At 62.1% G+C, this 112,548-nt stretch carries 108 protein-coding genes (1 of these 108 only partly in view); 56 read left to right on the forward strand and 52 right to left on the reverse strand.

What is annotated here, in order from left to right; translation table 11 throughout:
- Positions 1–173: 173 nt before the first annotated feature.
- The gene (locus tag MRY75_RS07310; protein WP_292306819.1) at positions 174–788 is read right to left on the reverse strand and encodes a DsbA family protein; all 615 of its coding nucleotides are present in this window, start codon (positions 786–788) and stop codon (positions 174–176) included.
- A 95-nt stretch (positions 789–883) separates the two neighbouring features.
- Positions 884–1,396 (reverse strand): DciA family protein, encoded by a 513-nt coding sequence (locus MRY75_RS07315; protein WP_292306511.1) that lies wholly within the window; start codon positions 1,394–1,396, stop codon positions 884–886.
- An 82-nt stretch (positions 1,397–1,478) separates the two neighbouring features.
- Between MRY75_RS07315 and mutY the strand changes: the two genes are divergently transcribed.
- Together mutY and MRY75_RS07325 are read left to right on the forward strand one after the other, a co-directional pair.
- On the forward strand, positions 1,479–2,534 hold the full coding sequence (mutY, locus tag MRY75_RS07320) for an A/G-specific adenine glycosylase (RefSeq protein WP_292306512.1): 1,056 nt from the start codon (positions 1,479–1,481) through the stop codon (positions 2,532–2,534).
- Positions 2,535–2,610: 76 nt separating this feature from the next.
- Complete coding sequence (locus MRY75_RS07325; RefSeq protein WP_292306514.1) at positions 2,611–3,753, forward strand: alkane 1-monooxygenase; 1,143 nt, start codon at positions 2,611–2,613, stop codon at positions 3,751–3,753.
- Positions 3,754–3,818: 65 nt separating this feature from the next.
- Here MRY75_RS07325 and MRY75_RS07330 read toward each other — a convergent pair whose 3' ends face one another.
- A complete protein-coding gene (locus MRY75_RS07330) occupies positions 3,819–4,307 on the reverse strand; it encodes a peroxiredoxin (RefSeq protein ID WP_292306821.1) in 489 nt (162 codons plus the stop codon).
- Positions 4,308–4,400: 93 nt separating this feature from the next.
- On the opposite strand from MRY75_RS07330, the gene MRY75_RS07335 reads away from it, so the two are divergent.
- The 3 genes from MRY75_RS07335 to MRY75_RS07345 are packed head-to-tail and all read left to right on the forward strand — an operon-like array spanning position 4,401 to position 6,370.
- Entirely contained in the window at positions 4,401–5,612 is a 1,212-nt protein-coding gene (locus MRY75_RS07335; protein ID WP_292306516.1) for an FAD-dependent oxidoreductase, read from the forward strand.
- Positions 5,609–6,181, forward strand: coding sequence for a 16S rRNA (guanine(966)-N(2))-methyltransferase RsmD (gene rsmD / locus MRY75_RS07340; RefSeq protein WP_292306518.1), 573 nt, complete (start codon positions 5,609–5,611; stop codon positions 6,179–6,181). Before MRY75_RS07335 ends, rsmD begins: the two co-directional genes overlap by 4 nt.
- Positions 6,182–6,193: 12 nt before the next feature.
- Positions 6,194–6,370 (forward strand): hypothetical protein, encoded by a 177-nt coding sequence (locus MRY75_RS07345; protein WP_292306520.1) that lies wholly within the window; start codon positions 6,194–6,196, stop codon positions 6,368–6,370.
- Between the two features lie 116 nt (positions 6,371–6,486).
- On the opposite strand, the gene MRY75_RS07350 is transcribed toward MRY75_RS07345, so the two are convergent.
- Positions 6,487–7,536 carry a TRAP transporter substrate-binding protein gene (locus tag MRY75_RS07350; protein ID WP_292306522.1) on the reverse strand — a complete coding sequence of 350 codons (1,050 nt, stop codon included), beginning with the start codon at positions 7,534–7,536 and terminating at the stop codon, positions 6,487–6,489.
- A 270-nt stretch (positions 7,537–7,806) separates the two neighbouring features.
- Between MRY75_RS07350 and MRY75_RS07355 the strand changes: the two genes are divergently transcribed.
- Positions 7,807–8,775, forward strand: a complete 969-nt coding sequence (locus MRY75_RS07355; RefSeq protein WP_292306523.1) for an MBL fold metallo-hydrolase — start codon at positions 7,807–7,809, stop codon at positions 8,773–8,775.
- On the opposite strand, the gene MRY75_RS07360 is transcribed toward MRY75_RS07355, so the two are convergent.
- Positions 8,739–9,968 (reverse strand): MFS transporter, encoded by a 1,230-nt coding sequence (locus tag MRY75_RS07360; RefSeq protein WP_292306525.1) that lies wholly within the window; start codon positions 9,966–9,968, stop codon positions 8,739–8,741. The two genes, MRY75_RS07355 and MRY75_RS07360, sit on opposite strands and share 37 nt — an antisense overlap.
- Positions 9,961–10,914 carry an L-threonylcarbamoyladenylate synthase gene (locus MRY75_RS07365; protein ID WP_292306527.1) on the reverse strand — a complete coding sequence of 318 codons (954 nt, stop codon included), beginning with the start codon at positions 10,912–10,914 and terminating at the stop codon, positions 9,961–9,963. Before MRY75_RS07365 ends, MRY75_RS07360 begins: the two co-directional genes overlap by 8 nt.
- 138 nt (positions 10,915–11,052) lie before the next feature.
- Between MRY75_RS07365 and MRY75_RS07370 the strand changes: the two genes are divergently transcribed.
- Both MRY75_RS07370 and MRY75_RS07375 read left to right on the forward strand, forming a co-directional pair.
- Positions 11,053–12,759: an acyl-CoA dehydrogenase gene (locus tag MRY75_RS07370; protein ID WP_292306529.1), complete on the forward strand. Its 1,707-nt coding sequence runs from the start codon at positions 11,053–11,055 to the stop codon at positions 12,757–12,759.
- The gene (locus MRY75_RS07375) at positions 12,756–13,802 is read left to right on the forward strand and encodes an MBL fold metallo-hydrolase (RefSeq protein WP_292306531.1); all 1,047 of its coding nucleotides are present in this window, start codon (positions 12,756–12,758) and stop codon (positions 13,800–13,802) included. Before MRY75_RS07370 ends, MRY75_RS07375 begins: the two co-directional genes overlap by 4 nt.
- Positions 13,803–13,875: 73 nt before the next feature.
- Here MRY75_RS07375 and MRY75_RS07380 read toward each other — a convergent pair whose 3' ends face one another.
- Positions 13,876–14,451 (reverse strand): YqgE/AlgH family protein, encoded by a 576-nt coding sequence (locus MRY75_RS07380; protein ID WP_292306533.1) that lies wholly within the window; start codon positions 14,449–14,451, stop codon positions 13,876–13,878.
- A 118-nt stretch (positions 14,452–14,569) separates the two neighbouring features.
- On the opposite strand from MRY75_RS07380, the gene MRY75_RS07385 reads away from it, so the two are divergent.
- Entirely contained in the window at positions 14,570–15,385 is an 816-nt protein-coding gene (locus tag MRY75_RS07385; RefSeq protein WP_292306535.1) for a protein-disulfide reductase DsbD domain-containing protein, read from the forward strand.
- 3 nt (positions 15,386–15,388) lie between these two features.
- On the opposite strand, the gene MRY75_RS07390 is transcribed toward MRY75_RS07385, so the two are convergent.
- The 4 genes from MRY75_RS07390 to MRY75_RS07405 all read right to left on the reverse strand — a co-directional run bounded on the left by MRY75_RS07390 (position 15,389) and on the right by MRY75_RS07405 (position 21,681).
- Positions 15,389–18,793 carry an efflux RND transporter permease subunit gene (locus MRY75_RS07390; RefSeq protein ID WP_292306537.1) on the reverse strand — a complete coding sequence of 1,135 codons (3,405 nt, stop codon included), beginning with the start codon at positions 18,791–18,793 and terminating at the stop codon, positions 15,389–15,391.
- 3 nt (positions 18,794–18,796) lie between these two features.
- Positions 18,797–20,254, reverse strand: coding sequence for an HlyD family efflux transporter periplasmic adaptor subunit (locus MRY75_RS07395; RefSeq protein ID WP_292306539.1), 1,458 nt, complete (start codon positions 20,252–20,254; stop codon positions 18,797–18,799).
- Between the two features lie 92 nt (positions 20,255–20,346).
- Positions 20,347–20,889 carry a molybdenum cofactor biosynthesis protein B gene (gene moaB / locus MRY75_RS07400; protein ID WP_292266148.1) on the reverse strand — a complete coding sequence of 181 codons (543 nt, stop codon included), beginning with the start codon at positions 20,887–20,889 and terminating at the stop codon, positions 20,347–20,349.
- Positions 20,890–20,892: 3 nt separating this feature from the next.
- A complete protein-coding gene (locus MRY75_RS07405; RefSeq protein ID WP_292306541.1) occupies positions 20,893–21,681 on the reverse strand; it encodes a uracil-DNA glycosylase in 789 nt (262 codons plus the stop codon).
- Positions 21,682–21,784: 103 nt separating this feature from the next.
- Here MRY75_RS07405 and MRY75_RS07410 point away from each other — a divergent pair, with 103 nt between their 5' ends.
- The 6 genes from MRY75_RS07410 (at position 21,785) to MRY75_RS07435 (ending at position 26,334) form a co-directional block, all read left to right on the forward strand.
- On the forward strand, positions 21,785–22,747 hold the full coding sequence (locus tag MRY75_RS07410; protein ID WP_292306543.1) for an aspartate carbamoyltransferase catalytic subunit: 963 nt from the start codon (positions 21,785–21,787) through the stop codon (positions 22,745–22,747).
- On the forward strand, positions 22,744–23,289 hold the full coding sequence (locus MRY75_RS07415; protein WP_292306545.1) for an aspartate carbamoyltransferase catalytic subunit: 546 nt from the start codon (positions 22,744–22,746) through the stop codon (positions 23,287–23,289). Before MRY75_RS07410 ends, MRY75_RS07415 begins: the two co-directional genes overlap by 4 nt.
- 18 nt (positions 23,290–23,307) lie before the next feature.
- The gene (locus MRY75_RS07420) at positions 23,308–23,697 is read left to right on the forward strand and encodes a hypothetical protein (protein ID WP_366934916.1); all 390 of its coding nucleotides are present in this window, start codon (positions 23,308–23,310) and stop codon (positions 23,695–23,697) included.
- 1 nt (position 23,698) lies between these two features.
- Positions 23,699–24,994 (forward strand): dihydroorotase, encoded by a 1,296-nt coding sequence (gene pyrC / locus MRY75_RS07425; RefSeq protein ID WP_292306549.1) that lies wholly within the window; start codon positions 23,699–23,701, stop codon positions 24,992–24,994.
- A complete protein-coding gene (plsY, locus tag MRY75_RS07430) occupies positions 24,994–25,605 on the forward strand; it encodes a glycerol-3-phosphate 1-O-acyltransferase PlsY (RefSeq protein ID WP_292306550.1) in 612 nt (203 codons plus the stop codon). Before pyrC ends, plsY begins: the two co-directional genes overlap by 1 nt.
- Positions 25,606–25,908: 303 nt before the next feature.
- Positions 25,909–26,334: a glyoxalase superfamily protein gene (locus MRY75_RS07435; protein WP_292306551.1), complete on the forward strand. Its 426-nt coding sequence runs from the start codon at positions 25,909–25,911 to the stop codon at positions 26,332–26,334.
- Between the two features lie 101 nt (positions 26,335–26,435).
- On the opposite strand, the gene msrA is transcribed toward MRY75_RS07435, so the two are convergent.
- From msrA to mtgA, 6 genes are all read right to left on the reverse strand, one after another.
- Entirely contained in the window at positions 26,436–26,942 is a 507-nt protein-coding gene (msrA, locus tag MRY75_RS07440) for a peptide-methionine (S)-S-oxide reductase MsrA (protein WP_292306552.1), read from the reverse strand.
- Positions 26,939–27,388, reverse strand: coding sequence for a peptide-methionine (R)-S-oxide reductase MsrB (gene msrB, locus MRY75_RS07445; RefSeq protein ID WP_292306554.1), 450 nt, complete (start codon positions 27,386–27,388; stop codon positions 26,939–26,941). Before msrB ends, msrA begins: the two co-directional genes overlap by 4 nt.
- A gap of 65 nt (positions 27,389–27,453) precedes the next feature.
- Positions 27,454–29,463, reverse strand: a complete 2,010-nt coding sequence (locus tag MRY75_RS07450) for a hydantoinase/oxoprolinase family protein (RefSeq protein WP_292306556.1) — start codon at positions 29,461–29,463, stop codon at positions 27,454–27,456.
- A 27-nt stretch (positions 29,464–29,490) separates the two neighbouring features.
- Entirely contained in the window at positions 29,491–30,549 is a 1,059-nt protein-coding gene (queG, locus tag MRY75_RS07455) for a tRNA epoxyqueuosine(34) reductase QueG (protein ID WP_292306557.1), read from the reverse strand.
- A gap of 72 nt (positions 30,550–30,621) precedes the next feature.
- A complete protein-coding gene (locus MRY75_RS07460) occupies positions 30,622–31,287 on the reverse strand; it encodes a glutathione S-transferase family protein (RefSeq protein WP_085632337.1) in 666 nt (221 codons plus the stop codon).
- A 123-nt stretch (positions 31,288–31,410) separates the two neighbouring features.
- Positions 31,411–32,223: a monofunctional biosynthetic peptidoglycan transglycosylase gene (mtgA, locus tag MRY75_RS07465; protein WP_292306561.1), complete on the reverse strand. Its 813-nt coding sequence runs from the start codon at positions 32,221–32,223 to the stop codon at positions 31,411–31,413.
- Between the two features lie 130 nt (positions 32,224–32,353).
- On the opposite strand from mtgA, the gene MRY75_RS07470 reads away from it, so the two are divergent.
- Positions 32,354–32,701, forward strand: coding sequence for a hypothetical protein (locus MRY75_RS07470; RefSeq protein ID WP_292306563.1), 348 nt, complete (start codon positions 32,354–32,356; stop codon positions 32,699–32,701).
- Between the two features lie 5 nt (positions 32,702–32,706).
- Here MRY75_RS07470 and MRY75_RS07475 read toward each other — a convergent pair whose 3' ends face one another.
- The 4 genes from MRY75_RS07475 to MRY75_RS07490 all read right to left on the reverse strand — a co-directional run bounded on the left by MRY75_RS07475 (position 32,707) and on the right by MRY75_RS07490 (position 41,403).
- A complete protein-coding gene (locus MRY75_RS07475; RefSeq protein WP_292306565.1) occupies positions 32,707–34,827 on the reverse strand; it encodes a sterol desaturase family protein in 2,121 nt (706 codons plus the stop codon).
- Between the two features lie 149 nt (positions 34,828–34,976).
- Positions 34,977–39,515, reverse strand: a complete 4,539-nt coding sequence (gltB, locus tag MRY75_RS07480; protein WP_292306566.1) for a glutamate synthase large subunit — start codon at positions 39,513–39,515, stop codon at positions 34,977–34,979.
- Entirely contained in the window at positions 39,512–39,973 is a 462-nt protein-coding gene (locus MRY75_RS07485) for a GFA family protein (RefSeq protein ID WP_292306567.1), read from the reverse strand. The genes gltB and MRY75_RS07485 overlap by 4 nt, the downstream gene beginning before the upstream one ends.
- Complete coding sequence (locus MRY75_RS07490; RefSeq protein WP_292306568.1) at positions 39,970–41,403, reverse strand: NAD(P)-dependent oxidoreductase; 1,434 nt, start codon at positions 41,401–41,403, stop codon at positions 39,970–39,972. Before MRY75_RS07490 ends, MRY75_RS07485 begins: the two co-directional genes overlap by 4 nt.
- 220 nt (positions 41,404–41,623) lie before the next feature.
- Here MRY75_RS07490 and MRY75_RS07495 point away from each other — a divergent pair, with 220 nt between their 5' ends.
- Complete coding sequence (locus tag MRY75_RS07495) at positions 41,624–42,427, forward strand: undecaprenyl-diphosphate phosphatase (protein WP_292306570.1); 804 nt, start codon at positions 41,624–41,626, stop codon at positions 42,425–42,427.
- A 56-nt stretch (positions 42,428–42,483) separates the two neighbouring features.
- Here the strand turns inward: MRY75_RS07495 and rlmH are convergent, their stop codons facing one another.
- The 6 genes from rlmH to MRY75_RS07525 form a co-directional block, all read right to left on the reverse strand.
- Positions 42,484–42,957: a 23S rRNA (pseudouridine(1915)-N(3))-methyltransferase RlmH gene (gene rlmH, locus MRY75_RS07500; RefSeq protein WP_292306572.1), complete on the reverse strand. Its 474-nt coding sequence runs from the start codon at positions 42,955–42,957 to the stop codon at positions 42,484–42,486.
- Position 42,958: 1 nt separating this feature from the next.
- Positions 42,959–43,324 carry a ribosome silencing factor gene (gene rsfS, locus MRY75_RS07505; RefSeq protein WP_292306573.1) on the reverse strand — a complete coding sequence of 122 codons (366 nt, stop codon included), beginning with the start codon at positions 43,322–43,324 and terminating at the stop codon, positions 42,959–42,961.
- A gap of 152 nt (positions 43,325–43,476) precedes the next feature.
- Positions 43,477–45,825: an aldehyde dehydrogenase family protein gene (locus tag MRY75_RS07510; protein ID WP_292306575.1), complete on the reverse strand. Its 2,349-nt coding sequence runs from the start codon at positions 45,823–45,825 to the stop codon at positions 43,477–43,479.
- Positions 45,822–46,115 carry a hypothetical protein gene (locus tag MRY75_RS07515; protein WP_292306576.1) on the reverse strand — a complete coding sequence of 98 codons (294 nt, stop codon included), beginning with the start codon at positions 46,113–46,115 and terminating at the stop codon, positions 45,822–45,824. Before MRY75_RS07515 ends, MRY75_RS07510 begins: the two co-directional genes overlap by 4 nt.
- Positions 46,116–46,120: 5 nt before the next feature.
- Positions 46,121–47,107, reverse strand: a complete 987-nt coding sequence (gene deoC / locus MRY75_RS07520; protein WP_292306578.1) for a deoxyribose-phosphate aldolase — start codon at positions 47,105–47,107, stop codon at positions 46,121–46,123.
- A 77-nt stretch (positions 47,108–47,184) separates the two neighbouring features.
- On the reverse strand, positions 47,185–47,928 hold the full coding sequence (locus MRY75_RS07525) for a hypothetical protein (RefSeq protein ID WP_292306579.1): 744 nt from the start codon (positions 47,926–47,928) through the stop codon (positions 47,185–47,187).
- A 53-nt stretch (positions 47,929–47,981) separates the two neighbouring features.
- Here MRY75_RS07525 and MRY75_RS07530 point away from each other — a divergent pair, with 53 nt between their 5' ends.
- The 3 genes from MRY75_RS07530 (at position 47,982) to MRY75_RS07540 (ending at position 52,203) form a co-directional block, all read left to right on the forward strand.
- Positions 47,982–48,713 carry a 4'-phosphopantetheinyl transferase gene (locus MRY75_RS07530; protein WP_292306581.1) on the forward strand — a complete coding sequence of 244 codons (732 nt, stop codon included), beginning with the start codon at positions 47,982–47,984 and terminating at the stop codon, positions 48,711–48,713.
- A 108-nt stretch (positions 48,714–48,821) separates the two neighbouring features.
- A complete protein-coding gene (locus MRY75_RS07535; protein ID WP_292306583.1) occupies positions 48,822–51,806 on the forward strand; it encodes an error-prone DNA polymerase in 2,985 nt (994 codons plus the stop codon).
- 52 nt (positions 51,807–51,858) lie between these two features.
- Positions 51,859–52,203, forward strand: coding sequence for an antibiotic biosynthesis monooxygenase (locus MRY75_RS07540; protein ID WP_292306585.1), 345 nt, complete (start codon positions 51,859–51,861; stop codon positions 52,201–52,203).
- A 152-nt stretch (positions 52,204–52,355) separates the two neighbouring features.
- Here MRY75_RS07540 and MRY75_RS07545 read toward each other — a convergent pair whose 3' ends face one another.
- The 5 genes from MRY75_RS07545 to MRY75_RS07565 form a co-directional block, all read right to left on the reverse strand.
- Entirely contained in the window at positions 52,356–53,540 is a 1,185-nt protein-coding gene (locus MRY75_RS07545; RefSeq protein WP_292306586.1) for an amino acid aminotransferase, read from the reverse strand.
- Positions 53,540–54,397 carry a 3-mercaptopyruvate sulfurtransferase gene (gene sseA / locus MRY75_RS07550; protein ID WP_292306588.1) on the reverse strand — a complete coding sequence of 286 codons (858 nt, stop codon included), beginning with the start codon at positions 54,395–54,397 and terminating at the stop codon, positions 53,540–53,542. Before sseA ends, MRY75_RS07545 begins: the two co-directional genes overlap by 1 nt.
- A 132-nt stretch (positions 54,398–54,529) precedes the next feature.
- Complete coding sequence (smpB, locus tag MRY75_RS07555) at positions 54,530–55,003, reverse strand: SsrA-binding protein SmpB (RefSeq protein ID WP_292306590.1); 474 nt, start codon at positions 55,001–55,003, stop codon at positions 54,530–54,532.
- Positions 55,004–55,138: 135 nt separating this feature from the next.
- The gene (locus MRY75_RS07560; protein ID WP_292306592.1) at positions 55,139–56,683 is read right to left on the reverse strand and encodes a sodium:alanine symporter family protein; all 1,545 of its coding nucleotides are present in this window, start codon (positions 56,681–56,683) and stop codon (positions 55,139–55,141) included.
- A gap of 20 nt (positions 56,684–56,703) precedes the next feature.
- The gene (locus MRY75_RS07565; protein WP_292306594.1) at positions 56,704–57,138 is read right to left on the reverse strand and encodes a universal stress protein; all 435 of its coding nucleotides are present in this window, start codon (positions 57,136–57,138) and stop codon (positions 56,704–56,706) included.
- 311 nt (positions 57,139–57,449) lie between these two features.
- Between MRY75_RS07565 and MRY75_RS07570 the strand changes: the two genes are divergently transcribed.
- Together MRY75_RS07570 and MRY75_RS07575 are read left to right on the forward strand one after the other, a co-directional pair.
- Positions 57,450–58,835 (forward strand): cytochrome ubiquinol oxidase subunit I, encoded by a 1,386-nt coding sequence (locus tag MRY75_RS07570; protein WP_292306595.1) that lies wholly within the window; start codon positions 57,450–57,452, stop codon positions 58,833–58,835.
- Between the two features lie 3 nt (positions 58,836–58,838).
- The gene (locus MRY75_RS07575) at positions 58,839–59,849 is read left to right on the forward strand and encodes a cytochrome d ubiquinol oxidase subunit II (protein ID WP_292306597.1); all 1,011 of its coding nucleotides are present in this window, start codon (positions 58,839–58,841) and stop codon (positions 59,847–59,849) included.
- 84 nt (positions 59,850–59,933) lie between these two features.
- On the opposite strand, the gene serA is transcribed toward MRY75_RS07575, so the two are convergent.
- Positions 59,934–61,529: a phosphoglycerate dehydrogenase gene (serA, locus tag MRY75_RS07580; protein ID WP_292306599.1), complete on the reverse strand. Its 1,596-nt coding sequence runs from the start codon at positions 61,527–61,529 to the stop codon at positions 59,934–59,936.
- A gap of 89 nt (positions 61,530–61,618) precedes the next feature.
- The gene (locus MRY75_RS07585; RefSeq protein ID WP_292306601.1) at positions 61,619–62,773 is read right to left on the reverse strand and encodes a phosphoserine transaminase; all 1,155 of its coding nucleotides are present in this window, start codon (positions 62,771–62,773) and stop codon (positions 61,619–61,621) included.
- A 340-nt stretch (positions 62,774–63,113) separates the two neighbouring features.
- On the opposite strand from MRY75_RS07585, the gene MRY75_RS07590 reads away from it, so the two are divergent.
- The 9 genes from MRY75_RS07590 to MRY75_RS07630 all read left to right on the forward strand — a co-directional run bounded on the left by MRY75_RS07590 (position 63,114) and on the right by MRY75_RS07630 (position 70,847).
- Entirely contained in the window at positions 63,114–63,911 is a 798-nt protein-coding gene (locus tag MRY75_RS07590; RefSeq protein ID WP_292306603.1) for a bifunctional DNA primase/polymerase, read from the forward strand.
- The gene (locus tag MRY75_RS07595; protein WP_292306605.1) at positions 63,908–64,978 is read left to right on the forward strand and encodes a helicase RepA family protein; all 1,071 of its coding nucleotides are present in this window, start codon (positions 63,908–63,910) and stop codon (positions 64,976–64,978) included. The genes MRY75_RS07590 and MRY75_RS07595 overlap by 4 nt, the downstream gene beginning before the upstream one ends.
- A gap of 213 nt (positions 64,979–65,191) precedes the next feature.
- Positions 65,192–66,724 (forward strand): terminase large subunit, encoded by a 1,533-nt coding sequence (locus tag MRY75_RS07600; RefSeq protein WP_292306607.1) that lies wholly within the window; start codon positions 65,192–65,194, stop codon positions 66,722–66,724.
- Positions 66,715–67,053, forward strand: a complete 339-nt coding sequence (locus MRY75_RS07605; protein ID WP_292306609.1) for a hypothetical protein — start codon at positions 66,715–66,717, stop codon at positions 67,051–67,053. Before MRY75_RS07600 ends, MRY75_RS07605 begins: the two co-directional genes overlap by 10 nt.
- Positions 67,054–67,121: 68 nt before the next feature.
- On the forward strand, positions 67,122–67,373 hold the full coding sequence (locus tag MRY75_RS07610) for an HNH endonuclease signature motif containing protein (protein WP_292306610.1): 252 nt from the start codon (positions 67,122–67,124) through the stop codon (positions 67,371–67,373).
- Between the two features lie 9 nt (positions 67,374–67,382).
- A complete protein-coding gene (locus MRY75_RS07615; RefSeq protein WP_292306612.1) occupies positions 67,383–68,639 on the forward strand; it encodes a phage major capsid protein in 1,257 nt (418 codons plus the stop codon).
- Positions 68,639–69,247: an HK97 family phage prohead protease gene (locus MRY75_RS07620; protein WP_292306613.1), complete on the forward strand. Its 609-nt coding sequence runs from the start codon at positions 68,639–68,641 to the stop codon at positions 69,245–69,247. Before MRY75_RS07615 ends, MRY75_RS07620 begins: the two co-directional genes overlap by 1 nt.
- Before the next feature lie 2 nt (positions 69,248–69,249).
- Positions 69,250–69,792 carry a hypothetical protein gene (locus MRY75_RS07625; protein ID WP_292306615.1) on the forward strand — a complete coding sequence of 181 codons (543 nt, stop codon included), beginning with the start codon at positions 69,250–69,252 and terminating at the stop codon, positions 69,790–69,792.
- A 2-nt stretch (positions 69,793–69,794) separates the two neighbouring features.
- On the forward strand, positions 69,795–70,847 hold the full coding sequence (locus MRY75_RS07630) for a hypothetical protein (RefSeq protein ID WP_292306617.1): 1,053 nt from the start codon (positions 69,795–69,797) through the stop codon (positions 70,845–70,847).
- Between the two features lie 377 nt (positions 70,848–71,224).
- On the opposite strand, the gene MRY75_RS07635 is transcribed toward MRY75_RS07630, so the two are convergent.
- On the reverse strand, positions 71,225–71,446 hold the full coding sequence (locus tag MRY75_RS07635; RefSeq protein ID WP_366934917.1) for a helix-turn-helix transcriptional regulator: 222 nt from the start codon (positions 71,444–71,446) through the stop codon (positions 71,225–71,227).
- An 89-nt stretch (positions 71,447–71,535) separates the two neighbouring features.
- Between MRY75_RS07635 and MRY75_RS07640 the strand changes: the two genes are divergently transcribed.
- From MRY75_RS07640 to serB, 4 genes are all read left to right on the forward strand, one after another.
- Positions 71,536–71,796, forward strand: coding sequence for a hypothetical protein (locus MRY75_RS07640; RefSeq protein ID WP_292306619.1), 261 nt, complete (start codon positions 71,536–71,538; stop codon positions 71,794–71,796).
- 44 nt (positions 71,797–71,840) lie between these two features.
- The gene (locus tag MRY75_RS07645) at positions 71,841–72,461 is read left to right on the forward strand and encodes a MerR family transcriptional regulator (RefSeq protein ID WP_292306621.1); all 621 of its coding nucleotides are present in this window, start codon (positions 71,841–71,843) and stop codon (positions 72,459–72,461) included.
- A 172-nt stretch (positions 72,462–72,633) separates the two neighbouring features.
- Entirely contained in the window at positions 72,634–73,659 is a 1,026-nt protein-coding gene (locus MRY75_RS07650) for a site-specific integrase (RefSeq protein WP_292306623.1), read from the forward strand.
- Between the two features lie 279 nt (positions 73,660–73,938).
- On the forward strand, positions 73,939–74,829 hold the full coding sequence (serB, locus tag MRY75_RS07655) for a phosphoserine phosphatase SerB (protein ID WP_292306625.1): 891 nt from the start codon (positions 73,939–73,941) through the stop codon (positions 74,827–74,829).
- Here serB and MRY75_RS07660 read toward each other — a convergent pair.
- The gene (locus MRY75_RS07660) at positions 74,801–75,799 is read right to left on the reverse strand and encodes an asparaginase (protein WP_292306629.1); all 999 of its coding nucleotides are present in this window, start codon (positions 75,797–75,799) and stop codon (positions 74,801–74,803) included. The two genes, serB and MRY75_RS07660, sit on opposite strands and share 29 nt — an antisense overlap.
- A gap of 209 nt (positions 75,800–76,008) precedes the next feature.
- Here MRY75_RS07660 and MRY75_RS07665 point away from each other — a divergent pair, with 209 nt between their 5' ends.
- Both MRY75_RS07665 and rlmN read left to right on the forward strand, forming a co-directional pair.
- Positions 76,009–76,506: an invasion associated locus B family protein gene (locus MRY75_RS07665; protein WP_292306824.1), complete on the forward strand. Its 498-nt coding sequence runs from the start codon at positions 76,009–76,011 to the stop codon at positions 76,504–76,506.
- A 141-nt stretch (positions 76,507–76,647) separates the two neighbouring features.
- Complete coding sequence (rlmN, locus tag MRY75_RS07670; protein ID WP_292306631.1) at positions 76,648–77,835, forward strand: 23S rRNA (adenine(2503)-C(2))-methyltransferase RlmN; 1,188 nt, start codon at positions 76,648–76,650, stop codon at positions 77,833–77,835.
- Here the strand turns inward: rlmN and MRY75_RS07675 are convergent.
- Entirely contained in the window at positions 77,832–78,488 is a 657-nt protein-coding gene (locus MRY75_RS07675) for an NYN domain-containing protein (protein WP_292306633.1), read from the reverse strand. The two genes, rlmN and MRY75_RS07675, sit on opposite strands and share 4 nt — an antisense overlap.
- Before the next feature lie 180 nt (positions 78,489–78,668).
- Here MRY75_RS07675 and MRY75_RS07680 point away from each other — a divergent pair, with 180 nt between their 5' ends.
- Together MRY75_RS07680 and cueR are read left to right on the forward strand one after the other, a co-directional pair.
- Positions 78,669–81,125, forward strand: coding sequence for a heavy metal translocating P-type ATPase (locus MRY75_RS07680; protein WP_292306635.1), 2,457 nt, complete (start codon positions 78,669–78,671; stop codon positions 81,123–81,125).
- Positions 81,122–81,514, forward strand: a complete 393-nt coding sequence (cueR, locus tag MRY75_RS07685) for a Cu(I)-responsive transcriptional regulator (RefSeq protein ID WP_292306636.1) — start codon at positions 81,122–81,124, stop codon at positions 81,512–81,514. Before MRY75_RS07680 ends, cueR begins: the two co-directional genes overlap by 4 nt.
- A gap of 56 nt (positions 81,515–81,570) precedes the next feature.
- Here cueR and MRY75_RS07690 read toward each other — a convergent pair whose 3' ends face one another.
- Both MRY75_RS07690 and MRY75_RS07695 read right to left on the reverse strand, forming a co-directional pair.
- Positions 81,571–82,185, reverse strand: coding sequence for a ferric reductase (locus MRY75_RS07690; protein WP_292306638.1), 615 nt, complete (start codon positions 82,183–82,185; stop codon positions 81,571–81,573).
- 19 nt (positions 82,186–82,204) lie between these two features.
- Positions 82,205–82,693, reverse strand: a complete 489-nt coding sequence (locus MRY75_RS07695) for a twin-arginine translocation pathway signal (protein WP_292306640.1) — start codon at positions 82,691–82,693, stop codon at positions 82,205–82,207.
- A 401-nt stretch (positions 82,694–83,094) separates the two neighbouring features.
- Between MRY75_RS07695 and MRY75_RS07700 the strand changes: the two genes are divergently transcribed.
- Positions 83,095–83,760 carry a hypothetical protein gene (locus tag MRY75_RS07700; protein ID WP_292306642.1) on the forward strand — a complete coding sequence of 222 codons (666 nt, stop codon included), beginning with the start codon at positions 83,095–83,097 and terminating at the stop codon, positions 83,758–83,760.
- On the opposite strand, the gene MRY75_RS07705 is transcribed toward MRY75_RS07700, so the two are convergent.
- Complete coding sequence (locus tag MRY75_RS07705; RefSeq protein ID WP_292306643.1) at positions 83,712–84,506, reverse strand: helix-turn-helix transcriptional regulator; 795 nt, start codon at positions 84,504–84,506, stop codon at positions 83,712–83,714. The genes MRY75_RS07700 and MRY75_RS07705 overlap by 49 nt on opposite strands.
- A gap of 170 nt (positions 84,507–84,676) precedes the next feature.
- A complete protein-coding gene (locus MRY75_RS07710) occupies positions 84,677–86,098 on the reverse strand; it encodes a saccharopine dehydrogenase NADP-binding domain-containing protein (protein WP_292306644.1) in 1,422 nt (473 codons plus the stop codon).
- 428 nt (positions 86,099–86,526) lie between these two features.
- Here MRY75_RS07710 and MRY75_RS07715 point away from each other — a divergent pair, with 428 nt between their 5' ends.
- Complete coding sequence (locus MRY75_RS07715; protein WP_292306646.1) at positions 86,527–86,856, forward strand: hypothetical protein; 330 nt, start codon at positions 86,527–86,529, stop codon at positions 86,854–86,856.
- Positions 86,856–88,055, forward strand: a complete 1,200-nt coding sequence (locus MRY75_RS07720) for a DUF4214 domain-containing protein (protein WP_292306648.1) — start codon at positions 86,856–86,858, stop codon at positions 88,053–88,055. The genes MRY75_RS07715 and MRY75_RS07720 overlap by 1 nt, the downstream gene beginning before the upstream one ends.
- A gap of 3 nt (positions 88,056–88,058) precedes the next feature.
- Here MRY75_RS07720 and MRY75_RS07725 read toward each other — a convergent pair whose 3' ends face one another.
- Entirely contained in the window at positions 88,059–88,958 is a 900-nt protein-coding gene (locus tag MRY75_RS07725; RefSeq protein WP_292306649.1) for a LysR family transcriptional regulator, read from the reverse strand.
- A gap of 173 nt (positions 88,959–89,131) precedes the next feature.
- On the opposite strand from MRY75_RS07725, the gene MRY75_RS07730 reads away from it, so the two are divergent.
- Positions 89,132–89,863, forward strand: a complete 732-nt coding sequence (locus MRY75_RS07730) for a DUF4386 domain-containing protein (protein WP_292306651.1) — start codon at positions 89,132–89,134, stop codon at positions 89,861–89,863.
- 60 nt (positions 89,864–89,923) lie between these two features.
- On the opposite strand, the gene MRY75_RS07735 is transcribed toward MRY75_RS07730, so the two are convergent.
- A complete protein-coding gene (locus tag MRY75_RS07735; protein ID WP_292306653.1) occupies positions 89,924–91,117 on the reverse strand; it encodes an OmpA family protein in 1,194 nt (397 codons plus the stop codon).
- A 250-nt stretch (positions 91,118–91,367) separates the two neighbouring features.
- On the opposite strand from MRY75_RS07735, the gene pheS reads away from it, so the two are divergent.
- The 6 genes from pheS to mscL all read left to right on the forward strand — a co-directional run bounded on the left by pheS (position 91,368) and on the right by mscL (position 96,911).
- Positions 91,368–92,438: a phenylalanine--tRNA ligase subunit alpha gene (gene pheS, locus MRY75_RS07740; RefSeq protein ID WP_292306655.1), complete on the forward strand. Its 1,071-nt coding sequence runs from the start codon at positions 91,368–91,370 to the stop codon at positions 92,436–92,438.
- 37 nt (positions 92,439–92,475) lie between these two features.
- Positions 92,476–92,757 carry a YrhK family protein gene (locus MRY75_RS07745; protein ID WP_292306657.1) on the forward strand — a complete coding sequence of 94 codons (282 nt, stop codon included), beginning with the start codon at positions 92,476–92,478 and terminating at the stop codon, positions 92,755–92,757.
- 2 nt (positions 92,758–92,759) lie between these two features.
- Positions 92,760–95,156 (forward strand): phenylalanine--tRNA ligase subunit beta, encoded by a 2,397-nt coding sequence (gene pheT, locus MRY75_RS07750; RefSeq protein ID WP_292306658.1) that lies wholly within the window; start codon positions 92,760–92,762, stop codon positions 95,154–95,156.
- Positions 95,157–95,185: 29 nt separating this feature from the next.
- Positions 95,186–95,818: a class I SAM-dependent methyltransferase gene (locus MRY75_RS07755; protein ID WP_292306660.1), complete on the forward strand. Its 633-nt coding sequence runs from the start codon at positions 95,186–95,188 to the stop codon at positions 95,816–95,818.
- A gap of 54 nt (positions 95,819–95,872) precedes the next feature.
- Positions 95,873–96,322, forward strand: a complete 450-nt coding sequence (locus tag MRY75_RS07760; RefSeq protein WP_292306662.1) for a YtoQ family protein — start codon at positions 95,873–95,875, stop codon at positions 96,320–96,322.
- A gap of 163 nt (positions 96,323–96,485) precedes the next feature.
- On the forward strand, positions 96,486–96,911 hold the full coding sequence (mscL, locus tag MRY75_RS07765; RefSeq protein WP_292269183.1) for a large conductance mechanosensitive channel protein MscL: 426 nt from the start codon (positions 96,486–96,488) through the stop codon (positions 96,909–96,911).
- Positions 96,912–96,975: 64 nt separating this feature from the next.
- Here the strand turns inward: mscL and MRY75_RS07770 are convergent, their stop codons facing one another.
- The 5 genes from MRY75_RS07770 to pncA form a co-directional block, all read right to left on the reverse strand.
- Entirely contained in the window at positions 96,976–98,262 is a 1,287-nt protein-coding gene (locus tag MRY75_RS07770; protein WP_292306664.1) for a PQQ-dependent sugar dehydrogenase, read from the reverse strand.
- A gap of 170 nt (positions 98,263–98,432) precedes the next feature.
- Positions 98,433–99,725 carry a nicotinate phosphoribosyltransferase gene (gene pncB, locus MRY75_RS07775; protein WP_292306665.1) on the reverse strand — a complete coding sequence of 431 codons (1,293 nt, stop codon included), beginning with the start codon at positions 99,723–99,725 and terminating at the stop codon, positions 98,433–98,435.
- Positions 99,726–99,785: 60 nt separating this feature from the next.
- Entirely contained in the window at positions 99,786–100,241 is a 456-nt protein-coding gene (locus tag MRY75_RS07780) for a TerB family tellurite resistance protein (RefSeq protein ID WP_292306667.1), read from the reverse strand.
- 86 nt (positions 100,242–100,327) lie between these two features.
- Positions 100,328–101,029: a YkgJ family cysteine cluster protein gene (locus MRY75_RS07785; RefSeq protein ID WP_292306669.1), complete on the reverse strand. Its 702-nt coding sequence runs from the start codon at positions 101,027–101,029 to the stop codon at positions 100,328–100,330.
- Positions 101,026–101,619 (reverse strand): bifunctional nicotinamidase/pyrazinamidase, encoded by a 594-nt coding sequence (gene pncA, locus MRY75_RS07790; protein WP_292306671.1) that lies wholly within the window; start codon positions 101,617–101,619, stop codon positions 101,026–101,028. The genes MRY75_RS07785 and pncA overlap by 4 nt, the downstream gene beginning before the upstream one ends.
- Before the next feature lie 112 nt (positions 101,620–101,731).
- Here pncA and MRY75_RS07795 point away from each other — a divergent pair, with 112 nt between their 5' ends.
- On the forward strand, positions 101,732–102,652 hold the full coding sequence (locus MRY75_RS07795; RefSeq protein WP_292306672.1) for a rhodanese-related sulfurtransferase: 921 nt from the start codon (positions 101,732–101,734) through the stop codon (positions 102,650–102,652).
- A 188-nt stretch (positions 102,653–102,840) separates the two neighbouring features.
- On the opposite strand, the gene MRY75_RS07800 is transcribed toward MRY75_RS07795, so the two are convergent.
- From MRY75_RS07800 to MRY75_RS07810, 3 genes are read right to left on the reverse strand one after another with little or no spacing between them, the layout of a single operon-like run.
- Positions 102,841–103,173, reverse strand: coding sequence for a hypothetical protein (locus tag MRY75_RS07800; protein ID WP_292306673.1), 333 nt, complete (start codon positions 103,171–103,173; stop codon positions 102,841–102,843).
- A 35-nt stretch (positions 103,174–103,208) separates the two neighbouring features.
- Positions 103,209–103,919: a DUF599 domain-containing protein gene (locus MRY75_RS07805; protein ID WP_292306675.1), complete on the reverse strand. Its 711-nt coding sequence runs from the start codon at positions 103,917–103,919 to the stop codon at positions 103,209–103,211.
- Between the two features lie 3 nt (positions 103,920–103,922).
- Positions 103,923–104,333 carry a CopD family protein gene (locus MRY75_RS07810; protein ID WP_292306826.1) on the reverse strand — a complete coding sequence of 137 codons (411 nt, stop codon included), beginning with the start codon at positions 104,331–104,333 and terminating at the stop codon, positions 103,923–103,925.
- A gap of 122 nt (positions 104,334–104,455) precedes the next feature.
- Between MRY75_RS07810 and MRY75_RS07815 the strand changes: the two genes are divergently transcribed.
- The 5 genes from MRY75_RS07815 (at position 104,456) to MRY75_RS07835 (ending at position 109,852) form a co-directional block, all read left to right on the forward strand.
- Positions 104,456–105,904, forward strand: coding sequence for an FAD-linked oxidase C-terminal domain-containing protein (locus tag MRY75_RS07815; protein ID WP_292306677.1), 1,449 nt, complete (start codon positions 104,456–104,458; stop codon positions 105,902–105,904).
- A gap of 49 nt (positions 105,905–105,953) precedes the next feature.
- On the forward strand, positions 105,954–107,057 hold the full coding sequence (locus tag MRY75_RS07820; RefSeq protein ID WP_292306828.1) for an FAD-binding protein: 1,104 nt from the start codon (positions 105,954–105,956) through the stop codon (positions 107,055–107,057).
- A 3-nt stretch (positions 107,058–107,060) separates the two neighbouring features.
- Entirely contained in the window at positions 107,061–108,386 is a 1,326-nt protein-coding gene (gene glcF / locus MRY75_RS07825; RefSeq protein WP_292306679.1) for a glycolate oxidase subunit GlcF, read from the forward strand.
- Positions 108,387–108,443: 57 nt separating this feature from the next.
- Entirely contained in the window at positions 108,444–109,271 is an 828-nt protein-coding gene (locus MRY75_RS07830) for a trypsin-like serine protease (RefSeq protein WP_366934918.1), read from the forward strand.
- 113 nt (positions 109,272–109,384) lie between these two features.
- Positions 109,385–109,852 carry an Hsp20 family protein gene (locus MRY75_RS07835; protein ID WP_292306681.1) on the forward strand — a complete coding sequence of 156 codons (468 nt, stop codon included), beginning with the start codon at positions 109,385–109,387 and terminating at the stop codon, positions 109,850–109,852.
- A 68-nt stretch (positions 109,853–109,920) separates the two neighbouring features.
- Here the strand turns inward: MRY75_RS07835 and MRY75_RS07840 are convergent, their stop codons facing one another.
- Positions 109,921–112,089, reverse strand: a complete 2,169-nt coding sequence (locus tag MRY75_RS07840; RefSeq protein ID WP_292306682.1) for an esterase-like activity of phytase family protein — start codon at positions 112,087–112,089, stop codon at positions 109,921–109,923.
- A 199-nt stretch (positions 112,090–112,288) separates the two neighbouring features.
- Here MRY75_RS07840 and MRY75_RS07845 point away from each other — a divergent pair, with 199 nt between their 5' ends.
- On the forward strand, positions 112,289–112,548 hold the 5' portion of the coding sequence (locus MRY75_RS07845) for a hypothetical protein (RefSeq protein WP_292306684.1). 61 nt of this gene lie beyond the right edge of the window; the window shows 260 of its 321 coding nt (coding positions 1–260); its start codon is at positions 112,289–112,291; its stop codon lies off the right edge, out of view.

Genomic DNA, 112,548 nt, shown 5'->3' on the forward strand with positions numbered 1-112,548 from the left:
GTATGACATTGTCCGAAGGTCCCGAGAAGTAAACCGAATACGGGACCGAAGATAGTCAGAGCACGATCAATGACAAACCAAAAAAGTGGTTTTTCCCGTTTGTTTTCAAGAGGACCACGCACAATAAACCCTGCCCCATCGGGCAGGGTTACAAAGTCACGAACAGACGAAGGTCAGCTTCCCAGCTTCTCGTCAATGATTTCCTGAAACTCTCCGTAACTCATGTTTGAATAGGTCGTGCCGTCGATCACGAAAGACGGCGTCGAGTTGATCCCATGTTCTTCGGCATTGGCCTGATACCACTCAATCAAACCGCGCGCCTTGTCACCGTTGCTCAGGCACGCTTCAAGCTGGTCATTCTCAAGACCGGCAATCCGCCCGATCTTGCGCAACTCGTCCGCAATCGCCGCTTCCGATCCGGCGCGGGTCCAGGCGCTTTGCGTGTCGTAGATCATTTCGGTGATGCCAAAGAACCGATCCTGGCCTCCACAGCGGGCAACAAGCGATCCCCAAAGCCCGTAGCGGTCAAAATAGACCTCACGGTAGGTGAACTTGACCTTGCCGGTGTCGATGTAGTCCGCTTTCAGATCCTTGAAGACGCCCTTGTGAAAATTGGCGCAATGCGGGCAGGTGTACGAGGCATATTCGATGATCTCGACGGGCGCATCCTCTGCCCCCAGCACCATCTCTTCGATGACCACCTCCGCAGAACTGCCTTGTGCATTGGCGGCGCCCGGAAGCGCGATGGGTTGGCCATTGATCGTGGGCGCAGGGCCTGACCCGGTCATCCACCACCCCGCGCCGGCCACGAGGGCAGCGGCGAGTGCAATCGTCATCAAGCGTTGTTTCATCGAGAAACCCTTTGTTCTGTTTGACCGTAGACCTAGGTCCGATCTTGCGTTTTTGAATAGACGTTCGAGGCCAGACGTTCCAGCGCCATGCGCAGACCAGCGTCCTGAACACCGCTTGCCACCTGTTGCGCCTCGGGCAGGATCGCCGGGGGCGTGTCACTGTGCGCGGCTTTGGGGCGGTGATCAAAGCTCACCTGACCGTCGGAAAACCCGGTCGCAGCTGTCTGCGTGATCCGGATCTTTGAAATGGCGTTGTAGCCATACACCGCGTTCACCTTTTCGCGCAGCTTTTCCTTTTGCATCTCCAGCATCGGAGCGTTGGCCCCCGTGGTCAGAAGCGTCAGCGTTGCCCCGAAACCCGAGCGCCCATAGCGCACCTCGACAGGTCGGCTGATCGCGGCAAGGTCCTCGCCCGCGATCTCGGCCCAATGGGTCAGAAGCCGCGACTGCGCAAAGCCACGCGTCTCGGAGGTCTTGCGGATTTGCGTCTGCAAGAGACTCGAGGTGCGTTTGAAGCCATGTGTCTGTCCGGTCCGCGGCGGCATGTTTGACTCCCTCTGTCGAACACTATTCTAGTGGCGCGACGCTTCTGCAACCACCCCACAAATGAGACCCGAGTTCAAAGGAATGTCAGACCTGCGTGAACGGCCCGATCCCGCCGCGTTGCTCGACTGGTACGACAGGCACGCCCGCCAGATGCCATGGCGCGTCGGACCGGCGGCGCGTGCGCAGGGCGTGCGCCCCGACCCGTATCGCGTCTGGATGTCCGAGATCATGCTGCAACAGACCACCGTTGCCGCCGTCAAAAGCTATTTCGAAGCCTTCACCACCCGCTGGCCCACCGTAAGCGATCTGGCACAGGCCGAAGATGCCGATGTGATGGCCGCATGGGCTGGCCTTGGCTACTACGCCCGCGCCCGCAATCTGCTCAAATGCGCCCGCGTGGTGCATGCCGATCATGATGGCGTGTTCCCCGACACCTATGACGGCCTGATCGCCCTGCCCGGCATCGGCCCCTACACCGCCGCCGCCATCGCCTCCATCGCGTTTGATCTTCCGGAAACGGTGCTTGATGGCAACGTCGAACGGGTCATGGCGCGGCTCTACGACGATCACACACCCCTGCCAGCTGCGAAACCCGTGTTCATGGACTACGCCGCCGCCCTCACCCCGCAGGAACGCCCCGGCTGCTATGCGCAGGCGGTGATGGATCTGGGGGCCACGATCTGCACCCCGCGCAACCCGGCCTGCGGCCTTTGTCCCTGGCGCAAGTCCTGCGCGGCCTGGGCAGCGGGGACTGCGAAGGAACTGCCGAAAAAGGCCCCGAAGAAACGCAAGCCCACACGGTTCGGCATCGCCTATCTGGCCCGCCGTGTCGACGGCGCGTGGCTTCTGGAACAACGCCCCGACAGCGGCCTTCTGGGCGGCATGCTGGGTTGGCCCGGCAGCGACTGGAACGACGCCCCCGAAGAAAACCCACCGATCCGCGCCGAATGGCGCACCCTGCCCGCCGAGGCGCGGCACACCTTCACCCATTTCCACCTGCATCTGACGGTCAAGACCGCGCTGGTCCCGATGGACCGCGCCCCCGAGCGCGGCATGTTTGTCGAGGCGGACGCGTTCGACCCGGACAATCTGCCCACGGTGATGCGCAAGGCGCATGCCCTGACAAAAACCAAATGACGCTGCGTCATCGGTGTATTTCGCAAACCGGCGTCTGTCGTTAAACATGGCATATGGATTGCACCCGAGCAGACCGATGTCGGACGCCACATTGCACAGATCGCTGAGCAGACTTCCTTTCCGGGCGGCCTTGCCGTTCTGGCTTTCCCTGCTCATGATTCCGACCGTGCTCCTGGGCGCATGGGCCGGTGGCGTCTGGGTGCTTGTCCCCATCTTCGCGACATGGGGTGTGTTCGCCACGCTTGATGCGGCCCTTGGCATCGACACGACCAGCCTAGACCCACAGACGCAGGACAGCGCCTTGTTCTGGCACCGTCTGATCACGGTGATCTGGGCCCCGTTGCAGGCTCTGATGCTGTTCGGGCTGGTCTGGTACATTCCGCGCGCCGATCACCTTGGAGCGTTCGAGGTCTACTTCGTGACCGTCGGGATGGGCATTCTGTCTGGTAGCATTGGCATCGTCTATGCCCACGAACTCATGCATCAGAAAAACCGGGGTGAGCGCTGGATGGGCGATCTGCTCATGTGCATGGCGCTTTATGGCCATTTCCGGTCCGAGCACCTGCTGGTGCATCACCGCCATGTCGGCACCCCGCGCGATCCGGTCACGGCCCGCTTCAACGAAAGCTTCTGGCGCTTCTACCCGCGTGTTCTGCGGCAAAGCCTGCTGTCCTCGTTTCGCGCCGAACGCGACATGCTGGCACGCAAAGGGCAGCCATGGTGGCACGCCAGCAACCCGTTCTGGCGCTACGGCGCGCTTCAACTCGGATTCCTGCTGCTCGCGCTTGCCCTTGGCGGATGGCTGGGCGTTCTGATTTTCGTGCTGCAAGCCCTGTCCGCGATCTTCCAGCTCGAGCTGGTCAACTATGTCGAACATTACGGGCTGACGCGGAAATATCTGGGCAGCGGCAAATATGAACACGTCAAACCGCGCCACAGCTGGAACGCGTCACACAAGGCGTCAAACTGGTTCCTGATCAACCTGCAACGGCATTCCGATCACCACTACAAACCCGACCGCCGCTTTCCGCTGCTGCAGACCTATGACGAGGACGAGGCCCCGCAACTGCCCTACGGCTATCCGGTGATGACGTTCTTCGCGCTGTTCCCTCGGAAATGGCGGGCGATGATGAACCCCCGTGTCAAAGCCTGGCGCGAAAGGTACTACCCCGAGATCGACGACTGGTCCGCCTACAACAAGGCCCGGCACGGACTGTAATCCGACACCGGGCCGAAACTCTTCAAAGAGTTTCGGGCAATCCTTCGAAGGATTGCCCGCACCGATCAAAGTTCGGAGAGCAGGGCCTCACCGCCCGAGACTTCGCAGACGCCGGGGTTTTCCTCGACATGCAGCTTGGTGACCTTGCCGTCCTCGACAACCATCGCATAGCGCTTGGAGCGGGCGATCAGACCCACGGGCGGTGCGGTGAAGTCCATGCCGATGGCCTTGGTGAACGCGCTTTCCGCATCGCCCAGCATGGTGATCCCGGCGTCTGTGGCACCGGTGGCTTCGCCCCAGGCTTTCATCACGAAGGGGTCGTTGACCGACACGCAGATGATCTCGTCCACGCCTTTGGCGGTGAACTGGTCCTTGGTGCGGATGAAGCTGGGCACATGCGCGGAATGGCAGGTCGGCGTGAAGGCGCCCGGCACGGCGAAGATCACGACTGTCTTGCCCTTGGCATGGTCGGTCAGTGACACCTGTTCTGGGCCCTCGGCCCCCATTTTCACAAGTGTCGATTCTGGCAGGGTATCACCCGGTGCGATTGTCATCGTCAGTCCCTCGTTGATGAATTGCATTCTGGATGCTGTGCCATATAGGGTCACGCGCATCCAGACCAATGGCAGTACGGGAAAAGTTCACAGATGGGTCATGTAATTGTTGTGGGGGCGGGACAGGCCGGGTCGTCCTGCGTGGCACGTCTGCGCGCCAAGGGGTTCGACGGACAGATCACCCTGATCGGGGAAGAGCCGTTTCCCCCGTACCAACGCCCGCCTCTGTCGAAGGCCTATCTGCTGGGCGAGATGGAGCGCGACCGGCTCTACCTGCGGCCCGAGAGTTTCTATGCGGAACAGGACATCACCCTGCGGTTGGGCGCGCCGGTGACGGCGATTGATCCCGCTGCGAAAACGCTGACCCTGGGCGATGAGGTGCTGAGCTATGACGATCTGGTGCTGACCACAGGATCGACCCCGCGCCGCCTGCCTGCCAGCATTGGCGGCGATCTGGACGGTGTGATGGTCGTGCGCGGCCTGCACGACGTCGATGCGATGGCCCCGCGCTTTGCCAAAGGTGCGCGGGTGCTGATCGTGGGCGGGGGCTATATCGGGCTGGAGGCGGCTGCGGTGGCGGCCAAGCTGGGGCTGAGCGTGACACTGGTCGAGATGGCCGACCGCATCCTGCAACGGGTCGCAGCGCCCGAGACCTCGGCCTATTTCCGGGCCGTGCATCGTGGGCACGGCGTCGACATCCGCGAAGGCGTCGGGCTGGATCACCTGACCGGGTCCGAGGGCCACGTGACAGGTGCGGTGCTGAGCGATGGCAGCACGCTGGAGGTCGATTTCGTGCTGGTGGGTGTGGGGATTGTTCCGAACACGCAGCTTGCCGAAATGGCGGGCGTTCGGATCGAGAACGGCATTGCCACTGACGCCCATGGGCGCACATCTGACCCGCATATCTGGGCGGCGGGGGATTGCGCGTCCTTCCCGATGAACGGTCAGCAGATGCGGCTGGAGAGCGTCGGCAATGCCATCGATCAGGCGGAATGTGTGGCGGACAACATTCTGGGCGAGGGTCGGGCTTACGAGGCGAAACCCTGGTTCTGGTCGGACCAGTATGACGTGAAGCTTCAGATCGCAGGGCTGAGCACCGGGTATGACCGGATCGTCACGCGGCAGGGCGACGAGGGTGTGGTGTCGTTCTGGTACTATGCGGGCGACCGCCTTCTGGCCATCGACGCGATGAACGATCCGCGCGCTTATATGGTGGGCAAGCGGCTGATCGAGAGCGGCAAGTCGCCTGCGCCGGAGGCGGTGGAAGATCCCGCAACCGACCTCAAGGCGCTGCTCAAGGCGTGAGAATCATCGCGGGCACATGGCGCGGGCGGGCGCTTGCCAATGTGGGCAAAGGCGATCCCGGCGCGCATCTGCGACCAACGACGGACCGGGTGCGCGAAAGCCTGTTCAACATGCTGGCGGGCGGGCGGTTCGGGGACCCGTTCGAGGGGGCGCATGTGCTCGACCTTTTTGCAGGGACCGGGGCGCTGGGGTTGGAGGCGCTGTCGCGCGGTGCCGTGTCGGCAGTGTTTGTCGATGACGGGCGCAAGGCGCAGTCGCTGATCAAGGAGAACCTCAAGCTGTTGCGCTGCGAAACGGGGCGTTTGATTGCGCGGGATGCGACGCGTCTGCCGCCGTGTGACACGAAGCCCGCGACGCTGGTGTTTCTCGATCCGCCCTATGGCAAAGGATTGGGAGAGAAGGCGCTGATGGCGGCCGTGAAAGGCGGGTGGCTGGCCGAGGGGGCGCTGGTCGTCTGGGAGGAAAGCGCGCCGCAGATGGCGCCCGAGGGGTTCACCCGACTGGACGCACGGCGCTATGGCGACACGCATGTGACGGTGATGCGATTTGGGGAAATGGCGGACCTGTGATAGGGTTAAGTCATGGATTTCTACAGCCCGACCCTTGAAGAGTTGCGTGTGCTGGAGATGCGCGCGCAGGCCGATACATCCTCACCCCGGCGCGGTGGGCCGGTCTTGATGGCCGATTGCACCACGCCTTTGGCCGGAGAGACGCTGCTGTCGCTGCTTTGGAAGCGCTGGGATCAGGACGAGGACTGACCTCAGCGGGACCTGGCGGAATAGGTCCACTTCGGTCCATTTGTTTCGCGCGCGAAACATTGAGACCGGACCGGACCTATTAACCCTTTGTTAACGAATGGGCTTTTGCGAAAGCCCTACCCGTCCGTCCCGGTCGCCGTGCCGCGGGTCGCCTCGACGGCTGCGCGGGCATCCTCGACCAGTTGAGCGCCATCAAGGCCACGCTCGGCCATCTCGGCGATCCAGTCCTGCGTGACCTCGTCGCCTAGCGCCACGATCTGTGCGGTGACCTCTTCACTCAGCGTTGCGATCTCGTTGCCGGCGTCTTCCATCACGACAAACCCGTCACGGTCGCCGGTGTCATGGGCCCGACCTGCCATGGCCGAGGTTTCCAGACCCGAATTGGCGTCGATCACCGCCTTCAGGTCATCGGGCAGCGCGTTGTAGCTGTCCTTGTTCATCGCCCAGATGAAGTAGAGGTTGTAGAGCGACTTGTCGCCCGCCACGTCGGTGTGGCTGTCGGTCAGCTCATCGAGCTTGAGCGAGGGCGACATTTCCCATGTGATCACACCACCATCGACCACGCCTTTGGACAGCGCCTCGGGGAATTGCGGCACCGGCAGGCCGATGGGTTCGGCTCCAAGCTTGTCGAGCAGCAGGGTCGCGGGGCGGGACGGGCCGCGCAGTTTGAGGCCCGCGAAATCGCTCAGGTCTTCGATGGCTGCACCTTTCTTGTGCACGATGCCCGGCCCGTGCATGTGGGCAGCGATCAGGTGCACATCGGCGAAATCGTCCATCAGGTGTTTCTGCGTGAATTCCCACGCCGCGCGCGAGGCTTCTTCGGCGCTTTTCGTCACCATGAAGGGCAGTTCCAATGCCTCGGCTTCGGGGAAACGGCCCGGTGTGTAACCGGGGATCACCCAGCCGCCGTCGATCACGCCGTCGCGGATCAGGTCATATTGCGCGGTCGCTTTGCCGCCAAGCTGCATGAACGGATAGATCTCGATCTTGATCCGGCCGTTCGATTCATCCTCAACCTTTTCGACCCAGGGGTCGAGGAAATACTTGGGATTCGCCGAATTGGGCGAGACGAAATGCTGGAAGCGAAGCGTCACTTCCTGCGCCATTCCGGTGGTTGCGGTGATGCCAAGCATGGCGGTGAGAGCGGCTGTCTTGAGAAAGGTCATTCCGCGCCTCCTGTATGAAGCTATGTCCAAACGCTGCTGCACTGCAGCGCAGGGGGTATCTATGCTGCCCCTGCGGCAGTTGCAAATCACTCGCAACGGGATTCGCCGTTGGATTGGCCATGAAGTCCATGGAGTATCTGGAGAAATTCCCGATATGGGGGAATTGCGATCAAGTCTTCCCCCATAGCGGTATGGCTGAAAATCAGAATTGCAGCGTGGCGGGCAGTAATGTTATTCACAAATTTGAATTTATCTCTGGGAGGAGACACCATGCTTTTGCGCCCGACACGCCGGTCCTTTCTGAAAACCGCCGCAGCGATGCCCGCCTTCGCGCTTCCGGGCGCGCAGGCGCTGGCCGAACTGGGGGGGCCCGAGGGCGGAAACCCGGCCTATTTCCGCTTCACCCTGGGTGAGGCGAAGATCACGATTGTCTCGGACGGGTATCTGAGCCTGCCGACCAACGGGTTGGGTGTGAACGCCGATCCCGCCGAGGTGCAGGCGTTTCTGGCGGCGCATTACCTGTCGACCGAGACCAACACATCGCACACCAACCACCTGATCGTGGAGATCGGGGGCAATACGGTTCTGGTCGATGTGGGGTCGGGCAACCGGTTTCTGGACACTGCCGGGCGGCTTTGGGCCAATCTCGATGCGGCGGGCATTGATGCGTCGGGGATCACCCATGTGGTCATCACCCATGCCCATCCCGATCACATCTGGGGCATCCGCGACGATTTCGACGAAGCGATCATTCCAGACGCCGCCTATTACCTTGGCGAGGCCGAGCATGCCTATTGGATGCAGGACGGGCTGGCGTCACAGGTGCCTGTGGACATGCAGCAATTCGTCGTCGGTGCGCAGAATTCGATCAATGTCGATGGCGCGGAATGGGAGCTGATGTCGGATGGGTTCGAAGTGGTGCCCGGTGTGCGGGTGATCGACACGCCCGGCCATACGCCCGGCCATATGGCAGTGGTGGTGGAAAGCGGTGGGCAGCAGTTGATCGCGCTGGGTGATGCGATGAGCCACGCCTACACCAACTTTGCGCATCCCGAGTGGTACAACAATTTCGACGCGGATGGCGATCAGACCGTGGCAACTCGCAAACGGCTTCTGGATATGGCGGCGACGGATCGGATGGCGGTTCTGGGCTATCACTTCCCGTTCCCTGGTGTCGGGCATGTGATGCGCGACGGGGATGCCTACAGCTTTGTTCCGGCGCTCTGGAAGTTCGACTGACGCGCGGCACGAAGATTGGCGGCGCGGTGGGACCACAGAAGGTGCCCCAGCGCGCCCAGCGCACAAACCCCCGCTGCGGCGCCAAGCCAGGTCACATCGCCAAGCGCCAGCACCTGACCTCCGAGAGCCGCACCTGTCGCTGTGCCGATATAGATCGCCGCTGCATTGAGCGCGAGCACGACACCGGCAAGCGAAGGAGCAAGCTGCATCAGACGCACCTGCTGCGGCGCCATGAAGGACCAGCCGAAGACGGACCAGACAAAGGTCAGGAGCAAGAGCAAGGACGGTGCGATGGGCATGCCCGAGAAGACCGGCATCAGCACGATCTGACCAAGACAGAGCAGGACCAGTGAGGCGACCGAGCCAAGGCGGTCCGTCAGGATTCCACCGATCAGGTTGCCCACAACCGCGCCTGCACCGAAAGCCAGAAGGACCAGCGTGATTCCATCACGCCCAAAGCCCATCGTGTGTTCCAGGAGCGGTGCGAGATAGGTGTAGAGAACGTAGATCGCAGCAAGGAAGCTGGCTGTGAAAAGAACCGCGCCCATGATCACGCGATCCCTGAGCGCGCGGCCCAGATCACCCAACGACACAGGCGTGAATCGCAATCCCGCAGGCACCCGGACCCAGATCAGGGCGGCGGAGAGAATCGCAAGGGCCAGCACAATCCAGAATGCAGCGCGCCAGCCGAAGGTAAAGGCGATCCAACCACCAATCGGGACACCCAGCGCCTGCGACAGGGTCAGTCCGAAATAGAATGCGGAAATCGCTTTGCCCTGCATTTTCTGCGGGGCCAGCGCCGCAACCACCGCCGCGCCAACGGGTGTGACGATGCCCGCTCCTGCAGCGCAGAGCCCGCGGGCGAGGTAGAGCAATGTCACATTCGCAGCGAGGGCCGTGCCCAGTGCCCCCAGCGCAAAGAGCGCCATGCCTGCCGCCAGCACCCTGCGCCGTCCGATCCGGCCCGTCAGTGACACGAGGATCGGTGACAGGACCGCATAGGCCAAAGCATAGGCGGTCATGGCACCTCCGGCAGCGGCAGTACTGACCTCGAGGTCGGTGGCGAGGAGCGGCACCATGCCGATCACCACGAACGCGCCCATGCCGATGACAAAGTTGCAGGCCGACAAGAGCGCGATGACGCCGATCGGCAAACTGTCCGTCGCGGGATCGGGCGGCACAGGTTTACTCATCCCGAGGGGCAGCGGCGCGGCTGAGCCTGTCGTTGATCGCGATGCCGAGACCCTCATGCGGGATCGGAGAGACGGCGATTGTGCCACCGCCCTGCGCATCGAGGCGGTGCAGGTAATCGAAGAGATGCGATGCTGCCTCGACCAAATCCTCGGTCGGAGACAGGTTCAGATCACAGTCCACATTCCCGAAGCCAAGGCGCAACTCTCCCTGCTCCCAGTCGGTGGCGTTGAGACGCACCAGCGCATTGGGCGCGTAATGCGAGGCAAGCTGTCCCGGTGCGGAAATGGCTTCGGCCTTGTGGCGTACCGCCAACGGTCGGCCAAGCGTCTGCGCAAGCTGCTGTTCGGTGATGCCGCCGGGACGGAGCAGCACCGGTTTTTCGGCAAGGCCGACAATTGTCGATTCCACACCCACCTTGCACGGCCCGCCATCCAGCACCGCGTCAACCCGCGCGCCAAGACTGCCCACAACATGCCGGGCGAGGGTCGGGCTGATCTGGCCCGAGCGGTTGGCCGAAGGGGCTGCGACCCCGCCACCGAAGGCACGCAGGATCGCGCGCGCGGTGTCATGTGCTGGCAGCCGCACGGCCAGCGTATCGAGCCCGGCCGAGACAAGCGCCGAGATCGGAGTGTCCGGCTGGCGGCGCAGCACCAGCGTCAGCGGACCGGGCCAATAGGCGCGCGCCAGCAGATCAGCCTCGGGTGTCCAGATCACATGCTGCTGCAAGGCATCGAGATCGGCAAAATGCACGATCAGGGGATTGAAGCTCGGGCGTCCCTTGGCTTCGTAGATGCGGGCCACAGCCCGGTCATCGCCAGCATCCGCCCCTAATCCGTAAACCGTTTCGGTTGGAAAGGCGACAAGCCCGCCGTCACGCAGAATGCCCGCGGCGCGGTGATGGCCAGCGTCTGTATCCGAAAGGAGCTCGGGGGCTGTGGTGATCATCGGTTATGACGCCGCGTTCTTGTTGATGGGATGGGCCGCATTCGTCAGGGTCGCTTCAAAGCTGGCGGTTGCTTACCGTTCTGACGTGCAATTGCCAAGCCGCTGCTGTTTAGTCCCGTCGACCAAGGAAAGCCGTCCATGCCGTATCGTGCCCCTGTTTCCGAATTCCGTTTCCTGTTTGATCATGTGGTCGGCTTTGATGAAGTTGCCGCAACGGATCGTTTCGCCGAAGCCACCCCCGAGACGGTCGAAGCCGTGCTCACCGAGGCGGGCAAGCTGTGCGAAGAGGTGCTGGCCCCGTTGCAGCGCGCGGGCGACCTTCATCCTGCGCGGCTCGAGAACGGGATCGTGCGGACGTCGCCGGGATTCGATGAGGGCTTCCGGGCGATTGCCGAGGGCGGTTGGATCGCCATTGCGGCGGATCCGGAATTCGGCGGCATGGGTCTTCCGATGACGATGACCACCGCGATCAACGACATGATGAGCGCCGCCTGCCTGTCGCTCCAGCTTGCCCCTCTGATGACGCAGGGCCAGATCGAGGCGCTGGAGCATCACGCCAGCGATGAGTTGAAGGCGCTCTACCTGCCCAAGCTGATCTCGGGCGAATGGTCCGGCACGATGAACCTGACCGAACCGCAGGCGGGCAGTGACGTGGGCGCACTGACCACAAAGGCAGAACCGAAGGGCGACGGCACCTACGCGATCAGCGGGCAGAAGATCTACATTTCCTGGGGCGACAACGACTTCACCGGAAATGTCTGTCATCTCGTGCTTGCCCGTCTGCCCGATGCCGCACCCGGGACCAAAGGCATCTCGCTTTTCCTCGTGCCGAAATTCATTCCCGACGCAGAGGGCAATCCCGGCAGGGCCAACGATCTGAAGGTCGTCAGCCTCGAACACAAGATGGGCCTGCATGGCAGCCCGACCGCGGTGATGCAGTATGACAGCGCGACCGGCTGGCTGGTGGGTGAGCCGCACAAGGGGATGCGCGCGATGTTCACCATGATGAACAACGCCCGCCTCGGCGTCGGCGTGCAGGGCATCGGCGTGGCGGATGGCGCGTTCCAGCATGCGATGGCACACGCGATGGAGCGGCGTCAGGGCACGTCGCTGCACGGGTATTCGATTGCCGCGCATGCCGATGTGCGGCGGATGCTGATGACGATGCGGGCCGATCTTTTCGCCGCACGCGCCATCGCGCTGGCCTGTGCTGTGGCCATAGATATGGGTCGCGCGACCGGCGAGGCCGAATGGACCGCGCGCGCCGCGCTTCTGACGCCCATCGCCAAGGCGTTCGGGACCGAGACCGGGGTGTCGGTGGCAGACCTGGGCATCCAGGTGCATGGCGGCATGGGGTTTGTCGAAGAGACTGGTGCGGCACAATACTTGCGCGATGTGCGGGTGACGACGATCTACGAAGGCACCAACGGTATCCAGGCCGCAGACCTCGTATCGCGCAAGCTGGCCGATGGGGGCGAGGCGGCGTTCCGCATGCTGGACGAGGTCGAGGCCGATGCCGAAGCCGCACGCGCCAGCCATGGCGATCTGGCCGAGGCGGTGTGGCAGGCGTCGGAAAGCCTGCGCGAAGCGGTCGAGTGGCTGGTGGCGCAGGACGACATGGATCAACGCACAGCCGGGTCTGTGCCGTTCCTTCGAGCCTTTGCCCGGCTGCTCGGCGCACATTTCCACCTGCGCGCCGCCATGGCCGATCCGGACGGTCCGCGCGCGGTGCTGGCGCGCTTCTATATCGAACGGTTGTTGCCCGAACATGTGGGTCTGCTGACCCATGCGCAGGCCGGGATGTCTGGTCTGTACGCCATGAACCTGGACGATCTCGCGGCATGAGGGATCGCAGCGGCACAGGCATCCGATACCCGTGGGAGACACCTCCGGCTGAAGGCGAAGCAACCGAGGTGGCCGACGGGGTCCTGTGGATTCGTCTGCCGTTGCCGATGAAGCTCGACCACGTCAACGTCTACGCGCTTGACGATGACGATGGCTGGACCGTGGTCGATACCGGTTTCGCCTCGAAGCGGGGCAAGGCTCTGTGGCAGAGGCTGATCGACGGGCCACTGCGGGGCAAGCCGATCTGCCGCGTGATCGTCACCCATCATCACCCCGATCATGTGGGCATGGCCGGATGGCTCAAGTCCGAACATGGCGCCGAGCTGGTCACGACACGGACCGCATGGCTGACCGCGCGGATGCTGCAACTGGACGAACAGCCGCTGCCAAGCGCCGAGACACTGCGCTTCTGGGAACGCTGCGGCATGGACCCGGCGATCCTCGAGAAACGCCGGTCCGAACGTCCATTCAACTTTGCCGATTGCGTGGCATCCTTGCCGCTGGGGTACACCCGCATCCAACAAGGCGACACGATCTTCGCCGGGGGTCGGACATGGGACATCCATATCGGCAATGGCCACGCGCCCGAACACGCCACCTTCTGGTCACGCGATGACGATCTCGTGCTGGCGGGCGATCAGATTCTGCCGTCGATCAGTTCCAATATCGGGGTCTATGCCACCGAGCCCGAGGCAGATCCGGTGGCGGACTGGCTCGAATCCTGTGAACGGCTGTCCACAATAGCGCGTGATGATCATCTGGTTCTGGGGGGGCACAAGCTGCCCTTCACCGGTCTGCCGCTGCGCCTTCACCAGCTGATCGAGAACCATCACGGTGCGCTGCGGCGGCTTGAGGCGCATCTGGACACCCCGAAATCCGCTGGGGAGTGTTTTGCTCCGCTGTTCAAACGGACCATCGGAGAGGGCGAATACGGACTGGCTCTGGTCGAGTCGATGGCGCATTGTCAGCATCTCTGGCACGAGGGCCGCGCAACCCGGCATTTGAACGACGCAGGCGCTTGGGAGTTCAAGACGCGGTCCTGATCCTGTGCGGGGCTCCGATCGTCCCTCGGGACGGCTCGGGACCCTTTCGCAGGTTTCACCTCAGCGACGCGACTCAGGCACGCCCGCCTTCCGAAGAAAGCGCCAGCGGTGAAATTCCAAGGCTTCCCAAAGCTGCTTCCCACTTGTCGCCATCGCTGGTGTCGAAGACAAGCTCGCTGCGGGCATCGCAGACCAGCCAGCCATTCGCCGCGATTTCCTGTTCGAGCTGCCCCGGACCCCACCCGGCATAGCCGAGCACGATCAGACGTTTCTCTGGCCCAGCCCCCTGCGCGATGCTTTCCAGCACATCTAGCGTGGCTGTCATGGCAAAGGAGTCGTCCACCTGCAGCGTGGTCATGTCGGATTGGAAGTCGGGCGAATGCAGGACAAAGCCGCGCCCAACCTCGACCGGACCGCCGAAATGCACGCGGATGTCCGACAGGTTTCCCGTATTCTCGATGGGCAACTGATCAATCAACGTCTCAAAGCTCATCTCGGCCGATGGCTTGTTCACGATCAGGCCCATGGCGCCATCGGCGGAATGGGCGCACAGGTAGATCAGGCTGTGGGCAAAGCGGGGATCTGGCATCCCCGGCATTGCGATCAGCATCTGTCCGGTCAGGTCGGTGATGTGTGTTGTCTGGCTCACCTCCGAAACATGGACAGCAGCGCGTGGGGTTGCAAGAGCACAGCACCGAGTTGCACACGCCGGATCGCCCCTTTGTGACTTTTCATCGCGGAGGAAAAGCGCCATCTGCTATGGGATGATGCAGATACGCTCCCTTATTTCGAGTCTTGCCCTGGCGCTGACGGTGGCCCTTCCGACCGCAGCAGCGGCATCGGACACCACCGGCCTTGACCGGGTTGAATTGCGCCCCGGTTGGCGCATGCCGGATGGCACCCATATGGCGGCGCTGCATGTCGTGTTGGAACCCGGCTGGAAGACGTATTGGCGCGCTCCGGGCGATGTCGGTATCCCGCCGCAATTCGATTGGAGCGGGTCAAGCAACATCGGTGCGCTTTCGACGAACTGGCCGACGCCGATCGTCTTTTTCGAACAGGGGATGCGGTCTGTCGGGTACACCCGCGAAGTCGTGATCCCGTTGCACATGACTGCGGAAACCAAGGGAGCAGACATGCGTCTGAACGGCGCGATGCAGATCGGCATCTGCAAGGACATCTGCATCCCCGCGAACCTGTCCTTTTCCGCGACGCTACCCCCCGATCAGACACGTCCCGACCCCGTGATCGCAGCAGCTCTCACCGATCGTCCCTATACCGCAGCCGAAGCGGGCGTGACGCAGGTGGCCTGCATCTTCCAAGCTGACCCGAACGGAGGCGTGATCCTCCATGCCAGCATCGACATGCCGCCGGCAGGTGGCACCGAATATGTGGTGGTCGAAGCCGGAAATCCGCATGTCTGGGTGGCCGAACCCGACAGCCATCGCGATGCCGGAACGCTCCATGCCAGCACACGGATGGTGCATATCGAGGGGCGCAGCTTTGCGGTGAACCGGTCGGACCTGCGCTTTACGGTCATCGGGGACTCACGCGCCGTCGACATCCTCGGCTGTACGCCCTGACAATCAGGCAGGTCTGCGACGTCGGCTGCCCACAGCGACAAGTGCGGCGATCAGATAGAGCCCAAGGCAGATCACGGCAGACCCCAGCGCAAACAGACCCAGACTGCCCCCCAGAGTGGCATCGCCCCCTAAAGGAGTCTCCGACAGCACGCTGCTCAGCACCTGAGGCAGGGCCCCGGTCACGGCAAAGGCGCCCATGGTTGCGGCCAGCCATGCGACAATCAGGGCGGCACCCGCACCAAGCAGGACCCGGACGCCATGGCGACGGAACCGCAACCCACGCCGCGCGGTCTGGGTCAGGCGGCCCAGATCGCTTTGGATCGCCATCAGGGATGGCACGATCAGCAGCACGAGGAACATGCCGAAGCCAAGGCCATAGACCAGCGTGATCACCGTAGGCTTCAGGAATTGCGCCTGGCTGGATTGTTCGTAAAGCAGTGGCACAAGGCCCAGAACCGTGGTCGCCGTGGTCAGGAACACCGGGCGCAAACGGTCTGCCGCGCCGTCGATGATCGACGGGAACAGCCCCCGGTCCTGTGCCTTTTCGTCGATGGTGGTGACCAGTACGATCGAGTCGTTGATGATGATCCCGGTCATGCCCAAGAGCCCCACAACCGTGAACATGCTGAGCGGCACATCCCAGACCGCATGCCCATAGATCGTGCCGACCAGTCCGAAGGGGATCACTGACATCACCACAAGCGGCCGCGTCCAGCTTGCGAACACCCAGGACAGGACAAGGTAGATGGCGAGCAGAGACAGGATCAGACCGGTGCGGGCGTCGTTCAGGAACTCTCCCTCCTGTTCGCTGAGGCCGGACAGGCGGTATTCCACCTGACGTTCGCTGGCGATTGTGGGCAGGATCTCGGTCTCCAGAGCCAGCATGATGTCATTGGCGCGGGCCGGATCGTCTTCAGAGATGTCGCCGGTCACGGAAATCAGACGGACGCCGTTCTCGCGGCGCACGGTGGAAAACCCGGTGCGGCGTTCAACGCTGACGATGTCGGCAAGCTGTACATAAGCGCCGTCTGGCGTGCGCATCTGAGTGCGTTCGAGGAAATCCGCCGTCAATTCGCCGGTCGGCAGTTCAACGCGGATCTCGGCGCTGCGGGGGCCATCAGGGTAGGTGGCGGCTTCGATCCCGCCCAGACGCGCGCGCAGCACGCTGCCCAGACCGTCGATGGTAAAGCCCAGCGCCTGCCCCTGTGGGGTCAGTTCGAGGATCAGCTCTTCCTTGTCATAGGCGAGATTGTCCTCAACCGCCGAGACCTCGGGATATTGCAGCAGCGCAGTCTTCAGGTCTTCGGACGCCGCTTTCAGCGTTTCTGCGGTGGCACCGTAGAATTGCACATCCAGCGCATCGCTTGCCGGACCGCTGCCCCAACTGCGGAAGCTGATCGTTTCCACCATCGGGTGACGGGGGACACTGTCCTGCAATTCGGTGACAAAAGCCTGACTCGAGAACGGGCGCAGATCAGGGTCGATCAGTTCGATGGAGATTCCGCCAAGCTGGTCGGCATCCTTGGTGTCGGACCCGGCGATCCCGCGCCCGGCATTACCACCCACTTCGGCGATCACGTAGTCGATGGGGTTAACGCCGTGGCGTTCTTCAAAGCTCTTCGCGACATCCTCGACCGATTGCTGGAAGATGCGCATCATTTCGAACGTGTCTTCCCGGGTGGCACCGGGGGCCATAGCAAAGTTGCCGGTGACAGAGCTTTGCTCGGGCGAATTGAAGAAGCGCCATTGCACATCGCCCCGGATGAACAGCGCGGCCTGTGACGCCAGAAGCACCACAGCCCCCGCCAGCACGGCGTAGCGCGCCTTGATGACCAGCGCCATGAACGGACGGAACAGGGTTTCGCGCATCCAGCGGAAGCCTCGGTTCACCACGCGGGACGGGATGTCGTACCAATGTTCCTTGGCGCTGTGAGCGATGGCATGGGCCATGTGGTTCGGCAGAATGAGAAAGCATTCGACCAGGGACGCGGCCAGAACCGCGATCACGGTGAAGGGAATGTCGGCGATCAGATCCCCGAACCGGCCCCCGATAGCGACAAGGCCGAAGAACGCGATGATCGTGGTCAGCGTTGCGGCAAAGACCGGCAGCGCCATGCGATGCGCCGCACGTTCCGCCGCATCGACGGGGGGAAGGCCGGTGCGAGCGAGATGGTCGGCATGTTCGCCCACCACGATGGCATCATCCACGACGATCCCCAGCGTGATGATCAGCGCAAAGAGCGAGATCATGTTGATCGTGATCCCGGCGGCGTACATCAGCGCAATCGCCGCCATCATCGATGCGGGAATGCCAGCAGCCACCCAGAACGCCGTGCGCGCGTTCAGGAACAGAAAGAGAAGCAAGACCACCAGCACGAGGCCCGTCAAGCCGTTGTCGAGCAGGATGTCCAGACGCCCCGTGATCGCCTCGGCGCGTGTGCGGATCAGATCGACGGTGACACCTTCGGGCAGCGAGGCTTCGAATTCGGCGGCCACCTCTTCGACCGTGCGCTGGATCGCGATGGCATCGCCCTGATCGCTGCGGTCAACACGGATGGAAATGGCGGGGTTCTCGCCCACGAAATAACTGCGTTCGCGGTCGATCCCTTCGATGATGATCGTGCCGACATCGCCCACAGTCAGGTTCGATCCATCGGGGTTCGACCGCAGAACGATGTCGGCAATCTGGTCTGCGCTGCGCTTTTCGACGCCTGTGCGGACACGGGTGTTGGCGTTGCCGATGTCACCGGCCGGATCTGCGTCGACCTCCTGTGCGATGGCATCCGCGATCTCGCGTATGGAGATGTCGAAAGCGATCAGGTTGGCCGAGGGTACCTCGATCACGGTACGGGGGGCCGAAAGCCCCCGGATTGTGGTGCGCGTGACCCCTTCGGCGAAAAGCCGGGCGCTGAGTTCATCGGAAAACCGCGCGAGTTGATCCACACCGACAGGGCCTGTGATGACGATGTCGGTCACCCGGTCACGCCATGTGCCGCGCTGAACCACCGGGTCTTCGGCATCGGCGGGCAGGGTCGAGACCGCATCCACCGCTTTTTGCACGTCGTCAGCGGCGCGGGACATGTCCCAGCCGGGTTCGAATTCGAGCCGGATGCTGGCACGCCCTTCGCGCGATGTCGCCTCGGAGCTTTCGACGCCTTCGACGGACAGCACGGCAGGCTCCAGCACCTGCACGATGCCCCGGTCCACGTCTTCGGCCCCGGCGCCATCCCAGACGACGGTCACGTCGACATCATCGACAACCACGTCGGGAAAGAACTGCGCCCGCATGTTGGGGATCGAGAACGCACCTGCCGCGAGCAGAAGGATCAGCAGCAGGTTCGCCACGGTCCGGTGACGCACGAAATAGCTGAGGATGCCCCCGGCCTTGCCCGACAGAGTGCGCACCATGACTTAGCCCCCCATCCGGGATTCGATGCGTTCAACGACCTGCGCGGGCACGGTGCCCTGTGAAAGCTGTTGCAGCACGCGCTGTCGGGCCTCTTCGGGCATGCGGGTGTTGGACTGCACAAAGGCCACAAGGCGGGCGCGGCGTTCCTCGGTGAGTTCGACCATTTCGGGCGCTTCGGGTACGGCCTGCCCGGCATCGCGCAGCGGGCGCACCTTGATGCCCGCGCCCAAGAGCGGTGTGCGTTCCGCCACAACCTCGCGCCCTTGCAGGTCACGTGCCCGGACCAGAACATCGTCGCCCTGACGGCGCAGCAGATTGACTTGAACGACGTCAAGCCGGTCTTCTTCGGCGATCACAAGCACCTCGTTCGCCGCGTTCAGGGCAGATGCCGGAAGGCGCGCGACGTTGTCGAGCGGCGGCTCTTCGATCTGCACGGTGACGAAGTCACCAGGGCGGAAGCCAGGCGCGCTGTCCAGCGTTGCGAACAACAGCCGCCCGGTCTGGCCATCGCCAACCGCGGCCCCGGCGCGGCTGATCGTGCCGGAGGCTGTCAGATTGGTGCCGAAGACATCCAGAACTACGGTGACGTCGGATTTGGAAAGCTGACCGTTCTCATCCAGCAGGCGTGCGAATTGCTGCGTCGAGACCCGGAACGCCACTTCAAGCGCATCCGCGTCGATCAGGCGGGCCAGTTGTTCGTTGGACGACACCAACCGCCCCTGCACCACAGAGACATCGGCAAGCGTGCCGGAGAAGTCGGCAGTAATGATCGTGTCATCCAGCCGCCGCTGGGCTTCGGCCTCGGCGATCACCGCGCGAGACAGGCGAGTGGTGGCCTGATCAATGCGCGCCTCGGCCTGTGCCACGGCCTGCCTGCGCGACAGAACCGCCTGCCGCGCCTGCGCTGCGGCCAGTTCCGCCACCTCGACCGCTGCGGCGGTGCCGACGCCGCGTTCTTCCAGATCGCGCTGGCGCTGGAACGCGCGTTCCCGCAGGGTCGCCTGCTCTTCGGCGGCAACAAGTTCATCCTGAGCCAGCACAAGCGCGCGTTCCGCCTCGCGCTGCTCGGCCTCGGCATCGAGAATATCGCTTTGCACGCGTTGCAGCACCGCCTCGGCATCGGTCGGGTCGATCCGCACAAGAACCTGACCCTCGGTGACGTTGCCGCCTTCGACAAACTCCGGCGCGATGTCGATCACACGACCCCCCGCCGCCGAGCGCAATTCCAGCGTGCGGACGCTTTCGATCTGGCCGAAGGCCGTCAGGACCGGAGTCACCGTGTCGAACTGGGCGGGCACGACGTTGACCGCGAACACCCGTTCGCGCTGCGGGAAACTGCGCGGCTCCTGTGCCATACGGTCCTGCACCGCATCGCGCACCTGCACGCCAGCATAAGCCAACAGTCCAAGCGTCAACGACAACAGGAACAGCCCGGTCAGGCTACGGCGTAGAAATCGCATCGGCGACAATCCTCAAGGGCCAGTCTGCCTATCAGATAGCCAGAACTGAATGTTTTCCAATAACACAACACTTCGTTACACGAAGAGTGATGCTATTTCCGTCGCAGATGCTCGTCCAATCGCGGTAAAATCTCGACAAAGTTACAAGGCCGGTGCCGGTAGTCGAGTTGCAGGCTGAGAATTTCGTCCCACGCATCCTTGCAGGCACCGGGGCTGCCGGGCAGCGCAAAGAGGTATGTTCCATTGCGCACACCTCCCGTGGCGCGGCTTTGAATCGCGCTGGTGCCGATCTTCTGGAACGACACCATGGTGAAGACGGTGCCGAAGGCGTCGATCTCTTTTTCATAGACATCGCGATGCGCCTCGACCGTCACATCACGCCCGGTCAAACCTGTGCCACCTGTGGAAATCACAACGTCGATGTCGGGCTGATCGCACCACGCGCGTAGCTGCGCTGCGATCTGGTCGCGCTCGTCCTGAACGATCTTGCGATCCGCCACGATATGCCCCGCACCTTCGATCCGGCCCACCAGTGTATCGCCGGACCGATCTTCGGCCATGGAACGCGTGTCGCTGACCGTCAGAACGGCGATGCGGATGGGCAGGAAATCTTTGCTTTCGTCGATGCGGCTCATGGGTCAGGCTTTCTTGGTCAGACGCGCGCGCAGGTCGAGAAGATCGGCCCAAGCCTCGCGCTTGGCGGATGGGTTGCGCAAAAGGTAGGCGGGATGGAACATCGGGATCACCGGTAGGCCCTCGGCCTCGGCCCACTGGCCGCGCAGACGGGTGATGCCGCGTTTACCAAGCAGGGCCTGGCACGAGATATTGCCCATGACCACCAACACTTCGGGTTTGGCCAGTGCGATATGGCGCTTGAGGAAGGGCAGCATCATCGCGATTTCATCGGGTTTCGGATCGCGGTTCTGTGGCGGACGCCATGGCAGAACGTTGGTGATATAGACCGCCTGCGCACCGTCGCGGTCGCGCCCCAGATCAATGGCCGCAAGCATCCTGTCGAGCAGTTGCCCCGCGCGTCCGACAAAGGGCTTGCCGATCCGGTCTTCGTCGCGCCCCGGCGCTTCGCCCACGATCATCACGCGGGCACCGGGCACGCCGTCGCAGAACACGAGGTTCCGCGCGCCTTTCTGAAGCTCGCAATGCGGGTAGGCGGCCATCGCGGCTTGCAGCCCGACCAGATCGCCAGCCGACCGCGCCGCGGCTTCCGCGTCGGCCACGGGATCGACCTCGGGGGTCGCCTGAACTGGCACCGTCGGCGCAGGAACGCCCGGCGCAACACCCGCTTTCGGGGGCGGCGTCACCTGTTCAAAGCGATTGATCGGCGTCTCCGAGATTGTCTCGGTCACACCCATCTCGAGCTGCCACTCAAGAGCCGCCCGCGCCGCATGCCAGTCGATATACGAATCCATGCCGCACCCTAGCCCGGCATTGTGTCGCGCAAAAGGGATCCCGGACTTGCCGCGCGGCGGTGCAGTTTCTATAAGCACGCGACCACTCCGCAAAGGCAACCTGATGCGTTTCGATCAACGACACCTGCTTGGGATCGAACCCCTCCGCCCTGACGAAATCACCACACTGCTTGACCTGTCGGACCAGTATGCCGACCGCAACCGCACGCGGACGCCAAGCACCGATGTGCTGGCGGGGATGACGCAGATCAACATGTTCTTCGAAAACTCGACCCGGACGCAGGCCAGCTTCGAATTGGCGGGCAAGCGACTTGGCGCGGATGTGATGAACATGGCGATGCAGGCCTCGTCGGTGAAGAAAGGCGAGACCCTGATCGACACGGCGCTGACGCTGAACGCGATGCATCCCGATCTGTTGGTCGTGCGGCACCCGCATTCGGGCGCGGTGGATCTGCTGTCGCAAAAGGTGAATTGCGCGGTTCTCAACGCGGGCGACGGCAAGCACGAACACCCGACGCAGGCGCTGCTTGACGCGCTGACCATCCGTCGCGCCAAGGGGCGGTTGCACCGTCTGTCGATCGCGATCTGCGGTGACATCGCCCACAGCCGCGTCGCCCGGTCGAATATCCTGCTGCTGGGCAAGATGGAAAACCGCGTGCGCCTTGTCGGCCCGCCAACGCTGATGCCCACGGGGATCGGCGAATTTGGCGTCGAGGTGTTCGAGGACATGCGCGAAGGGCTCAAGGACGTCGATGTCGTCATGATGCTGCGTCTTCAGAAGGAACGCATGGATGGCGGGTTCATTCCGTCGGAACGGGAATACTACCACCGCTACGGGCTGGATGCCGAAAAGCTGAGCTTTGCCAAGGAAGATGCCATCGTCATGCATCCCGGCCCGATGAACCGCGGGGTCGAGATCGACGGCACCCTCGCTGACGACATCAACCGGTCGGTCATTCAGGAACAAGTCGAGATGGGCGTCGCTGTGCGGATGGCGGCGATGGACCTTCTGGCGCGGTCGCTGCGGGATCGTCGGGCGGCACAGTCCGAAGGCGTCATGGTATGAGCACCACCATGCACATCAAGAGCAGCGAGCGCGGTGTGATCCGGGTGTTTCACATTGACCTGCCGCGCGAGGCCATTGAGCGCTTCACGACGCAGGCGGGCACCGGCGAATGGCCGCTGCAATATGCGCTTGGGGCAAAATCGCTGCGGTCGGCCTTTGTCGAGGTGATCGACCTGCGCGATCTGGGCGAGATGCCGCTGTCGCAGTATCTGATCAACGCGCATGACGTCAGCGGGGCGGATTTCGACGCAATGCGCCCGCGCCTCGATGCACTGACGGGGTTTGTCCTGGTCCTTCCGTCGCAGGCGTTCAACCAGACCGAACAGGACCTGAGCATCGCCACGCCACTGCGCTGGATCGGCACCTTCAACGAGCCCAAGGCCGCCATGGGTGCAGCAAAAATCCGAACCAAGTCCGCCAAGGGAACGGTGGGCACCAAATCTGCGCCTGCTCCGTCTTCCAACACCGGGCTGTGGGTGGTGATCGGCCTTTTCGTCCTGATCCCGCTGACCATCATCATTGCCCGGTTCCTGATGAACTGACCGACGCCGAATATGCCCATGACCGAATTCAGACCAGACATGCCCACCTACATCCGCGCCCATGCCGTGATGACGGCAATTGCCATGGCTGCGGGCATGCTGATCCTCTGGGCCATCGACAACCCGCATATCTGGACCGGCGCGGTGGGTGGCTTTGCCGCTGTCGCCCTGCGCGGCTGGTACATGGCGGACGAGGTGATGGATGAGGTCTGGACGATGACAAGCGCCAGCCTGACGGGACCTTACGAACGCAAGGCGCGGCTTGACGAGATCACAAAGGTCCGGACGATTGCCGGATCGGTGCAGATCATCACCCGTTCCGGTGACAAGCACCTTATCAAGTATCAGCCCGACCCGCAGGCCGTGATCGACCAGATCAACGCCGCGCGTCAAAACCAGGCGGCCTGACATGACCTTTCTCATCACCAATGCCCGCCTGATCGACCCCGAAGCGACCGAGGTCACATTGGGGGCTGTCCTTGTCCGCAATGGCGTGATCGCGGAAGTGTTCGATACGCCGACACCGGAGATCAGCGCGGATCACGTGCCCTCCGAGTACCGTCGTGATGCAGGGGGGAAATGTCTTGCGCCCGGCATTGTCGATATCGGCGTGAAGATCTGTGAACCTGGCGAACGGCACAAGGAAAGCTATGGCTCTGCCGGGCAAGCCGCGGCTGCGGGCGGCGTGACCACCATCGTGACACGCCCCGACACCAACCCGGCCATCGACACGCCCGAAACGCTGGAATTCGTCCGCCGCCGGGCCAACGAAGCCGCGCCCGTACACGTCCTGCCGATGGCGGCGCTCACCAAGGGCCGCGAAGGGCGCGAGATGACCGAGATCGGTTTTCTCATGGATGCCGGGGCCGTCGCCTTCACCGATTGCGACCGCGTGGTGCGGGACACCAAGGTGCTCAGCCGCGCGATGACCTATGCCCGCGCCTTGGGAGCGTTGGTCGTCGGCCACCCGCAGGAACCGAACCTGTCAGCGGGTGCCGCCACAACATCCGGCAAATTCGCATCGCTGCGCGGTCTGCCCAGCGTCACACCGATGGCCGAACGTATGGGCCTCGACCGTGACATCGCCTTGGTCGAAATGACCGGCGTGCGCTACCACGCCGACCAGATCACCACGACCCGCGCCCTGCCCGCGCTGGAACGGGCCAAGCGCAACGGGTTCGACGTGACGGCGGGTGTGTCGATGCACCACCTGACGCTCAACGAATATGACGTTGCCGACTACCGCACCTTCTTCAAGGTCAAGCCGCCATTGCGCGCCGAAGACGACAGACAGGCGGTGGTCGAGGCGGTGAAATCCGGCCTGATCGACGTGATCGGATCGTTCCACACGCCGCAGGACGAGGAAAGCAAACGCCTGCCCTTCGAGGAAGCAGCAAGCGGGGCTGTCGGTTTGGAAACCATGCTGCCGGTGCTGATGCGCCTCTATCATTCCGGCGATCTGGATCTGCCGACGCTCTTCCGTGCACTGTCCCTGAACCCGGCAAAGCGGCTTGGTCTTGACTGCGGACGCCTGACCAAAGGCGCGCCCGCTGATCTGGTTCTCTTCGACCCGGACAAACCCATCGTGCTCGACCGGTTCCAGCTCAAGTCGAAGTCCAAGAACACCCCCTTTGACGGCGCGCGCTTGCAGGGTAAGGTTCTGGAGACCTTCGTCAGCGGAACCTCGGTCTACCGGAGCAACTGATGCCAGAATTCGAGACAGGCCTGACACTTTTCGCCCTCTGGGCGTTGATCGGCTATCTTCTCGGCTCCATCCCTTTTGGTCTCTTGCTGACCAAGGCCATGGGGCTAGGCAATCTGCGCGAGATCGGATCCGGCAATATCGGGGCAACCAATGTCCTGCGCACCGGCAACAAGGGCGCGGCTGCGGCGACACTTCTGCTCGACGGGGCCAAGGGTGCGGTTGCGGTCCTGTTGGCGCGCGAGTTCGCCGGAGAAGGTGCCGCACAGGTCGCCGCTCTGGCCGCGTTCCTGGGCCATTGCTTCCCCGTTTGGCTGGGCTTCAAGGGCGGAAAGGGCGTTGCGACATTCCTGGGCCTGATGCTGGCGCTGGCATGGCCCGTGGGCCTCTTGGCCTGCGCCACGTGGCTGGCGACGGCGGTCATCAGCCGGATCTCCAGCCTGTCCGCCTTGGTCGCTGCATCGTGGTCGACGCTGTGGTGCCTGCTTGTCGGACAGGGACAGGTCTTTGTCCTGACCTTGATCCTCGCGCTGCTGATCATCTGGCGACACCGCGAAAATCTTGCCCGGCTCAAAGCCGGGACCGAGCCACGCATCGGCCGGAAAAAAGCATAACATCACATGTTGGCTTCTCGGCTCATGGATGCAGTTGCGTCATTGCAACCTTATGTGTATCAGCCACGCAGGTGCCGAAAACCTGCCGCCTGCAGACACACGTCACGGTGAAGTTCGGAATTCAAAGACATCTCACCCTCGAAGCATTTCGCAGGTGGGTAACGCAGGCTCCCTCCCGTTCCGAAATGCCATTCTGGAGATGTGAGCCATGTCGGTAAACTCTTTCCTACGCCCCACCTGCGTGAGACCCGTTCAAGGGAACTCCGCTATGGGCACAACACAAATCAAGCGGGAGGTGCCGTGATGAACCTTTCGGTTGACGACGCCAAGGCGCAGGCCAAAGCACTTCGCCAAGCCTTGCAGACGGCCAGAACTTCGGTCAGCCACGCGCAGGCGCTTGAACTTGTCGCCAAGCAGCATGGCGCACGCGATTGGAACACTCTGCATGCGCGGTTGTCCCAGAGAAATGCACCACCCGAGCTTGCCTTGGGCGACTTGGTGTCCGGCAAATATCTCGGTCAGGCGTTCTCGGGGCAGATCATCGCCCTGTCCGGACCTTCACATCTCCGCCAAATCGAGATCAAACTGGACAAGCCGATCGACACCGTCACGTTCGACAGCTTTTCAAACTGGCGCCATCGCATCCGAGGCACGCTGGGGGAGAACGGGGAGAGCCACCGCAAGACGTCCGACGGCAATCCTCAGTTGGTCGTCGTCAAAAAAGCCTGATTGGCCGCCTTTGCGTTCTTTCCCGATGAACGAAAAATGGGCCGAGTGTTCCCACTCGGCCCGCTATGGTCGTTCCCCATAAAGCGTGATGAGGCCTTGCCTTATTCCGCCGCGTCGCGCTTGGGCAGCACCCAATTGGCGCGCGGGAAATGGCAGGTATATCCATTGGGGAACCGCTCCAGATAATCCTGATGCTCGGGCTCGGCTTCCCAGAAATCACCTACGGGTTCGACTTCGGTCACAACCTTGCCCGGCCAGATGCCGCTAGCGTTCACATCGGCGATGGTGTCCAGCGCGCAGTCCTTCTGCGCATCGTCCACATAGTAAATCGCCGAGCGGTAGCTCAGACCACGGTCATTGCCCTGACGGTTCAGTGTGGTCGGATCGTGGATCTGGAAGAAGAACTCCAAGAGTTTGCGATACGAGATCATCGACGGATCAAAAATGATCTCGATCCCCTCGGCATGGGTGCCGTGATTGCGATAGGTGGCGTTCGGCACATCCCCACCGGTATAGCCCACGCGGGTGTCCAGAACGCCGGGCAACTTGCGGATCAGATCCTGCATTCCCCAGAAACAGCCACCGGCCAGAACAGCACGTTCAGTCATGCCACATCCTCCACTTGATCCAGATAGGCGCCATAGCCTTCGGCCTCCATGTCGTCGCGATGGATGAATCGCAGGCTGGCGGAATTGATGCAATAGCGCAGACCACCGCGGTCTTTCGGACCGTCCGGGAACACATGCCCCAGATGGCTGTCCCCATGGGTCGAGCGCACCTCGGTGCGGATCATCCCATGGCTCAGGTCGCGCAGCTCGTTGATATGCGCGGGCTCGATCGGCTTGGTAAAGCTCGGCCAGCCGCAACCGGACTCGTACTTGTCGGCACTCGCAAACAGCGGCTCGCCGCTGACGATGTCCACATAGATGCCGGGTTCCTTGTTGTGCAGGTATTCCCCGGTGCCGGGCCGTTCCGTTCCGCTTTCCTGCGTGACGTAGAACTGTTCCGGCGACAGCGTTGCAATCACGTCCGGGTTCTTTTCGTATTTCGCCATGCGGGCACCTCCATTGGTCGTCCAGAGCCTATAGATGGCGCGCAGAATGCCAAGTCCAACCCTTGTTACAGCACGGTCTCCGGGTCGTGAGCCGCGATCCTTGGTCGCCCCGTCGCCTCGACCACGATGCGTGCCTCGACGAACATCTCGCGCGCTTCGATTTCGGCCCGTTTGACGTCGCGCCAGACCTGCACATGGACCGAGGCCGCGCCCGCCGCTTCGGCGTCTTGGGTTGCGGCCGCGCTGAGGCTCGCCTCAAGCATTGCTATGGCGGCATCCGCATCGCGGAAATCCTGCGGGGCGTCCGGCAGGTGCGCCCGGAACAGCCCTTCCGACGGGCAGCTCACCAAACCTTCGCGCAACATCCGGATCCGGCCCGTGACAGCGCCGATGGCATTGGCCACATCGCCATGATCCGGCAGCAGCATCTCGGCATTGAGGTACTGTCCGACCGCCGGATAGGTCGTCTGCGCCGACGCACCCAACCCCACGACGGGAACCGATAGGCCCGCCGTCAGATGCACCAGCCCCGGCGTCTGCCGCAATCCCCGCGCCATCAGCGGATGTTGGGCAAGCGCGGTCGGATCTTCCATCCCGTCTTCGGCAAATGCCGCCTCAAGCAAAGCGGTTCCGGTGGCTAGGGTCAACGTATCGACGATCTGTTCAGCCATCTCCTGTGGAGTCTGGGCGTACCGCTCCCCCGATCCCGCGCGATTGCGTGCCAGCAAGGCCAAAGCCTTTTCCGACGCGGTGGCGTCCCAATGCGCGAACCGCCCCAGCACATGCAGCGCATCCGTCGGCGTTGGCCCCGCGACCTGCACCAACCCGCGCAACACGAGAAGCCGCAGCGCCTGCGCCTCTAGCCGCGACTGCACCACGCCGCCCAAAGGCTGCGGCGCAACGGTGATCCGGTCCAGCACGACCTGCGCCCGCTCCGGCAGACCAACCGCATCCTGCCCTTCAACCCGCCGCACGAAACGCGCATCGTATTCGCCGGGAACGGGCCGGTTCATCTGCTCGTCCAGCGCCTTGTGCACCACCTCGGGCGCATCCTGCGCCACAAGCGCCACCGGCAGCACGCGCCTTGGCCCAAGCGCCACACCACCGGTCAGGCCCTGGCTGGCCAGATGCACCTCGCTGTCCCCGCCCAGCCCGTGCGTGCGCATCGCCACCGCCTCGACCATGGTGCGATGCGGACCGACCCGCGCGCCATCCGGGTCGATCACCGGCTGACCATTGCGCAGCACAGCGATGTCGGTTGTCGTGCCACCTATGTCCGACACCAGCGCCTGATCCGCCCCGGTCAGCCAACGCGCACCGACGATCGAGGCGGCAGGCCCGCTCAGAATGGTCTCAATGGGCCGTTCCTGCGCCTGTGCCGCCGACATCAGCGCGCCATCACCGCGCACCACCATCAGCGGCGCCTCGATTCCCAGCTCACGCAACGCGCCCTCGGCCCGCCCGATGAGCCGATGGGTCAACCCGATGAGCCGCGCATTTAGCACAGCCGTCAACGCCCGCTTCGGCCCCCCAAGCTTGGCCGACAATTCATGCGAACAGGTCACAGGCCGCCCAGTCGCCGCCCGCACCGCGTCGCGCGCGGTCACCTCATGCGCCGGATTGCGCGTGCCGAACTGCGCCGCGATGGCAAAGGCCGATACGTCCTGTGCCGCCGCCCAATCGGCGATCACGGCGGCATCCAAGGGGGCCACCTCGGCCCCGCTGTGGCTGTGCCCACCTGCGGTCACCAGCACAGGGTCACCCGCCAGAGCCTCGGCCAGCCCCTGCGCCGCTAGATCGCGTTCGGAAAAGCCGATATAGATCAGCGCCACCCGCGCGCCCTGCCCTTCGACCAGCGCATTGGTGGCCAAGGTGGTCGACAACGACGCCAGCGCGATGTCCGCCGGAGACACAAAGGATTGCGCCAGCACCGCCTTGACCGCTTCGCTGACACCAATGGCCAAATCGTGCCGCGTCGTCAGTGCCTTGGCACTGGCGATCACCGCCTCCTCGTCGCGCATCAAGACGGCGTCGGTATAGGTGCCGCCGGTGTCCACACCCAGTAATATTGCCATAAACGGGCCTCCTGCGCCTGACCTAGACTAGTCGCGCGCCCCGGCCCGCGTGTTTGCGACATCGGCAAGTCGCATCGCGGCCCAACGCGCCGTTTCGGCCACGGTTTCGTCGGGATCATCGACCAACGCCTGCGCCACCCCCCGCAAGCGCGGCGACCGGGAATTGCCAATGGCATAAAGCACGTTGCGCACAAACCGGTTGCGCCCGATCCGCTTGATCGGGGACCCCGAAAACCGCTCCCGAAACCCTGCATCGTCCAACTGCGCAAGCTCCGCCAGATCGGGCGCAACCAATTCCTCCCGCGCGTGGTACTTCACTTCTGCCGCACGGCTGGCAAACTTGTTCCACGGACAGACGGCCAGACAATCGTCGCAGCCATAAATGCGATTGCCCATCAACCCGCGCAGGTCTTCATCCACTGGCCCGTGATGCTCGATCGTCAGGTAGGAAATGCACCGCCGTGCATCGAGCTGATAGGGCGCGGGGAACGCATCTGTTGGGCAGACATCCAGACAGGCCCGACACGATCCGCAATGATCGACCTCTGCCGCGTCGGGTGTCAGATCGAGCGTCGTGAACACCGACCCGATAAAGAACCAAGACCCCAGCTCCCGCGACACAAGGTTCGTGTGCTTGCCTTGCCAGCCCAGTCCCGCCGCCTGCCCCAAAGGCTTTTCCGGAACGGGGGCGGTGTCGACGAACACCTTCACCTCACCCCCGGCTTCAGAAATCAGCCACCGCGCCAGCCGCTTGAGGCGCTTCTTGACCACATCATGGTAATCGCGGTTCTGCGCATAGACGGAAATCGCCGCCTGCTCGGTCTGCTCCAGTACCTCCAAAGGATCATGCTCTGGCCCGTAATTCTCCGCCAGAACAATGACCGACCGCGCCTCTGGCCAAAGCACCTGCGGCGCACCGCGCCAATGCGCCCGCTCAGCCAGCCAGCCCATCTGACCGTGATAGCCTGCATCCAGAAACGCCTGCAGACGGTCTGGAACCTCGGGCACATCCCAGGGCCGGCAGATCCGACAGGCCGAAAACCCTTCGGCCAAAGCCTGCGCCTTGACCTGCTCCGTCAAATCCATGACGGCCTGCTTTTCTTCTTGCCACAAATATCCCGGGGGTGTGGGGGCTGGCCCCCACTCCTCGCTGCGGGATCAGAAATCCAGATCGGCATAATGCGGCGGCTGCGGGAAACCCGGAACCTGATCGGCGAGGATCGACCGAAACGCCGGGCGCGACTTGATCTTGGCGTACCAGTCCTTGACCACGGCGCTGCGGTTCCAGTCGACATCGCGGATGTAATCCAGCGACGACAGATGCGCGGCCGCCGCGAAATCGGCAAGCGTCATGGTATCCCCCGCCAGCCAGCGGCGATGATCCAGCAGCCATGCCATGTAATCGAGGTGATACTTGATCGCCTTGGCCCCCGCCTTGACGTTCGCACTGTCCGGAAAGCCCTGCTTGGTGACCTTCTTGTTCACCCGCTCATAGAGCAATTTCGAGGTCACCTCGTTGTGGAACTTGTCATCAAACCAGCCCACAAGACGCCGCACCTCGTAGCGCGCATCCAAGGATCGGGGCATCAACGGGGGCTCGGGATATTTCTCTTCGAGATATTCGCAGATCGCCGCACTTTCCGCCATGGTGCGACCGTCGATCTTGAGAACGGGCACCTTGGCAGCGGGGTTGCGGCGCAAGAAATCCGGGTCTTTTTCCCAGTATTTCTCTTCCACCAACTCACACTCGATCTTCTTTTCCGCAAGGCTCAGCCGGACCTTCCGGCAGAACGGCGACAACGGAACATGATAGAGTTTGGCCATGTGACACAGGTCTCGAGGGTTGGTGGATCAGTCGCCCTCTAATTGCCGCGAAGCGCCCGGCAATACAATGGCCCGCTGCCGGTTTAATCCCCGGCGCGCGGTTTTCGTCTCACCCAAAGGGCATCAGTTCTGGAAACAGGCGGCACGCCCATCCTGGTTGATCGTTTCAGCCCCGGCCCGGATCGACCGGGCGCGGCGCTCGACAAAATTGCTCGGGTTCGAGGCGGATCGCGACTTGGGCGCAGGCAAAACCGCCGCCAGCCGCGATGCCTGAAGCGCGCTCAGATCGCGTGCATCAACACCGAAATAATGCCGGGCGGCGGCCTGCACGCCGAACACGCCTTCATCGAATTCGGCCACGTTGAGATAGAGTTCCAGAATGCGCCGCTTTGACCACATGGCCTCGGTCACCGGCGTGAGCACCGCCTCCATGCCCTTGCGCACCCAGGACCGGTCCTGCCAGAGAAACACGTTCTTCACGACCTGCTGCGAAATCGTCGATGCGCCCCGCGCGCCGCCCGCTTCGATGGCGGCCTGAATCGCTTCGACGTCAAAGCCCCAATGCAGGCAGAAATTCGCGTCTTCCGCCGCCACCGCAGAGCGGAACATCACCGGCGCGATCTGATCGGCATCGACCCAGACCTGATCGACAGGCGCGCCCAGACGACGCCCCTCGGACCACATCGTGTGAGTTGTCGGCGGGTTCACCACGCCGAAGAGGCCGACCACAACCAGACCGAAAACAATCAGCGCCAGCCCCGTCCGAAACCCCCATTTCACCACCCAGCGATAGGGCGCGAGGATCTTGTCGACCACACCGGGCTCCTTGCGGGCACGGCTGCGTTCGGCCTTCGGCTTGTCCAGCCGAGGCCCCTGCTGAGGAGTAGGTTTGGGTTTTCCGCCTGCCATCGCAGGCACATTAGGCGCAACTGCCATGCAAGAAAACATCCCCTCTGGTCCTGTCAGTCCCGAAACCTGCGCGCCGAATTCGGTACAAGCTGGGCCAGAGCATGGCGACAAGATGAAATCGGTTTACTTTCCGCCCCGATCCCGGGACATCACACCCATGCTTCTGGTTCTTGCGCTTCTTGGGTTCTATCTCGGCAGCCTTGCGATGGCCTTTGCCTTTACACTGCCACGTCAGGCGATGGTGCAGGGGATCGGCCTGTTTGGGGTTGCCTGTCTCGCGGCACTGACCCTGTGGCTGCTGACAAAGTCCAACCTGATCGAAGCCTGGCTTTCAATCGCGATGATTGGCGTGGTCGCGCTGCCGGGTGGGCTGATCGGTCTTGGGCTTGCTCTGGGCGGATTCGTGCGGACCACCCTTCGTCACGGCGGGTGGAAACATTATCTGGCCTGCCTTGGCGCGGCTGCACCCGCCGGATTGGGCATTCTTGCAGCCTTTGCACTGTGATCCACTCATGACACCGACCTCCGAGCCGGCACAGGTATGTGCGGCGCGATTCGACTCCAGATGTTCAAGAGGACAGCGCGGTAATGACGGATCGGCCGTTCGAAAAGAGCTGCAAAACCGAAGCAGATCGACAGGGTCAGCATCAGAAGCACGAGGTTATACGCGGGAAGCGTTTCCGGAAGCGTTGCATCCAGCAGGTGCAAGGTCGGATAATGCACGAGATACAGCGAGAAACTGCCCCCCGCGATCCAACGCACCGTCTTGGCCAAGCCACCCTCGGTCCGTTTCGGCCAGGTGCCCGCCAGATGGCGCACACCAACCAGATGCAGCGCAAGGCACAGCGCGATCACGCAGTTCCACAAAACCTCGTTCGAATAGACCAGCACGGCATGGTGGTCATGAGGCGCCAGAACACGGGCAGTCACGCCTTCCAGATCGGCGGGGATGGACGACATCTTCATCATCACAAGCGCCGCAATGCTGCCGATGGCAAGGAACCACGCGCGGCTGCGGCCATGGCCGTCTGTCAGACTGGTGGAATGCCGCCAGACCCAGACACCAACCCACCAAGCCGGCAGCAGCGCCAGTGCCGGGACACCCACCAGAAAAACCAGCAGCAGCAGTACAGCAAGCCTCTGCACGCCTTTCAGGAACATCGCCGCACCAAAGATCAGGTAAAAGGCGACCTCGTAACTCAGCGACCAGATCGGGCCATTCGTGCCCAGACGCACCCAGTCGCCTGCGCCGGTCCAAAGCGGTGTCACCGTCAGGCCCCGCCACAGGAATTCAGCCAGCGACAGCTCCTGATAATAGGGGGCCTGATAGGCCGACATGTCGGTTGCGGTGCCCACGGCATCGAAGACCAGCGTCAGCATCAGTGCCGGGATCAGAACCGACATGACCCGGGTGATCCGGTTGAACGCGTAGCGCCCCAGCGTACCGTCCCGCTCGGCGGCATAGGCGATGACAACGCCGGAGAGCACAAAGAACACCGCCACAGCATCGCTCGCCACGTTCCAGTCGCGCAGAACCTGGTAGTCTCCCCCGGTAAACCGCGCATGCGCCATATGCCCGAACAGCACCGTCAACGCGGCCCCGGCCCGCAGCGCATCCAGCCAGAGGGAAAACCCCTGCGTCATATGGGCGTCGGCCACATCACCAGAACGACGGCCCCGCCCCTTGCGCAGCAGGCCCATTACGTTTTCGGCGCTTTCGACAAACGGTTTGAACAGAGCGGCGCCCAGCGTTTCGTAGGGCTGCGGCTGCCGTTCACCCTTGGCATCCGAAACACCAAAGGTCAGATCTTCGTAGCTTTCGGGAACGTAAAGCGTGCCGAACATCCAGTCCCAGATCGCGAAGATCGACCCGTAGTTCTTGTCATGATGCTTGACCGCGACCGAATGGTGGATCTGATGCTGGGCCGGGGAAATCAGGATATGTTCCATCACCCGGCCATAGCTGATCCAGATATGGCTGTGACGGAAGTTCGACCCCAGAGAGTTGAAGAGGAAATAGACCGCATTGGCGCCGCCGATGGTCACCATGCTCAACTCACCAACAAGGAAATAGAGCGCGAGACCCTGCGCGATCCCAACAAGAAGCGTCATCAGCAGCGAATTGATCATCGGCTCGAGCGGATGCACCCGCTGCACCGTCAAGGGCGTCAGCACATCCGCCGAGTGGTGCACAGCATGGAACGGCCAAAGCGCGCGCCATTCGTGATGGGCCCGGTGCGCCCAGTATTTGCAGAAATCGCTGACCACCACGACGATCATCGTCACAACAGCGACGCGCATCCATGTGGTCTCGGGCGGCGCATAATCGGCCCCGCCGAATTGCGCCAAGAGCCCATAGGCCACGGTCGTCGGGAAGAACACCGCGCCGAAGACACCCAGAACCGCAAACAAGCGCGATGCGAAGAAAAGCTTGATATCCAAAAGGTTGGAACGGTGCCGGTATACATCCTTGGGCAACAGCCACGAGGTGAACGTGCCGGGGCTGCCCCGGAATTTCCAGATCCCGAACGCGATCAGCACCGTGCAGAGCAGGTAGAAGATGGAGTACCGCACATTGAAATCGAAGGGCGCATCAAGCGTCGCTGCGATGAAGGCCTGCAGTGTTTCCATATCCCGAACTCCGATTGGGTCGGGATTGGCCTAATCCGGCAATTTGGCGGTATTGAGGCCCGTTTTTGTCGCCAATACGCGGGTCAATCCCCCGAAACGCAAACGACCCGGCCACAGGGCCGGGTCGCTGTCACGGGGTGCGGCCACGCCTATTCGGCGGGAACCGCTTTCTTTTCGATGCCGAGCGGATGGCTGATCTTGTCCAGCATCTCTTTCGGGCAGACCTGAACAAAGTTGCCCAGTTCGAGGTCCCAATGCTGGAGGATGTCCTGCGCCTTGCGGCTCATGGTTTCCTCCACATGGCGCTCGATCAGACCTTTCAACTGGTCGATCCAGTGATCCACGGTCACGGCGCAGGTCACGATGCTTTCGTGGTTCATCAGCGCCTGCGCCTTGCCCTCGGGATCATAGAGATACGCCATGCCACCGGTCATACCCGCACCGAAGTTGGCACCGATATCGCCAAGGATCACTGCAACCCCGCCGGTCATGTATTCGCAGCCGTTCGATCCGCAGCCCTCGACCACAACCTTGGCGCCCGAGTTCCGTACCGCGAACCGCTCACCCGCACGACCCGCCGCAAAGAGGTAACCGTCGGTCGCGCCGTAAAGCACGGTGTTGCCGATGATCGTGTTCTCTGCCGCCACCAGCGGTGACATCATCGGCGGACGCACCACGATCGTGCCGCCCGACAGACCCTTGCCCACATAGTCGTTTGCATCGCCCGACACTTCGAGCTTGAGGCCCGGCGCGGCGAACGCACCCAGCGACTGGCCCGCAGAGCCGGTCAGCTTGACCGTCAGATGGTTCGGTTGCAGCGCGTTGCGCATGCCGAACTTGCGCACGATATGCGACGAGGTGCGTGTGCCGACGGTCCGGTGCGTGTTCTGCACCGCGTAGGACAGTTGCATCTTCTCGCCATCCTCAAGGAACCGCGCCGCATCGCGCACGATTTCCGCATCGAGCGTATCCGGCACCGGGTTGCGCGGTTTGTTGCGGTCATAGACGATGTCATCCGACCCATCGACGCGGATCAGCAGCGGGTTGAGGTCCAGATCATCAAGATGATCCGACCCACGGCTGACCTGGCTCAGCAAATCGGCACGGCCGATCACGTCGTCCAGAGACCGCGCACCGATAGAGGCCAGCACGTCCCGCACTTCCTGCGCATAGAAGGTGATCAGGTTCACCACCTTGTCCGCGTTGCCGGTGAACTTGGCGCGCAGGGATTCGTCCTGCGTGCAGACACCGACCGGGCAGGTGTTCGACTGGCACTGTCGCACCATGATACAGCCCATCGCGATCAACGCAGCGGTGCCGATGCCGTACTCCTCGGCGCCCAGCATCGCGGCCATGACGATGTCACGACCCGTGCGCAGGCCACCATCGGTCCGCAGGGTCACGCGATCCCGCAGCTTGTTCATCGACAGAACCTGATGCGCCTCGGTCAGGCCCATTTCCCACGGCAAACCCGCGTATTTGATCGACGTCGCAGGCGACGCACCGGTGCCGCCGTTGTGGCCCGAGATCAGGATCACGTCGGCCTTGGCCTTGGCCACTCCAGCCGCAATCGTGCCGACGCCCGAAGACGCCACCAGCTTGACCGTCACCTTGCAGCGCGGGTTGATCTGCTTGAGGTCGTAGATCAGCTGCGCGAGGTCTTCGATCGAATAGATGTCATGGTGCGGCGGCGGTGAAATCAGCGTCACACCTTTGGTCGAATGGCGCAGACGGGCGATCAGGTCGGTGACCTTCATCCCCGGAAGCTGACCACCCTCACCGGGCTTGGCACCCTGCGCGACCTTGATCTCAAGCTCTTCGCACTGGTTCAGGTATTCGGCGGTCACACCAAAGCGACCCGACGCCACCTGCTTGATCTTCGCAGACGGGTTGTCGCCGTTCGGCTCCGGCACAAAATGCGCCGGGTCTTCGCCGCCTTCACCCGAGTCGGACTTCGCACCGATCCGGTTCATCGCGACGTTCAGCGTCTTGTGCGCCTCGGGCGACAGCGCGCCCAGCGACATGCCCGGCGTCACGAACCGTTTGCGGATCGACGTGATGCTCTCCACCTGCTCCAGCGGGATCGGCTCGCCCAGCGGCTTGATCGCCAAGAGGTCGCGCAGATGGATCGGCGGGTTGGCCTGCATTGCCTTGGAATAGGTCTTCCAGATCTCGTAGGACGCCTTGTTACACGCCATCTGCATCAGGTGCATCGTCTGCGCACCCCAGGCATGGGTCTCGCCTGACTTGCGCGCCTTGTAGAAGCCACCAATCGGCAGAACATCCTGACCACCCCGGAAGCCCAGCGCGTGGATTTCCTCGGCCTTGCGCTGAAGACCGTTGAGGCCGATGCCCGAAATGCGGCTCAGCATGCCGGGGAAGTATTCCGCGCACATGGCACGGCTCAGGCCCACGGCCTCGAAGTTCAGACCGCCGCGATAGGACGAGATGACCGAGATGCCCATCTTCGACATGATCTTGAGCAAGCCCTGATCCACGGCCTCGCGGTACTTGGCGACGGCCTCGGTCAGTGTCAGGTCCAGAAGACCACGCTTGATCCGGTCATTGAGCGAATCCTCGGCCAGATAGGCGTTCACCACGGTCGCACCGGCGCCGATCAGAACGGCAAAGTAATGCGGGTCGATGCATTCCGCCGACCGCACATTGATCGAACAGAAGGTCCGCAGACCCTTGCGGGTCAGGTGGCTGTGCACAGCACTGGTGGCAAGGATCATCGGCATCGCGACCTTGCCTTCGCCGCAATGCTCATCCGTCAGAGTGATGTGACCGGCACCCGAGCGCACGGCGTCTTCCGCCTCTGAACGGATACGCTCCAGCGCAACCTGCAAAGCACCCTGTTCGCCCGTCGTGGGGAAGGTACAGTCGATCTCGCAGAGACCCGCGTTGAAGTGGTTGGCCAGTTCCTTGAACTGCGCATTGCCGACAAACGGGCTGTCCAGAACAAGGATCTCGGTCTGCGCGCTCGACTCGTCGAGCACGTTCTTCAGGTTGCCGAACCGTGTCTTGAGGCTCATCACGCGGTATTCGCGAAGCGAGTCAATCGGCGGGTTGGTCACCTGGCTGAAGTTCTGGCGGAAGTAATGCGACAGCGGCCGGTACTTCTTGGACAGAACCGCCGACGGCGTGTCGTCGCCCATCGAGGCCACAACTTCTTTGCCGTCCTCGGCCATCGGCGCAAGCACCTGCTCAAGCTCTTCGATGGTGTAGCCAGCCGCGATCTGACGGCGGCGCAGTTCTGCGCCCTCGAACATCGGAGTCTCGGTGACCTTGGCCAGTTCCTCGTCCAACTCGTTGATCTTACCGACCCATTCACCAAAGGGCTGGCTGGCCGCGAGTTTGTTCTTGATCTCGACGTCGTGGTAAAGCTTGCCTTCCTGCATATCGACGGCCAGCAACTGCCCCGGCCCCAACGCGCCCTTTTCGCGCACTGTTCCTTCGTCAACCGGAACCATGCCCGCCTCGGACCCTGCGATCAGCAGACCGTCACCCGTCACAACATAGCGCATCGGGCGCAGGCCGTTCCGGTCCAAACCGGCACAGACCCAACGACCATCGGTCATGGCAAGGGCTGCGGGGCCGTCCCACGGCTCCATCACCGAGTTGCAGTAGGAATACATGTCGCGCCATGCCTCGGGCAGTTCGATGGCCTGCTTCGACCACGACTCGGGCACCAGCATCGTCTTTGCCATCGGCGCATTCCGGCCCGCGCGGACAAGCACTTCGAACACCGCATCCAGAGCCGCCGAATCCGACGCGCCATTGGCGATGATCGGCTTGATATCGTCCGCCATGTCGCCAAACGCAGACGAGGCCATGCGGATCTCGTGGCTCTTCATCCAGTTGACGTTGCCCTTGAGCGTGTTGATCTCGCCGTTATGCGCCAGCATGCGGAACGGCTGCGCCAGCCACCATTGCGGGAAAGTGTTGGTCGAATAGCGCTGGTGGTAGATCGCAAACGCACTCTCGAACCGCTCGTCCTGCAGGTCGGGATAGAACTCCGCCACCTGTTCAGCCAGCATCATGCCCTTGTAGATGATCGACCGGCAGGACAGCGACGCGATGTAAAGCTGACCGATGCCAGCCGCCGCAGCCGCCTTTTCGATCCGGCGACGGATCACGTAAAGCTCGCGCTCGAATGTCTCTTCGTCCACGCCTTTGGCGTTCGAAATGATGATCTGCTCGATCTCCGGGCGGGTCGCGTTGGCCTTCTCGCCAAGGCAATCCACGCTCACCGGAACGTGCCGCCAGCCGTAGATGTAATAGCCCATGCGCAGAACTTCGGTTTCCACGATGGTCCGGCAGGTTTCCTGTGCACCGAAATCGGTGCGCGGCAGGAAAACCTGGCCAATCGCCATCAGCTCGTCCTTGCGCGGCTCGTGGCCGGTGCGCTTGATCTGGTCGTAAAAGAAGGGGGCCGGGATCTGCACGTGAATGCCCGCGCCATCGCCGGTCTTGCCATCGGCATCCACAGCGCCTCGGTGCCAGATCGCCTTCAGCGCGTCGATCCCCGCCTCGACCACCTTGCGCGACGGCTTGCCGTCAAGGCTGACCACAAGGCCCACACCACAGGACGAATGCTCGTCTTCTTCTGAATAGAGACCGTTCTCCGCCATCCATTTGCGCTTGGCTTCCTCGGCACGGACCCATTCTGCATCATACTTGGTCATGGCGTGTCTCCTTCGACAAAAGGGTTGTTCGCTTCGTATTGCGCCTGCGTCGCGCGCTTATGATCGCCTTTGAGCTGGCCATAGGCCGGGGCGCGGTCGCAGTAGATTTCTGAAATCACCGGGAACGAATCCGCCGCAGGGAACAGCGCAGGCATCAATTCGTACTCGGCATCGTCTTCGTTGTTTCGCAGCCAGAGGTTCGTCCCGCAGACCTCGCAAAAGCTGCGCGAGGCGAAGGGCGTCGAGGCGTAGGTCTTGGTCGGACCCTCGACTTGCACCGCCTCGGGCTTGGCAAGGAAATACCCTGTGAGCGTTCCCGACCAGACGCGGCACTTCCGGCAATGGCATATGCCTACCGCGGCGACATAGTCACCCTCCACGCGGATGAGCACATCCCCGCAGAGGCACCGCCCCTCAAGCGTTCCGGTCCGCCGGTAAGGAGCGGCAAGATCGCTCATTCGGCCGCGACGGCGCTTGCACCGTTCAACTGGCGCAGCACCGCCTCGGCGCAGTCGCGCCCATCACGGATCGCCCAGACGACCAGCGACGCACCACGCACGATGTCGCCCACGGCATAGACACCCGGAAGCGCGGTCGCACCCGTAGTGAATTCGGCCTTGATCGTGCCCCAGCGAGTCACTTCCAGTTCCGGTACACCCCAGAGCGTCGGCAGCTCTTCAGGCTCGAAGCCCAGCGCCTTAATGACAATGTCCGCCGGTTCGACATAATCCGAGCCTTCGATCACCTCGGGCATCTGACGACCGGTCGCATCGGGCAGGCCCAGACGCATCCGTTCGACGATCACGCCATCCACGGGATCGCCGGTAAAGCCCTTGGGCGCGGTCAGCCATTCGAACTGCACGCCTTCTTCCTCGGCGTTCTGCACCTCGCGCTGCGAACCCGGCATGTTGGCGCGGTCACGCCGATAGAGACATTTGACCGACTCGGCACCCTGACGGATCGCGGTGCGCACACAGTCCATCGCCGTGTCGCCACCGCCGATCACGACAACCTTCTTGCCCGCCGCGTTCAGCTTGCCGCTGTCAAACTCTGCAACCTCGTCGCCAAAGCTCTTGCGGTTCGACGCGGTCAGGTAATCCAGCGCCTTGACGATGCCATCGGCACCCGACCCCGGGCCACCCAGATCGCGCGACTTGTAAACGCCGGTCGCGATGATCACCGCGTCATGCTGCGCGCGGATCTCTTCGAACGACATGTCCTCGCCGATGTTGCAGTTCAGGACAAAGCGCACACCACCCTTTTCCAACTGCTCGTTCCGGCGCATGACAACCGGCTTCTCAAGCTTGAAACCGGGAATACCATATGTCAGCAGACCACCCGCACGGTCGTAGCGGTCATAGACAGTGACCTGCACACCCTGTCGGCGCAGCACATCCGCCGCAGCCAAGCCACCGGGACCAGCGCCAATGATCGCAACACTTTCCTTGCGCTCCTGCGCGGGTTTGATCGGCAGAACCCAACCTTCTTCCCACGCCGTGTCGGTGATGTATTTCTCGACAGACCCGATGGTCACGGTGCCGTGGCCGGACTGTTCGATCACGCAATTGCCTTCGCACAAACGGTCCTGCGGGCAGATGCGGCCACAGATTTCCGGGAAGGTGTTGGTCGCCTGGCTGACCTCATAGGCCTCCTGCAACCGACCTTCTGCGGTCAGGCGCAGCCAATCGGGGATATTGTTGTGCAGCGGGCAATGCGACTGGCAATACGGCACACCGCACTGCGAACAGCGGCTGGCCTGCTCCTTGGCCTTCGCATCGGCATATTCGGCATAGATCTCGTGGAAGTCCGCACGCCGCTCTTCGGCCGCACGCTTTGTCGGCATGTCGCGTTCAACTTTGACGAACTTCAACATCGGCTGCTTTGCCATGGCGCATGTCCTTCCCTTCATGTGGTCGCGCCTGATTATAGAAGACCGACGAGAAAGAAAAGTCACTTATACTGACCTATTTTCCGGAAATTCTGGAAGCGGCCCCAAAAAACGTGCTGCAACGCAGCTATTTTAGGTCCGATCCGGACCCAAATTAACCCTTCCCCATGGTTTTTAAGGGTTTATACCCAAGGCACCTTTGACATTCGGACGGCGCACCATGGCCCTGACTCATCTGCTGATCCTCGCCTTGATTCAGGGCGTTACCGAGTTTCTGCCGATTTCCTCGTCCGGGCACCTGATTCTCCTGCCGAATCTGACCGGCATGGCGGATCAGGGACAGGCGCTGGATGTGGCCGTGCATGTGGGCACGCTGCTCGCCGTGATCCTCTATTTCTGGTCCGACGTGAAAGGTGTAACCGCCGGCATCGGGCGGCTGGCGCGGGGCCGCATCGACACCCAGGGCGCATTCTGGGCGCTCTGCCTAATCATCGCCACGATCCCCGTGGTGCTTGTGGGACTTGCGCTCAAACTGTCAGGGCTGAACGATCTGCTCCGCTCCACCGCCGTGATCGGCTGGACCATGCTGCTCTTCGGCCTCGTGCTCTACTGGGCCGACCAGACCGGACCGACAACCAAACGCGCAGAGAACTGGAGCCTGAAAGACGCCACCATCATGGGTCTCTGGCAGGCGCTGGCCCTGATCCCCGGCACGTCGCGATCCGGCATCACCATCACCGCCGGGCGGCAACTGGGCTATGACCGCGAAAGCGCGGCACGCCTGTCCATGCTGATGTCGATCCCGACGATCCTCGCCTCGGGCGCCTTGCTCAGCATCGAAGTGGCGCAAGAGGCGGATATGAGTATTGTCCGCGACGCCGGGATCGCGGCGGTCTTTGCCTTCCTCGCCGCACTTGCCGCACTGAAACTGATGTTCAAGCTGCTGCAATCGGTCAGTTTCACGCCGTATGTGATCTACCGCGTGATCCTCGGCGTGATCCTTCTGGTCATCGCCTACACCTGACCACAGGCGCCCGCTTTCGGTCGACCGAAAGCCACGATGCGTCGTCGCATCGTTCCTCACTCCCGATGATAGGGCGTCCCCGCGATGATCGACGCCGCCCGATAAAGCTGCTCTGCAATCATCACCCGCACCAGCTTGTGCGGCCAGACCATCTTTCCGAAGGACAGCAGCATATCCGCCTCGGCCCTGAGCGAAGGGTCGATCCCGTCCGCCCCGCCAATGACGAAACAGACATCCGACCGCCCCTGATCGGCCCAGCCCTGCAGCTTTTTTGCAAAGTCAGGCGAGGACATCAGCACGCCCCGCTCATCCAGACAGACCAGAAGAGACCCGGCAGGGATTGCGGCCCGCAGCAATGCCGCCTCCGCCGCCATCCCGCCGTTCTTCTTGTCCTCGACCTCAACCTCGCCCTCGAAGCGCCAGCCAAGACCGCGCCCGGTCTGGCCAAAGCGCGACAGGTAGTCATCGGTCAGCGCGCGTTCTTCCGAGCGGCCCGCAAGCCGCCCCACGGCGCGCAGATGCACCCGCATCCTAGTTGGTCAGGGCTGTCCCTGCCGGGAGCCACATTTTTTCCAACTGGTAAAATTCCCGGACTTCGGGCCGGAAAATGTGCACGATCACGTCGCCCGTGTCGATCAACACCCAATCGCCGGTTTCCTTGCCCTCGACCTTGGACAGGATACCGTGATCCGACTTGAGCTTCTCGACCACCTTTTCGGCCAGAGCCGACACCTGGCGCGTCGACCGCCCCGAGCACACGACCATGTAATCGCCAATGGACGATTTTCCGCGCAGGTCGATCTGCACGATGTCCTCGGCTTTGTTTTCGTCAAGTTCCGCAAGAATCGCCGCGAGCGTCGCGTCGCTGGCTGATCCGGTTCCGGGTGTGCCGGTCATCGGCAGACCCCCGTCAGTGGCACGTGCCACATCCGTTTGAAAAGACAGGACATCGTCCTCCTAAGTGTAAACGCCGTTCCGCCCCGGCGCTGGGTAGCACAAAAATAGCATTGCCACGCCGAATTCTCAATGACCCCAACGAAAATTGGCAATCATGCGCCATAAGGCACCCAGACGGTCTTGGTTTCGGTCGCGGCATCAAGGAACGCACGCCCTTCACCCTCGGCCCCCATCCAGTCGAGGCCGCGCCCGTTGTTGACCCATGTCCGCTTGAGATTGCCCGCCGCACCGCGTTCAATCTCGGCCGACAGGTCCGTCGAAGAGAAGGACCAGACCGCCTCCACATCCATGTGCTGCGCCAGTGTCGGCGCCAGTTCTGCGTGCCGCCCGGTGAGGATATTGACCACCCCGCCCGGCACGTCCGACGTGTCCAGCACCTGGTAGAAATCCGTCGCCGCCAATGGGAACGGCTCCGACGCCACCAGCACCACGCGGTTGCCCATGGCAATCGCCGGGGCCATCACCGTCACGAGTCCCAGAAGCGGGTGATCGTCCGGGCAGAATGCCCCGATCACGCCACAGGGTTCGCGCATGGCAAGCGCCACTCCCCGCAACGGCACCTGCGCCACGCGCCCGTCGAACTTGTCGGCCCAGGCGGCGTAGGTGAAAAGCCGGTTCACCGCGACATCCACCTCTTTCGCGCCGGTCTTGGCACCCGTCATCTGGTTGACCCGTGTGGCGAACTCGTCTTTCCGCGCCGCGAGGTTTTCCGCGATGTAATAGAGGATCTGCGCCCGCAGATGCGTCGTGGTCCCGGCCCAGCCAGCCGCCCCGCGCGCCGCCTCGACCGCGTTGCGCACATCCTTGCGGTTCGCCAGAGGTGCCTGCCCAATCAGCTTGCCCGCCTTGGTGTAGACCTCATAGGCGTAGCCCCCATCGGGCCGCGCCTGCTTGCCCCCGACATAGAGCTTGGCCGTCCGGTCCACCGCCTGCGGCTCCGCATCCGGCCCGCTGCTGAAGCCTGCGATCTTGCCCAGTGCCTTCCCGGTGCCCGCCGGCTTGGTGTAGGCGATCATCCCTTCCGGCCCGCCCTCGCGCCCGAACCCGCTTTCACGGATGCCTCCGAACGGTGCCGCAGCGTCGAACATGTTCGTCCCATTGATCCAGACCACTCCCGCCGCCAGCTTGGGCGCAATGTCCAAAGCGACATTGATGTTCTCGCTCCACAGCGTCGCCGCCAGCCCGTAGCGCGTGTTGTTCGCCAGATCGACCGCTTCGGACGGCGTGCGGAACGTGGTGCCCACCAGCACCGGCCCGAAGATCTCTTCCTGCATCAGCGGATCGGCGGTGCTCAGCCCGGTGATAAGCGTCGGCGGATAGAAACATCCGCTCTCCGGCATCTCGCAATTCGCGCGATGGGTCTCACCGGCTGTGTTGCTGTCCACCAAACGTGTGATCGTCTCCAACTGCTTGGGATCGACAATCGCCCCCACGTCAATCGACTTGTCCAGGGGTGAGCCGACCCGCAGCTTGTCCATCCGCGCCTTCAGCTTGGCATAGAAACGATCCGCGACACCTTCCTGTACCAGAAGGCGCGATCCTGCACAGCAGACCTGCCCCTGATTGAACCAGATCGCATCGACGAGGCCCTCAACCGCAGAATCCAGATCCGCGTCCTCGAACACGATGTACGGCGACTTGCCGCCCAACTCCAAGGTCAGCGCCTTGCCCGATCCGGCCGTCACCTCGCGGATACGCCGCCCGACGGCGGTCGATCCGGTAAACGCCACCTTGTCCACATCCGGATGCGTGACGATCATCTCGCCAACCGCCCCGTCACCAGTGACGATGTTCACAACACCTTTCGGCAAACCGGCCTGACGGCAGATATCCGCGAACAATAGCGCGGTCAGCGACGTATATTCCGCAGGCTTGAGAACAACCGTGTTCCCCGCCGCCAGCGCAGGCGCGACCTTCCACGCCAACATCAGCAGCGGAAAGTTCCACGGGATCACCTGACCACAGACGCCATGCGCCTCGCGCCCGGCAAATTCGCTGTCGAAGAGCTGCGCCTGACCGGCGTGATAGTAGAAATGCCGCTGCGCCAAAGGCACGTCGATGTCCCGGCTCTCGCGGATCGGCTTGCCGTTGTCCAATGTCTCCAGCACCGCAAACAGCCGCGCATGTTTCTGCATCAGCCGCGCCAGCGCATAAAGATACCGCGCCCGCCCCGCGCCGCCCAGCCTGGCCCAAGCCTTCTGCGCCTTGCGGGCCGCTGCCACAGCCGCATCCACATCCGCCTGCGTGCCCTGCGTCAGATGCGCCAGCACCTCGCCATTTGCCGGGTTGCGGCTCTCGAACACCTGACCGGGGTCTGTCATCGCGCCATTGATGAAATGCCCGAACCGATCCCCCTGATCGACCAGCCAGGCCAGCGCATCCCCCGCCGATTCCGGTGCGGTTCCGTAGTCCATACTCTCGAAAATTTCTTGTACGGTCATTGGAAGGTGCCTTTCAAAAGCAGGAAAACAACATAGCCCAGCCAAAGGAGCGCAACTGCACGGATGATCCATTCCACCCGGCGGGTCCGGTCGTGCAATCGCGCAAAGCCTTGCAATCCTTCGGGCGGATCGGCCGGTGGTTCAAAGGCCGGTTCCGGCCCGAGCATCCGCTGCATCAACGTCGGCAGGTCACGCGCCGCCCGTTTCAGCTTGCGACGCCGCCAGTTCTGCGCGCCGATCCACATGAGCGCGGACAGGCTGAGCAGCATGATCATCGGATTGCCCCGCATGACCTTTACCCCGCCGCATGGCGCCACGATGCCGAATAGGCCCCGGTGACGTGATGCTCCAACTGCCGCTCGATATCGCCCAGAAGAGACGACGCGCCAAAGCGGAACAGATCGTTCTGCACCCAGCGGTCGCCCAGCTCTTCCTTCATCAGCGCAAGGTACACCAGCGCATCCTTGGCCTTGGAGATCCCGCCCGCGGGCTTGTAGCCGACGCGATAGCCGGTTTCCTCGAAATAATCCCGGATCGCCCGGATCATCACCAGCGACACCGGCAGCGTGGCGTTCACGCTTTCCTTGCCGGTCGAGGTCTTGATGAAATCCGCCCCGGCCATCATGCAGACCAGCGAGGCGCGCGCGACGTTCTGCAACGTACCCAACTCGCCCGTGGCCAGAATGGCCTTCACATGCGCCTCACCACAGGCGGCGCGGAAGGCCCGCATCTCGTCATAAAGCGCCTGCCAATTGCCCGTCAGCACATGCCGACGCGAGATCACGATGTCGATCTCGGCAGCGCCCGCTTTGACACTTTCCTCGATCTCCGCCACCCGCAGGTTAAACGGCGACAAACCGGCGGGAAACCCTGTACTGACCGCCGCCACTGGAATCCCCGTACCTGCCAGCGAGTCCACTGCCGCCTCGACCATGTCATGATAGACGCAGACCGCACCGACCTTCAGCCCGTCTATGCCCAGCGCCGCCAGCAGATCCGCCCGCACCGGCTGCCGCGCCTTGGCACAGAGCCGCGCCACGCGCCCGACGGTATCATCCCCGGCCAATGTCGTGAGGTCGATACAGGTGATCGCCCGGCAGAGCCACGCCGCCTGATAGTCCTTCTTCACCGACCGCCGCCCCGGCAGCGTCGCCGCCCGCCGCTCGATCGCCGATCGGTTCGCAGTCGCGCGCATCACCCAGTCCAGATCCAACGCCATCCCCGGATTGCGCGGCTCAAGCGTCTGCGGCAGGTGCACCGTCTCACGTGTCGTCGTCTGCATGGATCACTCACTCCTTGAGCAATGATGCTGACACGGCCACACGGCGCACACAAGACACGACGCCGCGTAGCGCACCCCTACCGGATCAGGTTCGAGAACCACCTCTTCAGCGCATTCTTCTGCGGACGAAGGATCGGCAGGTGCAGGATGCGCGGTTTCGGCTGATCCGACCAGATCAACTCCGACGCTTCGAAGATCCGCTTGTTGTATTGCGGCGGGAACACGTAGAACCGCAGGTCCGAGGTCCACAACGTCTCGCGGAAGGTCGGCTGGTCGATCTTGAACCCCGCCGCATCATAGGCCGCCTGCCAGTCATCGAAGAACGCATCCGTCGCCGCGTTCCTGCGATACAAGAGCACCCCGCAATTGATCTCGGGAAAGGTCTCCGGCACCTCGGCCTGCCACTTCCGCTTGTGCCGGGGCCGGTGCCACAGCATCACATGTGCCCCGCACAGATCGAACTTCTGCAACAGATCGAAAAGCGACGACAGATCCGCCCGGATCATCGTGTCATTGTCGAGGTACAAAGTCTCGTCAAACGGGCTGAACTTCAGCGCCCCCACCTTGGGCCGGGTCATGTCTGCCGGAATGACGAAGCTCTGGTCGAACCCGCTGGTGTCATCGTCCGCCGCACACCAGATCGCCGTCTGCAGACCAGGGTTGAACCGCTTGACCGACGCCGCAGACCGCCGCGCTACATCCACATGCGCCTTGCCCCAGGCCACGTACATGACCCCGCGCCCCGCGCGCTCCGCCTGCATCATCCGATCTCCCGTCACGTCCGACAGGACTAGATCGGCATCCGGCCCAAGTAAATCCATCGCGGTGGTTTTTCGCTTGACCACGCCCGAACTTGCAGGGATTCCACACAATCATGACTCACACCGCCCTCACCGACATGCAGTCCCGTTCCGAGGGTTTCCTGTCAGACCTCCGCATTGAGGACAGCCGCATCCCGGACGCCGTTCTGGTGAGCGCGACCTATCACCCCGCCGCCTTCCGCCAGCCGCTCTTCGATGCGCTGAACATCCCCTGCCCCGAACGCCTTCTTGGGGCCGTGGACAAGCGGCGCGCGGAATATCTGGCAGGCCGGACGATGGCGCGTGTGGCGATGCGGCTGCTCGACCATCCACCCACAAGTGTCACCACGCAGCCTGGCCGTGCCCCCCATTGGCCCGACGGGTTGTCGGGATCGATCAGCCATGCCCGGGGGCGGACGGCCTGTCTGCTCTCGCGCGATACGGACCAGGGGTTCGGCGTCGACACCGAGGCCGTCGCCTCTGGCCGGTCGCTTAATGCGATCCTTGCCGAGACCCTCAATTCCACCGAGCGTGACAGGATCGCCCACGGCACGTTCGCGCCGGCGACCAACGCCACCCTCGCCTTTTCCGCGAAAGAGGCGCTGTTCAAGGCGCTCTACCCCCAGGTCGGCCGCCATTTCGGCTTCGATGCCGCCGAGCTGATCGCGGCACCGGAACGGGATCACCTTATCCTGTCGCTGACAACCGACCTCACGACCGAGCTGACCAAGGGTCGATGCTTCGACATTCACCACAGGCTCTCCGGCACCCATGTCCTGACATGGCTCGCCGTGCCCACCCCCTGACCTTCTCCTTTTCCCAAATACGCAAAATCCACCGGCCCCCACAGCGCGGGGCGCCTCACTGACTCGAATCACTGGAAAAAGAACAAAATAAGAACATAAAGGAGAGGTATGTTCGCAGAGCTGTCGATCACCTCCAACTTCACCTTCCTCACCGGGGCCTCCCACCCCGAGGAATACATGGAGCGTGCCGCCACGCTGGGTCTTTCCGCCATCGCCATCACCGACACCAATTCGGTCGCGGGCATCGTCCGCGCCTGGACGGAAGGGAAAACCCTCCAGCGCCTGATCCGCGAACGCACCGAGCTTGAGGCCCGCAATGGCCCCATCGGTCCGCCCGTGCCGGATCACATCGACCACCGGCGCTCACACATCCTGACCCATGTCCCCCGGCTTATCCCAGGCGCAAAGATCGTCACCGACACCGGCTTCACCGCCACGACGCTCGCCAGCACACGGCAAGGCTGGGCGCAGCTTTGCCGCCTCATCACCACCGGCCGCCGCCGCGCGCCCAAGGGCGAATGTCACCTGACACTCGACGATCTGGTGCGCTGCACCGACGGCCTCATCTGGCTCCTGCACCCGCCAACACAGGCGCTGACGGCCACGGGCGGCGCGGGCGACTGGTACTCACAGGCGGAACGGCTGTCGCGCCGCTTTCCCGGACAGACCCATCTCCTGCTCAGCCCGCTCTATGACGGGCAGGACAGCCCCCGCTTCGACCGCATCGCAGCACTGGCACACCGCCTGAACCTGCCAACCATCGCATCCGCCACTCCGATCATGCATCACGGCCGCCGTCGCAAGCTCGCCGATGTGGTCACCGCCATCCGCCAGGGCTGCCGCGTGGACGAGCTGGGCACCAAGGCGCTCGCCAATGGCGAACAACGCCTGCGCTCCGAGGCAGAAATGCGCCGCATCCTCGGCCCCCATGCCGATGCGGTGGACCGCGCCGCAGAACTGGCCAACGCCTGCACATTCGACCTCGGCCAATTGCGCTACGAATACCCCAGCGAAATCACCGGGTCAGAGACCGCCGCCCAGCGCCTGTCCCGCCTCGCCCATGAGGGGCTGAAATGGCGCTACCCGCATGGCGCGCCCGACAAGGTGAAAAAGCTGCTTGCGCATGAACTGACCCTGATCGGCAAGCTGAAATACGAGCCCTATTTCCTCACCGTGCGCGACATCGTCGCCTTCGCCCGCGAACGTGGCATCCTCTGTCAGGGGCGTGGGTCCGCCGCCAACTCGGTGGTCTGCTACTGCCTCGGCGTGACCTCGGTCTCTCCCGAAATCGGCACGATGGTGTTTGAACGCTTCGTCTCCGAGGCCCGCGATGAACCGCCCGACATCGACGTCGATTTCGAACATGAACGCCGCGAAGAGGTGATCCAGCACATCTACGACCGCTACGGTCGCCACCGCGCCGGCCTCTGCGCCACCGTGATCCACTACCGCGGCAAACGCGCCATCCGCGAGGTGGGGGCAGCCATGGGCCTCAGCCAAGACACCATCGGCGCGCTCTCCTCGCAGCTCTGGGGCTTCTTCTCGACCAACGGGCTTGAAGAGCACCGCATGCGCGAAATCGGCCTCGACCCGACCGATCACCGCCTGCGCCTGACGATGGAGCTGATCTTCGAAATCATCGGCTTCCCCCGCCACCTCTCCCAGCATGTCGGCGGCTTCATCATTACCGAAGGACGGCTTGACGAACTCGTGCCCATCGAAAACGCCACGATGGAGGACCGCACCGTCATCTGCTGGGACAAGGACGACATCGACGCGCTCGGCATCCTCAAGGTCGATGTTCTGGCGCTCGGGATGCTCTCCTGCATCCGCAAGGCGTTCGATCTCATGACCCTGCATCACGGCCAAAACTACAACCTCGCCACGCTCCCTCCCGAAGACCCGGCGGTCTATGACATGCTCTGCAAGGCCGACAGCGTCGGTGTCTTTCAGGTCGAATCCCGCGCGCAGATGAACTTTCTGCCGCGCATGAAACCGCGCACCTTCTACGATCTGGTGATCGAGGTCGCCATCATCCGCCCCGGCCCCATTCAGGGCGACATGGTCCACCCCTACATCCGTCGCCGCAACGGCGAAGAAGAGGTCAGCTTTCCCTCCGACGAGTTGGGCGCGGTGCTGGGCAAAACCCTTGGCGTGCCGCTCTTTCAGGAACAGGCGATGCAGATCGCCATCGTCGGCGCGGGCTTCACCCCCGAACAGGCCGACCGCCTGCGCCGGTCGCTTGCCACGTTCAAGAAGCACGGCAATGTTTCCGAATTCCGCACCCTCTTCATGCGCGGCATGCGCAACAAGGGCTATGACGACGATTTCGCCGAACGCTGTTTCTCGCAGATCGAAGGCTTCGGCTCCTACGGCTTCCCCGAAAGCCACGCGGCGAGCTTTGCCCTGCTGGTCTATGCCTCCGCCTGGATCAAACACCACCACCCCGGCATCTTCGCCTGTGCGCTCTTGAACTCGCAACCGATGGGCTTCTACGCCCCCGCCCAGATCGTCCGCGACGCCCGCGAACACGGTGTGACCGTTCTGCCCGTCTGCATCAACGCCAGCTTCTGGGACAACGTGATGGAACCCGACGCCAAAGGCGGCCTCGCCCTGCGGCTGGGCTTCCGACAGATCAAGGGCCTGAACGAGGAAGACGCCGCCTGGATCGCCGCCGGGCGCGGCAATGGTTACCAAAGCGTGAATGACCTCTGGCGTCGCGCCGGGCTGGACCCCGCCACCATCGCCCGTCTGGCCGAGGCCGACACCTTCCGCGAGATCGGCCTCACCCGCAGGCAAGCCCTGTGGGAGGCCAAGGCGCTGACCACCCGCAAGACCCTGCCGCTGTTCGATGGCGATCTTGACGGGGAGGCGATCATGGAACCCGCCGCCCACCTGCCGCAGATGACCGAAGGCGAACAGGTGGTCGAAGATTACGTCGCCCTGCGCCTGACCCTGCGCCGCCACCCGGTGGCGCTGCTGCGGCACATCCTGACGCCCGATCCGTCCCGTACGGTTGAACCTTACGTTTCAACGACCAAACCGTACAAACCGCCCATGCCCCTGCCTTTCACCCGCGCGAACCCGGATTGATTGCCAAGCCGCATCAACCCCGCCATTCTCCGCTCCAAAAAGGGAACCCAGAATGATCGCCATCATTTTCGAAGTCATACCCGCAGAGGGCCAGAAAGACGCCTATCTCGACATCGCCGCCACCATGCGCCCCATAGTCGAACAGGTCGAGGGCTTCATCTCGGTCGAACGCTTCCAGAGCCTGACCAACCCCGACAAGCTTCTGTCGATCAGCTTTTTCGAGGACGAAGACGCCGTCCACCGCTGGCGTCAACTGGCCGCGCACCGGAACGCGCAATCCAAAGGGCGCAATGGCGTCTTTTCGGACTACCGCCTGCGCGTCTGCCACGTGATGCGCGACTACGGCATGTTCGACAGGGATCAAGCCCCCGAGGACAGCGTCAAGGCACATGGCTGACGGCGTCTTCTTTTTGCAAATATGCAAATGCAACTTTGCAAACCGCACCGCACCCAAAAAACGCGTCACACCCCCAAAGGCCCGAGGCCGCAGGCCGAGACAAAAAGAATGGGCGCCCGAAGGCGCCCATGCAATTCGAATAACCGGTAAACTCAGATCCCGACGTCGATCATCGCTTTTGCAAGGATCGGCACCGACTCCTTGTTGAGACCGGCGATGTTCAGACGGGAATCCCCGACCAGATAAATCGCGTGCTCCTCGCGCAGACGCTCCACCTGTTCGGGTGTCGCGCCAAGCCGCGAGAACATGCCGCGGTGCTGGGCGATAAAACCGAACCGGTCAGACCCGGACAGACGCTGCAGTTCCGCTGCCAGTTGTTCGCGCAGCCCCAGCATGCCGTTCCGCATCTCTTCCAGTTCTGCCGCCCATTCCGCGCGCAGCGCGTCGTCGGTCAGCACCATCGTCACCAACCGCGCGCCGTGATCCGGCGGGAAAGAATAGTTCTGACGGTTCAGATAGGCGAGGTTGCCCTGATTCACCTTGTGTGCCCCCGCATCCTGAGACACCGCCATCAGCAAACCCGTCCGTTCGCGGTAGATGCCGAAGTTCTTGGAACAGCTTGCCGCGATGATGGTCTCGGGCACAGACGAGGCAATCAGGCGGGTCGCCGCCGCGTCTTCCTCGAGCCCGTCGCCGAACCCCTGATAGGCGATGTCGACCATCGGCGTCGCGCCCGTCTTGATCAGGAGATCAACCAGCGCCTTCCATTCAGACATGTTGAGGTTCGCACCGGTCGGGTTGTGACAGCAGCCATGCACCAGCACGACATCCCCCGGCGCGGCCTGCGCCAGGTCTTCCATCATGCCGTTGAAATCGACACCCCGGCTGTCCTCGTCGAAATAGCGGTAGGGCACCATCGTCATGCCCATATGCTTGAGGATCGACAGGTGGTTCGGCCAGGTCGGATCGCTGACGAACACCTTGGCATTCGGGTTGGCCAGACGCACGAGGTCAAAACCCTGACGCACGGCACCGGTACCACCGGGTGTCGCCACTGCGGCCACGTTCGCACGCGGCACGGCATCGCCAAGCACCATCGCGATCATCGCATCGGCAAAGGCCGGATCACCCGCAAGACCGGTATAGGCCTTGGTGGTCTCTGCCTCCCAAAGCTGCTGCTCGGCGTTCTTGATCGCGCGCATGATCGGCGTGTTGCCGGACGCGTCCTTGTAGACACCGACGCCAAGGTCGATTTTCCCATCGCGCGGGTCCTCGCGATAGGTCTGCATCAAGGCAAGGATCTTGTCTGCCGGTTGTTCCTTGAGGGTCTCGAACATCAGTTGTCTCCAGTGGCCACGGGTACCGTGGGGAACATCCCCCATTCGGACCACGAGCCGTCGTAAAGGGAATGGTCATCTTTGCCCATGCGCGCCATCGCCAGCGACAGGATCGCCGCCGTCACGCCAGAGCCGCATGTGGTGATGGCCGGTTTCGAAAGGTCGACGCCAGCGGCCTCGAAGATCGCACGGGTCTCTTCGGGCGTCTTCATCGTCTGATCGGCATTGAGCAGGCTGGCGTAATGCACGTTCTTCGATCCGGGGATATGCCCGCCGCGCATGCCGGGGCGGGGTTCGGGCTCTTCCCCGCGGAACCGGCCGGGCGAGCGGGCGTCGATGATCTCCTGATCCCGCAGCTTGGACGCGGCAGAGACCTGCGTCACGTCCTTGACCAGGTGCGCCTGACGCCGCACCGTCATGTGCCGGTCGCGGATGATCGGAGGCATGTCTTCAAGCTCGCGGCCTTCGGCGACCCATTTCGGCAAGCCGCCATCGAGGACCGCGATGTCGTTCTGGCCCATCAGCTTGAACAGCCACCAGACCCGCGCCGCGGAGAACAGACCCGCGCCGTCATAGACCACAACCTGATGGCCATCACCCACACCCATGGCGCGCATCCGCGACATGAACTTTTCGATGGGCGGCGCCATATGCGGCAGGTCGGACCGGCTGTCAGAAATCTCGTCGATGTCAAAGAACCGGGCGCCAGGGATATGACCTGCGGCGTATTCCGCCTTGGCATCGCGGTCGCTGCCCGGCAAGTACATCGACGCATCGAGGATACGCAGATCGGGATCGCGCATATGCGAGGCAAGCCAGTCTGTCGAAACAAGCGTTCTCGGATCGTCCTGTGCCATATCTGTCGCCACATCTGATTGGGATCGGTTCTGCATAGAACCCAGACGCCCGACTCGCAAGCGATTGACCATTCACGGCACCACGATGCGTCAACGCATCGTGGCTTTCCGTCGACGGAAAGCCACCCGGCCCTAGCCTGCGGTTTTCAAAAGACGCTGCTTTTGGCGGCTCCAGTCGCGCTTGGCTTCGGATTCGCGCTTGTCGTGGTTCTTCTTGCCCTTGGCGATGCCAAGCTTCATTTTCACCATGCCCTTGTCGTTGAAATAGAGCACCAGCGGCACGATGGTCATGCCCTTGCGCTGGGTCTCGTTCCAAAGACGCGACAATTCCTTGCGTGACACCAAGAGCTTGCGGCGGCGGCGTTCCTCATGCGGGAACATCGCGCGATTGTAGGGCGCGATATACGAGTTCACCAGCCACAGCTCGCCTTCTTCGACGGCCGCGTAACATTCGGTGATGTTCGCGCTGTTCTCGCGCAGGGACTTCACTTCAGAGCCCTGCAGCACGATCCCCGCTTCGAGATCGTCCTCGATGGCATAGTCGAACCGCGCCCGACGGTTGTCGGCGATCACCTTGTAGTTCGGATTGTCCTTCGGCTTGGCCATCGCTGCGGTCTCCTTTGCCCGCGAGAGGGGTAGATATAAGATGTCACGTGACTTTTGAAACCGCTTTTGCGCGGCGATCACGGAAAAGGGCGGACCAGATGGCCCGCCCTTGTGCAGTTCAGGTTCACAAACGGATCAGGTGAACTTCTTGATCTCGCCGGACTTCAGACGCGACCAGTAGCTGTTCAACTCTCGCTTCACGATGGGCATCAGGACGTAGAGACCGATGATGTTGACCACCGCCATCGCAAAGATCGCCGCATCCGAAAAGTCGATGACGGGGCCAAGGCTGGCAGATGCGCCGATCACCACGAAGACACAGAAGATGGACTTGAAGGTCAGCTCCTGCGCCTTGCCCTCGCCAAAGAGATAGGTCCATGCCTTCAGCCCGTAGTAGGACCACGAGATCATGGTGGAGAAGGCAAAGAGGATCACCGCCAGCGCGAGGATATACTTGAAGCCCCCGATGGACGACGAGAACGCCGCCGAGGTCAGGGCCACACCGGAATTGTCCCCCACGGTCTGGATCGCGGTGCCCGTTTCGTTGAGCACGTAAAGCCCGGTGTTCGGATCCGAGATCAACTGACCGGTGATGATGATCACCAGAGCCGTCATGGTGCAGACGATGACCGTGTCGATCAGCGGTTCCAGCAGGGACACGAAGCCTTCGGTGATCGGCTCTTTCGTGCGCACCGCCGAGTGGGCAATCGCCGCAGACCCAACACCTGCCTCGTTCGAGAACGCGGCGCGCCGGAAGCCCTGGATCAGCGCGCCGACAAGCCCGCCCGCCACGCCAAGCCCGGTGAAGGCCCCGGCGAAGATCTGGCCGATGGCCCAGCCGATCTTGTCATAGTTCATCGCGATGATGATGAGTGCGGTGCCGACATAAATGATCCCCATGAAGGGCACGACCTTTTCGGTCACCCGCGCGATGGATTTCAGGCCACCCACGATCACTGCGAACACGATCGCCGCAAAGATCACACCGGTGATGAAACCGGGATAATCGCCGAACACGTTGGTCAACTGCGCGTGTGCTTGATTGGCCTGGAACATGTTGCCCCCGCCCAGCGCGCCAAGGATGCAGAAGATCGAGAACATCACCGCAAGGAATTTGCCCCCCCGCATGCCGCGTTCGGCAAAGCCCTTGGTCAGGTAGTACATCGGACCACCGGACACAGTGCCGTTCGGGTATTCGTTGCGGTATTTCACGCCCAGCGTACATTCGGTGAATTTGGACGCCATGCCCAGAAGACCGGCAAGGATCATCCAGAACGTCGCCCCCGGCCCGCCAATGCCGATGGCCACAGCGACACCCGCGATGTTGCCCAGACCCACGGTGCCCGAAAGGGCTGTGGCCAGCGCCTGAAAGTGGCTGACCTCGCCGGCATCATTGGGGTCCGAGTAATCGCCTTTGACCAGCGCGATGGCATGGCCGAAGGCGCGAAACTGGATCACGCCGAAATAGACGGTGAAGACGGTTGCGGCGATGACCAGCCAGCCGACGATCCATGGAAAGCTTGTGCCGGGAAAGTTGCTGAAGATCAGGTTGACGAACCAGCCGGTCGAACTGGCGAAGATGCTGTTGATCGTTTCGTCGATGGATTGGGCCGAGGCCGAGACGGCTGCGGACAAGGTGAAAAGGACGGCCAGAACCGCCGTTGGAAAAAGACGTGTCATCTTATGGGTTTCCTCTGCGGTTATGGAACGATGGTGCAGGGCACCGGGGCGACCTGAACCAGAGACCCGGCGACCGACCCGAACACGCGGCTCGACAGTCCGCCATCGCCATCGCGGCCGATGACCATCTGCGTGGCGCCTTCCTTCTTGGCGACCTCGCAGAGCGTCTTGGCGACGTGGCCGTATTTGATCTGGGTTTCCACCGGCACACCCGCTGCGGCGATGGTGGCCTTCAGCGGTGCCATCAGTGCTTTTTCAGCGCGTTCCAGTTCCTCGGTACGGCGCGCGTGGCGTTCTTCGATTTCTTGAGGTGTCAGAAAAGAATATGGCGACCATTCCAGCACGTGAACGATCAGGATACTGCCGCCCTGGGCCTCGGCCCGCGCGACGGCGAAATCAAGAGCGCGTTTTGCAACTTCGCTCCCGTCGTATCCCACGACGAATTTCTCAGACATGATGTCCCCCTTGTGAACTGTTCCCGGTCTCGCTGCCGGTCTTCACAAAATACCATGTTGCAGAAAGTCTATTTGCCTCTTTTCCTGCCGATCAAGACGCAAACGCCGCAAATATCTTTTACCAAACAAGCCAATTGCGCAAAAATGTCCTGCCGTGCAGATATTTTGAGCAATGCACAACCGCAGAGCGAGCACACCATCAGCCGCCATCGGGAGGCTGGTGCGCAATGCTGTCGCAGGCGACAGGAAACCTGCATCCGTGACCTATCTTATGCCACAACAGAAAAACGTGTTTCAAAGGATGGCCTCTCATGGACACACTCATCCTCTCGCGCATCCAGTTCGGTGCGAATATCTCGTTCCACATCCTGTTCCCGACCATCACGATTGCCCTCGGATGGGTGCTGCTCTTCTTCAAGCTGCGCTTTGCCCGCACCGGCGACCAGAAATGGGTCGAAGCCTACCGCTTCTGGGTCAAGGTCTTTGCGCTCAGCTTTGCGATGGGCGTGGTGTCGGGCATCACCATGTCGTTCCAGTTCGGCACCAACTGGCCGGGTTTCATGGAAAGCGTCGGAAATATCGCAGGCCCGCTTCTGGCCTATGAAGTGATGACCGCCTTCTTCCTCGAAGCCGTGTTCCTTGGGATCATGCTGTTCGGCATGTCAAAAGTGCCAAGCTGGCTGCACACGCTGTCCACCTTCCTTGTGGCGTTCGGGACCACCATGTCCGCCTTCTGGATTCTTGTCCTGAACTCGTGGATGCACACCCCCGCCGGGTTCGAGATGCGCGATGGCGTGGCGTTCGCGACCGATTGGTGGGCGATCATCTTCAACCCGTCGATGCCCTACCGCCTTGTTCACATGTTGCTCGCCTCTGGCCTGACCGTCGCGTTCCTGCTGGCCGGTCTGAGCGCGTTCCGCTGGCTGATCGGCGACCGGTCGAATGGCGTGCGCGCCACGCTGAAGACCGGGATGACCATCGGTGCGGTGCTGATCCCGCTGCAAATTCTTGCAGGCGACTTCCACGGCCTGAACACGCTGGAACATCAGCCGCAGAAGGTCGCGGCGATGGAGGGCAATTGGGAAACCGGGCCGAACGTGCCGCTGGTGCTGTTCGCCATCCCGAACGAGGAAACACGTTCCAACGATTTCGAGATCGGCATCCCGAATGGGGCGTCGCTGATCCTCAAGCACTCGCTGGACGGGATTGTTCCGGGGCTCAACGACTTTGTGGCGGAAGACGGCACCGTGATGCACCCGCCGGTGGCCCCTGTCTTCTACAGCTTCCGCATCATGGTGGCGACAGGCATGGCGATGCTGCTGCTCAGCTGGTCCGCCGTGTTCTTCATGGCCCGCAAGAAGCGCGGTGTCGAAGGCCTGCCGACACCGCTGCTCTGGGCGATGGTGCCGATGGCCTTCTCGGGCTGGGTCGCCACCCTGGCCGGGTGGTACACGACCGAGATTGGCCGCCAACCATGGCTGGTGCAAGGCGTGCTGACGACCGAAGCCGCCGTGGCCGATGTGCCTGCCCCGATGGTCGCCTCGACCCTGATCGTATACCTGGCGATCTATGCTGCGCTGCTTGCCGCTTATATCGGCGTGCTGTTCTACCTTGCCCGCAAGGCAGCCAAGGGCGAACCGCTTGGCCCTCGGGTACCGGTGTCAGGCGAAGCCCAAGTCACTGTTGCGGCGGAGTAAGCCATGGACCTGTTCGGAGACCCGGCCACCTGGCTGCCCCTCGCCTTCGCCGCGCTGCTTGGGCTGTCGATCCTGATCTACGTCGTCCTTGACGGGTTCGACCTTGGCGTGGGGGTTCTGTTCCCCTTCGCCGCGCCCGATGAAAAAGACCGCATGGTCGCCTCCATCGGCCCGTTCTGGGACGCGAACGAAACTTGGCTGGTGCTGGCCATCGGCATCCTGCTGGTGGCCTTCCCATCGGCTCATGGTACGATCCTGACCGCACTTTATCTGCCCGTTGCCGTTATGCTGGTTGGCCTGATCCTGCGTGGTGTCTCGTTCGAGTTCCGCGTCAAGGCGCCGATCCGGCACAAGGGCGCGTGGGATGCCGCGTTCTACATCGGCTCGATGATGACGTCGCTCAGCCAGGGCTACATGCTGGGCATGTACATTATGGGGCTGGAGGTGACGGCCTTTACGCTGGCCTTCTCGGCAGTGACGGCTGTGTTCCTGACCGTGGCCTACAGCTTCATCGGCGCAACCTGGCTGATCCTGAAGACCGAAGGCGCGTTGCAACTGAAAGCGGTCGAATGGTCCAAAGGCGGGATCTGGGGTGTCGTGCTGGGCATGGGCGCGGTCTCGCTGGCGTCACCCTTGGTCAGCGAGCGCATTTTCGACAAGTGGTTCACGATGCCCGAGTTCTTCCTGCTGCTGCCTTTGCCTCTCATGTCCGGCGCTCTGATCGTGCTCCTGTGGCTGGCACTCCACCGCCTGCCCACCAGCGATGACAGCTTTGCGTGGTTCCCCTTCGCCGCAACCATCGTGCTTTTCGTGCTGGGCTTTTTCGGGATGGCCTATTCGTTCTACCCGTTCATCGTGCCGGAACAACTGACGATCTACGAAGCGGCCAGCGCGCCCGAAAGCCTGTTCATCATCCTGATCGGCACACTTTTCGTGCTGCCGATGATCCTGGGATACACAGCATTGGCCTACACGGTGTTCCGGGGCAAGGCGACGGCGCTCAGCTACGAGTAGCGGCGCGCACCGCTGCTATACGGGCACAAAAGAGGGGGCCGCGGGGCCCCCTCAAAGTCTACCGGATCGGTGGTGCCTGACGGATCAGGCGACGTCAAACTGCAGCGGTTTGACCTGCCGGAACAGGCCCGTCGCCTTGAGCTTGTCCACCACATTGGCGGGCACCGGCTCGTCCACGTACAGCAGCGCAATCGCCTCACCCTTTGCAGCCGAGCGGCCCAGGGTGAAGTTCGCGATGTTCACGTTGTTCTGGCCCATGGTCATGCCCAGCGTCCCGATGATGCCCGGCACGTCTTCGTTCGTGGTGTAGACCATATGCGCCCCGATCTCGGCGTCGATATTGATGCCCTTGATCTGGATGAAGCGCGGCTTGCCGTCGCTGAACACCGTGCCTGCGATGGAGCGTTCGCGTTCCGCCGTCACCACGGTCACCTTGATGTAGCCGTCAAAGGCACCGGATTTCGCCTGATTGGTGGTGCTGATCTTGATGCCGCGCTCCTTGGCGATAAGCGGCGCGCTGACCATGTTCACGTCCGGATTGACCCGCTTCATGATGCCCGAAATCGCGGAACAGTTCAGGGCATCTAGATTCATCTGCGCGACGGACCCGTCGTAAAGAATGTTGATCGCCTTGATCGGCTCGTCGGTCATCTGGCCGATAAAGCTGCCCAGGTGATCGGCTAGTTTGATCCACGGGCCCATGATCTTGGCTTCCTCGGCGGTCACCGACGGCATGTTGAGCGCGTTTTCAACAGCACCGGTCAGCAGGTAGTTGGCCATCTGCTCGGCCACCTGAAGCGCCACGTTTTCCTGCGCTTCGGTGGTTGCCGCGCCAAGGTGCGGGGTGCAGACCACGTTGGGCAGGTTGAAGAGCGGATTCTCGGTGGCGGGTTCTTCGCTGAACACGTCGAACGCGGCACCTGCCACATGGCCGGATTTGAGCAGATCGGCCAACGCCTCTTCATCGACCAGACCACCACGGGCACAGTTGATGATCCGCACGCCTTTCTTGGTCTTCTCGAGGTTCTCGCGGCTCAGGATGTTACGGGTCTGATCCGTCAGCGGCACATGCAGGGTGATGAAATCGGCACGCTTGAGCAGGTCGTCGAATTCGACCTTCTCGACCTGCATCTGCTTGGCCTTGTCTTCACCGAGGAAGGGATCGTAGGCGATGACCTTCATCTTCAGGCCACGGGCACGATCACAGACGATACCGCCGATATTGCCCGCGCCGATCACGCCCAGCGTCTTGCCGGTGAGTTCCACACCCATGAATTTCGACTTTTCCCACTTGCCCGCATGGGTCGAAGCAGACGCTTCCGGGATTTGACGCGCACAGGCGAACATCATGGCAATCGCGTGTTCGGCGGTGGTGATCATGTTGCCGAAGGGCGTGTTCATGACGATCACGCCTTTCTTAGAGGCGGCGTCCTTGTCGATGTTGTCGGTGCCGATCCCGGCGCGGCCGATCACCTTGAGGTTGGTCGCGTTCTCGAGGATCGTCGGCGTGACCTTGGTGGCCGAGCGGATCGCAAGGCCATCATATTCGCCGATCACTTCGGCCAGCTTGTCCTTGTCCTTGCCCAGTTCGGGGCGGAAATCGACCTCGATCCCACGGTCCTTGAAGATCTGGACGGCGGCATCGGAAAGTTTGTCAGAGATGAGTACACGGGGGGCCATGTCAGTGGTCCTTTGAAAATATGGGAGGGGTGGCGGGCACATGCCCGCCCTACGCATTTTGGGGAGGCCGGGCTTCAGCCCGGCGCGCGTCACGCAGCCTGGGCGAGCGCCTCGATCTCGGCGTGGAACGCCCAGTCGAGCCACGGCAACATCGCTTTGATGTCCGCCGTTTCGACCGTGCCACCGCACCAGATTCGCAGACCTGCCGGCGCATCGCGATACGCGCCGATGTCCAGCGCCACGCCTTCGGCCTCGAGCCGCTTGGCGACCGCTTTGGCGAATGCCGCGCCATCGGTGATGCGATCATCGGTAAACTTCAGACAGACCGAGGTGTTCGACCGTGTGGCCGGATCTTCGGCAAGGTTGGCGATCCAGTCATTCGCCTCGCAGAAATCCCAGACAGCCTTGGCGTTCGCATCCGCCCGCGCCATCAGGCCCTTGAGACCGCCAACCGACCGCGCCCAGTCCAGCGCGAGAAGGTAGTCTTCGACCGCGAGCATGGACGGCGTGTTGATGGTCTCACCAACAAAGATGCCTTCGATCAGCTTGCCGCCCTTGGTCATGCGGAAGATCTTGGGCATCGGCCATGCCGGTGTGTAGGATTCGAGCCGTTCAACGGCACGGGGGCTCAGGATCAGCATGCCATGCGCCGCTTCGCCGCCCAGCACTTTCTGCCACGAGAAAGTCGTCACATCGAGCTTGTCCCACGGCAAGTCCTGCGCAAACGCTGCCGATGTGGCGTCACAGATCGTCAGACCGGCGCGGTCCGCCGGGATCGCGTCGCCATTGGGCATCCGCACGCCGGAGGTGGTGCCGTTCCAGGTGAACACGACATCGGTGTCGTAATCGACCGTCGCCATGTCGACGATTTGACCGTAGTCTGCGGTTTTCACCTCAGCGTCGATCTTGAGCTGTTTCACCACATCGGTGACCCAGCCAGCACCAAAGGATTCCCAGGCGACCATCGTGGCCTTGCGTGCGCCCAGAAGCGACCACATTGCCATTTCAACCGCGCCGGTATCGGACGCGGGAACGATGCCGATCTTATAGTCGGCGGGCACGCCAAGCAGCGCGCGTGTCTCTTCGATCGCGGCTTTCAGCTTGGCCTTGCCGACACCAGCGCGGTGCGAACGACCCAGCGGCGCGTCGGCGAGATTTTCCAGTTTGTAAACGGGGGGTTTGGCACAGGGGCCAGAGGAGAACCGCGGATTGACCGGCCGCGATGCCGGTTGTGCAATAGCCATTTTAGCTACCCTTCCAGATAAGCGCCCCTCGTTGGGGAGGGGTGTCCCACGAATCGGATACCCGAATCCCAAGAAAATATGCAAGTAATAAAACGCCCTATCATGCAGACCAATGCAGTCTTTTGCAGAACGATGCAGGAACAAATGTTTCCGATTGGCACAAAACTGACACAGCAGGTTCTGCCAATGTTCCCGCGCTCACAAAAGAAAACCCCGGCGCGACGGCAATCGCAACCGGGGTTAAAAGCGCATGTGAAGCTACCCAACTTCCCGGACACGATAGCCCGGTTTGGGCCGGTGCGCCAGCCATAATCCTGCGGCATTTCTGCGGGGTGGCGGTATGACGATCCCGTTCAACATCTTCCCGGTGGGGCCTGACAAGGCCCCGCTAATCAAGGGCTGGCAAGAGGCCGCGACCCGCGACCCTGAGACCATCGCCGAATGGCAGGCGCAAGGCGTCCGGGCATGGGGCATCCCGACCGGCGCGCGCAACGGTCTGTTTGTGATCGACCTGGACGTGGACAAGGACACGGGCGAGCGGATAGGGCGCGATAGCTTGCTGGCACTGCCGCGCTATGCGGACCTGTATGACCATGCCTTTGTCGCCACGCCCTCAGGTGGGCGGCACATCTACTGCCAGCACTTCGACGGGGCGCGCAACAGCACGTCCAAGATCGGTCCCAAGATCGACACTCGCGGGGAAGGCGGCTACGTGGTCGCCCCCGGCTCTCAGGTTGCGGGCGGCTTCTATGTCGGCAGCGTTCCCGAAGTCCTGCCCCCTGTCCCGATGGGCTTGCGGGCGATGCTGCTGCACACGCCGACCGCGCCCCAGCGGACCTTTGACCGCCTGACCCCCACGGGCGAGGTTGAGGAACTGCTGGGGCACATTTCACCGGACCTGTCCTATCAGGATTGGGTGTCCGTCCTCATGGCGCTGCACGACCGCTACGGCGGCTCTGAGGAAGGGCTGGCGCTTGCGGATCGGTGGAGCGCGGGCGGGTCCAAGTATCGCAAGGGCGAGGTTGCCGCCAAGTGGCGCAGCTTCAAGCGCTGCGGCGTGTCCTGGGCGACCATCCCGGCGCTGGCCCGCCAGAACGGGGCTGACCTCTCTGACATTGCGCGGAGGTGGGCGGCATGACTGTGATTAACATGGGCGATATGCGCCGGTCCCGCGCGTCCGAGATTGAAAACCGCCTCGTGAGCCTTGGGGCAATCGAGGCGGTGTTGACCAGTAACTACATGGTCAAGGGCTGGTTGGACCGAAATTGCCTTTCGATGCTCTACGGGCCGTCCAACGCGGGCAAGACGTTCGTGGCTTTAGACATTGCCATGCACATCGCGGCGGGCCAGACGTGGCGCGGCTTGCGGGTGAACGGCGGACCGGTTCTATACATCGCGGCTGAGGGCGGGGCGGGCATCCGCAACCGCCTTGCAGCGATCAAGCGTGACAAGCCGGATATGCGCAATGCGCCGTTTACGCTCTTGCCTGTCGGGCTGGACCTGCATGGGCAGGGCGATGCGCTTGCAGTTTGCGAGATCATGCCTGATGCAGATCCTGCCCTTGTCGTGATTGATACTCTCGCGCGGTCTATGGGCACCGGCGACGAGAACACCGCGAAAGACGCGGCCATGTTCGTGCGCAACTGCGACCTGATCCGCGAGGCAACAGGCGCTCATGTCATGGTGATCCACCACACCGGCAAGGATGAGGACCGGGGCGCACGTGGTTCGTCTGCCCTGCGGGCGGCGGTGGATAACGAGATACAAGTTACCGCCGATGGCGAGATCATATCTCGCAAGCAACGCGATCAAGAACCGCCTTTACCGCTACATTTCACTCTGCGGTCTGTGGTGCTGGGTGTCGATGAAGACGGCGACCCCGTGACAAGCGCCGTGGTGGATGAAGCCGAACCGCCCAAGAAAGAACGCAAGCCCCTGACTGGCAAGAACGAGGTGGCAATGCAGGCGCTGCAAGACGCCTTGCGCGACCATGGCGAGACGAGAACGGGCAAAATGTATCCGTCCAATCGGAAGGTTGTGCACGTGGATCATTGGCGCGCGGCCTGTGACGCCCACGGATTGACGAAGGGTGTCAGCGATAGCGCGGCTCGAACTGCATTCATGCGCGCCAAGGTCAAGCTGATGGACATGGATGAGGTGCGCGAGTGGGGCGACCATGTTTGGAGGGTTCAGGATGATGATTGACCGTCACGAACGTCACAAGCCGTCACAGTGCGTCACAAGTGCAGGCCAGATTTACCGTCACGAACGTCACACACCTCTAGAAGGTGTGACGATTGTGACGCTGGCGACGATGGACGCTGATCTGGTCCCAATGCCCCAGATTGGAGGTGCTGGGGGGGCCGCGGGGCGGGGTCTTCCTTTCTCTCTCCCAAAAAAATCTGGGGAGGATAGCTGATGGCCAGGGCATCGAAAGAGGCGGCGGCGGCACTGCGGTTCCTTCCCAAGCTGGTGGTCCCTGAGGGCCGTCTTGCTGGCAAGCGGGTCAAGCTGGCCACGTATCAGAAAGAATTTGTACGCGGCGCTTTCGCCGATGGCATCGAGGCCGGGGTGTTGTCGATCGGTCGCGGCAACGCAAAGACGGCGCTTTCGGCTGGCATCGCGCTTGGGCATCTCATGGGCGAGATTGCGCCTCAGCCGAAACGCGAGATCATTTTCGCGGCTCGTAACCGCGACCAAGCCAAGACTGCTTTCGGGTTTCTGCTGGGTTTCATCGAAGGTCTGCCAGAGGATGAGCAGGCACAATTCACGATCCGGCGGGGCAGCAAGTTGGAAGTCGAGACGGCGGAAAACGGCGGCGGTCTGGCGCGGGTTATCGCGGCGGATGGCAAGTCAATTCTTGGCGGCGCTCCGACGCTGGCCATTCTGGACGAACGGGCGGCATGGGAACGCGAAAAGGGCGATGCTCTGGAGAACGCGATCTTGTCGGGTCTTGGCAAGCGTGACGGGCGGGCGTTGATTATTTCAACGTCGGCACCGGATGACGCAAACACCTTCAGCAGGTGGTTGGATGAACCGCCACCCGGCACCTATGTGCAGGAACACCGCCCGGACCCCGGCTTGCCCCCTGACGATCTGGAAAGCCTGCTGGTGGCGAACCCCGGCGCGGCTGAGGGCATCGGACCTTCTGCGGAATGGCTTACGGCGCAGGCACGGCGGGCGATTGCACGTGGCGGCTCTGCCCTGTCCAGTTTCCGCAACCTGAACCGGAACGAGCGTGTCGCGTCCGACAATCGCTCTGTCCTTCTGACGGTTGACGAATGGCTTGGGTGCGAGGTCGCGCCTGACGATCTGCCCGTGCGTGAGGGTCCAGTTGTCATGGGTGTGGACCTTGGCGGGTCGCGCAGCATGTCGGCGGCGGCGCTCTACTGGCCAGAGACGGGCCGCTTGGAATGTGTCGGGGCCTTCCCCTGCAATCCCGGTCTTGCGGATCGTGGGCAAGCTGACGGCGTGTCTGGCCGCTATGTCGAGATGCGCGACCGAGGAGAACTCGTGACCATGGGTGACACGACCGTGCCCGTGGGTCGGTTCCTTGCCAGCGTTGTCGAGCGGTTGAACGGGCAAGCCCCGGCGGCAATCGCGGGTGATCGGTTCCGCCATGCTGAGTTTCTTGAGGCGCTGCGAGACGCGGGTCTAGAGCGTGTGCCGTTCATTTGGCGCGGGTTCGGATGGAAAGACGGCTCCGAGGACATCGAACGGACGCGGCGCGCAGTTTTTGAGGGGCAGGTGCGCACGGTGCCGTCCCTGCTACTGCGATCTGCCTTTGCTGACGCAATCACACTTGTTGACCCGGCTGGCAATCACAAGCTGGCGGCGGGGCGCAGTACGGGCCGGGTGGACCCGGTGGCCGCAACCGTTGTTGCCGTCGCTCAAGGGCAGCGCATGAAGCGCGCGCCAAAACCACATTCGGGGAGAGTAGCATGGGGCTGAAATACGCCGCCCATCGGTTGATATATCAATTCGGGCAAGTTGGAAAAATCGTCAAACCGGGTGAGCCAACGGGGCCGGTCTTTGCGCCTATTCCAGGCGAACCTACGGAGCACACCGTAGCTGTCGCTTTGACGGATTACACGCATGAAGAAAGGGCGAACATGGCTATCTCCGAGGAGATGATGCGCGTCTACATGGCCCCTTCTGAGATCGTACCGACGAACGCCGATACACTTCTGATCGGAGAAAATGAGTATTCGATTATTTCAGTGAAGACCGCGTTCAAGGCGAACATTGTGCTCTACCACGAATTGCAGGTGCGCCGATGAGCAAGAGAAGTGAATTCGCGCGGCATAGCGCCAAGATCATTCGCGGCCCCCGGTGGAAGGCGCTCAGAATGCAGGCGCTTGAGCGTGACGACTGGCGTTGCGTCCAGTGTGGAACGCGCAAGGGCCTTGAGTGCGATCATATCGAGCCGGTCAAGACGCATCCGCAACTGGCCTACGTCCTGAGCAATTTGCAGATCCTATGTGGAGCCTGCCACGCGAGGAAAACCCGAATTGAGGTGGGCCACAAAGCCCTGACCCCAAAACGCCAGCAATGGCGCGATCTGCTGCGCGATATGCAGCGAAACCCTATCGAGCAATAGGAGAACATCATGCTTGATTCTGTGAAAATCCAACGTCGCCAGAGTGAAATTCGCCAGCAATTGGCGGAACTGGTGGGCAAGGATAAACCGACTGAAGACGAAACCCGTTCCATGGAAACACTGGACGCCGAATATCGGTCCAACGAAACCCGCTATCGGGCGGCGCTGGTGGCAGAAGACGACGAACGCCGCGAGGCTGGAGCAGAACTTGAGACACGTTCTGATCGTGAGTGGTCCGAACTGGCATCTCGCTTTGAAGTCCGTCAAGTGGCGCTTGCCCTGGACGAAGGCCGCGCCCTGTCGGGTCAAACGGCTGAAGTGGTGGAGGAACTTCGGAGCGCCGGCGGTTTCCAAGGCATCCCGGTTCCGCTTGAGGCTCTGGAAACACGCGCTGGTGAAACACTGGCGGGCGGTGTGCCTGACCCTATCCGCACAATGCCGACGATTGATCGTCTGTTTGCGGCATCGTCGGCGACTCGCATGGGCGCGCGTATGATCCAAGTTGGCACGGGTGAGATTGAATATCCCGTCGGCACTGGTGGCGCACAACCGGGCTGGGCTGGGTCTGAGACTGGCGACGTTCCGGGGCCGCAAGCCTATACAACTGTTGATCGTCCCATGCGTCCTGACTACACGCTTGGCGTCCAGATGAAAATCACGCGCAAGGCTTTGAAGCAGGCGGGCGCAGGTTTGGAACAAGCCGTTCGTCGGGATATGTCAGCGGCAATCCAGCAAGAGGTTGACCGCGTTATCTTCCAAGGTTCCGGGTCTGGTGGTGAGCCTTTGGGCATCTTTCCGGGCGCGTCCACCTACGGCATCACTGAGACGGCGATTGACGCGGCGGCGTCCTATGCGGCGTTTCGTGCGGCGGCTGTGCGTTTCATGACGGCGAACGCGGCGAATAGCTTGGGTGCTATCAATCTGTTGCTGCGTCCTGAAGTCTTTGACGGCATGGATGACGACTTGTTGACGGGCACGGCTGTTTCCGAATGGGATCGGCTTACCGCCAAGATCGGCAACGTAGTGTTGACAACCAACGGCATCCTTGCCCCCGCTGGCGGTCCCCCGGTGGAGAGCACGGCGCTGTTGACGACGGCAACCAACGGTGTGGCGCCTGTCTTCTGCGGCATGTGGGGAGCGGTGGACATGATCCGCGATCCGTTCAGCGATGCGAAATCCGGTCAACTTCGCCTGACCGCGCTTACCACAATGGACGTGACTGTGGCGCGTGGTGTGCAACTTGAAATCCTGACCGGGGTGCAGTGATGCTGACCGGCTTTGCAGATGGCGGTCTGGAACTACGCAAACGGGCATCCGGCGCTCTGACGCTGCAAGGCCGGTTCCCTTACAACAAACGCGCGGTCCTGTCCGATGGTGGCAGGACCGGGCGACCCCGCAAAGAGGTTATCGCCTCACGCGCATTCGCCTATCGGGTGGAGCGTCCGAACGAGGACATCCACCTGTTGATCGGGCATAGCTATGACCGGCCCCTTGCATCGCGCGGGGCTGGCACACTGGACCTGAAAGACAGTGACGATGCTCTGACATTCACCGCGTCAATCACTGAGGAAATGCAAGAGGTCAGTTTTGTGCGCGACTTTCTCGCGGCTTTCCGCGCGGGTCTGATCGTCGGTATCAGTCCCGGCTTTCGGATACCGCCAGAACGCGCAGTAGCTGAGGCTGAGAGGGTGGAAGAGGAGGACCCTTCGGAGGGCATGGCGCTGATCCGAACGATCCTCGCGGCGCTGCTGTACGAGATCAGCGTTGTGACGCGACCCGCCTATGATGAAACCCAAATTGAAGAACGCAACTGGCAACCTGGCCGGGTGATCCTGCCCGTGCGCGTTCATCCGTCTGCCCGGTGGAGGGCGTGACCATGACGATTGATCTGATCAAACAATTCGAGGCGGTCCCGACGGCATATCCGGCGGCACCGTCTGGCCTATCGGCTGAGGCGGCGGCGCTTGATCCTGACATGATCTGGGCGCGGATCGAGGCTTATATTGCGCACCGATGGACCCCGCGCCAAGTGATTTGGATTGTTGAAGGTGACGGCGATTGGTGCCCGAACTTGGCCCCGCTTGAAGTGACAGCAGAGGAAATGTGGAACGGCACTGCATGGGTGTCAGCGACCGTCTACGCCTCGCCATATGGCGGCTATCGCCTGACTCAGGCGGGGCTTTTCCGCTTCACTGGCACTGTCGGTGCAAACGCTGGCGACGTGCCTGCGGCTGTCTTTGAGGCGTTCAAGCGGTTGGCATCGTACTACGCCGACTGTGACGACCGGGCCGGGGCGAATTCGGTTTCCGAACGTCTGGGCGATCTGGAAACAAGTGTCACACGCAACCCCGCATGGATGGCGCGCGCAATGCAGAATAGCGGCGCGGCTGATCTGTTGCGCCCATATCGGAGGGCCTGAGGATGTGGCCATTCAAACGAAAAGAGAAGATCGAAACCCGTTCAAGCGGCACCGGATACACAACGCAAGTGATGCAGGCGCGCGCCGATTACATCACGGGCGTTGACGGTGTTGCCGAACTCACGGGCACCGTTCAAGGCTGTGTGAGCCTGTGGGAGGGCGGTCTAAGCCTTGCCGATGTGGACGGCACCGACATGCTGACCCCGTTCCACCTTGCGCTTGCAGCGCGTGCTCTGGCGCTCCGAGGTGAGTGTGTCTTCTACATGGCTGGTGATCGGCTCATTCCTGCGAGTGACTGGGATTTGACGACGCGCTTTACCCGGCCTGTGGCCTACCGTTTGGGCCTGCCAGATACCGGCGGCGGCAAGTCGGTCACGGCGCTGGCGGCTGAGGTGCTGCATTTCAGGATCGGCGCAGATGTGAACATGCCGTATGTCGGTCAATCGCCACTTAGACGGGCACGGCTGACGGCGGGCTTGCTGCAAGTGATCGAGATGGCATTGCAGGAGGTGTACGCCAATGCGCCGCTGGGATCGTCGGTCATTCCCATGCCTGAGCAACCGGAAACCGATATGAACGATCTGGCCCGTGGGTTCCGCCAGTTTCGCGGCAAGGTGCTCGTGCGCGAGTCGGTGCACGTGGCGGCGGCGGGCGGTCCTGCGCCTCAGACGGATTTAAAGCCGAACGACATTAGCCCGGACTTGTCGCGGTCTATGACCAAGGAGTCTCTGGCATCGGCGCGGGCATCAATCGAGATGGTGTATGGCGTCCTGCCCGGCCTGAGCAATCCTTCCACAACCGGGCCCATGGTGCGCGAGGCGCAACGGCATCTCGCGCAGTGGGCGCTTATGCCGGTGGCGGCCATGATTGCGCAAGAGGCGTCCGACAAGCTGGGAGCGCCTGTCGCCCTGGACGTGATGCGGCCGCTGCAAGCCTTCGACGCTGGTGGCCGTGCTCGTGCCCTGTCGGCAATCGTTCAAACACTGGCACTGGCGAAAGAGGCGGGTGTTGATCCTGACACTGCCATGAAGCTGGTGGACTGGGATAGCGTGTAGCCTTCTGCGCGCTTGGGCAGGTTGCGCCCTGTGGTCAGACGCCAAAGCAACCTCGTTAGTCGGTGAGTGGATAAACCCCGACATTGCACGGTCCATCCTCCTTTGGGCGCGGTGCTGGCCCGTGGCGTCTGGTGTTTCGCCACGGGCTATTTTTGATCCGACCGCCACTGGCGGAGGAATACGACGCTGCGCAGGAACGCGGCGAAGCACCTGTGCGTGGTGGAGACCGAAAGTCAGATCAAAGGGGAAGCGATGCCCCTTTGATTTCACCGGACGACATAGGCGGAAAAGATGCCTTGAAAGATTATCGCCGCTTGCGCGACGCCGAAAATGCAGACCTTGGCCTTCGCCGCGACGAAATCCACGAGGCTCGCGGGCTATTTTTTAAGCCTCACGCCAGCGCCGCCGCCATTCTCTGCGATGAATTCTACCCCGGCTTGTTCAAGGGCCGTGCGGATGATCTGGACCGTGGCGGGCTTCAATTCTTCGCCACGTTCAAGACGGGATATGGTATTGGGCGAAATGCCCGCCATGTCTGCCAACTCGCGCAAGCCTAGTCCTGTTGCCGCGCGGGCCATTTTGCATTGTGTGGCGTTCATTTGGTAGCCTCGCTACTTTTTTTGTTTGACTGTTAATAGGCTCCAATGGTAGCCCTGCTATCACAGTAACACAATCGGAGAACATGACAATGTCCAAAGACCGCGCCTGCGCGAACAACCCCGCTTTGTCCCGTCGAGCCTTTGTTGCAGGACTGGCACCTGCTGTACTTGCGCCAATGAGTGCAGCGGCAATGACCAGTACCACACCCTCAGTCGCCGAACATGTGGAGCGTCTTTTGTCTTCTGTCGTTCCGCACCATCACCAAGATTATCAGATTGTAAGCAAAGCTGATCTGCAAGCGTTGTGCAGCGCGGCCAATGTCGAGTGGCGCGGGCATTGGGGTGAATGAAAAGTGTTGACCGTGTGAACATCTCACAGTACCAATGTCGTGAGATGTTCACACGCGATGATGATATGCCACGGCAGTTGCCGAAATATCTGGCCGAATATTCGGCTTCAGAGGTGAGCTCTGTCGTGGGCATTTCGGCTCACAATCTGAGAGATTGGAGGCGACGTGGTTTGCTAATCAACTACGGAGAGCAGGGCGAAAACAAAGTCTGGCGATACTCCGTTCTTGATCTGACTGCGCTTTGGGTTGTTAAAAACCTGAACGATCTGGCCGAGTTTTCCCGCGCAAGGGGTGTTGCGTACTTCGTTCTTTCCAGCGTTTCACTGGCGAAATTTAAGCTTGGTATCAAACACTACGATTACGCCTTAAGCGAAATTGATCTGGGTGATGAATGCATTTTCATCGGTCATTATCCCGGAGGACACCAAAGCGTACTAAAGCTGAGATCCTTCGCCAGCGCACCGAAAGGCTTCATAAGAGCCGAGGTTTTCAATATCTCTGAGATGTTCTCGTCAATGCCTGTTGATTTGAAGGAAGCTGTGTTCACTGCATCCTCAAGCAACCTCGAGCATTACCCAGAAAGGGGCGAGAAAGTCACGCGCGGAAAAGAAGTTGCGAAAGCGCTTTCCGAGAACCGTCCACAGCAAACGCCGAAGGGTGCATAATGTCCCGTCCGGCCCTGCCCCTCTACACCACGCCTGAGGAACTCGCCGCGCATCTCGGCGCGTCCGAGCGTTTCGTGCGTGATGAGGTTCGGGCGCTTGGGTGTTTTGCGAAGATCGGCGCGCGGGTCATAATGCGGGAACATCACGTTGACGCCTTCATGGAGGCAATGGAATGTCGCTCACACTCTACCGCCGGGGCCAAATCTGGCACTACCGAGGAACGGTTGCCGGTAGGCGACTCCGAGGCTCTACAGGCACGGCTGACAAGAAAATCGCCGAACGCATCCGCGCGGAAAAAGAGGCCGAAGCGTGGCAATGTCGTTTCGATGGGCCGGGGGCACGGTTGACCATGGCCAAAGCATTCATTGCATACCTGGACGGCGGCGGCGAAGACCGCTTTGTTGCCAAGCTGAACGCTCATTGGGGCAACAAGCTGGTGTCCGAGATCACGCCGGACATGATCCACCGGGCAGCGCCGAAAATCTATCCCGGCTGTACTGGCGCGACATGGAACCGCCAAGTGATTGCCCCGACTATTGCAGCAATCAATCTCTGCGCCGAACGGGGCTGGTGTAGTCCGATTAAGGCCAAGCGTTACAAAGTCAATGCAAAGACGAAAGTCCCGGCTGATCTGGCGTGGGTTAATGCCTTCGCTTCTCAGGCTTGCCAAGATGGTCTTGTTCATTTGGCGGCGATGGCAGTGTTCATGTTCGGCACGGGCGCGCGCGTAGGTGAAGCAACCGCACTCATATGGTCTGACGTTGATTTGGACAATGCCAAGGCGACAATCCACCAGACCAAGATTGACGACACGCGCAAGGCTCACTTGCCGCAACAGGTGCTTACCGCTCTACGCAACATCCCGTCGAATCGTGCCCCTGACGATCTGGTGTTTGGCTACGCCGGTCGGGGCAGTGTGACGAAGGTTTGGAACAACGTGGCAGCGCGCGCCGGGATCGAGCCGTTGACACCGCATTGTTGCCGTCACGGCTTTGCGACGACGATGATGCGCAAGGGCATCGACGTGAAAACTATTGCCAAGGCTGGTGGGTGGAAGGACGCCGCAACAGTGCTGCGCACCTACGCTCACGCCCTTGACGATAAGACCGTGACAGACGCGGTTTTTGACACACCAGTGACACAAGGTCAAAACACTGGTGACGTAACTAACTCAAACAAAAGGAAAAAACGCGCATGACCGCTTACCCTCGTTGGGGAGGGGTGTCCCACCGCCGCGTTTAAGCGGGCCGCGTGCGCCGCGCAAGTCGGAAAATGCGACCAATGTGACGCATTTGAAGTTTCGCAGGCGTCGCGCGTTGCGGATCGGAAACTTGGGTCTTTTCGGCATATGTCGCGGCGGCCAGCGACGCATTGAGGGCGTATTTGGAAAGAGAAGAAGATGCCTGCGCCCTTCTTCCATCTGGCCTTTTCGTCGGACCGCCGATACATCGCCGCAAATCCTGTCTGGAGGCATGCCATGTACACCGCCACCCTGATCGCCCGTCCCGGAACGCTCGATCCCGCGCTTGCCGAAGCGCTGCGCAATGCCTGGGGCGGCGGTGATCTGGTCTGGCTCTCGCCGGACGAGGCGGCGGAATTCGACATGCCTTCGGTGCTTGAAACAGCCGAATCCAGTTGGACCACCTTACAGGATCAGGGCGTCGATCTGGCGATCCAGCCCAGCGCGACCCGGCGCAAGAAAATGCTGCTGGCGGACATGGACAGCACCATGATCCAGCAGGAATGTATCGACGAACTGGCCGACGTGGCGGGTGTCGGTGCCCATGTCAAAGAGATCACCGCCCGCGCGATGAACGGCGAGCTGGATTTCGAAGGCGCTTTGATCGAACGGGTCGCTCTGCTCAAGGGATTGCCCGAGTCGGTGATCGACGAGGTTCTGACCACCCGCATCACCCTGATGCCCGGCGGGCCTGCGCTTCTGGCCACCATGAAGGCAAACGGGGCGCATGCCGCGCTGGTGTCGGGCGGGTTCACCGCCTTCACCGCCCGCGTCGCGGCCACGCTTGGATTCGACGAAAACCGCGCCAACACCCTGCTTGCCGAGAACGGCACACTGACCGGCGATGTTGCCCGCCCGATCCTGGGCCGCGAAGCCAAGGTCACCGCCCTTGAAGAAATTACCGCGCGACTGGGGCTGACCGACGCCGATGTGCTTGCCGTGGGCGACGGGGCCAATGACCTTGGCATGTTGCAACGGGCCGGTGCCGGGGTGGCGCTGCACGCGAAACCGAGCGTGCAGGCACAGGCCAAGCTGCGCATCAACCATGGTGACCTGACGGCCCTGCTGTTCCTGCAGGGCTACAGCCGCGCCGAGTTCATTACGCCAGAAGCCCCGGCGCTGGCCTGATCTCTCCGGTCACCAGGCCATCCCAATTGTGGATGGTCGGCGTGAGGAAGGCTTTGACTTCGGGATTGTCGGCATCTAGCACGTCCAGCTTCACGAGGATCGCGGCAATCGCACATTCCGCGGCACGGGTCGCACCATCGGCGGCTTTCACCGCGACACCCAGCCCCTGCTTCGGCAGGATGGCGATGAAGTACCCCTCTGCCCCGGTCTTGAGAGCAACCGGCTCTTTGGCGACCCGCATCAGCCGCGTGCAGGCCCTTCCCTCACCTGCGACAAGTTCCGGATGGGTGTGCATCGCCTCGACCAGCCGCGCCCCAGCGGTGCTCATGCTGTCCGACCGTTGCCCGGCTGTCGCGAACCACGCCATCGCACGCGCCATGCCATGCATCGTGGTGGCAAAGTTCGGCGCGGAACAGCCATCGACCCCGAAACCCGGGCTGGTCTGATCGGTGACGGTTTCAAACGCCTCAAGGCACGCCTTCTGGACCGCGTGGTCTGGGTCGACATAGTTGGGCCCTGCGCCAAGATGTTGCGTCAGTGTCAGGAACCCCGCGTGTTTGCCGGAACAGTTGTTGTGAACACGGCAGGGCGATTCATGCGCGCGGATCATCTCGATCTTCAGGTCGGTGTCCCGGCTCACCTGTGGTCCGCAGCACAGATCGTCATCGCTCAGCCCGAGATCAGCCAGCCAGCGGTTCACCCGCTCCACATGGATCGGCGCACCCTGATGCGACGCGCAAGCCAGCGCAAGCTGTTCGGTGGTCAGACCCCGCGCATCCGAAGCCCCCGACGTCAGCAGCGGCAACGCCTGGATCATCTTCGACGAACTGCGCGGCAACACGACCGCATCGGGATCACCCCAGGCCGACACGATCTGACCCGATCCGTCGCAGATCACCGCGTGACCGGAATGATGGCTCTCAAGAAACGGACCGCGCCAGACCTCTGCCAGCGCAACAGGCTGTGCCATGGGTTCCCTCCTGTCTCATTGGGCAAAAAACTGCCAATTGGGCTTTAAAGACCCCCGTAAATCAGGCTATTCTCACGCCGTCGAGGGCAAAGTTGCAGTGACATAAGTGGGACAAACCCCATACTGTGACGCAGAAACGTGTTGAGGCTAAGGACAGTCTGGAGGCTGGACGCATGAATTCATGGATTGGCGGGGCAGTGATCGGTGCCATGGCACTGGTGACGGCAGGTGTGGGCGCGGCACAGGAAACAAGCACGAACCGCGTGAACGCCATCACCGACTGGAGCGTGTTCGAAGGGCAGGACCCGCGCGAATGCTGGGCGGTGACCACCTACAAGGAAAGCGTGAACACCCGTGGCGGCCGCGTTGTTGCCGTGACACGGGGCGAAATCCTGTTGATGGTCTTCTACCGTCCGGGGGCCGAGGTGCAGGGTCAGGTCGCGTTTACAGGCGGCTATCCTTTCGCGCCGGGCTCCACAGTGAACGTCAACATCAGCGGCACCGAGTTCGAGCTGTTCACGGAAGGCGAATGGGCCTGGCCCGCCACACCGCAGGACGATGCCAAGATCGTCACCGCGATGAAACGCGGCGCGGATGCGGTACTCACCGCGCAATCGGCGCGGGGAACGACCACGAAGGACACGTTCTCTCTTCTGGGCTTCACCGCCGCTGTGGAAGACGCTGAAAAGCGCTGCGCGGCGGGCTGACTTTTGCGCTTGCAGGGATCCTGACCCCGCAAGCCGCACCCCCGAACGGCCCCGCAAAAACCACAGCCTGCGGCTTTCCCCTTTGGCAAAGCCCAAAGAATCCTATATGTGGCCCATCTCTTTTCGAGAAAGGCTGACCCCATGACCGGCGCTGCACCGATCACGCAAGACGTTCTGACCATCCCGCGCAAACTGCCGGAGGGGGGCAAGACGAATATTGTCGGATTGACCCGCGACAAGCTGCGCGAAGCGCTGATCGCCATGGGCACGCCCGAGAAACAGGCCAAGATGCGGACCGGTCAGATCTGGCAATGGGTCTACCAGTGGGGCGTGCGCGACTTCCACGCGATGACGAACCTCGCCAAAGCCTATCGCGCGGAACTGGACCAGCATTTCGAAATCGCCCTGCCCGAGATCGTGTCGAAACAGGTCTCTGCGGATGGCACCCGGAAATACCTTGTCCGCATCGCGGGCGGGCACGAGGTCGAGGTGGTCTACATCCCCGAAACCGACCGTGGCACGCTCTGCATCTCGTCCCAGGTGGGCTGCACGCTCACATGCTCGTTCTGCCATACGGGCACGCAGAAACTTGTGCGCAACCTGACCGCAGGCGAGATCATCGGTCAGGTCATGCTGGCCCGCGACGATCTGGGCGAATGGCCCGAACCCGGCACCGGTACCGGTGAGAATGGTCCGCGCCTGCTGTCGAACATCGTGCTGATGGGCATGGGCGAGCCGCTCTACAATTTCGACAACGTGCGCGACGCGATGAAGATCGCGATGGATGGCGAAGGCATCGCGCTGTCGCGCCGCCGCATCACGCTGTCCACCTCCGGCGTTGTGCCGGAGATCGCCAAGACCGCCGAAGAAATCGGCTGTCTTCTCGCCGTCAGCTTCCACGCCACGACGGACGCCGTGCGCGACAGGCTGGTGCCGATCAACAAGCGCTGGAACATCGAGACGCTGCTCGACGCGCTGCGCGAGTACCCGAAAAAGTCGAACTCCGAGCGCATCACCTTTGAGTACGTGATGCTCAAGGATGTGAACGACACCGATGAAGACGCCCGCCGTCTGGTCAAGCTGATCTCGGGCATCCCGGCCAAGATCAATCTGATCCCGTTCAACGAATGGCCCGGCGCGCCCTATAAGCGATCCGACTGGTCGCGCATCGAATCCTTTGCCGACATTATCTACAAGGCGGGTTACGCCAGCCCCATCCGCACCCCGCGCGGCGAAGACATCATGGCCGCCTGCGGTCAGCTCAAGTCGGCCACCGAACGCGCCCGCAAGAGCAAGGCGCAGATCGAAGCGGAAAGCGGTTTGGCTTAGGCCTTGGCACCTGCCCTCAACCGTACCCGAGCATCAGGCCCACGCGGATCGAGATCGAACAGTGCGGCGTGTTTGGAAAGATAGGCGCGCCACGTCTTTTCAGGACGGCTGGAGATTCTGGTGTTGTGTCGCTGGTACATCAAGCCGCCAAGCTGCGTGATGCGCATGCCATGGGGCCCTGCATCGGCAAGCAGATCGACAACCTTGATGTCCATCTCGCTCAGTTTCGGAACGGCAGCGCGCGCCTTCGGCTGGGTCTTCGCCACGACCTTGAATTCGGAACAGGCCGCGCGCAGCTCGGACCGCGTCTTGTCCTCCCCCATGCCGACAACATGGATGTGCCGCGCCCGAACGAAACGCGCGAGATGTGTAAAATCCGCGTCCGAACTGCCCAGAAGAACCGTCTGAACGCCTCGAGTCAGCACATATTCCGTCACGTCTATTGCGATCTTGATGTCCGACGCGTTCTTGCCACTTCCACAGTAAACGAACTCGAAACGCGACTGACCACCCCAGTCTCCGAGCGCTTTTTCATTTCCGTAGACCCGCGCCAGCACAACGGTGCCGTACGCGCTCGCGGCTTGAAAAATTCGGCCCGCAAACGCGGCGGGCAGGTTGTCCCCATCAACAAAGACTGCAACCAAGCCCGACATGACCTACCCCATTTGCACGTATTGCGGGAATGAAGCGAAACAATGCGACCAGAGTATGGCCCCGTTGTGTCGGGTCCTAAGTCCCGGACACAAGCCGCCATCCACAGAAAGCGCAATCGACCCCTTGACCTTCCAGTCACTGGAATCCCTATCTGTGCCGTGAGACACGAGGATTGACCCATGACCACACTTCGCTTTTCCGTCGACAACATGAGCTGCGCCGGGTGTGCCGGGCGGGCGGAGCGGGCGCTTGCCGCAGCACCCGGTGTGTCCGAGGCCTCGGTCAACATCGCCAATCACATGGCGCAGGTTTCGGGTGACTTTTCCCCCGAGACCCTGCGCGCGGCCCTCAAGACGGCGGGCTATCCGGCGCGCGAAGCAACGCACCGCCTGACCATCGAAGGGATGACCTGCGCCTCCTGCACCGGTCGAGTCGAGCGCGCGCTGGAAGCCGTGCCGGGTGTTCTGTCGGCAAACGTGAACCTTGCCACCCAGACCGCCACCATTCGCACACTAGATGGCGCCGTCACCCTGGACACGCTGGCCGTAACCGTCACGGACGCCGGCTATCCGGCAAGACCGGTCGACGACGAAACGCCATCCGAACACCACTCGGAAATCGAACCGCTCCGCCGCGATACGCTGATCGCGGGCGCGCTGACGCTGCCGGTGTTCGTGACCGAAATGGGTGGGCACCTCTATCCGCCGTTGCATCACGCCATCATGGGCAGTCTCGGCATGCAAACCTTCTGGGTTCTGCAATTCCTTCTGATCACATTGGTTCTGGCGTGGCCTGGTCGCCGCTTTTTCCGCATCGGTTTGCCCCTGCTGGCCAAGGGCAGCCCGGACATGAACAGTCTTGTTGCGCTCGGCACTCTGGCGGCCTGGGGATATTCCACCATAGCCACTTTTTTCCCCGGCCTCCTGCCCGACGGCACACGCGCCGTCTATTTCGAGGCGGCGGGTGTCATTGTCACACTGATCCTCGCCGGTCGCTGGATGGAGGCCCGCGCAAAAGGGCGCACAGGCGCCGCCATCCGTCACCTGATCGGCCTGCGCCCTGATACGGTCCTGCTCTCGCGTGACGGCGAGTTCAGTGAAAGGCCCCTGTCCGAAGTCGCACTCGGCGACGTGATCAAGGTGCTGCCGGGTGGGCGCATCGCCGTGGATGGCATTGTGGTCGAGGGCGACGCGTTCGTTGATGAATCCATGATCACCGGCGAACCCGTCCCGGTGGCAAAAACCAGCGACGATCCCGTGACCGGAGGCACGATCAACGGGCGCAAGGCTCTGATCTATCGCGCCACGGCAGTCGGGTCGAACACCGTGCTCGCGCGCATCATCGACATGGTTCAGACCGCGCAGGGCGCCAAACTCCCGATTCAGGCCCTCGCCGACAAGGTGGTACGCATCTTCGTTCCCGTGGTTCTGGGCATCGCCGCGCTGACCGTCGCCGTCTGGCTGATCGTCGGCCCCGAACCCGCGCTCAGCCACGCGCTTGTTGCCGGGGTCGCGGTGCTGATCATCGCATGTCCCTGTGCCATGGGCCTGGCCACGCCCACCTCGATCATGGTCGGCACGGGGCGCGCTGCCGAACTCGGTGTGCTCTTCCGCAAGGGGGACGCCTTGCAACGGCTGGACAGCGCCAAGGTCATTGCCTTTGACAAGACCGGCACCCTGACCGAAGGCCGCCCGACCCTTGTAGATCAGCACTGTGCACCCGGCTTCGACCGGACCGAGATGCTGCGCCTCGCCGCAGCCGTGGAACAGGGCTCCGACCATCCGATCGCGCGCGCGATCCTTGCCGCCGCAGCGGCGGACCTTCCCGAAGTGACGGAAAGCGAGACTTTCGCGGGCTATGGCCTGTCGGCCCATGTGGAAGGTCAGGCGGCGCTCGTCGGATCGGAACAGCACCTGATCGAGAACGGTGTCGATACGAGCCCGCTCAGGGAGGCCATCGCGCAATACGCCGAACAGGGCAACAGCCTTGTCTGTCTCGCGCTCAACGGCCATGCCGCCGCGGTATTCGCCGTGGCCGATCAGATCAAGCCCAGCGCACGGCCAGCCATCGACGCACTGCACGCGGCCGGGCTGAAGGTTGCGATGATCTCGGGCGACAACGCCGCTGCGGCGCAGGCCATCGCCCGGCAGCTGGGCATTGGTCATGTGACCGCAGGCGTCCGCCCCGATGGCAAGGTGGACGCGATCCGCGACCTGCGCAGCCAATTTGGAACCGTGGCCTTTGTCGGAGACGGCATCAACGACGCCCCCGCGCTGGCCGAGGCCGACATTGGCCTTGCCATCGGCACGGGCACCGATGTTGCCATTGAGGCTGCGGACATCGTGCTCGCCTCGGGCCGTGTCTCGGGTGTCGTCAACGCCGTCGATGTCTCGCGTCAGACCATGCGCAACATCCGGCAGAATCTGTTCTGGGCCTTCGCCTACAACACTGCGCTGATTCCTGTGGCCGCAGGCGCGCTCTATCCCGCCTTCGGCCTGATGCTGTCGCCGATGCTCGGGGCGGGAGCAATGGCGCTCAGCTCGGTCTTCGTGCTCAGCAACGCGTTGCGCCTGCGCAGGATCGCCCCGGCGCAGCAGGACACCCGCGACACACGTTACGTAGAGGCCCCGGCATGAATATCGGCGACGTTGCTCAGAAGGCGGGACTGCCGCCCAAGACCATCCGCTATTATGAAGATATCGGCCTGATCACCCCATTGCGCGACACCAACGGATATCGCGTGTTCCGCGACAGTGACCTGCACAAGCTGGCCTTTCTCGGTCGCGCCCGCGCGCTTGGATTCACCATCGAGGACTGTCGCACCCTGCTGGCGCTTTACGAGGACAACACCCGCGCCAGTGCCGATGTAAAGGACCTGGCGCAGGCACATCTGGAGAAGATCGAGAACAAGATCGAACAGCTCCAATCCATGCGCGATACCCTGTCCGAATTGGTGCACAGCTGTGCCGGGGACAACCGGCCCGACTGCCCGATCCTCAGCGATCTTGCGACGGGCCAACACTGATCCACCCTTGCGCTCCATAGGCGGAAAGCGGTTCAACCTCGTTTCGGCTGACCCTCTCAGGATCTGCGGGCGCGCAGCCAGAGCGACCAGACCCGCCGGTCCAGCAGAACACGGACAAGCGCCAAGAGGATCAGACCGGACAGCGCTGCTTTGGACCAAGGCTCCATCGTGCCTTCGATCTGCACTGCGTGCAGAACGGTGAACACCACGGTGATGCTGACGAGGGTCGTGTGCAAACCCCGCCAAACCCGCAACCGTGTCGCCATGCGACGTCGCAATATGCCGATCAGGCCAGCGGCAAGAACCGCCCACATGGCAATCACACCCCAGGTGGAAAAGAGCGCCGGTGACCGGAGCAAGAGTGCGTCCACCATGTCCGGCGGGCTGGTGATCCAAAGCCCCCCGACATGCACGATCACGACCACCACAAGCGCCACACCCAAGGCCCGATGGGTCTGGCGTCCGGCACGTCCGGTCAGGCCCGGCAGCCAACCGCCCACCAGCAGCGGTTGCACCAGCAGCAGTGCCATGCCGACCACCCCGGCGAAGCCAGCCAAGATATAGACCGGATCGCGCCACGCGATCAGCGGTGAGCCCAAGGCCAATGCGGCGGGACCGCCGGTCGCCAGCAGAAGCGCTCCCCATAGGCTGATCGCACGAACGCTTCGCATCCTCAGCGATCCAGGTTCGTCACGCGGGCTGCAAGACGAAATGCGCGCTCAGGGTGGTGTCGCTGGCACGCGACATCACCGGGCGAAGGAACACGGTCTTGAACTCACCACTGTCATAGGCAAGGTGCCCATGCGGTTGACCGAAGGCCGGGACGATCTGCGGCATCTCGAGCCGGAATTCGCCATTCGCATCCGTCAGGGTCGCACCGTGGCTGTGCCAATCGCGCTCATGGCCTTCGGTGGTATGGGCCCAGATCTGGATGCGCTGCCCCGGCAAGGGCGCCCCGTCTCCGGCACGACGCACGGTCCCGGTCATCCAGAAGCCGCCGCCTCCGATCCTGTCGACGATGGGTGCACCGGGTCGGTAATTGTTCGATCCACCCCGCATGGACGCGGTTGGTGCAAGTCCGGCCGCCCGTGCCGGGACGGTCAACCCAGAACCAGCCATCAGCACCGCCGATGCGCCGAGTGTCACCATCGCGCGGCGGGTCAGTCGTGAAGATGCCATGTCATGCCTCCTCTTCCGGCAGCAGAAACGCTGCATATCCGACAAGCGGGCAGTGACGCCCGCGTCAAAGCCATTTCAGTCTACATCAGATTAGAGCGTCCCGCTGATCCGGACATTCCAACCCACGCCTTCGTGATTCAGCAAGTGCCGCCATTGACCGAGGAAAGGCCTCACACGCGGAAATCCGCCCGGGTCTCCGACTGGAATGCGGTGAACACGCCGGATCCACCTGAATTACGCTATCCTGAATTGTTCCCCACCCCACGAAACAACCTTAAGGCTTGGCGCAGGTCAGTGAATGGGTTGGTGTGGAGATGTTGTCAAACACCCCATTAAGGAGAAAACACGTGGCCAAATCTGCTCACCTAGACATGATGAAATTCTTCAGCACATGTCTGTACATGCTTGAGGAACGGGGCATCACCGTACAGGATTCCTCGGATTTCCGGGAATGCGAGGACCGGATGCGCGCCATCGGGAAGAATTCGATCACCCCGATGATCTCGTCCGAGCACAATGATCTGTCCAAGGACAATGCCGGATGGCTGATCCTTCAGAAGGATGGTCAGGATATCGGCGGAGTCGCCGCACGACACGACCGGCTTGTGACGGAAACGCTGTCAGGCTTCTGGTCACGCAGCTATGGCAGATTGTACAAGGGCCAGGGGCACTTGCGGGTTGTCTCGGATGAACGTCGTCCCTGCGACGAGATCTCGGGCAGCGTGATCTACATGGGCGAATTCTTCATCGCGGAAAGAATGCGCGGATCGCGCCATCTTCTGTCGCTATATACCCACCTGCTCTTTGCCTATTGCCAACTGCGCTGGCATGCCGACTGGCTCTATGCCTTCGTCCGTGCCGATGATGCGCGACTGGGCTATGCCACCGAATACGGGTTCACGCGGCAATACCCCGGCGCGCATGTCTGGGGCGTGCTGCCCAAGGGACGAGCAACCGGCGAATATCTCGTGGCGATCCAGTCAGGCGAACTGGCCGATATGGCAACCTATTTCAACCTTCACCCGTCGGTCCTCCTGGGAGTCGATTCGCTCAAGAGGGTCGAATAGTTCAGAACGAACAGGGTGCCCGAGGCATCCTTGACGGGGAGCATGAGGCGAACGAAGCTGACTTCGACGGTTTCGTTCGTCTCGGGGAAGGGGACGATCCGTTTCAGCGGTGTGATCATCCCGACACCGGAATGCGCGACCGACCTGATCTGACCGTTCAATTCGGCAAGATCGGATGTGCTCAGTGTTTCCAGAAACCGTTCCAACCGGGTGCTTTCGGTCGACCCCAGCGTGGTCGCCGACAGGCCCAACGCACCAACATGGTGAATGCGCGGAATGGACGTCAACGCCTCGGCCGCGCTGACCAGATCGAAATGCGGCGCGATCTGATCGCTGCGGGACAGATCGCCATCGGTCTCTTTCCACCAGGAAATGATCGAATCCAGCGTCGGCCGATCCCCCATCCGGTCCAGCGACCGTTCCGTCGCCTTGAACACGGCGGACAGCAATCGCGCCGCCTGACGATCAACCTCCTGAACCGGCAACGCCTCGAATTGCTGTTGGAGATGGTCGTTCCTGTCGCGCAAGAGAACATCGACCGAGACTCCCAAAGCGTCGGCCACGCGCACGGGCGCGGCAAGGCTGGGCAGGGATCCGCCCTGCATGATTTCGGTGATTGCGCTGTCCGTCTCGAATCCCGCGCGCAGCGACAGCTCTGCCTCGGTCAGGTTCTGCGACCTCATGATGCTGTGCAGATTTGCCCTGAAATTGTCCAGAACCTCCAGTTCCGTGATGCGTGAGATCATAGTGTGGTCCAGTTGTTACAGCGTGCACTCAAACCCCCACTCACAGGTAACGTCGCGCCAGTGGTGTGTATAGCCAAAATGCAGCCTAAAGCTGTTTTAATCGTGAATAAGGCCTTGGAACCACGTTTCTTTTGCACACAACAACGCAGAAAGATATTCCTGCAGGCGCCTTAGCTCGCCAACACATTCCTGAACTGCCAGGGATCACTTTCGTCGATATCTTCGGGGAAATGCTCCCAGCGATCCTGCAGCGGCGTCCAGTCCGTGTAATGCGCCTCGACCGGCCCCAGATAAGGGCGTTGCACCTCGAGACAGCGCACGTGATCCATTTCATCGGTTTCCACGATCCCCGCCAGCGGGTTTTCAAGAGCCCAGACCATGCCCGCCAACACGGCACTTGTCACCTGCATGCCCGTGGCGTTCTGATAGGGGGCAAGGTCGCGCGTTTCCGCGTTGGACAGGCGCGATCCATACCAGAGCGCGTTCTTCTCGTGCCCGTAGAGCAACACCCCCAGCTCGTCGATGCCTTCGACGATCTCGTCCTCGGTCAGGATGTGGTGTGCCGTCTGCTGCTTGCCCGAGCCGAACATCTCGTGCAGCGACAGCACCGCGTCATCGCAGGGATGATAGGCATAGTGGCAAGTCGGGCGATAGTCCGGCGCGTCCGGCGCGCCGACGGTATAGTAGTCCGAAATCGAAATCGCCTCGTTATGGGTCACGAGAAAACCGAACTGCGGCCCCGGCGTCGGACACCAAGTGTGCACCCGCGTGATCGCACCGGGCCGCTCGAGCCAGATCGCGGCCTTGCAGCCGGTCTCGTGGGTGTGGCCGTTCTCGGGGAACCAGGTTTCGTGTGTGCCCCAGCCCAGCTCGGCGGGTTGAAACCCTTCGGCGATAAAGCCCTCCACCGACCATGTGTTCACGAACACGTTGCGCGGGCGCGGTTGGCGTCGCGCCTGCGTGTCGCGCTCGGCCACATGCACCCCCTTGACGCCAAGCGACTGCATGAGCCGAGCCCATCCGTCGCGATCCTGCGGCACGGCGACCTCGTGCCCCGTGTCCCTTGCCAACGTGAGCAAGGCCTCCTTGACGAACCACGACACCATTCCCGGATTGGCACCACAGCAGCTTACCGCTGTCGGACCACCCGGATTGGCGGCTTTTTCCGTGCGCACCGCCTGCCTCAACGCGTAATTCGTCCGCGCTGCATTGTCGGGCGTGTCGAAATAGAACCCCGCCCACGGCTCAACCACGGTGTCGATATAAAGCACCCCAAGTTCACGGCAGAACCGCATCAGGTCCAACGACGAGGTATCCACCGACAGGTTCACGCAAAAACCCGTCCCCTCGGCAAACAACTCCCCCAGCACCTCACGATAGTTTTCGGCGGTCAACGCGATCTGCATATGGTTGATCTTGTGCTGTCGCAGGAAATTCGCCTGTCCCTGATCCGGCTCGATCACGGTAAACTTGTCGGCTTCATATTCGAAATGCCGCTCGATCAGGGGCCACGTCCCCTTCCCGATGGACCCGAACCCGATCATCACGATCGGCCCGTCGATACGCCCATATACGGGATGGTTCTGTGTCATGATCTGCCCTCACCAATCGCGCGCCGAAACCGACGTGCATACCGCAATGTAATGCCCGCGTCCGACGAAGTCCAAGTTGGAGCGTCAAACAAAGCAAAATGCAAAAACCATGGTTCCCGCAGTCAAATGGTGGTCTTTAAAGTGCGCATACGACACAGGATCGGCCAGATTTTGCCGAACCATCCGTCTCACAACTTGCAGAACGTTCAAGGCATGTTAGGGCAAGCGCGAAATAAGACGTCAGTAACACGCTTGGGCACAGACGAGCAGCAAAATGTCGGACTGGGTGAATGACACCCGGGCCTTCAGGACACGCCTCCAAGCCAATACGCCATCCCACGTCTTCGTGACTAATTGCGGCATGACGCCAGTTGACGGTGCAGCCCGGACCGAAAAGTGACAATCAGACCGTGTCTACGACCACAGGCATGAACAATACGCCCAAGGGCCCTGTGACCATCTTGGGAGACGCATATGTCGGCGAAACGCTGATTGCGCGCCCCAATGGTATCGGCGATGCCGACGGCATCGATTATTTGACCGAAACCTTTCAATGGCTTCGGGACGGGACCGCAATCCAAGGCGCAACAGGCCGAACTTATGACGTTACATTGGCCGATGTCGGTACACAGCTGAGCATTCGGTACACTTATTTCGATTTCGGCGGCACGTTGGAAATACTGACAAGTGATCCCGAACCTGCCGTCCCACCGGCGGCACGCCAATTCCTGTCGACACGGGACCCTATAATCCGTTGATGATCCTTGGTGAGGCAGTCGTCGGCGATACCCTGACGGCGCGCCCCAATGCGGTCACTGATCCAAATGGGATCGACTCTCAGTCGATTGGCTTTCAATGGTTGCGTGATGGCAACCCGATTCCAGGTGCCACGGCCCAAGCCTACGACGTAACCGATTCAGACATTGGTGCGGAAATCTCGGTCGAATTTACCTATGTCGATCTCCTGGGTACAGCGCGCTCCCTGACAAGCAACCCAAAGGCCGAGGTGCCGGTGCCGGTCCTCGAGGAGGTCCCGCCCACACCGCCCATCGACGAGACACCGTCCGATCTTCTGAATGGCACCTCCGACGCCGACGCACTCCGAGCGGCTTCGGGCCTCAAGCGCATCAACGGACTGGACGACACAGATACGGTCTATTTCGAAGGACACCAGTCGAACTATACGGTGACCATCTCTGGCGACACCGTGTCGGTTTCAGATCACCGGTACAACGGCCTTGGGACAATTGCCCTCGACAGCATAGAACTGATCGACTTCACGACGGAACTGCCCGAATTCGACGGACCATTCGACCTGCGGACCTTTGGCGGGCTATCAGGGCTCGAGGCTGCGGCGGTCGAAGATTTGATCGAAATCTACATTGCTTATTTTGATCGCGCACCTGACGCCGTTGGTCTGAATTTTTGGGGGTCTGCTTTTGCAAACGGACTCTCGCTTGACGAAATTGCGGCGCTCTTTGCGGACCAGGACGAGACCCGCGCGACGTATCCGGAAGGGACATCAAGCAGTGAGTTTGCAAGTTCGGTCTATTCCAACGTGCTGGGCAGAAACCCGGACATCGCCGGGCTGGCCTTTTGGACCGAAGCGCTCGACTCGCGAACAGTCTCGCGCGACCAGTTGATCATTCAGATGCTGGAAGGTGCACGAGCACCGCTCAAGATCGATCGCGGGCATGAATTCGTCAGCCAGCAAATTGCAGATCAACAATACCTCGACAGCAAGATCGATATCGGCGCGTTCTTTGCGGTGCACAGAGGGTTGACCGACGTTACCCAAGCGGAGGTGGTAATGGATCTTTACGACGGCACGACCTCGGGATTGATCGCTGCTGTAGATGCCATCGACACCTACTACGATGATGCACAGAACCCGTTTGATGGAGGAGCGTTTCTGCTTCAGATCGTCGGCTTGCTCGACAGCCCGTTCCTCGACTGACCGTCAGGCGATCACCCGGTCTGACAGCGCGTCGGCCAGGAAGTCGAAGACGACACGCATGCGCCGGTTCGACAGGATATCCCGGTGTGCTGTCAGCCAGATCGGGAATTTGACCTCCGGCAGATCGGGCGAGGCACGCGTGACGGCAGGATCGGCATCGCCGATCCGCGCGTCGATCACGGCAACGCCCAAGCCCTGCCGCATCATCTCCCACATCGCAAGGTAGCTCGTGCACTCATAAGCCACGGCCTCGACCGGGATCGGCACACCCAACCCCTGCATCGCGCGGACGAAATCCTCGGCCGGACCGGGCGCAATGACACCAAGCCGGGTCCAGTCGTGCGCATCCGTGATCAGGCCCTTTTGATGGATCAGCTCGCGGGCCGCGAAGACCGTCGCACTTGCGTCGGGCAGACGTCGTGCGACAAGATCGGGCTCTTTTGGGCGAAAGTTGCGCAGGGCGATATCGGCCTCGCGGCGCATCAGGTCGGTCGCCTGATTGTCCGCAACGATCCGCAGGATGATCCCGGGCTCTTTTGCGCGCAAACGCTTGAGAATCGGCGGTAACAGCAAACCGGCATAGGCATCCGATGCGGAAATCGTGACAGGTCCGGACAGACCGTCGGATTGGCCATGAGCTGCAATGGAAAGCGCCATCGCGGCCTCTCCCATCTTTCGGGCATGAGCGACAAGCTCGGCTCCGGCCGGAGTTAGTTCCAACCCGCGCCCGAACCGTTCGAAAAGCACCACACCCAATTCGGTCTGCAGGGCGTCCACCTGCCGGCCCAGCGTCGGCTGCGCCAGCCCAAGCGCCCGTGCCGCAGCGGACAGCGATCCTTCCTCAGCGGTCACGAGAAACGCGCGCACCCGGTTCCAATCAAAAGTGACAGACGACCAATCCATGCAAAATTGCATATCAGAAATAGATATCTCGTCAATTTTGTTGATGCGATCCCTCGCATATAGTCCCGTCAGTCGCCTTGAGATGCGGCACGCCCATCACACCGCCTTCTCACAACGGACATTTGCCTCGCAGCTGTCCGACCCAACCGTATTGCCGCAAGAAAGGACTTCCGATGCACGCCTTTTCAGACCCCACCTCCCCGACCTATGCCCGGCTCACGGGCATCTTCTATCTCGGCATTGCCATCGCTGGCGGGTTTGCCATCGCCTATGTCCCCTCACAGATTGTCGTGCAGGGCGATCCGGCCCAGACCGTGTCCAATATTCTGAACCGCAGTTCGCTCTACCGGTCCGGCATCGCCGCGGATGTGGTTGTAATGCTGTTCGAGATCATGGCCCTGTCCATGCTCTACTTCATGTTCAAGCCGGTCTCGGCAACGCTGTCCATGGCAGCTGCAATGGCACGGCTCAGCATGGTGAGCGTGATGTCCGCCATGCTCTTTTTTCACGCCGGCGCAACGCTTCTGGCCACCTCGCCTGCACTTATGTCCAGTTTCGATGCAGGCCAACGTGCCGATCTGGCGGGCCTGCTGCTCGAAATGCACCGCGCGGGCGTGTGGATCTGGCAGGTGTTCTTCACCCTGCACCTTGCCCTGCTGGGCGGGCTGGTGCTGGCCTCTGGCCGCTTCCCCCGCCTGATTGGCATCGGCCTCATGGTCGGCGCTTCCGGATACCTGCTCGACAGCGTCTATGCTTTTGCCTTTCCCGAGGCTGCCTGGCTGGGCCTGCTGCGCGTCGGGCTTCTGGCCGTCGTGACACTGTCCGAGATCAGCTTTGCGCTCTGGCTTCTGATCAAGGGCCAAGGACGGTCTGCCGACAGCTTCAAGTCGACAGCGACCGCCTGACACAACGACAAACGGGCGGCACAACGGGCCGCCCGTTTTCATGAAGGCACAAGACCCTGTCTAGTTTTCGAGGATCACGTCGAAATCGACACGACGCTCGCTCAGCCCGGGTTGACCCGCCAGAACCTGCGGCGTCGAATGCGCCGCGATGATGATCTGCTCTGGATCAAAGCCCGCCGCAACCAGCGAACTCATCAGGGCGACGGCCCGCAGCCGCGCGGTTGTCGGCGTCTCGCCAGAGCCGGGTTCATCCGAGAACTGCCCGACAACGCGCAGTCGCACATCGGGACAGGCACTGGCCTTGGCGGCAAGATCGACGACCGCAGGCATACCGTCCGACGGGGCGGTGATGGACCGGGGCGAATAGAACAGCTTGGTCTGCGCGACAGCCGCCTGAAGCTGGGCGGCACAGGCAGAGGGTGCCGCACCCAGGGGGCGTGGCTGCCCGATCACGCCCGCACGTTGCGACACCTCGCGGATTTCGAACTCCACGCGGCGGTCATAGAACGCAGCAGACTCTGTGCCGGTGATCCGCGACGGTTGCTGGCTGCCCAATCCGACTGACCGGAACCGGGTTGTGTCGATGCCCGACGCAGCAATGCGCTGCAGCACCGAGTCGGCGCGCTGTTGGCTCAACCGAAGATTAGCCGCAGGATCACCGGACGGATCGGAATGACCTTCGACCACGATTTCGACATTCGGACAATCCTGCGCCACGAGGCCGATCAGCCGCGCTTGCGCCATTCCTGCATCATCCGCTGTCAGGCCCCCGCTCGGGAAATAGACGCGCGCTTCACTGGCAAGAACGCGCAGGTCATCAACGCAGGAGGCGTCCTGCGCAAGCTTCGCCTGTGCGGCGGCAAAAAACGCCCCGGGATTGGAGGTCGGGCTGACTTTGGGTTCAGGCTCGATCGAGACAGGTTGCGGCTCGACTTTGGGCTGCACCGGCGTCACCACCGCCGGCTCTACCGGAGCAGGCGTCGGAGCGAGTGTGACCTCGGGTGGCTGTGGGGCCTGTTGCACCACGGCCTGCACTGCCGCGATGCTTCCGGTGCCTTGCGGCACAAGCCCGATCTCCTGCTCACCCAGCGCAACCGGGTTCTGCGACATGGTGCGAGACACTTCGAAGTCGGTCGCGACATCGACCGGTGCCGCGTCCCTTGGTCCAAAACTGATAACACCTGTGGCCGCCAACACGATTGCGGTTGTTGGCGCAATCCACGGCAAATGCTCTTTCAAAATTCGTAACGACATGCTCTTCCCCCAGACTTTAGCAGCATCGCGAGCGTTGTATCGCTCAACATCTTGACAGCGTATCTTTAGATACTGCCTAATTTGGGATAGGGGTCAACATCTATGTGGCAACCCTGCGCTGCAATCTAGAATTTCCGTTCGCCTGTCACATTCCCGCGCCAGATCGAAAGAATCCTGCCTGCGTTTTCGGCTGCCTTGCGTCCCTGCACGGTCGCGGCTAGGGAAAGCACGACACGAGCCGGAGGGTGACATGGACGATCTGCGCGACAAGTATATTGGGCTGATTGCGGCGGCGGGCGATGAAGCGACGCTCGAAGACCTGCGCGTGCAGGCGGTCGGCAAGAAAGGCGAGATCAGCCTTCTGATGCGCGAACTGGGCAAAATGAGTCCCGAGGAACGCCAGACCGCTGGCCCTGCCTTGAACGCCCTCAAGGACGAGATCAACTCGGCGCTGTCCGCGAAGAAAGCGGCGCTCGAAGATGCGGCGCTCGATGAGCGTCTGCGCGGCGAATGGCTGGATGTCACCCTGCCCGGCCGCCCCCGCCGCATGGGCACCATCCACCCGATCAGCCAGGTCACCGAAGAGGTCACCGCGATTTTCGCCGATATGGGCTTTGCCGTCGCCGAAGGCCCGCAGATCGACACCGACTGGTACAATTTCGACGCGCTGAACATCCCCGGCCACCACCCCGCGCGGGCCGAGATGGACACGTTCTACATGCACCGCGCCGAGGGCGACAACCGCCCGCCGCATGTGCTGCGCACACACACCTCACCAGTGCAGATCCGGTCGATGGAGAAAACCGGCGCACCGATCCGCGTGATCGCACCGGGCCGCGTCTACCGCGCCGACTATGACCAGACCCACACGCCGATGTTCCACCAGGTCGAAGGCCTTGCCATCGACAAGGACATCTCCATGGCGAACCTGAAATGGGTGCTGGAAGAATTCGTGAAGGCCTATTTCGAGGTCGACGATGTCGAGTTGCGCTTCCGCGCCTCGCACTTCCCGTTCACCGAACCGTCGGCCGAGGTCGACATCCGCTGTTCCTGGGAAGGCGGCACGCTGAAAGTGGGCGAAGGCGACGATTGGCTCGAAATCCTTGGCTCCGGCATGGTGCACCCAAAGGTCCTGCAGAACGCGGGCGTCGATCCGTCCGAATGGCAAGGCTTTGCTTTCGGCATGGGCATCGACCGCATCGCGATGCTGAAATACGGCATCCCCGACCTGCGCGCCTTCTTCGATTCAGATCTCCGCTGGCTGCGCCATTACGGCTTTGCCGCGCTCGACGTGCCAACACTTCACGCCGGATTGAGCTGACGCCCGGCCGACCCGAAACACCAAATCACAGCGACAGATGCTTTTCAGCCGCGACCACAGACAGGGAACCGACGAACAGCGCCGCCTCTACGCGGCGTTCGAAGTGACCTATACGCTGGTCGACTTCGCAGCGGCACTCTGTTTCGTCGTCGGCTCGGTGATGTTCTTTTCCGAAGACTGGCAGACTGCCGGCACCTGGCTCTTTCTGATCGGCTCGATCTGCTTCGCGCTGAAACCGACACTCCGCGTTGTCCGCGAACTCAAACTCGCGGCCATCGGCGATGACAAAGACCTTGCGCAAAGGTTCAAAGGGGACTGACCATGAAATTCACCCTCTCCTGGCTGAAAAAGCACCTCGACACCACCGCGACCGTGGACGAGATCACCTATGCCCTGACCGATCTGGGCCTCGAGGTCGAAGGCGTCGAGAACCCGGCGGACAAGCTCAAGACCTTTACGCTGGCCAAGGTGAAGCACGCCGAACAGCACCCCGATGCCGACCGCCTGCGCGTCTGCACGGTCGAGACCGACGAAGGCGACAAGCAGATCGTCTGCGGCGCCCCGAACGCACGCGCGGGCATCACCGTCGTTCTGGCGAAACCGGGCGACTATGTGCCGGGCATCGACGTCACGCTCAGCGTCGGCAACATCCGCGGTGTCGAAAGCCACGGCATGATGGCCTCGGAACGCGAGTTGGAACTAAGCGACGAACATGACGGCATCATCGAACTGCCCTCGGGCGAGGTTGGCCAGAAATTCATTGACTGGCTGGCACAAAACGACCCCGCCAAGGTCGACCCGGTGATCGAAATCGCCATCACCCCCAACCGCCCCGACGCGCTTGGGGTGCAGGGCATCGCCCGCGATCTGGCGGCGCGGGGTCTGGGCACGCTCAAGACCAAACCCGTTGATGCCGTGCCCGCCAGCTTCACCGCCGACACCAAGGTTGTGATCGACGCCGACACGCTGGACGGCTGCCCGCTCTTCTGTGGGCGCATCATTCGCGGCGTGAAAAACGGCCCAAGCCCGCAATGGCTGCAGGACGCCCTGCGCGCCATCGGCCTGCGCCCGATCAACTTCCTTGTCGATGTGACCAACTTCTTCACCTACGACCGCAACCGCTCGCTTCACGTCTTCGACATGGCCAAGGTGACAGGCGATCTGCGCGTGCACCGCGCCAAGGGTGGTGAGGAACTGCTGGCGCTCGACGGCAAGACCTACACGCTCCAGCCCGGCCATATGGTCATTTCCGACGCCAAAGGCCCCGAAAGCATCGCCGGCATCATGGGCGGCGAGGAAACAGGCTGCACCGACGAGACCACGGATGTCTTTGTCGAAAGCGCCTATTGGGACCCGATCCAGATCGCCTACACGGGCCGCGCGCTCAAGATCAACTCCGATGCGCGCTACCGCTTTGAACGGGGTGTCGATCCGGCCTTCACGCCCGAAGGTCTGGAACTGGCCGTGCGGATGATCGTCGATCACGCAGGCGGTGAAGCCTCCGATCTGATCCAGGCGGGTGCCGTGCCCGACACCTCCCGCGCCTACAAGCTTGACCCCGCGCGGGTGATCTCGCTTGTCGGCATGGAGATCCCCGAGGCCGAGCAGCGTCAGACCCTGACCGCCCTTGGTTTCAAGCTCGAAGGCAACATGGCCCGCGTCCCGTCCTGGCGTCCCGACGTCATGGGCGAGGCCGATCTGGTCGAAGAGGTCGCCCGCATCGCCTCTCTGACCAAGCTGGAAGGCAAACCGATGCGCCGTATGGACCCCGGTGTGCCCAAGCCGATCCTGTCCCCGATGCAGCGCCGCGAACGCGCTGCCCGTCGGACAGCGGCGGCGCTTGGCTACAACGAATGTGTGACCTACAGCTTCATCGACAAAGCCTCTGCCACGCTCTTCGGTGGCGGCGATGACGGCACAATGCTCGCCAACCCGATCAGCTCGGACATGAGCCACATGCGCCCTGCTTTGCTGCCCGGTCTGTTGCAAGCCGCCGCCCGCAATCAGGCGCGCGGGTTCATGGATCTGGCGCTCTTCGAACTCGGTCACGCCTTCCACGGCGGAGAACCGGAAGAGCAACACCTGATGCTGTCCGGTGTCCTGATCGGCAAGACCGGCCCCAAAAACGTCCACGGCACCGCCCGCCCGGTTGATGTCTTCGACGCGAAGGCCGATGCCGAAGCGATCCTTTCTGCGATGGGCGCACCCGCCAAAACCCAGATCCTGCGCGGTGCCAGCGACTGGTGGCATCCGGGCCGTCACGGCATGATCTGCCTCGGCCCGAAAAAGGTGCTGGGCGTCTTTGGCGAACTGCACCCCAAGGTGCTCAAGGCGATGGATGTCAAAGGCCCGGTTGTCGGCTTCACCCTCTGGCCGCAGGAAATCCCGCTGCCGCGCAAGACGGGGGCAACACGCCCGGCTTTGGTGCTGAATGACCTGCAGGCGGTGGAACGCGATTTCGCCTTTGTTGTCGATGCTCAAGTCGCAGCACTTGACCTGATGAACGCCGCAGCCGGGGCCGACAAGGCGCTGATCTCGGACGTGCGTCTCTTCGATGAATTCATCGGTGGGTCGCTGGGTGAGGGCAAGAAATCCCTCGCCATCACCGTGCGGCTTCAGCCGACCGACAGCACCCTCAAGGAAGCCGACATCGAAGCGGTCGGCAAGAAGATCATCGAGAAGGTCGAAAAAGCCACCGGCGGCGTGCTGCGCGGCTAAGGCACCATAGCGAAAAAGGCGGGGCCACCATGTATAAGTCTGCGAAATTCTGGGATCGGATCGCGGACAAATACGCGGCCTCGCCCATCCGCAATCAGGCCGCCTACGAGGCCACGCTCGACCGGATGCGCGAGCTGCTGTCGCCCACGGACACCGTTCTCGAACTCGGCTGCGGCACCGGCACGACCGCCCTCGCCCTTGCGCCAAGCGTTCAGCACATCACAGCCACCGATGTCTCGGACGCGATGCTGGACAAAGGCCGCGACAAGGCGCAGGCAGCGGGCACCACCAATGTCGACTTCGTCCAATCCGACGCGGCGGATGCCCCCGCAGGCCCGTTTGACGCGGTTTTTGCGCTCAACCTGTTGCACCTGCTCGAAGACCTTGATGGCGCGCTGTCCGAGATCGCCAAGCGCACCAAACCAGGTGGTCTTTTCATCTCCAAGACCTTCTGCATGCCGGGCCGGGGCAGCATGATCTGGTGGTTCATCCAGCTTGGGCTGCCCATCGCCCAAGCCATTGGTAAAGCGCCTTTTTTCGCCAAGCTGTCGACCTCCGACCTGGACGCGGCCATCACGAAAGCCGGGTTCACCATCGTTGAGACCCAGATGGCTCCGGGCAAGGATCCCCGCCGCACGGTCATCGCCCGTCGGGCCGGGTGATTGGCCTTTCCGCCGATCTGCGCTACCCCTTTGCCCAAACAAAAGGAGTATCCCATGGCCCTGCGTGTTTACCTGTCCGGCGAAATCCACACCGATTGGCGTGAACAGATCATCGACGCCTGTGCCGGTCTTGACGTGAGTTTCGACAGCCCGGTGACGGATCACGCCGCCAGCGACGATTGCGGTGTGGCGATCCTTGGTGCGGAAGAGAACAAGTACTGGCACGACCACAAGGGCGCGATGGTCAACGCGATCCGCACCCGTAAAGGCATTGCGGATGCCGATGTCGTGGTGGTGCGCTTTGGCGAAAAGTACAAACAGTGGAACGCTGCCTTCGATGCAGGGTATGCCGCCGCCTTGGGCAAGTCGCTGATCATCCTGCAACAGCCCGAACATGACCACGCCCTGAAAGAGGTGGATGCGGCCGCGCTGGCGATGACCCGCACGCCGCAGGAAGTGGCGCAGATCCTGCGCTATGTGCTGACCGGTTCGCTGCCGGGCTGAACGCTGCGCAACCCGGCTTTGGGCCTGCGTCCGTTTTGCGGCAGGGTTCCGCAATTTTCCCCGTGGATTGTTTCGGGATGCGTGACAAACGCAGCTGCGATGATATCAAAATCGCAGCTGCGCATTTTTCGTCGCGGCACGCCAACACGAGGGAAACAGAGTAATGATTCAAGAATTCAAGGACTTCATTGCCAAGGGAAATGTCATGGACATGGCCGTTGGTATCATCGTCGGCGCGGCGTTCACCGCCATCGTGACATCGCTTGTCGGTGACATCATCAACCCGATCATCGCACTCTTTACCGGCGGGATCGACTTCTCGGGCTGGTTCTACACGCTGGATGGCAGCACCCACGCGTCGCTTGCCGCGGCTCAGGAAGCGGGCGCGCCGGTCTTTGCCATCGGCAGTTTCATCATGGCCGTGATCAACTTCCTGATCATCGCCTTCGTGGTGTTCATCCTTGTGAAGATGGTCAACCGCATCAAGGCCGCCGCCGAAAAGCCGCAGGATGTGGCGCCCGAAGTTCCGACAGGCCCGAGCGAGCTCGATGTCCTGCTCGAAATCCGGGACGCGCTCAAGAAGGGCTGAAGACCCTTCACTCCCGTGATCCAGGTCACCCTGCGCCGAACCGTCCGGCGCAGGGTTTTTCATGTCAGTTGCCCGGTGTCAGCTTGTGGATGAACCCTTCATCCGTCGCCGTGTAAAGACTGCCATCCGGACCCAGAACGACAGACCGGAAGCGACCGCTTTCCATCGGCAGCGTCATTTCTGTGACATCCTCGACCGTCAGGTCGTCGGTCAGTTCGATCACGTCGATCCGCTGACCGATCGGCGTGCCACCAAATCCGATCCCCATGATGCCGACAACCATCGCACCGTCCCAGTCGCCCCATTGCTCACCTTCGAGAAAGGCCGCCGAAGACGTCCCCTGCGACCAGCCGTTGTTGTCCCAGATCGGCGGCATCGCGTCGGGATAGGTGGCAAGGTCGGTCATCGGCATGAAGGATGCACGCTCGTAGCGGTTCATTCCTTCCATCTGGTTCGGGCTGTAGCCGCAGTAATCGCTCGGACAGTCGCCCCGGCCTGCCATGTTCGGTCGCGGATCCCATCCGGCGTTGCCGCCATTACGAAGCACGGTGATCTCGTCCGAATGCCAGGGACCATGCTCTGCCGTGATCGGCGTGCCGGTGGCCGGGTGGAACGCGATGCCCTGAACATTGCGGTGACCATAGGTGAAGGTCCGCTTGTCGAACCCCTCGGGCGGCGTGTTCTCGGGTGCGGCGTTGCCGTCACGGTCGATGCGCAGCACCTTGCTGCCCATGATCGTCGGACTTTGCGGCACAATACCGTTATGGGTGTCACCCGTGGTCAGGTAGATATACCCGTCCGGCCCGAACCGGACGCGCCCGCCATTATGTGCACCGGTCCCGCCGAACGGATGATCCGTCGGCTCCATCTTGTAAGGGACATCATCGACGATATCCGTCCGATCCGACACGCTGGTGAAGTCGTCGCTGACCACCAGCCGCATCAGCCGGTTGGTATGCGGCGTGACCATGTTCGATGTTGAATAGACAAAGATCTGACGGTTGGTTGCAAAGTCCGGATCGACCGCAACACCCATCATCCCCGCTTGCCCGTCACAGAACAGATCGTCCGCGGTGCTGGCATAGCCTTCGGCCCCCGACATCCCCAGAAGGTTGTTCACCTCACCCGAAGGCAGACGCACGGAAAGACCGTCGCATTTTTCGGTAAAGAACATCGTGCCGTCCTCGAGGAACGCCATGTCCCAAGGCTCGTCAAGGTCGTCCATGACAAGTGTATGTTGCAGGCTTGTGGTGTTCATGGCCTGTGCGGGTGACGATGTCGCCGTCACGAATGCACCGGCCATGAACGGCGCCAAGGCAAGCACCGCAGTCGTCCGAAACAGATAGCCCATAATGTCCTCCCTGAATTATGGAACGTCCAATGTCCTCCGGTGACGCCGGGCATTGACCCTGCGTCAATTGGACACAGCGGAGGTAGGTCGCGCCTCGCCGCTAATCAACATTCGCGATGCATCTTTTTGCCGCCATGCGCGGATCCCCGCGCTCCAGCAGACCTTGCGGTTCAGACGACGACGTCCAGCCGCTCTTGCGCCCCCACACCGAACACACGCTTGTAGCGGTCGATCTGGTCAGCCGGTCCCATGGCCTTGTTGGGATTGTCCGACAGTTTGACGGTTGGCGTCCCGTTGGCGCTGACCGCCTTGCAGACAAGGCTGAACGGGGCCAGCCGGTCGTCCGGCGTCAGCCCACGAAAATCATTGGTCAGCAGCGTTCCCCACCCGAACGACACCCGCACGCGACCGGCAAACTGCGACTGCAACTCAAGGATCTTGTCCACATCAAGCCCGTCCGAAAAGATCACCAGCTTCTTCGTCGGGTCCTCGCCCCGCTCTTTCCACCAGCGGATCGCGGTCTCGGCCCCTGCAGCGGGATCACCAGAATCGATCCGGATGCCCGTCCACCCCGCCAGCCAATCAGGTGCGTTTTTCAGGAAACCTTCGGTGCCATAGGTGTCCGGCAGGATCATCCGCAGATTGCCTTCGTGTTCCTCGTGCCAGTCGGCCAGAACATCATAAGGTGCTTTCGCCAATGCCGCGTCATCCTCGGCCAAGGCCGCATAGACCATCGGCAACTCATGCGCGTTGGTGCCAATCGCCTCGAGGTCACGGTTCTTGGCGATCAGGCAGTTCGACGTACCGACGAAACTATCGCCCAAACCTTCGTACATCGCCTGCACGCTCCAATCCTGCCACAGGAAAGAATGCCGCCGCCGCGTGCCGAAATCGGCAATCCGCAGCTCTGGAACTTCGCGCAGCTTTTCGATCTTCTCCCACAGCTTGGTCATCGCGCGCGCATACAGCACCTGCAACTCGAACCGCCCCATGTCGTTCAGAACCGCGCGCCCGCGCAGCTCCATCAGCACGGCCAGCGCCGGGATCTCCCAGAGCATCACCTCGGGCCACGCGCCTTCAAAGGTCAGCTCGTACTGATCACCGACGCGCTCAAGATGGTAGGGCGGAAGGCGCAGCTGCTCAAACCACTCCATGAAATCCGGGCGGAACATCTGGCGCTTGCCGTAGAACGTGTTCCCGCGCAGCCACGTGCTTTCGTTCCGACGGAGGGACAGCGACCGGATGTGATCCAACTGCTCGCGCAACTCGCCCTCGTCGATCAGCTTGGCCAGCGGCACATGCGACGACCGGTTGATCAGGCTGAACGTCACCTGCGTGTCGCGCTTGTTGCGGAACACCGACTGGCACATGAGCAGCTTGTAGAAATCCGTGTCGATGAGCGACCGCACAATCGGGTCGATCTTCCATTTGTGGTTCCAGACACGGGTGGCGATATCAACCATGAGGGTCTCCAAGGGCGCAAGCGCCTCGCTTAGACCAACCCGGCCCGGAGTTGTCCAGACTCAGTGGGTCTTGTCCCAGTTCGCAACCTCTTCGTCGCGGATGCGTTCGCAAGTCGCCTCGTCCACGCCCAGCAACCCGGCAATCTCGCCCACGAGCAGGTCTTCCTTGGCGTGCCGGTTGCCATCGGCATAGACCACATCCCAAAGCGCCGCGACGGCTGCTTCGCGCTGCTCCTGGCTGATGGTCTCGGTCAGGATTGCGGCAAGATCGGCCGTCTTCGGCAGCGCATGCTCCAGCTTTTCGCACTGGGCCCGCATCTTGGCCGCCTCCAGCGGTTTCAGCCCGTACATCCTTGCCAGAACCCGGTCGATCTCTTCGACCTCCTGAAACAGATAGGCCTTGTCCGCCATCGCGGTCCGCACCATCAGCGCCCCCAGCGCGTATTTTGCATCCGCAGGCGGCAGGGGCGTTGTCGGCGCGGTCCGGTCGAACAGGGACAGGATACGTTCGATCATGGCATGCATGGCAGGTGCCTTTGGCAAAGGGTCTTGGACCAGTTTACGCAAAACCTCGGCGCACACAAAGAAAGAAACGTTGGAAATCAAGCACGAGACATATCGCGTTTGCTGCGTTTCAGCTCAGCATCAAGCTCGCTTGGTTTGTGCCGCGCGGCATCCAACGCATCCTCAAGTGCGGCCCCTTCCACGGCAGCAGCGGCCAGACGCGACAGCGCATAGGTCGACACACGTTTCACTCCTTTGAGGGCCGACCGGCTCAGGCCGATCGCGGCAAGATAGGTGTGGTAGGGCCCAAGCGTGCCCGGCCCGCTGGCCGCCTGCCCTTCAGACACGGCCTTGCAGGCCTCGACATCCGTGGACACATAGGCCCGGCAGATCATCGGCCGCACGTCATAGGCGCGGCAACTGCGCGTCACGGGGTCGAGCGACGGACAGGCCTTGGGGTGCCACGTGCGCCCGTCGGGTTGCCCGGCCAAAGGCGCAAGCGCGCTGTAGAGCGCTTTGGCTTCGGCCTCGGTGATCGTCCCGCCATCGTCTCCCGTCAGAATGCAGCAGAACGCACAGCCATCGGCACAGGCCAGTCCCTGCGGCGACAGGGCGGACAGCGCCACCCGACCGACACCGGTTGCGGCGGTCCCATCCGCAAGCTCTTTGCCGGCGCGGGCAACATCCGCCTGTGCGCCGACATAGGCCATCAAGCCCCGCCGCGCGCGGTCGGTCACCTCGGGCGCACTGCCCGAGCGGGCCTTGCTCAGACGGTCAAGCAGCGTTGGGGTTTTGCTCATGCCAGCGTCACACCGGCCTTGAGCATATCCGCCTTGGCGGTCTCCAAGGATCCGTTCAGGTCAATCGCGCGGCAAAGATCCAGTTTCACGGTCACATCGAACCCCAGTTTCGCCGCATCAATCGCGGAATAGGCAACACAGAAATCCGTGGCGAGGCCCACCATCGTCAACTTCGTGATGCCCCGCGTGCGCAGATACCCTTCCAGCCCGGTCGGCGTCGTATGGTCATTCTCGAAGAACGCAGAATAGCTGTCGATGGCGCGGCGGAACCCTTTGCGGATCACCATCTCGGCGCGGTCGGTATTCAGGCCCGCGTGAAACGCCGACCCCTCAGATCCGATCACGCAATGATCCGGCCAGAGCACCTGCGGACCGTACGGAATCTCGATCAGACCGTACGGATCATGGCCCTCGTGCTGCGAGGCAAAGCTCGCATGATCCGCCGGGTGCCAATCCTGTGTCAGCACCACCGCCTCGGCCTCGGCCATCAGTGCGTTGATGCCGGGGACGATCTGGCCGCCCTCGGGCACGGCCAGCGCACCGCCGGGGCAGAAATCGTTTTGCACGTCGATGACGATCAGCGCGGACATGGGTCAGCCTCCTTTTGGATATGTCTTGGGTAAGAACCCCGCCCCCACGGGTCAAGGGTTGCGGCATTCAGGAACCTTGCCTGACGGGGATTCGAGGCGTAAGTGCGCGCCCATGTTCACGGTTTGCGCACTCTACCACTTCACCCGCTTTGATGACCCGGCTTCGCTGCGCGAGCCGCTGCTGGCCGTGTGCCGCGACAACGCCATCACCGGAACCCTGTTGCTGGCCAAGGAAGGCATCAACGGCACCGTCGCCGGACCCGAGGCGGGCATTAACGCTTTGTTAACTCACCTGCGCGCTCTGCCCGGCTGCGCCGATCTGGAATGGAAGCTTTCGACCGCGCAGGACCGCCCCTTCGCCCGCATGAAGGTGCGGCTGAAGAAAGAGATCGTCACGATGGGCGTGCCCGATGTCGATCCGCGCGCGAAGGTGGGCCATTACGTTCAGCCGTCCGAGTGGAACGCGTTGATCCAAAGCCCGGATGTGGCGGTGATCGACACCCGCAACGATTACGAGGTCGCCATCGGCACGTTCGAAGGCGCAGTCGATCCCAAGACCGACAGCTTCCGCGAGTTTCCCGCATGGTGGGAAAAGAACAAGGACCGCTTCCACAACAAGCGGATCGCCATGTTCTGCACCGGCGGCATTCGCTGCGAAAAATCCACCAACTACCTGATCAGTCAGGGGGTGGATGAGGTCTATCACCTCAAGGGTGGCATCCTGAAATACCTCGAAGAGGTGCCTGCGGACCAAAGCACCTGGCAGGGCGAATGCTTTGTTTTTGATGGTCGGGTGTCGGTCGGACATGGGTTGAAGGAAGGGCCGCATCTTTTGTGCCATGCGTGCCGCCGCCCGATCCTGCCCGAGGACCGCGCCCGCTCTGAATACGAGCACGGTGTGTCTTGCCATCTGTGCATTGATGAAACCTCGGACGAGGACAAGGCGCGGTTCCGTGAGCGGCAAAAGCAGATCCGACTGGCCGAGGCGCGGGGCGAGCGGCATCTGCATGCGGATGTGGTTGACGAAACGTGAATAGGTCCGAACCGGCCCTGTTGTTTCGCACGCGAAACATTGGGTCAGGTTTTATGCCCTTTCCCGTTCACAGTTTTTTATGGGGTCTGGACTAAGATTCTTCGTACGAAGAATCTCGGCTCCACCATAAAATTCTGGGGGGCTGGACGGCTATACCCAGACGACGGGCCTGCCAACCAAACGATGGATCACCGTCGCAGCACGACACGCGTGTCCGCCCACCCATCGACCAAGCATTTCGCCCGGACGAAAAGCGGCCCGTCAGGCAGGGCGCTCACATTCAGGCTGCAGGTAAAGGGCTGCTCCTCCACATGTGGATGCAACAATTCCCGCGTCCCGATCACGGTGCCGTCCTCGGTCTCGATCCGCCAGCCATCCGCGTAGTGATCCCACCCCGTGTCCGGATGGGCCAAAGTGACGGACACCCGCGATCCGGACATCTCGACCCCGACAATCTCCGGCGGATCGGCAAAAGCGGGCGCTGCGAAACAGCACAAAGCGATCAGGGAACGGGTCAACATGGGCGCAGACTAGCAGACCCATCTTCACCCAGCGGTCACGTTTCCGCGTCCGGTGCCCCGTGCAACAACACATGCCGCGATTGCGATGCGAATTCCCGGCGCAGGATCACCAGAAGCGTGACCAAAGTGGCAAGGATCAAAGGTCCTGCCCCCAAAAGCCAGGCCGACGAGGCGATCCCGAAATAGACCGACCGCAAACCCCGATTGTACCCGCGGGCGGCGGTGATGTTCACCTCGCCCGCCTGTAGCGCAATCGGCAGGGCTTTGGGATCGTCCGGGTCATTGGGCACGGCGGCCATGATGACCGAGCAATAGCCAAAGAGCCGGTGCGACCAGACGAATTTCAGAAACGCGTTCGCCGCGAACAGCAGCAGAACCAGCAGTTTCACCTCAAGAAGAAAGATCGGATCGCTTTCCAGTGTCAGGTCCTGCGCGACGCCGCGAAGGCGTTCGGCATTGCCCAAGAGCGCGAAGCCGCCGCCGATGGCGATCATGCTGGCCGAGGCGAAAAAGGCCGTGCCCTGCCGCAGGCTGGAAATGATCTGGCTGTCAAAGATGCGCGGATCGCGCTGCACGAACTGGCGCATCCAGTCGCGGCGGAACTCGGCCATGATCTGCGAGGTCGACGGAAAGGATTTGGGCGCGTTCTCGATCAGCAGGCTGCATCCGACCCAAGAGGCGATCAACAACCCCAGCCCCACCGCATCCAGCATGGTGAACAGCGACAGGCGGTCAAGCCAGTCCATCGCTCAGAACGGCTTGACGACCACAACCCAGAGGATCGCGATCGCGCCGAAGACACTGATTTCGTTGAAGATGCGCAGGTAGCGGTCGGATTCGGTAAACACCCCGCGTTTCGCGCGTAGCACAAGTCGCCCGGTCCATGCGTAATGCAGCGCCAGAAGCGACACGAGACCCAGCTTGAGCCAGACCCAGGCCGGGAACTGCCAGACCGTGCCTAGCCAAAGCCCGGTGATCAGCGCGATCACGGCAAGTCCTGCAGAAAACCGGTAGAGACGAATGGTCAGATCACCCAGTGGGCCGAACTCTCCGATGCGCGCATATTCGCGTTTCCAGTAGATCAGCGCGCGCGGGACCGCGAAAATGGAGGTCATCCAACCCATGACGCAGAGAATGTGAATGATCTTGACCCAGTCCATATCCGCTTCGTGACTGCGGATCCGGACAAAGGCAAGAGGCCGTGTTGCCGCGCGCCATGAAATTTCCACTGGCACTTTCATCAATATTGGTTATATCTTTTTACCAATTCGGAGGATTCACCATGCAGATGCCCACGCCAGACGCCCATGTCCTGTCCCGCAAGGCCCAGATCGTCGCCCGCCTGCAGGAGGTTCTGCCAGGCGATGCGGTGATCTCCGACGAGAGCGAGACCCGCGCCTATGAGTGCGACGCGCTCACCGCGTACCGGTGTCCGCCGCTCGCGGTTGTACTGCCGTCTTCGACCCAAGAGGTGTCGGCGGTCCTGCGGGTCTGTCACGAGATGGGCGTGCCGGTGGTGCCGCGCGGATCGGGCACGTCGCTGGCCGGGGGCGCATTGCCCACGGCGGATTGTGTGCTTCTGGGTGTGGCACGGATGAATGACGTGTTGGAAACGGATTACGACAACCGCTTTATCCGGGTGCAGACCGGGCGCACCAACCTGAGCGTGACAGGTGCTGTGGAGGCGGATGGATTCTTTTACGCGCCCGATCCCTCGTCGCAGCTCGCCTGTGCCATCGCGGGCAATATCGCGATGAACTCCGGCGGGGCGCATTGCCTCAAATACGGGGTCACCACCAACAACCTGATGGGCGTCACGATGGTGCAGATGGATGGCACGATCATGGAAATCGGCGGCAAACATCTGGATGCGGGGGGATATGATCTGCTCGGTCTGATCTGCGGGTCGGAAGGTCAGTTGGGCGTCGTGACAGAAGCGACATTGCGCATCCTGCCGAAACCCGAAGGCGCGCGGCCGGTGTTGATGGGGTTCGATTCGAACGAAGTGGCCGGTGCCTGTGTGGCCGACATCATCAAGGCAGGCGTTCTGCCCGTGGCGATCGAATTCATGGACCGCCCCTGCATCGAAGCGACCGAAGCCTTTGCCAAGGCAGGTTATCCGATGTGCGAGGCGCTGCTGATCGTCGAAGTCGAAGGCAGCCCGGCCGAGATCGACGAGCAATTGGCGCTGATCCTCGAGATCGCGCGGCGGCACAACCCGGTGGAGCTGCGCGAAGCCAAGGATGCCGACGAAGCAGGGCGCATCTGGTTGGGGCGCAAGTCGGCCTTTGGCGCGATGGGGCAGATCAACGATTACATGTGCCTGGACGGTACGATCCCGGTGTCGGAACTGCCCTATGTGCTGCGCCGCATCGGCGAGATGTCCAAGGAATACGGGCTGGACGTTGCCAACGTGTTCCATGCGGGTGACGGCAACATGCACCCGCTGATCCTCTTCGATGCGAACAAGGAAGGTGATCTGGAGCTGTGCGAAGCCTTTGGCGCAGACATCCTGCGTCTCTGCGTCGAGGTGGGCGGATGCCTGACCGGCGAACACGGCGTGGGCATCGAGAAACGCGATCTGATGGTCGATCAGTTCGCACCGGCCGATCTGGAGGCGCAGATGGCGGTGAAAGACGTGTTCGATCCGGCGTGGCTGCTCAATCCGGCCAAGGTGTTCCCGTTGGCGGCGTCCGAGAGCCGCCGCAGCGTGGCGCTGGCGGCTGAGTGAAACTTGGGGGCCAGCCCCCAAACCCCCGGAGTTTATGGGCAAGATGAAGATGCGACCGGAAACCGAGACCGATCTGGCCGAGGCGATTGCCACAGCGCATGGACCGATTTGCGTGCAAGGCGGGGGAACGCGGGGCGTTACCCTTGATGGGGATGTTCTGGAGACCGGTGGACTGTCCGGCATCACGCTTTATGAGCCGGGATCGCTGACGCTGGTGGCGCAGGCGGGTACACCCCTGGCCGAGATCGAAGCGGCGCTCGATGCGGAAGGTCAGCGGCTGGCGTTTGAGCCGATGGACCATCGCGGGTTGTTGGGCACCTCTGGCGCGCCGACGATTGGCGGGGTTGTGGCCGCCAATGTCAGCGGGCCGCGTCGGGTGAGTGTCGGCGCGTGCCGGGATTTCATGCTGGGTGTGAGGTATGTCGACGGCACAGGCACGGTCGTCAAGAATGGCGGGCGGGTGATGAAGAACGTCACCGGCTATGACCTCGTGAAGCTGATGAGCGGGTCGTGGGGCACGCTGGGTGTGTTGACCGAGGTGAGTCTGAAAGTGTTGCCGAAGCCGGAAACGGCGGCCTGCGTGATGATCGACGGGTTGAGCGATGCGGATGCGGTCCGGGCGATGGCCAAGGCTTTGGGATCACCGTTCGAGGTATCGGGCGCGGCACATATCCCCGTCGGTCTGGACGGGCATCCGGTCACGATGCTGCGGTTCGAAGGTTTTGCCGGGTCGGTGGCGTATCGCGCGGATCAGGTGGCGGGGCTGTTTGGGGACATGGCGGTGCGGGTGGAACGTGACCCGGACGAAGTGGCCAAGGGCTGGGCTTGGGTGCGGGATGTGGAGGCGTTTCACGGGCAGTCGGGCGATGTCTGGCGGGTGTCCTGCACGCCGACCGAGGCGGCTGGTCTGGCAGGTAGGATCGGGGTCGAGGCGCTGCTCTATGATTGGGGCGGCGGGCTCATTTGGGCCCGCGTGGCCGAGGGCACGGATGTGCGGGCGCGGCTTGGTGCGTTCGACGGACACGCCACGCTCGTGCGCGGCAACGGGCAGGCAAAGTTCCAGCCGGATCCGGCACCGATTGCGGCGCTGTCGCGCGGGTTGCGGGCGAAGTTCGATCCGAAGGGCATCCTGAACACAGGGTTGATGGGGTAAGAGATGCAGACGACATTCACCGAAGACCAGCTCCGCGACCCGGATTTCAAACGCTCGAACGAAGTGCTGCGGACCTGCGTGCATTGCGGGTTCTGCACCGCGACCTGCCCGACCTACCAGGTGCTGGGAGACGAGTTGGACAGCCCGCGCGGGCGGATTTACCTGATCAAGGACATGCTCGAAAACGAGCGCAAGCCCGATGAGAAGACGGTCAAGCATATCGACCGCTGCCTGTCCTGTCTGGCCTGCATGACGACCTGCCCCTCTGGCGTGCATTACATGCATCTGGTCGATCATGCGCGGGCCTATATCGAAAAGAACTATGACCGGCCGTGGCATGAAAAGGCGCTGCGTTGGGCGCTGGCGCATATCCTGCCCTATCCGACCCGGTTCCGGGTGGCGCTGCTCCTAGCGAAGATCGGCAAGCCGTTTGCACCGCTGATCCCCGATGCGCGGGTCAAGGCGATGCTGGAGATGGCGCCGAAGACCATTCCGCCGGTCAGCCGCAATGACGATCCGCAGAGCTTTGCGCCGGTTGTGCCGCGCAGGAAGCGGGTGGCGTTGATGACGGGCTGTGCGCAAAAGGCACTGAACACCGACATCAATGATGCGACGATCCGGTTGCTGACGCGGCTGGGCTGTGAGGTGGTTGTGGCTGAGGGCGCGGGCTGCTGCGGGGCGCTGACGCATCACATGGGCAAGGTCGATCAGAGCCACGGATCGGCGGCGGCGAACATCAAGGCCTGGGTGCGCGAGATGGATGGCGCGGGGTTGGATGCCATTGTCATCAACACCAGCGGTTGTGGCACCACCGTCAAGGACTACGGTCACATGTTCCGCAATGACCCGTTGGCGGAGGATGCGGCGCGGGTGTCGGCCATTGCAAAGGATGTGAGCGAAGTGCTGATCGACCTGATCGACGAGGCCAGTGTGGCAGAGGCGCGGACGCATCATGGCGGGATGAAAGTGGCCTATCACGCCGCATGCAGCCTGCAGCACGGGCAGCAGATCAAGACCCATCCCAAGACGCTGCTCAAGGCGGCGGGGTTCGAGGTGGTGGAACCGGCGGACAGCCATCTCTGCTGTGGGTCTGCGGGGACGTACAACCTGATGCAGCCTGAGATCTCGAAGCAGTTGAAGGCGCGCAAGGTCAAGACGCTGGAGGCGAAAAGCCCTGACATCATCGCGGCGGGCAATATCGGCTGCATGATGCAGATCGGATCGGGGACGGATGTGCCCATAGTGCATACGGTGGAACTGCTGGACTGGGCAACCGGGGGGCCAAGGCCCTCGGCACTGGCCGAGGCACAAACGGTATCAGTGACATAAATTCGCCCCATTTGGTGCGTAATTGAAACCCTCAAACGGAGGTGATCTGTGCGCCAAATGCTCTGGGGGGCATTGTTTTCATTGCTGCCGGCCTTCGCTGCAGCACAAAGCACCGGGCTGTTCTCGATGGAGAGCCGCCAGGATGGCCGCGCTTGGGAAGCGGTCGGGCGGCTGGAACTGGCCGGGTCCGCGTTCTGTACCGGGTCGTTGATCACGCCCGATCTTGTCCTGACCGCAGCACATTGCCTTTACGGCGAAGATGGTGCGCTGCTTGCGCCGGAGAACATTCAGTTCCTTGCCGGGTGGCGCAACGGGCGGGCCGCAGCCTATCGTCGTGTGCGGCGCGCGGTGGCGCATCCGGATTACGATTTCGCGGCAGAACCGAGCCCGGATCGCGTCTATTTCGACATCGCCCTGATCGAGTTGCAGCATCCGATCCGCAACACGACGATCATCCCGTTCGCGACCGGCGTAAGGCCGAAGGTCGGGGAAAGTGTCGGGGTGGTGTCCTACGCGCATAACAGGTCCGAAGCGCCGTCGATGCAGGACACCTGCGACGTGATGTCGGCACAGAACACGGTCCTGGTGATGTCCTGTTCGGTGGATTTCGGCAGTTCGGGATCGCCTGTCTTTGCCTTCGGCGCAGAGGGCACGCGCATCGTGTCCGTTGTGTCGTCAAAGGCCAAGAGCGGTGATCAGCCCGTGTCGCTGGGCGCGCCGCTGGAATCCCAGATCGACACGATCCTTGGCATGATGGCGCATGGCGCCGGGTTCCCCGAAGGATCGGTGTTTCGCCCTTTGCGGGCCGAAAAGGACACACGCAAGGACACGGGGGCGAAATTCGTACGCCCGCAAGACGGCGCATCTGGCCTCTTGAAACCCTGATCCTCTCTTCCCAAATCAACCGTGTCGGGATGCCCGGACGGGGCCTGACACGGAACTGAGCCTGTCCACATCGGAAGGCTTTTAATCTGGTATCGCTCAATGGAGGATGACCTATGCGAGGATATGATTTCGCACCGCTTTACCGCGCAACTGTCGGCTTTGACCAAATCGCCGACCTGATGGATCGGGTTTTGACCACCGAGGTCAGCCAACCGACCTACCCGCCCTATAACATCGAAAAAACCGCTGACGATGCCTATCGCATCTCGATTGCCGTTGCCGGCTTCTCGGATGACGACCTGACCGTCGAGGTCAAGGATGGCGCGCTGCATGTCTCGGCCCGCAAGGTCGACGAGGATGAAGGCCGCACCTACCTGCACCGAGGCATCGCCACCCGCGCCTTCCAGCGCCGGTTCCATCTGGCCGACCATGTTCGGGTCGTCGGTGCCAGCCACGAGAACGGCATGCTGCATATCGACTTGCAGCGCGAGATCCCCGAAGCGCTGAAACCGCGCCGGATCGCGATTGCCAAGGCTGATGCGGTCGAGAAAGACGTGGTTGACGCGAAAGCCGTCAACTGATCTTTCCCTGACCCGAAACGTCAAAGGCGCGGGAGGTCCCGCGCCTTTTTTGCTTTCTTGGACGGGATTCAGAACTTGCCGTCAACGGCGAAGAACATGGTCTCGCCGGAATGGTCATCGACACCGTCATTGTCAGTGGACACCCACATCGTGCCGTCGGCGGTGATGGCCAGACCTTCGACCTTGTCGAGGACATAGCCGCCGGTCGAGGTCAGGTAGGGCAGCAGATCGACCACCTCTTCCTTCGCCACGACGGGCAGGTCGCCCCCCAGAGGTGCAGGCACCATCTCGGACAGGGCGACGCGGTAGACCTTCTTGGTGACAGCCGCATCGCCGATCTGGTTGTCGCGTTCGATGATGTAGACGTAGTCACCGTGTGCAGTGATTTCCGAAAGACCAACCCAACCGGTGGCAGGTTCGGCTTTTTCGTAGCGCACGGCACCCCATTCCTCGGTGTCGAGGTTGTAGGCCACCAGCTTGACGTGGTTTGCCGGATCGTCGGACCATTCGCGCTGAACCGCCATCCAAAGCGTGTTGCCGACCTTGGTGATGCCTTCGAACCCGAACCGGCGTTCCACCGCGAGCAGGTCGGACGGAACCGGAATGGTGGTTTCGATCTCGCCAGCACCGTTGATGTGATAGAGCGCGTGCAGGATACCGCGATCCAGACGACCTTCGGAGGCAACCCAGAAGCCACCTTCACCATCAAGCGTGATGCCTTCCATATCCATCAGTTGCGCGGGCTGACCGCCACGGGTGACAGGGATTGCCTTGACGATCTGCGCCGGGGTCTGGCTCGGGTCGATGTGGAAAATCGTCGGCTGGAACCCGTAGAAGCTGTCATTGACCGCCCAGATCGTGCCGTCGGTGTCGGCCACCATGCCGGAATTCGCGCCCCATCCGGTCAGGGTGTCCATGCCGGTAGAGGTGATGTGCGGATAGGCGGCAGGCGCGTCCTGATATTCGTAGATCATGACATGCGCGCGGGCGGCACCGTCTTCGAGACCGTCATATTCGTTTGCGGTGGCGAGCAGGTTGCGGCCGGGAATGGCGACGGCACCTTCCGGGGAAATGCCCGAGGGCAGCAGTTGCTTGAGCACCGGGTTGGCGGGGTCGGTCATGTCGTAGACACCGATGACCGACGCACGTTCGGCCAGAAGGAAGACGTAGGGCGTGTCACCGAAAACAGCCGCTTCCATGCCTTCCGGCTCCACACCTTTGGCGTCAGAGCGGCGGTCGGGATAGTGGCCGATCTGGACCACGGCATGTTCGAAAGACGGACCGCTTTCGTAGACAAGAGTGCCGTCCTTGTGGAACACGGTGAACCCGCGCGACCCGCCATCCATATCGCCTTCGTTGGCGGTCACGAAATGATCGGTGTCGATCCACTGGATGCCATCGGGTTCACGCGGCACGTTCGTCAGAGTTTCGGTGAACAGCAGCGCTGCGCGCTCGTCGGTCGCGTCGACATTTTCAAGATCGACGGTCCCGGCAGAGAAGTGGCTGAGCACCTCTCCAGCAGGGGACAGAACCACGATGTGATTGTTCTCCTGCAGCGTCACGACGATTTCGCCATTCGCGTTCACGTCAACGAATTCCGGCTCGGGGTCTTCTGGCGCGATCTCGGCAAGGCCGGTCACGTTCGCGCGGATCTGGGCGTCGCACTGCATCATGCCGTTGGCATCGAGAGGGATGATCGACACATGGCCTGCCGGCATCTGCGGTACGCGGCCATCACCAGCGTCCTCGTCGCGTTCGTTTTCAACGGCGACGACAACGAAGGATGCATCAGGTGCGACCGCGGTCGAGTCGGGCTGACCGCCCAGATCGCAGCGCGCGGCCTCGGCCCCGGTGGCCATATCGAGATGCAGCAGGTGACCAGACGGAGCAGTGTAGCTTTCCGACGTGTTCACACCAACAAAAACCGTGTTGCCCAGCGCGGACACCGCTGTCGGCTCACCGCCTTCAAGCGTCACATTGCCTTTGGGCTGCGGGTTCGCCGGATCGGTGACGTCGATCATGCCGATCACGCCCAACGGGCTGTCGGAATAAACCAGCGTCATGCCATCCGCGCTGGCCGAGATGATCTCGGCGCTGGATTCGCGGGCGGTGTCCTCGCCGTCGGCCATGTTGGCCACAACCGGGAAAGACGCGATGCGGTTGAAATTCATCTCGGCGGCAGCGGCCGAGGCAGTCAGAGCTATGGCCGATGTCAGGCACAGCGCACGATATGTCATGGAAATCACCCCTTGGATTGACACCATGGGAGGTGCCGCGACTGCGCGACACAGGCATGACAGATTTGATTCAGTTTTGTGAACTTGTGATGGATGAGGGTCTTCAGCGAGCCTTTGTTGCGGACGATTGCGAACCCATTTTCGCTGCAATTCGATGCTACCCCAAGTTGCATCAACTTAGGGACATCCAGGAATTTCAATGAACCGTTCAATCTACATGATTGCCGTCGCCATAGCGGCAAGTATAGGCACAGCCCCGGCTTGGGCCGGTCCGTCAGCCAACCAGATTTGTGCCAAAATGATCTCGGAGGGGCGCGGCGGCAGTTTGGATCAAAAGGCGTGTCTGTGCACCTACCGTGTCGCCGACGCTGTTCTCGACAATGATGTCAAAGCCCTGCTCTTCGATGCATGGTACACGGGAAAAGACAACATGCCCGCCTTGGCGCGTTTGGGAAATCC

Source organism: Marivita sp. (genome assembly GCF_022763305.1).
Lineage (GTDB): Bacteria > Pseudomonadota > Alphaproteobacteria > Rhodobacterales > Rhodobacteraceae > Marivita.

Excerpts from the sequence above, each read along its gene's own strand:
- MRY75_RS07310 (WP_292306819.1), bottom strand. The coding sequence starts at position 788 with ATGACCGGGTCAGGCCCTGCGCCCACGATCAATGGCCAACCCATCGCG.
- MRY75_RS07315 (WP_292306511.1), bottom strand. The coding sequence starts at position 1,396 with ATGCCGCCGCGGACCGGACAGACACATGGCTTCAAACGCACCTCGAGT.
- mutY (WP_292306512.1), top strand. The coding sequence starts at position 1,479 with ATGTCAGACCTGCGTGAACGGCCCGATCCCGCCGCGTTGCTCGACTGG.
- MRY75_RS07325 (WP_292306514.1), top strand. The coding sequence starts at position 2,611 with ATGTCGGACGCCACATTGCACAGATCGCTGAGCAGACTTCCTTTCCGG.
- MRY75_RS07330 (WP_292306821.1), bottom strand. The coding sequence starts at position 4,307 with ATGACAATCGCACCGGGTGATACCCTGCCAGAATCGACACTTGTGAAA.
- MRY75_RS07335 (WP_292306516.1), top strand. The coding sequence starts at position 4,401 with ATGGGTCATGTAATTGTTGTGGGGGCGGGACAGGCCGGGTCGTCCTGC.
- MRY75_RS07345 (WP_292306520.1), top strand. The coding sequence starts at position 6,194 with ATGGATTTCTACAGCCCGACCCTTGAAGAGTTGCGTGTGCTGGAGATG.
- MRY75_RS07350 (WP_292306522.1), bottom strand. The coding sequence starts at position 7,536 with ATGACCTTTCTCAAGACAGCCGCTCTCACCGCCATGCTTGGCATCACC.
- MRY75_RS07355 (WP_292306523.1), top strand. The coding sequence starts at position 7,807 with ATGCTTTTGCGCCCGACACGCCGGTCCTTTCTGAAAACCGCCGCAGCG.
- MRY75_RS07360 (WP_292306525.1), bottom strand. The coding sequence starts at position 9,968 with ATGAGTAAACCTGTGCCGCCCGATCCCGCGACGGACAGTTTGCCGATC.
- MRY75_RS07365 (WP_292306527.1), bottom strand. The coding sequence starts at position 10,914 with ATGATCACCACAGCCCCCGAGCTCCTTTCGGATACAGACGCTGGCCAT.
- MRY75_RS07370 (WP_292306529.1), top strand. The coding sequence starts at position 11,053 with ATGCCGTATCGTGCCCCTGTTTCCGAATTCCGTTTCCTGTTTGATCAT.
- MRY75_RS07375 (WP_292306531.1), top strand. The coding sequence starts at position 12,756 with ATGAGGGATCGCAGCGGCACAGGCATCCGATACCCGTGGGAGACACCT.
- MRY75_RS07385 (WP_292306535.1), top strand. The coding sequence starts at position 14,570 with ATGCAGATACGCTCCCTTATTTCGAGTCTTGCCCTGGCGCTGACGGTG.
- MRY75_RS07390 (WP_292306537.1), bottom strand. The coding sequence starts at position 18,793 with ATGGTGCGCACTCTGTCGGGCAAGGCCGGGGGCATCCTCAGCTATTTC.
- MRY75_RS07395 (WP_292306539.1), bottom strand. The coding sequence starts at position 20,254 with ATGCGATTTCTACGCCGTAGCCTGACCGGGCTGTTCCTGTTGTCGTTG.
- moaB (WP_292266148.1), bottom strand. The coding sequence starts at position 20,889 with ATGAGCCGCATCGACGAAAGCAAAGATTTCCTGCCCATCCGCATCGCC.
- MRY75_RS07405 (WP_292306541.1), bottom strand. The coding sequence starts at position 21,681 with ATGGATTCGTATATCGACTGGCATGCGGCGCGGGCGGCTCTTGAGTGG.
- MRY75_RS07410 (WP_292306543.1), top strand. The coding sequence starts at position 21,785 with ATGCGTTTCGATCAACGACACCTGCTTGGGATCGAACCCCTCCGCCCT.
- MRY75_RS07415 (WP_292306545.1), top strand. The coding sequence starts at position 22,744 with ATGAGCACCACCATGCACATCAAGAGCAGCGAGCGCGGTGTGATCCGG.
- MRY75_RS07420 (WP_366934916.1), top strand. The coding sequence starts at position 23,308 with ATGACCGAATTCAGACCAGACATGCCCACCTACATCCGCGCCCATGCC.
- pyrC (WP_292306549.1), top strand. The coding sequence starts at position 23,699 with ATGACCTTTCTCATCACCAATGCCCGCCTGATCGACCCCGAAGCGACC.
- plsY (WP_292306550.1), top strand. The coding sequence starts at position 24,994 with ATGCCAGAATTCGAGACAGGCCTGACACTTTTCGCCCTCTGGGCGTTG.
- MRY75_RS07435 (WP_292306551.1), top strand. The coding sequence starts at position 25,909 with ATGAACCTTTCGGTTGACGACGCCAAGGCGCAGGCCAAAGCACTTCGC.
- msrA (WP_292306552.1), bottom strand. The coding sequence starts at position 26,942 with ATGACTGAACGTGCTGTTCTGGCCGGTGGCTGTTTCTGGGGAATGCAG.
- msrB (WP_292306554.1), bottom strand. The coding sequence starts at position 27,388 with ATGGCGAAATACGAAAAGAACCCGGACGTGATTGCAACGCTGTCGCCG.
- MRY75_RS07450 (WP_292306556.1), bottom strand. The coding sequence starts at position 29,463 with ATGGCAATATTACTGGGTGTGGACACCGGCGGCACCTATACCGACGCC.
- queG (WP_292306557.1), bottom strand. The coding sequence starts at position 30,549 with ATGGATTTGACGGAGCAGGTCAAGGCGCAGGCTTTGGCCGAAGGGTTT.
- MRY75_RS07460 (WP_085632337.1), bottom strand. The coding sequence starts at position 31,287 with ATGGCCAAACTCTATCATGTTCCGTTGTCGCCGTTCTGCCGGAAGGTC.
- mtgA (WP_292306561.1), bottom strand. The coding sequence starts at position 32,223 with ATGGCAGTTGCGCCTAATGTGCCTGCGATGGCAGGCGGAAAACCCAAA.
- MRY75_RS07470 (WP_292306563.1), top strand. The coding sequence starts at position 32,354 with ATGCTTCTGGTTCTTGCGCTTCTTGGGTTCTATCTCGGCAGCCTTGCG.
- MRY75_RS07475 (WP_292306565.1), bottom strand. The coding sequence starts at position 34,827 with ATGGAAACACTGCAGGCCTTCATCGCAGCGACGCTTGATGCGCCCTTC.
- gltB (WP_292306566.1), bottom strand. The coding sequence starts at position 39,515 with ATGACCAAGTATGATGCAGAATGGGTCCGTGCCGAGGAAGCCAAGCGC.
- MRY75_RS07485 (WP_292306567.1), bottom strand. The coding sequence starts at position 39,973 with ATGAGCGATCTTGCCGCTCCTTACCGGCGGACCGGAACGCTTGAGGGG.
- MRY75_RS07490 (WP_292306568.1), bottom strand. The coding sequence starts at position 41,403 with ATGGCAAAGCAGCCGATGTTGAAGTTCGTCAAAGTTGAACGCGACATG.
- MRY75_RS07495 (WP_292306570.1), top strand. The coding sequence starts at position 41,624 with ATGGCCCTGACTCATCTGCTGATCCTCGCCTTGATTCAGGGCGTTACC.
- rlmH (WP_292306572.1), bottom strand. The coding sequence starts at position 42,957 with ATGCGGGTGCATCTGCGCGCCGTGGGGCGGCTTGCGGGCCGCTCGGAA.
- rsfS (WP_292306573.1), bottom strand. The coding sequence starts at position 43,324 with ATGACCGGCACACCCGGAACCGGATCAGCCAGCGACGCGACGCTCGCG.
- MRY75_RS07510 (WP_292306575.1), bottom strand. The coding sequence starts at position 45,825 with ATGACCGTACAAGAAATTTTCGAGAGTATGGACTACGGAACCGCACCG.
- MRY75_RS07515 (WP_292306576.1), bottom strand. The coding sequence starts at position 46,115 with ATGCGGGGCAATCCGATGATCATGCTGCTCAGCCTGTCCGCGCTCATG.
- deoC (WP_292306578.1), bottom strand. The coding sequence starts at position 47,107 with ATGCAGACGACGACACGTGAGACGGTGCACCTGCCGCAGACGCTTGAG.
- MRY75_RS07525 (WP_292306579.1), bottom strand. The coding sequence starts at position 47,928 with ATGGATTTACTTGGGCCGGATGCCGATCTAGTCCTGTCGGACGTGACG.
- MRY75_RS07530 (WP_292306581.1), top strand. The coding sequence starts at position 47,982 with ATGACTCACACCGCCCTCACCGACATGCAGTCCCGTTCCGAGGGTTTC.
- MRY75_RS07535 (WP_292306583.1), top strand. The coding sequence starts at position 48,822 with ATGTTCGCAGAGCTGTCGATCACCTCCAACTTCACCTTCCTCACCGGG.
- MRY75_RS07540 (WP_292306585.1), top strand. The coding sequence starts at position 51,859 with ATGATCGCCATCATTTTCGAAGTCATACCCGCAGAGGGCCAGAAAGAC.
- MRY75_RS07545 (WP_292306586.1), bottom strand. The coding sequence starts at position 53,540 with ATGTTCGAGACCCTCAAGGAACAACCGGCAGACAAGATCCTTGCCTTG.
- sseA (WP_292306588.1), bottom strand. The coding sequence starts at position 54,397 with ATGGCACAGGACGATCCGAGAACGCTTGTTTCGACAGACTGGCTTGCC.
- smpB (WP_292306590.1), bottom strand. The coding sequence starts at position 55,003 with ATGGCCAAGCCGAAGGACAATCCGAACTACAAGGTGATCGCCGACAAC.
- MRY75_RS07560 (WP_292306592.1), bottom strand. The coding sequence starts at position 56,683 with ATGACACGTCTTTTTCCAACGGCGGTTCTGGCCGTCCTTTTCACCTTG.
- MRY75_RS07565 (WP_292306594.1), bottom strand. The coding sequence starts at position 57,138 with ATGTCTGAGAAATTCGTCGTGGGATACGACGGGAGCGAAGTTGCAAAA.
- MRY75_RS07570 (WP_292306595.1), top strand. The coding sequence starts at position 57,450 with ATGGACACACTCATCCTCTCGCGCATCCAGTTCGGTGCGAATATCTCG.
- MRY75_RS07575 (WP_292306597.1), top strand. The coding sequence starts at position 58,839 with ATGGACCTGTTCGGAGACCCGGCCACCTGGCTGCCCCTCGCCTTCGCC.
- serA (WP_292306599.1), bottom strand. The coding sequence starts at position 61,529 with ATGGCCCCCCGTGTACTCATCTCTGACAAACTTTCCGATGCCGCCGTC.
- MRY75_RS07585 (WP_292306601.1), bottom strand. The coding sequence starts at position 62,773 with ATGGCTATTGCACAACCGGCATCGCGGCCGGTCAATCCGCGGTTCTCC.
- MRY75_RS07590 (WP_292306603.1), top strand. The coding sequence starts at position 63,114 with ATGACGATCCCGTTCAACATCTTCCCGGTGGGGCCTGACAAGGCCCCG.
- MRY75_RS07595 (WP_292306605.1), top strand. The coding sequence starts at position 63,908 with ATGACTGTGATTAACATGGGCGATATGCGCCGGTCCCGCGCGTCCGAG.
- MRY75_RS07600 (WP_292306607.1), top strand. The coding sequence starts at position 65,192 with ATGGCCAGGGCATCGAAAGAGGCGGCGGCGGCACTGCGGTTCCTTCCC.
- MRY75_RS07605 (WP_292306609.1), top strand. The coding sequence starts at position 66,715 with ATGGGGCTGAAATACGCCGCCCATCGGTTGATATATCAATTCGGGCAA.
- MRY75_RS07610 (WP_292306610.1), top strand. The coding sequence starts at position 67,122 with ATGCAGGCGCTTGAGCGTGACGACTGGCGTTGCGTCCAGTGTGGAACG.
- MRY75_RS07615 (WP_292306612.1), top strand. The coding sequence starts at position 67,383 with ATGCTTGATTCTGTGAAAATCCAACGTCGCCAGAGTGAAATTCGCCAG.
- MRY75_RS07620 (WP_292306613.1), top strand. The coding sequence starts at position 68,639 with ATGCTGACCGGCTTTGCAGATGGCGGTCTGGAACTACGCAAACGGGCA.
- MRY75_RS07625 (WP_292306615.1), top strand. The coding sequence starts at position 69,250 with ATGACGATTGATCTGATCAAACAATTCGAGGCGGTCCCGACGGCATAT.
- MRY75_RS07630 (WP_292306617.1), top strand. The coding sequence starts at position 69,795 with ATGTGGCCATTCAAACGAAAAGAGAAGATCGAAACCCGTTCAAGCGGC.
- MRY75_RS07635 (WP_366934917.1), bottom strand. The coding sequence starts at position 71,446 with ATGAACGCCACACAATGCAAAATGGCCCGCGCGGCAACAGGACTAGGC.
- MRY75_RS07640 (WP_292306619.1), top strand. The coding sequence starts at position 71,536 with ATGTCCAAAGACCGCGCCTGCGCGAACAACCCCGCTTTGTCCCGTCGA.
- MRY75_RS07645 (WP_292306621.1), top strand. The coding sequence starts at position 71,841 with ATGTTCACACGCGATGATGATATGCCACGGCAGTTGCCGAAATATCTG.
- MRY75_RS07650 (WP_292306623.1), top strand. The coding sequence starts at position 72,634 with ATGTCGCTCACACTCTACCGCCGGGGCCAAATCTGGCACTACCGAGGA.
- serB (WP_292306625.1), top strand. The coding sequence starts at position 73,939 with ATGTACACCGCCACCCTGATCGCCCGTCCCGGAACGCTCGATCCCGCG.
- MRY75_RS07660 (WP_292306629.1), bottom strand. The coding sequence starts at position 75,799 with ATGGCACAGCCTGTTGCGCTGGCAGAGGTCTGGCGCGGTCCGTTTCTT.
- MRY75_RS07665 (WP_292306824.1), top strand. The coding sequence starts at position 76,009 with ATGGCACTGGTGACGGCAGGTGTGGGCGCGGCACAGGAAACAAGCACG.
- rlmN (WP_292306631.1), top strand. The coding sequence starts at position 76,648 with ATGACCGGCGCTGCACCGATCACGCAAGACGTTCTGACCATCCCGCGC.
- MRY75_RS07675 (WP_292306633.1), bottom strand. The coding sequence starts at position 78,488 with ATGTCGGGCTTGGTTGCAGTCTTTGTTGATGGGGACAACCTGCCCGCC.
- MRY75_RS07680 (WP_292306635.1), top strand. The coding sequence starts at position 78,669 with ATGACCACACTTCGCTTTTCCGTCGACAACATGAGCTGCGCCGGGTGT.
- cueR (WP_292306636.1), top strand. The coding sequence starts at position 81,122 with ATGAATATCGGCGACGTTGCTCAGAAGGCGGGACTGCCGCCCAAGACC.
- MRY75_RS07690 (WP_292306638.1), bottom strand. The coding sequence starts at position 82,185 with ATGCGAAGCGTTCGTGCGATCAGCCTATGGGGAGCGCTTCTGCTGGCG.
- MRY75_RS07695 (WP_292306640.1), bottom strand. The coding sequence starts at position 82,693 with ATGGCATCTTCACGACTGACCCGCCGCGCGATGGTGACACTCGGCGCA.
- MRY75_RS07700 (WP_292306642.1), top strand. The coding sequence starts at position 83,095 with ATGCTTGAGGAACGGGGCATCACCGTACAGGATTCCTCGGATTTCCGG.
- MRY75_RS07705 (WP_292306643.1), bottom strand. The coding sequence starts at position 84,506 with ATGATCTCACGCATCACGGAACTGGAGGTTCTGGACAATTTCAGGGCA.
- MRY75_RS07710 (WP_292306644.1), bottom strand. The coding sequence starts at position 86,098 with ATGACACAGAACCATCCCGTATATGGGCGTATCGACGGGCCGATCGTG.
- MRY75_RS07715 (WP_292306646.1), top strand. The coding sequence starts at position 86,527 with ATGAACAATACGCCCAAGGGCCCTGTGACCATCTTGGGAGACGCATAT.
- MRY75_RS07720 (WP_292306648.1), top strand. The coding sequence starts at position 86,856 with ATGATCCTTGGTGAGGCAGTCGTCGGCGATACCCTGACGGCGCGCCCC.
- MRY75_RS07725 (WP_292306649.1), bottom strand. The coding sequence starts at position 88,958 with ATGGATTGGTCGTCTGTCACTTTTGATTGGAACCGGGTGCGCGCGTTT.
- MRY75_RS07730 (WP_292306651.1), top strand. The coding sequence starts at position 89,132 with ATGCACGCCTTTTCAGACCCCACCTCCCCGACCTATGCCCGGCTCACG.
- MRY75_RS07735 (WP_292306653.1), bottom strand. The coding sequence starts at position 91,117 with ATGTCGTTACGAATTTTGAAAGAGCATTTGCCGTGGATTGCGCCAACA.
- pheS (WP_292306655.1), top strand. The coding sequence starts at position 91,368 with ATGGACGATCTGCGCGACAAGTATATTGGGCTGATTGCGGCGGCGGGC.
- MRY75_RS07745 (WP_292306657.1), top strand. The coding sequence starts at position 92,476 with ATGCTTTTCAGCCGCGACCACAGACAGGGAACCGACGAACAGCGCCGC.
- pheT (WP_292306658.1), top strand. The coding sequence starts at position 92,760 with ATGAAATTCACCCTCTCCTGGCTGAAAAAGCACCTCGACACCACCGCG.
- MRY75_RS07755 (WP_292306660.1), top strand. The coding sequence starts at position 95,186 with ATGTATAAGTCTGCGAAATTCTGGGATCGGATCGCGGACAAATACGCG.
- MRY75_RS07760 (WP_292306662.1), top strand. The coding sequence starts at position 95,873 with ATGGCCCTGCGTGTTTACCTGTCCGGCGAAATCCACACCGATTGGCGT.
- mscL (WP_292269183.1), top strand. The coding sequence starts at position 96,486 with ATGATTCAAGAATTCAAGGACTTCATTGCCAAGGGAAATGTCATGGAC.
- MRY75_RS07770 (WP_292306664.1), bottom strand. The coding sequence starts at position 98,262 with ATGGGCTATCTGTTTCGGACGACTGCGGTGCTTGCCTTGGCGCCGTTC.
- pncB (WP_292306665.1), bottom strand. The coding sequence starts at position 99,725 with ATGGTTGATATCGCCACCCGTGTCTGGAACCACAAATGGAAGATCGAC.
- MRY75_RS07780 (WP_292306667.1), bottom strand. The coding sequence starts at position 100,241 with ATGATCGAACGTATCCTGTCCCTGTTCGACCGGACCGCGCCGACAACG.
- MRY75_RS07785 (WP_292306669.1), bottom strand. The coding sequence starts at position 101,029 with ATGAGCAAAACCCCAACGCTGCTTGACCGTCTGAGCAAGGCCCGCTCG.
- pncA (WP_292306671.1), bottom strand. The coding sequence starts at position 101,619 with ATGTCCGCGCTGATCGTCATCGACGTGCAAAACGATTTCTGCCCCGGC.
- MRY75_RS07795 (WP_292306672.1), top strand. The coding sequence starts at position 101,732 with ATGTTCACGGTTTGCGCACTCTACCACTTCACCCGCTTTGATGACCCG.
- MRY75_RS07800 (WP_292306673.1), bottom strand. The coding sequence starts at position 103,173 with ATGTTGACCCGTTCCCTGATCGCTTTGTGCTGTTTCGCAGCGCCCGCT.
- MRY75_RS07805 (WP_292306675.1), bottom strand. The coding sequence starts at position 103,919 with ATGGACTGGCTTGACCGCCTGTCGCTGTTCACCATGCTGGATGCGGTG.
- MRY75_RS07810 (WP_292306826.1), bottom strand. The coding sequence starts at position 104,333 with ATGGACTGGGTCAAGATCATTCACATTCTCTGCGTCATGGGTTGGATG.
- MRY75_RS07815 (WP_292306677.1), top strand. The coding sequence starts at position 104,456 with ATGCAGATGCCCACGCCAGACGCCCATGTCCTGTCCCGCAAGGCCCAG.
- MRY75_RS07820 (WP_292306828.1), top strand. The coding sequence starts at position 105,954 with ATGCGACCGGAAACCGAGACCGATCTGGCCGAGGCGATTGCCACAGCG.
- glcF (WP_292306679.1), top strand. The coding sequence starts at position 107,061 with ATGCAGACGACATTCACCGAAGACCAGCTCCGCGACCCGGATTTCAAA.
- MRY75_RS07830 (WP_366934918.1), top strand. The coding sequence starts at position 108,444 with ATGCTCTGGGGGGCATTGTTTTCATTGCTGCCGGCCTTCGCTGCAGCA.
- MRY75_RS07835 (WP_292306681.1), top strand. The coding sequence starts at position 109,385 with ATGCGAGGATATGATTTCGCACCGCTTTACCGCGCAACTGTCGGCTTT.
- MRY75_RS07840 (WP_292306682.1), bottom strand. The coding sequence starts at position 112,089 with ATGACATATCGTGCGCTGTGCCTGACATCGGCCATAGCTCTGACTGCC.